Genomic DNA, 112,815 nt, shown 5'->3' with positions numbered 1-112,815 from the left:
CTCGTACGCGACGGTCACCGCGCCCGCCTGCCCGTCGAGCGCGCGGTCGAGCTGGGCGGTCACGTCCCGGGTGGCATCCGCACCGGAGGCACGGTGCCGCTCGCCGACGCAGACCAGCGGACGCAGGTGGTTCCGGAACGCCGCGGCGACCTTCCGCGCGATGGTCGCGTCGTCCTCGTGGAACAGGGAACGGCGTTCCGCGTGCCCGATCTCGACGAGGTCCACGCCGATCTCCGCGAGTTCGGCGCCGGAGACCTCGCCGGTGAACGCACCCGTGTCCTCCGTCGCCAGGTCCTGGGCGCCGAGCAGCACGGCCGTGCCCTCGAGCACCGCGTGCACCGGGACCAGCGACGGGAACGTCGGGATCACGAACAGCTCCACCGCGCCGCTCGTGACCGCCGGGTGCGACCTGGCCATGTCCGCGACCGCCTCGGCCCAGCGCAGCGTCTGCGCGTGCCCGAAGTACATCTTCAGCGAGATGCCGATCGTGATCACGGCGCGACCGCGTCGACGATGAGGGCGAACGACACCGCGCCGGGGTCAGGGGTGCCGACGGCGTGCTCGGCGTGAGTGCGTGCGCGGCCCATCCTCGGCAGGAGGTCGGCCGTTTCGTCTGCTGCCCGCTGCGCCGCGTCAGCTGCCGTACGCCAGGCGGTGGTCAGGTCGTCGCCGGCGGTGATGCGGGTGGCGAGGACGTCGTCGAAGGGGACGAGGGCGTCGACCATGGTCTTGTCGCCCACGACCGCGCCGAACGCGAGGACCGCGTCGGTCGCCGCGTGCACCGCGCGCTGGACGGTCCCCGCTGTCGGACGTTCCTCGTCCCCGATGACGCGACCCAGAGCCTCCAGTGCGGCACCCCAGATCGCACCGGACGTGCCACCGGCCTTGTCCGACCACGCGTCCCCCGCGATCGTGAGGACCGTGCCGGCACCCGCGCCGCGTTCGGCGGCGTCGCGTGCTGCCGCGTCGGCGGCGGTCGAGCCGCGCTGCATGCCGATGCCGTGGTCGCCGTCACCCGCGACCGCGTCGATCCGGCCGAGCTCGTCCGCGTGCGCGTCGAGCAGGTCGCGCACCGCGTCGAACCCGTCGGCGAGCCGGCGCGCGAGCGGACGCGATTCGTCGCTCGCGGGACCGACGGGTGCGACGGCGTCGGCGGTGAGGACGTCCTCGGGGAGACGCTCCTGCACGACCGCGGCACCCTTCCGGAACGCGGGCGCGTTCGCCGGTGCTGCCCAGAGCTGCTCGAGTTCCGCGTCCGGCCAGAACAGCGTCAGCGACACCCCGGCCATGTCGAAGCTGGTGACGAGTTCGCCGACCTCGGGCTCCACGATCGTGATGCCCGTATCGGTGAGGCGCTGTTGCACGGCGTTGAAGACCACGAACAGTTCCTCGTACTTCACGCTGCCGAGGCCGTTGAGGATCGGGACCACCCGGTCACCGGCACCCTCCGGACGCTCCTGGAGGAACCGGTCGGTGAGGAGTTCCGCGAGGCCGTCGGCGGTGGGGACGTCGGCTTCGTCGATGCCCCGCTCACCGTGGATCCCCATCCCGATCGCCATACGCCCCTCCGGGACCGTGAACAGGGGTCCGTCGGCACCCGGCAGCGAGCATCCACTGAACGCGACTCCGAAGCTGCGGGTGCGGTCGTTCGCACGAGTCGCGATCGCGGTCACCTCGTCGAGCGTGTCCCCGCGTTCGGCGGCGGCGCCGGCGACCTTGAACACGCACAGGTCGCCGGCGATCCCGCGGCGCTTCGCTGCTTCTCCCGCCGGCGCGGACGCGACGTCGTCCGTGACCCGCACCGTGCGGACGTCGATGCCCTGCTCCGTCAGCGCCCGTTCGGCTGCGTCGAAGTTCAGGACGTCACCGGCGTAGTTGCCGTAGCTCAGCAGTACCCCACCACCGTGCTCGGACGCCTTCGCGACCGCGGTGACCTGCTGGGCACTCGGACTGGCGAACAGGTTCCCCATCGCCGCACCAGCCGCCAACCCGTGCCCGACGAGGCCACCGAACGCCGGGTAGTGCCCCGATCCGCCCCCGACCACCAGGGCGACCGTGCCGTCCGGGCTGGCAGTGGCGCGGGCGACACCACCGTGCACCTTCCGCACCCACGCCCGGTTCGCCGCCACGAATCCGTCCACCATCTCGTCCGCGAAGTCCGCCGGGTCGTTGAACAACCGGGTCATCGCTTCGCCTTCGGCTCGGTCGTCGCCACGTGCGAGGTGTCGAGCAGGTCGTCCGCCCGGGACTGCCGGAAGAACTTCGTGCAGAAGATCATCACGGCCGCGACGAACGCCAGGACACCGAGCGACACGATGCCGAACGCCCCGCTGTCGGTGGGGACGACCTCGTTGATCGCCGTGCGCATGATCGGTGCCACGAACCCGCCGAGGTTGCCGAGCGAGTTGATCAGCCCGATGCCGGCCGCTGCGGCGGCACCCGTGAGGAACGCCGTCGGGTACGCCCAGGTGATGGGTCCGACCGACAGGAAGCTCGCCACGGCCAGCGTGATGAACACGATGCCGAGGATCGGCTGCCCGTTCGCGCCGGCCCACGCGGAGCCGAGGATCGAGAGGCCGGTGAAGACGTAGAACATCGTCCCCCAGCGTCGGCGGCGACCCACGGAGTCCGCCTTCGACCCGACGAGGTAACACGCGACGAGCCCGACGAGCCACGGGATCGCGGACACCAGCCCGACCTGCCAGCCGACGTCCTGCCCGAGGAGCGACGACACCTGCTGCGGGAGGTAGAACGTGGTGCCGTAGACGGCGACCTGCAGGCAGAAGTAGATGATCGTGAAGTACCAGACCCGGCCGCTCGCCATCGCCTTCCAGATCCCCTGCGGCCCGTCGGCGCTGCGGGCGGTGTCCTCGCGGGCCATCGCCGCCGTCAGCGAGTCCTTCTCTCCCGGCTCGAGCCACTTGGCCTGCTGCGGGCTGTTCGTCAGGAACACGAGCGCGGCGATGCCGGCGAGCACCGCGAGGATGCCCTCGCCCGCGAACATGACCTGCCAGCCGTGGAACGGGGTGGCCTGGTCGCCGAAGCTCAGGAGGCCGCCGGACAGCGGGGCGCCGATCATCTGCGAGAACGGCTGCGCCAGGTAGAAGATCGCGAACATCCGCACGCGGACCTTGTTCGGGAACCACTCGGACAGGTACATGATCACGCCGGGGAAGAGGCCCGCCTCGGTCACGCCGAGGATGAACCGCAGCACGATGAACATGGTGTCGTTCGTCGTGAAGGCGAACAGCGCGGCGACGATGCCCCACGTGATCGCGATGCGGGCGAGCCAGAACCGAGCGCCGAAGCGCTTCAGCAGCAGGTTCGACGGGATCTCGAAGATCGCGTAGCCGATGAAGAAGATGCCTGCACCGAGCGCGAAGGCCGCGTCGGAGATGCCGCGGTCGACGCTGAGGGCCTCCTCCGCGAACCCGACGTTGGTGCGGTCGAGGAACGCGACGAAGTACAGGATCACGAGCATCGGCATCAGGTGCTTGGTGGCCTTGCCGATGGCCGACTTCAGCCCGGGATCGTGGGTCGATCCGAGGGCGGGGACGTTGGGAAGTGACACGGGTTCGCTCCTTCGCGAGCACGGTACGGAACAGGGGGACGGCCTCGCCGTCAGTGCATGTAGAGGCCGCCGTCGACGTTGAGGGTCTGACCGGTGACGAACCCGGCGTCCTCGCTGATCAGGTACGCGATCGCCGCTGCGATGTCCCGCGGGGTCCCGATGCGCGGGAGCACACCGTCAGCTGCCATCGCGGTCTTGCGCTCCCCGGTGAGCGTGCCGCCCATGATGTCGGTGTCGATCGGACCAGGGGCGATGGCGTTCACCGTGACGCCCTTCGGCCCGAGCTCACGCGCCAGTCCACGGGTGAGCCCGATGACGCCGGCCTTCGCGACCGTGTACGGCGTCTTGCTGAACGTGCCGCCGCCGCGCTGGGCGGAGACCGACGACAGGTTGACGATGCGGCCGTAGCCGGTTTGCACCATCGACTCGGCGGCACGGAGGCTGGCGAAGTGCACGCCGTCGAGGTTGATCGACAGGACGCGGTGCCACTCGCCCTCCGGCAGGTCGAGGTACTCGTGGGCCGAGGACACCCCGGCCAGGTTCACGAGGGCGGTGATCGGGGCGATGTCGGCCTCGATGGCGTCGAACGCCGCCCGGACGGCGGACTCGTCGGCGACGTTCGCACCGACACCGACCGCACGGACCCCGTGCTGCTCGTGGATCTCGGCCGCGACGGCCTTCGAGGCGTCGTCGTCGAGGTCGATGATCCCGATGTCCCACCCGGCCGCTGCGAGGTGGTGGGCGGTGGCGCGGCCGATGCCGCGCGGGGACGCTGCTCCGGTGAGGACGACGGTCTTGCTCTGGTTGCTCATGTCTCGCTCCCGGTCGGTCAGTGGATCGGTGCCGGGCCGAGCTCGTCGAGGAGCTTCTGCATGGCGACGTAGGCGCGGTTGCGGTAGGCGACGAGTTCCGGCGTCCGGTCGGCCGGCACCTCGAGGTACCCCGCGCCGGACTTCGTGCCGAGCTCGCCGGCGTCGACGTGCTGCTGCAGCGACGACGGGGTGGCGAATCGCTCGGGCCAGCGGGTCTGCAGCGACTCGAAGCAGAACGCGTAGACGTCGAGTCCTGCCATGTCCGCGATCGCGAAGGGGCCGAAGAACGGCAGGCGGAACCCGAACGTCGTACGGACGATCGTGTCGATGTCGTCGGGCGTCGCGATGCCCTCGTCGACGATCTTGGTCGCCTCCTCGAACAGTGCGTACTGCAGCCGGTTCAGCACGAAGCCGGTGGCGTCCTTCACCCGCGCGGACTGCTTGCCCGTCGCGGCGACGACGGCCTCGGCGACCTCGACGGCGTGCTCACCGGTGGTCGGGTGCGGGATGAGCTCGACGCCGGGGATGAACGGCGCGGGGTTCGAGAAGTGCACCCCGAGGAACCGCTCCGGACCGGTGACGGCCTCGGCGAGCGACTGGATCAGGATGGTGGAGGTGTTCGAGCCGATGATCGCGTCGGGCTTCGCGGCGGCGCTGATCCGACGGAGGGTGTCGTGCTTGATCTCGAGCTTCTCGGGGACCGCCTCCTCGATGAAGTCGGCCGTGGCGACCGCTTCCTCGATCGAGGCGGCGGCGCTGAGGTGCGCGTCGACGCGGGACACGGCATCCGCGGGGAAGAGGCCGTCCGCGACGAACTGCTCCGTCTCGGTGATGAGCCGCGCGCGGTTGGCTTCCGCGATCTCGGCGGACACGTCCGCGATCCGGACGGTGTGGCCGGCAAGGGCGAGGACCTGCGCGATCCCACCGCCCATGTAGCCGGATCCGACGACGGCGATGTCGAGGGTGCTCATCGAGTTGCTCCTTGCTGCGTCGTCCCGACGACCGAGGTCGCGAGGACGGAACGGATGTACTGCTGGTTGGTGGCGCAGACGCCGAGGCTGTCCCCGCCGTACTGCTCGGTCATGAGGATGCCGCGGAAGCCGTTCGCGACGGCATCGCGGAGGACCTGGCGGTAGTTGATGAGGCCGGTCTCCATGGTGCTCGGCACGCTCGTCGACCAGCTCCCGTCGGCCGACTCGTCCCGCGTGTAGTTCTTCACGTGCAGGTAGTTCGTGTACGGCAGGGTCTTCGCGAACAGCTCCTTCCAGTCCTCCACCGGGCGGTGCAGACGGATGAGGTTCGCGACGTCGGCGTTCAGGCCGACGTTGTCGAGCCCGATCTCCTCGACGAGGCGGACCGCGCTGTCGGCGGTGCCGAGGTACGTGTCCTCGTAGAGCTCCAGTGCCATCGGGAGTCCGACGGACGCCGCGTGCTCGCCGAGTTCGCGGAGTCGGGACACCGCGGCGTTCCAGACCTCGGGGTCGTCCGGGTCCGTCGGGCCCTGCGCGGTCCAGAACCACAGCGCGCGCTGCTGGGCCTCGTTGAACGGCTGGTGCAGCCCGGTCGAGAAGACCTGCATGCCCCACTCGGCCGCCGCGTCGATGGTGCGGTGGGCGTAGGCGAGGTTGTCCTCCTCGTGGCCCGGCTGGATGACACTCTTGCGCTGCAGGTGCACCGACGGGATGCCGATGCCGTGCGAGCGCGCGATCGCGAAGAGCTCGTCACGCCGGGACGGCTCGAGGTCGGCGGGCCGGATGTGACTGTCGGCGAGCTCGGCGAGGGAGAACCCGGCGGCGCTGACCTGCCCGAAGATGTCGTCCCACACCTCTGCCGGGGCGTCGTGCACGGCGACACCGTCGCTGCCGACGGCCGGGAAGCCGTGCAGACATGCCGCGATGGGCCAGGTGTCCGCCGTCCAGGTGGTCGGGTCCCAGTCCTGCTGGACCCAGTCCTGTGCTGTGGTCACGGAATGCTCCTTTGCACGTCGATGGTTCACCTCTGAACCTCTTTCCTATAGGAAAGATACATGCTCGTCGGCGGAGCGCAACCGAATCCGACCAAACCCCCCGTACGGGGGCTCCGAAGGAGTCCGGGCCCGGAGGATCAGGGCGCCCGTGCCGCTGACCCGAACCTCGGCACGGGCGTCCGCCAGCTCAGCCCCGCGAGACCGTGCGGAAGCCGGCGTTGCCCATCGACGAGTCCGGCGTGTTCGATGATCGCGCGGCGTTCCGGTAGCGGTTGCAGTACGAGTCGTGGCACAGGTACGAGCCGCCGCGCATCAGCCGTGGCGCATCGGGGGTGTCGACGCTCGGCCCCGTCGGCGCGTGCACGGTGCCCGCTTCCGCGTCGGACGCGTACGTCGTGGCGGACCAGGCGTCGGCGCACCACTCCCACACGTTGCCGACGGTCTGCCACAGCCCGTAGGCGTTCGGCCCGAAGGAGCGCACCGGCGCCGTCGTCAGGAACCCGTCGTCGAGCGTGTTCTCGGTCGGGAAGACACCCTGCCAGATGTTCACGCGCCACGAGCCGTCGGTGGCCGAGGGGTCGCGCAGGTCGTCGCCCCACGGGTACCTGGCACCCTCGAGTCCACCACGGGACGCGGCTTCCCACTGCGCCTCGGTCGGCAGTGCTCGTCCGGCCCAGTCACAGTAGGCGACGGCGTCGTTCCAGGAGACGTGCACCACCGGGTGGTCGCCGAGCTCGTCGACCGACGATGCCGGGCCGCCGGGATGCCGCCAGTCGGCGCCACGGACGCCGAGCCACCAGGGCGTCTGGGGCGGCTGCCCGAGCACGTCGTCGTCCGCCCCGGCGAACGCCAGGTGGAACACGGCCGAGTACCCGAACGACTCGGCCTCGGTGCGGTACCCGGTCGCCTCGACGAACCGGGCGAAGTCGTCGTTCGTGACGCTCGTCGCGTCGATCGCGAACGCGTCGAGCGACACCGGGTGCACGGGCGTCTCGCCGTCGCCCCACTTCGCGTCGCCGAGCGCGTCCCCCATCAGGAACGTCTGCGCCGGCACGGTGGCCTGAGCGATGCGGTGCCCACTGCCCGCGGTGCCAGCGGTCGCCGCGGCACCGACGTGACCGACCGCACCGCCGATCAGGGCCGCGCGGCCGACCGGTGCGCAGCAGTCGTGCTCCTCGTGCATTCCGGCCCCTTCCGAAGGTCGTGTCCTCGACACGTCGACAGCGTCGACAGCGTCGACAGCGTCGACTCGTAGTCTGCGCCACCGAGCTCCGACGCGCGCGGCTGCCCGACATGCGCGCCGAGACGGTTGCGTCCACAACGACCCGCACCCGCGCCCGAGCGAGCACCCCGACGCGCCAGCAGCCTCAGCCCGTGTGCGACGCGTCCGCGCGGGACCGCAACCGCACGGCGTCGATGTGCAGGCGCATCGCCGCGACCGCGGGCGACGGATCGGACGCGAGCGCATCGACGATCGCCTGGTGCTCGTGTACGGCACGGTCGGTGTCGTCCCCGCCGCCCTCGACGATCTGCCGCATCCGGTGCACGCGCGTCGTGATGATGTCCGACATCTCGAGCAGGAACGGGTTCCGGGCCGCGTCGAAGATCAGCTGGTGGAACTGCCAGTCGCTCCGGAAGTAGCGCGCCATCAGTTCCTCCGAGGCCTGCGCCGACCCGACGACGGCGACCTCGCGGGCGACGGCCGCCTGGTCCGACAGGGCGAGGACCAGCCGCTCCCGGAGCTGCTCGACGTCACCCCGCGCGGCGAGCTCCACGGCACCGCTCTCGACGATCAACCGGGCGTCGAACAACGCCTCGAGCTGGTCTCCGGCGAGGGGCGGGGCGACGCGGTACCCCTTGTTCGCCTCGCGGGTGACGAGCCCTGTCCGTTCGAGCTGCACGAGCGCCTCGCGCACCGGCGTCGGCGAGACTCCGAGCGTCCGGGCGAGCCCGTCGATCGACAACCGCATGCCCGGCTCGACGTCCGGTCCCATGAGCACGTCGAGCACCCGGTCGTAGACACGATCGCGAAGACCCCGTTGCGTGATGCGCTCCGCGCCGAATCCGGGGATCGTGCTCGCCATACCTCGATCCTAGAGAATCCACGAACGAGCTCCGCGGCGTCCCGACCCATGACGCCCGGGATGGGAAGCGGAATCGCGCGTAGGGGGTCGGGAAGACAGGACACCTACGCGCGAAACGACCTCCCACGCGCGAATCGACCCCTCCCACGCGCGAACAACCCCCGACCTCCGCGCGGCGTCACACCAAGCGCGACGCCAGGAACTCCACCATCGTCCGCACCAGCAGCGCTCGGGAGGACGCGCGCCGGTACTCGTGGCCCTCGCCCTCGAGCTCCAGGTACGACACGTCGTGCGACCGCGCACGCAGGGCATCGACGACCTGGTGCGCCTCGCCGATCGGGACGTTCGTGTCGAGCTCCCCGTGCACGACGAGCAGCGGCGCCGTCACGTCGTCGATCGCCCGCATCGGCGACAGCGACTCGAGCAGCGCAGCGTCGTCCACGGGGTGCCCGTACTTCGTCGCGGCGGCCGAGGCGATCCACGGCTCGGTGTCCCGGTAGAACGTCGCGAAGTCGCTCATCCCGCACACCATCACCCCGGCGGCGAACACGTCTGGCGTGAACGCGAGCGAGGCGATCGTGGCGTACCCGCCGTACGACCGGCCCTCGACGGCGACCCGCCCACGCTCGGCGTACCCGTTCGTCACGAGGAACCGCGCGCAGTCCACGACGTCCGCGAGCGCGTTCCACCGCAACCCGAGGTCGTCGGCGTGCACGAACTCCCGCCCGTACCCGCTGGACCCGCGGATGTTCGGCGCGAACACCGTGATCCCCGCTGCGGCGAGCGCCTGGTGCTGCGGCGAGAACGTCGGCCGCTCCTGCGACTCCGGCCCGCCGTGCAGGTGCAGCATCGCTGCGCGGACGGGAGGCTCGTGCGCAGCCCCGGAAGGAGCGAAGGCAGTCGACGTGGCCGGCTCCACCGCCCGGTACAGCCACCCGGTCAGCTCCAGTCCGTCACGGGCGGTGAACCGCTCGAGCGTCGGCTCCACCAGCGACACGTCGGGCAGCGCCGGGACGTCGGTGACCCGGCTCCAGGTCAACGCGTTCGTGTCGAGACGCCACAGCTCCCGGGGGCGCGTCGGCCCTTCGACGGCGAGGATCACGCTCCGCCCGTCCCGGCTGAGCACCGGGTCGGTGACGACGTACCCGGGCAGGTCGGGGACGGCGGTGCGCGAGGCGTCGTGCGTGTTGATGAGGTCCAGCTCGCTGCGACCGTCGACGTTCCAGCCGAGCAACAGCGTGCGCCCGGCGTCGTCGGCGTCGAGGAACTCGAGCTCGGCGTCGTCGCGGTCGATGATCCCGCGGGGCTTCCCGCGCCACCCGTGCGGCCCGACCGGCTGCGCGACGAGCCCGCGGCGGGGCAGCCCGGCCTCGGTCGCGACGTAGGCGACGAGCGGACTGGTCTCGCTCGCCGGGGACGGACGCAGGAACGCGATCTCGGCGGAGCCGTCCGGCGGGTCGGTGAGGAGCGACTGGCTCTCGTCGGTGAGCCGGTCGACGACCACGACGAACTCGTGACCGCGGGCACCGTCGCGCAGCACCACGAGGCGTTCCTCCACCGACAGGTCGAGGATGTGGATGAGCTCCCCGACCGCCAGGTCGTCGCGGTCCCCGGACACGGGGTCGACGAGGTACGAGCGCGCCGGCTGCTCGGGTTCGGTCGACGGCAGCGTGATCACGACGCGGTGCCCACTGCGGCTCCACGGCCCGAGCTCGGCGTGCTGGTACCGCGACCCGGCGATCTGCGCGGCGTCGCTGCCGTCCGGTCGGACCACCCAGACCTGCTGCTTCACGCCGCCGTCGGTCGCGATGGCGACGGCGAGCCACTCCCCGTCGGACGACCAGGTCACCCGGATGACCGGGTCGTCGGACAGGCGGATGCGGACGGGGTCGGGCAGTGGGCCGTCGACGACGACGTCCTGCACGAAGACCTCGGGGGTGCCGTGCCGATCGCTGACGAAGGCCACCCGGCGCGCGTTCCGCGTCATCGTCGGGCCCCACGAGCCCCAGGCGGCGGTGAGCCGCTCGCCCAGGTCGACCGCGGCCCTGGTCTCGGCCGACTGCGCGACGGACGCCGATGCACCCACCTGCACCGAGCCTCCCGGGCGGCTCACCGCACCCCCTGGTGCTGCAGCCACATCTCGATCAGGCCGAGCTGCCAGAGCGCGTTCGCGCCGATCTCGGTCCTCGTGCTGTTCGGGTCCTGGAGCATCCGCTCGACCTCCCCCGGGTCGAAGAGGCCGCGTTCCCGGGCCTCAGGGGCGTGCAGCGCCTCGCGGACGCGCTCCAGGTACGGACCCTCCAGCTGCCGGATCGCCGGCACCGGGAAGTACCCCTTCGTCCGGTCGATGACGGCATCGGGGACGATGCCGCGCGCCGCACGCTTCATCACGCCCTTGCCGCCGTCGGCGAGCTTCAGTTCCGGCGGGATCCTGCCGGCGAACTCGACGAACTCGTGGTCGAGGAACGGCACGCGCGCCTCGAGCCCCCACGCCATCGTCATGTTGTCGACGCGCTTGACCGGGTCGTCCACCAGCATGATCGTCGTGTCGCTGCGGAGTGCGGCATCGACGCTCGTCGAGGCTCCCGGCCGCGCGAACTCCGCGTCCACGAACGCCGACGGGGTGTCGTCGTCGCTCCGCCAGCGCTCCCCGAGCAACCCCTGCAGGGCGGGCCAGCGGCGGTCCATGAACACCGACCGGTACGCCTCGGCGGCCTGGTCCCTGGGGACGTCCGCGAGCGGCGGGTACCAGCTGTAGCCGCCGAGGACCTCGTCGGCACCCTGCCCGGACTGCACGACCTTGACGTGCTGCGAGACCTCTTGCGAGAGCAGGTAGAACGCGACGCAGTCGTGGCTGACCATCGGCTCGCTCATCGCCTGGATCGCCCCGTCGATGCCGTCGAGCAGGCGTGACGAGGGGATGCGGATGCGGTGGTGGTCGGTGCCGAAGTGCCGGGCGACCTCGTCGGAGTACTCGAACTCGTCGCCGGACTCCCCACCGGCCGACTCGAAGCCGATGCTGAACGTGGCGAGGTCCTGCTGACCGGCCTCGGCGAGCAGGGCGACCACCAGCGAGGAGTCGATGCCGCCGGAGAGCAGCACCCCGACCGGGACGTCGGCGACCATGCGGCGCTCGACCGCAGTGCGGAGCGACGCGGTGAACGCCTGCTGCCAGTCCTCGTCCGACCAACCGGCACGGGCGGCGTCACGCTCGAACCGGGGCTGCCAGTACGTCGTGTCGCGGAACGCTCCCGACGGTTCGTAGACCCGCACGGTCGCCGGCGGGAGCTTGCCGACGCCGGACAGGATCGTGCGGGGTGCCGGGACGATCGAGTGGAAGCTCATGTACGACGCGAAGGCGACGGGATCGATGGACGTGTCCACCTGACCGCGGGCCAGGACCGCCGGCAGGGAGCTCGCGAACCGGACGCCACCGGGGACCTCCGCCACGTACAGCGGCTTGATCCCGAGCCGGTCGCGCGCGAGCACGAGTCGGCCGCTGGCGTGCTCCCAGATCGCGATGGCGAACATCCCGATCAGGTGGTCGACGAACGACTCGCCCCACTCGGCGTAGGCGGCGACGATGACCTCGGTGTCCGACGTCGAGTCGAACGTGTGGCCCTTGCCGTGCAGTTCCTCGCGGAGGTCCCGGTAGTTGTAGACCATCCCGTTGTAGGCGATCGTCAGGCCGAGGCGCGTCACGACCATCGGCTGCGCGCCGGCGGTCGACAGGTCCACGATCGACAGACGACGGTGCCCGAGCGCCACCGGCCCGCGTGCCCAGAGTCCGTCGCCGTCCGGCCCCCGGTGCACCAGGCAACCGGTCATCCGGGCGACCGCCCCGACGTCGGGGGACGTCCCGTCGAACCGGATCTCTCCAGCGAGTCCACACATCAGCCGTCCTCCCGGTCCGTGCCCACGATCCACGTGTCCTTGGCGCCGCCGCCCCGCGACGAGTTCACGACGAGGCTGCCCTCCGGCGCGACCCTGGTGAGCGCGACGTCCGCCAGGTGGGTGTCGTCCGGACCCGTGCCGGTCACGTACACGAACGCGCGGAGGTCCACGTGCCGCGGGTCGAGCCCGGCTGGTCCGATGGTGGGGTGCGACGAGAGCTGGACGACCTCTTGCCCGACCCACCCCGCAGGATCCGCCGCGATCGCGCGTCGGCGTTCGGCGACCTCCGGTGCGCTCGCGACCGGGCCGATGAGGACGTCGCGGCCGCCCTCGCCGTCGACGGGCTTCGTCACGAGCTCGCCGACGCGGTCGAGCACGGACATCCGTTCGCCCTCGATGCTGGTCCGGTAGGTCGGCACCGACTCGAGCAGCGGCTTCTCGTCGAGGTAGTACCAGATCAGGTCGGGCACGTTGACGTACATCGCCTTGTCGTCGACGAGCGCGTTGCCAGGCGCGTTCGCCAGGTAGACGTGCCCGGCCTCGGCCGCGTCGAGGATCCGCGCGCCGAGATCGGGGGTCAGGTCGTTCCGGAGCGCGCTGGCGTCGCGGTCCACCCGCAGGTAGAGCGCGTGCAGGACGTCACCGGTCGCCGCCTCGACGACGCGTCCGTCGCGGACGTCCAGATCCGACTCGGTCAGGAGGCGCATCCCGGCTCCCTCGGACAGCCTCCGGTGTTCGTACCAGGCGCCTGCGGCGGGGCCGTCGCTGATCAGCGCCAGCACCGGCTCGCGTTCACCGGTGACGGCCGTCGCGTTGGTGCGGAGCGTGTGGGCGATCCGCTCCATGACGCCGTGCGGATCGCGCAGGTGTTCTGGCCGGGGCGCGTCGGGGACGACCTCGTCCATGAGTTCGCGCAACGCGATGCCGTACGCCACGCCGGAGGGCGAGCGGACGTTGTCCTCGAGCACGCGCCACCCACCGAACTCGTTCCGCACGAGGTCGAAGCCAAGCACCGGAGCACGGACGGCGTCCCTCGGCAGGCGCATGGCGTCGGGATCCCACCCGTTGCGGCCGACGAAGTCGCGCTCGTCCATCGCGCCGTCCGCGACGATCCGTCGGTCGCCGTACGCGTCACGGAGGAAGAGCTCGATCGCGCGGGCACGCTGCCCGAGGCCCTTCGCGAGCTGGTCCCACTCGTAGGCGCTGACGGTCCGCGGGACGAGGTCGCAGCCGAAGTCCTGCACGGCGCCGGCGACCACGAAGCCGACCTCGTGCTCCCGGGTCCAGGCGTCGCGGGCGGTGCAGCGGTCGATCGTCGTCTCGGCGTCCCAGCCACGGAAAAACGCGGCCAGGTCGCGGAACGCGGGACGGGGGCGTGCACCAGGTCCGACCGCCTCGTCGCCGGCACGGACCCGGTACGACGGGATCGCGACGACGGGGTGGTCGTCCCGACCGGACGGGGTACCAGCGGTGTCCTCGACCACGAGCGCCACGACGTCGTCGAGCGAACCCCGCTCGGCGTACGCGGTCCGCTGCCGGTCGGTGGAGTTGCCACGCGCGAGGGTGTCCTCGAGCAGGGCGCTCACGGTCCCCCAGTCGCCGAGCTCCTCGAGTTCGGGGCGGAGCCGCGAGACGAGCTGGCGCACCGCGATCTCGGCCGGCAGCCGCTCGGGGTGCTGCCCGAGCCCGAGCAGGTCGCCGCTCAGTCCACTGCGTGCGGCCTGCCACATCGCCGCGCGGTGCAGCGGTTCGCTCCTGGGATGCCACTCGGCGCCGGACTCGACCGCGATCTCGGCTTTCCGGACCGCTGCGCGGAACAGCCCGGCGATGAGGACCGCGTCGTCGACCACGGGTGTCGCGTCGCAGACCCGCAGTTCGAGCGTCGGTGCGTGCGAGGACGGACGGACGTCGAAGTACGCCATCTTCTTGTCGGCGATCACGCCAGACGCGATGAGGTCCTCGAGCACCTTGTCGTACTCGGCAGCGCTCTCGACCCGGCCGAAGCTGCCGGCGGACGGCCAGCGCTGCCAGATGATGCTCCGGAACGACGCGTACCCGGTGTCCTGGCCGTTCCAGAACGGACTCGACGCACTCAGCGCCAGCAGGACCGGGAGCGTCGGTGCGACGCGCTGGGCGATCTGCACCGCCAGGTCGCGGTCGCTCACGCCGACGTGCACCTGCAGGCCGCAGATGAGCTGCTCGTCGACGAGCATCCGGTACTGCTCCTGCATGCGGCCGTAGCGGCCACCGGAGGTCAGTTCGAAGTCGGCGTACTCCGACCTGGGAGCCGTGCCGGCGGCGGCGATGGTGACACCCGCCGGCGCGATCGCTCCCGCCAGCTCCTGCCGGAGGTCGACGATCACCCGCCGGAGGTCGTCGAGCGACGTCACCACCGGGGTGTTCGTCTCGATCGTCGTGCGCTGGAGTTCTGCGCCGAAACGGTCTGCTGGGAGTTTGGGCAGAAGGCGCGGGGCCTTCGCGGAAAGTCGGCCGGACTCGAGGTCGATGAGGTGCAGCTCTTCCTCGGCGCCGAGCGTCAGCTCTGCACTCATTCACCGAACCTACCCGTGACGCCTGTCGAGCGCCCGGGGGTACACCCGTCTGGGAACAGGGTCATCGTGGGCCGTAGAAACGAAGGATGACGGCAACCGCGTTCTGCCTGCACGCCCTCGGGTCCAGTTCCGAGGAGTTCGCCACGCTCCGCACCCGCCTGGCGGGCACCCTCGACCTCGTCGGCATCGACCTGCCCGGCTTCGGCCGCTCCTCCGCGGCGACGGGTACGACCGTCGAGGAGATGGTCGAACAGGTCGAGCGGGTCATCGGGCAGAGCGGCGCCACCGACTGGGTCCTCATCGGGCACTCGATGGGCGGCAAGGTCGCCTCGGTCGTTGCCTCCCGCACGATCGACGGGTCCAACGGGCTCTTCGGGCTCCGCGCGGTCGTGCTGCTCGCTGCCTCGCCGCTGTCCCAGGAGCCCATGGACGAGGAGCGTCGCGCGACGATGCTCGGCTGGGCTTCCGACGGCCCGATCGGCCCGAGCGACGCCGAGACCTTCGTGTCGGCGAACGTCGACGCCCCCCTCCCCCCGGAACCGCACGCGATGGCCGTGCACGACGTGCAGCGGGCCGATCCACGCGCCTGGACGGACTGGCTGGTCCGCGGCAGCCGCGAGGACTGGTCGACCACCTTCCCGCCGAACCCGGTGCCCGCGCTGATCCTGGCCGGCGCTGCCGACGGTGACCTCGGCGAGGACGCGCAGCGCACGCTGAACCTGCCGCACTGGACCACCGGCGAACTCGACGTCGTCCCGGACGCCGCACACCTGCTGCCGTGGGAGCAGCCCGACGCGGTGGCCGAGCGCATCAGGGACTTCTGGGAGCGCCGGATCGCCGGCGGACCGGTCGTCCCGCCGGCGACCGTCCGGGTGATCGCCTCGCCGCGGGTCAGCGCGCGGACCCGGGGCATCCTGGCCGTGCGCGCCCTGCCAGACGACTCCGCAGCGACCCCCGCGTCGCTCAGCGTCGACCAGCTCGACACGCTCCGTGCGGTGGCCAGGATCGTCGTCCCGCAGCCCGGCGCCACGACGATCGACCTCGCGCTGCGGGTCGACGCGCAACTCTCCGCGGGGCTCGGCGACGGGTGGCGGCCCGACGGCCTGCCGGCCGACGTCGATGCCTACCGGGCCGGACTCGACTCGCTCGCTCCGGAGGCCGCACGAGGGGACGAGCACCTCGCCGCGGTGCTCGACGCGGTGACCGCCGGAGAACACACCCCCGCGGTCGGACCCCTCGACGCGGAGCAGCTCAAGGCATGGGCCGAGGACGCCGCGGTGGACCTCGTCAAGCAGTGGGCCGCACACCCGGCGACGATGGCCGAGATCGACTACGACGGCTTCGCCAACGGTGGCGACGGCGTCCGCAAACAGGGCTTCCAGCTGCTCGCCGCCGGGCAGCGCGAAGCGTGGGAACCGACGGGAGCAGCACGATGAGACTCGACCACCAGCGCCGTTACGACGAGGACGAGGTCGTCGACGCGGTCGTCGTCGGCACCGGGGCAGGCGGCGCACCGCTCCTCGCCACCCTCGCACGGAAGGGCCTCCGCGTCGTCGCGCTCGAAGCGGGCCCGAACACCGACCCGGAACGGTTCACACCGGACGAGGTCGAGGCCCCCGGTGACATCAACTGGATGGACGAGCGCATCAGCGGCGGGGACGCCCCGACCGCGTTCGGCCCGAACAACAGCGGGACGGGCGTCGGTGGATCGACGCTGCACTGGGGAGCGTTCACCCCGCGCCCGAACGAGCACGACATCCGGCTCCGCACCGACTCCGGCGAGGGCGAGGACTGGCCGATCGAGCACGCTGAGCTCGTGCGCTGGATCGAGCAGGCCGAGCACGACGTCGGCGTCGCGGGCCCGGCGCACTACCCGTGGGACCCAGCCCGTCGCTACCGGATGGGACCGCCGGCGCGCAACGCGTCCTCGGACATGATGATGCGCGGTGCCGCTGCCGTCGGGATCACCGCGACGGACGCGCCCGTCGGCCTGACGACCGAGGATCGGATGCAGGAGCACCACGGCCTCCGGCACGCGTGTGTCGCCTGCGGTTCCTGTCACCAGGGCTGCCGGAACGGCGCGAAGGTGTCGATGGACACCACGTACCTGCCCGCCGCGGTCGCCTTCGGTGCCGAGATCCGCGCCGATTCGTTCGTGCACGGCATCGAGCTCGACGCCCGCGGCGAGGTCGAGGCCGTCGTGTACCGACAGGGGGGCCGCGACCACCGGCAGCGGACCCGATCGCTCGTGCTGGCCGCCGGCGGCATCGAGACCCCGCGACTGCTGCTGCACACCGGGCTGGCGAACAGCAGCGGCCAGGTCGGCCGGAACTTCACCGCGCACGGGGCCACCCAGGTCTGGGCGACGTTCGACGAGTCGATGCGCTCCTACCGCGGGTACCCGTCGTCGATCATCACCGAGGACTTCATCCGCCCCGAGGACGCCGACTTCGCCGGCGGGTACCTCATCCAGAGCCTCGGCGTCCAGCCCCTCACCCTGGCCACGACGCTCGTCCGCGGCGGCGGGCTCCGAGGGACCGCGCTCGTCCAGGCGCTGCGGGACTACCCGAAGATGGCCGGCGTCGGCATCAACGCGGAGTGCCTGCCGTACGACGACAACCGCCTCGTGCTCTCCGACGAGGTCGACGCGAACGGGGTGCCGAAGGCCCGCGTGACGTTCTCCCCCGGTGCGAACGAGGAGGCGATCACCCGGCACGCAGTCCGGACGATGACGTCGATCGTCGAGGCTGCTGGCGGCCGCGACGTCCGGGTGCTCGACCGCACCGCACACACCGTCGGGACCGCCCGGATGGGCACCGACGCTGCCAGCTCGGTCGTGGACGCCGCCGGCCGGTCGTGGGACGTGCCGAACATGTGGATCGTCGACAACTCGGTCTTCCCGAGCTCCCTCATCGCGAACCCGGCGCTCACGATCATGGCGCTGTCGCTCCGCACCGCCGACCGCATGCTCCGCGACGACGCCTCGGCCGACCGGGCGGAGGCGCGCCTCACCGCGGCCTGAGTGCCTCCGACGATCGTCCTGCCCGACGGCGGTCGACTGCGGTCACGGCCGCCAGCGATCGGCTGACGGCAGCTCGATCGTCGACACCGCACGCCCGAGCATCCGTGCGGTCAGGTCGATCTCGTGTTCGTCCGACGGGGGGTCGTTCGCGTCCATGCCGACGAGCCACGTGAGGCCGCGGAGTGCACGGCTGTCCCCGCCGACCAGCGCGAGCGCCCAGACCGCGTCGGTGCGCGACGCGACCGCTCGTTGCGCCCAGTCGATCGCTTGCAGGACGTCTGCGTCGAACAGGTCGACCGTCTCCGTCGAGTACGAGTCGCCCGATCGCTCCTGCAGGTACACCCGGAAGTGCGGGTGGTGGTTCTCCCAGGTGCTGTCGCGCTCGTCGACCTCGATGGCGTCCATCGATCGATGGTACGAGATCGTGGAGACCCTGGTGTCCGGTGACATTCCACGGAGGCTTGTTGCGTGGACTCCGACACCGCCGGGTCGTGGTCCTGGGGCAAGCGTGAAGCCCACCACCGCGGCAACGGTGATGGGCTTCGAGTTGCTCTCCGAGTGGAAAGCCGAGGACGGGCACAATCCGTTCCCGAGTCTGAACGCTCCGGTCCAGTGTAATCGAGCCCCGGCCCGATTGCACGCCCGTCCCGGTCCCCGCTCCTCGTGTCCGCCGGCGCTGACACCGGAGGTGGCCTCGATGTCGAACGACACCGATCCCAAGCCCGGGCGTCGGGTGTTCTGGTTGGGGGTCGCGGGCTTGCTCGTGAACCTCGCCAGGCTCCTGGTCGACCTGGTCCGGAAGGACTGAGACAAGGACGTGCCGCACCGGTCTCGATCGGTGCGGCACGTTCCGGCGTGGAGTCAGCCGCGCGTGCGGGACAAGCGACGGTTGAGCGCCCCGTTGAGCAACGCGACGAGCAGCCCCACCGCGAACACCAGCGTCCCGAAGCAGAGCACCTGCGGCGGCATCCCGGCCTTCGCGGCGCCGTACACGAACAGCGGGAAGGTGACAGCGGGTCCGGCGACGAACGACGTGATGACGTAGTCGTCGATCGACATCGCCAGCGCCAGCAGCCCCGCGGCGAGCATCCCCGGCGCGAGCAACGGCAGCGTGACGAGCCGGAACGCCTGGAACGGCGTCGCGCCGAGGTCGCCTGCTGCCTCCTCGAGCGCACGTGACGTCCCGGCGATCCGCCCCCGGAGGACGACGACGACGTACGCGACGTCGAACGCCACGTGGGTGAGCAGCACCGTGAGGAACCCGGTGCCGAGCCCGATCGACAGGAAGAACGACAGCGACGCGGACCCGACGACGATCGACGGCGCCGCGATGTCCGCGAACACGACGGCGTTGACGGCTCCCCGCCCGGGGAACCGGTAGCGCTCGAGCGCCAGGGCGAGCGGGAGCCCGATCGCGACCGAGACGATCGCCGCGAGGAACGCGATGACGACCGACGTGACGAACGCGGACCCGAGCCCGGAGACGTTCACGAGGTTGGCGTACCAGTACGTGGTGAAGCCGTTCCACGCGAAGGTCAGCCGGTTGGTGGGGGCGTCGTTGAACGAGTACACGATCATGTAGACGATCGGCACGAGGGTGATCGCGATGACCACCCAGTAGACGATGGCGAGCCAGGGCCCACGACGGTTCACGCCGTGACGGCGCGGTGCGACGGCGGTCATACGAGGTCCTCGAGGTCGTCGGTGCCGGAGACCCGGGCGTAGATGAACAGGATGATGCCGAGCACGACCATGAGCACGGTCGACAGCGCAGCGGCGACGTTGTACTGCTGGTTGCCGGAGTAGGCGTCCTGGATGGCCTGCCCGATCGTGTACGTGTTCGTGCCGCCGAGGAGCGCCGAGTTCACCGGGTCCCCCACGCAGTCGATGAACACGAGCAGGACCCCGGCGAAGATGCCGGCACGGGACAGGGGCAGCGTGGTGTGCCAGAACGCCCGGAACCGCCCGGCGTACAGGTCGTGCGCGGCTTCACCGAGTCTCGGGTCGATGCGTTCGAGCGCCGCGTAGATCGGCAGCACCATGAAGGCGAGGTCGTTGTACGCGTCGCCGAAGATCACCGCCCCGCCGGTGCCGAGGATGTGGAAGTCCTTGCCGGCGACCCCGATCCCCTGCAGGAACGTGACGACGGGCCCCTGGGACGCGAGCACGAACGCCCACATGTCGGTTCGGATGATGAACGACACCAGGAAGCTCACGAAGACGAGCATCAGGAGCGGGTTCTTCCACCGCGGTGACACCCGGAACGCGATGAAGTACGCCACGGGGTACCCGACGATGATGGTCACGAGGGTCGCGGCGAAGCCGTACCAGAGGGATCGGAGCAGGAACGTCAGGTACGGCACCTGCGGGTCGACGAACAGGGACGAGTAGATCCCGAAGTTCCAGGTGAACGTGTACCCGTCGTCCGGGTTGCCCGACATGAGCGAGACGATGAGCCCGGACACGAGCGGGATGACGAAGAACACGCAGAGGTACGCGGTCCCGACCAGCGCGAGCAGGAACGGCGTGCTGCGACGACGACCGCGACGGACCGGCGCCGGGTCGAGATCGATCCCGGGCGCGACCCCGACCGCCGTCACGACTGCACCACCGCGTTGAAGATGCCGTTCCACTCCGAGTACTCGTCGTAGTTCTCGAACACCCGGAACTCGTGCGACGCGTCCAACACGGCAGCGGACGGGAACACCAGCGGGCTGTCCGCCACCGTCGCGTCGTCGAGCACGTTCCTGACGTAGTCCTCGGCCGCGGGCACCGGGCACACGTAGTTGACGTAGTCCTCGACGATCCCCGCGATCTTCGGCGTGTAGTAGAAGTCCATCCACGCGAGCGCCGACACCGGGTTCGCCGCCTGCTTGGGGATGAGCATGTTGTCGTGCCAGGTCATCTGCCCCTCCTCCGGCGTGACGAACTCCAGGTCGGGGAACCCGGACTGCTGCGCCTGGAACACGTCGCCCGACCACGCCTGGGTGATCCAGGTGTCACCGTTCTCGAGCCGGTTGATGTAGCTCTGGTCGTAGAACCCGGTCACGCTCGGCCGGAGCTCGCGGAGCCATGCCTGGGCCTTGCGCCAGTCGGCCGGGGTCGACGTCTCGGGGGCGATGCCCAGCGCGAGCAGTGCCAGGGAGCCGAGCTCGGTGTTGTCGCTCATCAGCCCGATGCGCCCCTTGAAGGCCGGGTCCTTCAGGTCCTGGAACGACGTGATCTTCCGCCCGGTGTACTTCGGGTTGTACGCGAGCCCCGTGAACCCGGTCTGCCAGACGACGGAGTGCTTGTTGTCCGGGTCGTAGTTCGGGTTCTTCACCGAGTCAGACGCGTACTTCGCGAAGTTCGGCAACCGCGTGTGGTCGAGCTCGCACACGAAGCCGTTCTTGATCATCTCGGTGAGCTCGTACCCGTTCGTCATGACGACGATGTCGTAGCCGGTGGCCCCTTGCGCCCGGAGGATCGGCGAGACCGTCGCGTAGAACGTCGCGTTGTCCTGGATCACCGCCTGGTAGTCGACCGCGATCCCCGTCTCCTCCTTGAAGAGCGCGAGGGACTCGGACTTGCCGTGGTCGGAGTCGATGTAGAGCGGCCAGTTCGCGAAGTTGAGTTCCTTGGTCGCCTTCGCGTCCTTCCAGAAGGCCGTCCAGTCCACCGCTGGTCCCGTCGACGCCGCAGAGCCCTTGATGCTGCAGCCCGCGAGCAGAGCGGCCACCGCCGCGGCACCGCCGCCTGCCAGGAAGCCGCGCCGGCTGACCCGCGCGGACGTCAGTCCGCGCACCAGGTCCGGTCCGGCGTTCACGCGACCGCACCTGCGGTGGCGGTCTCGGCCTGGAGGCCCGGTGCGGGCTGGGTGGTGACGCTCGCGTCGGACGCGATGGGAGCCTCCAGTCCGAAGCCGTGGTCGACGCCCCAGGTGAGCCAGACCTCGGTCCCCGTGGCGATGCGGGGTCCGCCCTTCGTGTTCTGCGCGAAGACGGAGACGCGGCCGGCGCCGGGGACGTCGACGAGGTACTGCGTGCTGACGCCGGAGAACGAGACGTCGACGATACGGCCGGGTCCGAGGATGTTGCGTCCCGCCTCGTGTGACGGCTCTGCGGTGCGGATCTTGAGCTTCTCGGGACGGACGCCGACGACCACGCGACCGCCGGTCGCGACCGCACGCGCCGTCGGGACCGCGATCGTGCCCGCCGCCGTGGCGACCACGAGCAGCTCACCCTCGGTGCCGCGGACATCGCCCTCGAGCAGGTTCGACTGGCCGAGGAAGTTCGCGACGAAGGCGGTCCTCGGCAACTCGTAGAGGTCCTGGGGGCTGCCCATCTGCTCGATCCGGCCACCGTTCATGACGGCGACGGTGTCGGCCATCGTCATCGCCTCTTCCTGGTCGTGCGTGACGTGCAGGAAGGTGAGCCCGACCTCGGCCTGGATCGTCTTCAGCTCGAGTTGCATCTGGTGCCGGAGCTTCAGGTCGAGGGCGCCGAGTGGTTCGTCGAGGAGCAGGAGCGCGGGCCGGTTCACGATCGCGCGGGCCAGGGCGACGCGCTGCTGCATGCCGCCGGAGAGCTGTGCTGGTCGCTTCGACGCGGACGAGTCGAGCTCGACGAGGTGCAGTGCCTCCCGCGCCTTCGTCATCGGGTCCGGGATGCGCCGGCGCTTCAGGCCGAACGCGACGTTGTCGAGCACGCTCATGTGCGGGAACAGCGCGTAGTTCTGGAAGACCGTGTTGACCGGCCGCTGGTACGGCTTCGTGTCGGTGACGTCCTTCCCGCCGAGCAGGATGCTGCCGCTCGTCGGTTCCTCGAGGCCGGCGACGAGCCGCAGCGTGGTCGTCTTCCCGCAGCCGGACGGCCCGAGCAGCGCGAAGAACGACCCGGCGGGCACGGTGAGGTCGAGGGCGTCGACCGCGGTGTGTCCCGGGAAGGACTTCGTGATCTGCTCGAGCCGGAGATCTGCTCCGGATTCGGCGAAGGTGCCGGTCGTTGCCATGGTGCCTCCTGGTGTTCGCGGGCCCGGGAGTCGGGTTCAGCCGATGTAGGACATGACGTGCTTGATGCGGGTGTAGTCGTCGAACCCGTACTGGGACAGGTCCTTGCCGTAGCCGGAGTGCTTGAAGCCGCCGTGCGGCATCTCGGCGACGATCGGGATGTGCGTGTTGATCCACACGCACCCGAAGTCGAGGTCGCGGGCGAAGCGCATCGCCCTGGCGTGGTCGGTCGTCCACACCGAGCTCGCCAGGCCGTACTCGACGTCGTTCGCGGCACGCAGCGCGTCCGCCTCGGTACGGAAGCGCTGGACGGTCTGCACGGGGCCGAACACCTCCTGCTGCACGATGCGGTCGTCCTGCCGCAGCCCGGAGACGATCGTCGCCTCGTGGAAGTACCCGACGTCGCCGACACGGTGGCCGCCGAGCTCGATCGTCGCGTGGTCGGGGAGCGTGTCGAGGAAGTCCTGCACGTGCGTGAGCTGGTTCACGTTGTTGACCGGCCCGAAGTACCCGTCCGTGCCGGTCCTCGCGTTCGTCCGGGCTTCCGCGGCGAGCGCCGCCACGAACTCGTCGTGGATGCCGTCCTGCACCAGGAGCCGGGTGGCGGCGGTGCAGTCCTGTCCGGCGTTGAAGAACCCGGCGGCGACGATGCCGGCGACCGCGGACGGGATGTCGGCGTCGTCGAACACGATCACGGGTGCCTTGCCGCCGAGTTCGAGGTGCGTGCGCTTGAGGTCACCGGCCGCGGCTCGGGCGACCGCCATGCCCGCGCGGACCGACCCGGTGATGGAGACGAGCTGCGGGGTCGGGTGGTCGATCATCGCGGCGCCGGTGGAGTGGTCGCCCAGCACGACGTTGAGGACCCCCGGCGGCAGGAACTCCGCGGCGACCTCGGCGAGCAGCAGCGTGGAGAGCGGTGTCGTGTCGCTCGGCTTCAGGACGGTGGTGTTGCCGGCGGCGAGCGCCGGGGCGATCTTCCACACCGCCATGTTGAGCGGGTAGTTCCACGGGGTGACCTGGGCCACGACGCCGATGGGCTCGCGCCGGACGAAGGACGTGTGGTCGGCCAGGTACTCGCCGGCGCTCCGGCCCTCGAGGTTCCTGGCGGCGCCGGCGAAGAAGCGGATCTGGTCGACGGAGAGCATGATCTCGTCCTCGACCAGGGTGGCGCGGGGCTTCCCGGTGTCCCGCGACTCGAGGTCCGCGAACTCCTCCGCGCGGGCCTCCACCGCGTCGGCGATCCGGAACAGTGCGAGCTGCCGCTCCCCCGGGGTCGTGCGGCGCCAGGTGTCGAGCGCGGTGCTCGCCGCGGCGAAGGCGGCGTCGACGTCAGCGGCGGTGGAGATCGGCGAGATGCCGTACTCGGCCTCGGTCGTCGGGTCCACCAGGCCGAACGACGTGTTCGTCCTGGACGGGGTCCACTCGCCCCCGACGAAGTTCCGGAGGTCACGGGTCGCCGTGTCCGACGCCGTCTTCGTGCTGTCCAGCATGGCGGCGATACTGGCACGGAAACCGCTCGTTCGGAAGACTTGTAACAACGGAAATCGTCGCGAAACACGGTGTTCACAACGGAATCCCTTGCTTTCCTCCGGAATCCACTGCCATGCTGTCCGGCATGGCGGCAGCACCACGACGTCCGGGACCGATCGACGACATCTCCAAGCGGATCATCGAGCAACTCCAGGCAGACGGGCGCCGTCCGTACGGCGAGATCGGCAAGGCGGTCGGTCTCAGCGAGGCGGCGGTCCGGCAGCGCGTGCAGAAGCTCACCGAGACCGGCGTCATGCAGATCGTCGCGGTCACCGACCCGATGCAGCTCGGGTTCCACCGGCAGGCGATGATCGGCATCCGTGTGAACGGCGACACCCGCAAGGTCGCCGACGCACTCGAGCAACTGGCGGCGGTCGACTACCTCGTGATGACCGCCGGCAGCTTCGACCTCATGGTGGAGGTCGTCTGCGAGGACGACGACGACCTCATCGAACTGCTCAACGGCACGATCCGGGCCATCCCCGGCGTGACCGGCACCGAGACCTTCGTCTACCTGCAACTCCGCAAACAGCTCTACGACTGGGGAACGCGATGACCATCTCCGACCAGAAGACCGAACAGTCCACGCGACTCGGCTCCTACGACCCGTTCGCACCGGTCGACAACGAGGACCTGCAGCGCAAGTCCCGCGACCACCTCTGGATGCACTTCGCCAGGCACGGCGCGAACCAGGCGGGTGCCGAGGTCCCGATCATGGTCCGCGGCGAGGGCCACCACGTCTACGACAGCCACGGCAAGGGCTACATCGACGGGCTCTCCGGCCTGTTCGTCGTCGCCGCCGGCCACGGGCGGAAGCGCCTGGCCGAGATGGCCGCCAAGCAGGCCGAGACGCTGAGCTTCTTCCCGATCTGGTCGTACGCGCACCCCGCGGCGATCGAGCTCGCCGACCGCCTGGCCGACCACGCCCCCGGCGACCTCAACAAGGTGTTCTTCTCCACCGGCGGCGGCGAAGCGGTCGAGACGGCGTTCAAGCTCGCGAAGTACTACTGGAAGCTCCGCGGCAAGCCGATGAAGCACAAGGTGATCTCCCGCGCGGTCGCCTACCACGGCACCCCGCAGGGCGCCCTCGCGATCACCGGCATCCCCGCGATGAAGCAGATGTTCGAGCCGCTCACCCCCGGCGGGCTCCGTGTCCCGAACACGAACTACTACCGCGCCGACGAGATGGGCTTCGCCGGGCAGAGCGAGGAGGAGTTCGGCTACTGGGCGGCCGAGCGCATCCGCGAGATGATCGAGTTCGAGGGGCCGGACACCGTCGCGGCCGTCTTCCTCGAACCGGTGCAGAACTCCGGCGGCTGCTTCACCCCGCCGCCCGGGTACTTCCAGCGGGTCCGTGAGATCTGCGACGAGTACGACGTGCTGCTCGTCTCGGACGAGGTCATCTGCGCGTTCGGCCGCATCGGCACGATGTTCGCCTGCGACACGTACGGCTTCGTCCCGGACATGATCACGTGCGCGAAGGCGATGACCTCCGGGTACTCCCCCATCGGCGCGACGATCATCAGCGACAAGATCTTCGAGCCGTTCGCCGAGGGTGACACGACCTTCTACCACGGGTACACGTTCGGCGGGCACCCGGTCTCCGCCGCCGTCGCCATGGAGAACCTCGACATCTTCGAGGAAGAGGGGCTGCTGCAGAACGTCCAGCAGAACGCCCCGCTCTTCCGCGCCGAACTCGACACCCTGCTCGACCTGCCGATCGTCGGCGACGTCCGCGGTGCCGGGTACTTCTACGGCATCGAGCTCGTCAAGGACAAGGCCACGAAGACCACGTTCGACGACGACGAGTCCGAGCGCCTGCTCCGCGGGTTCCTGTCGAAGGCGCTGTTCGACGCGGGGCTGTACTGCCGCGCCGACGACCGTGGCGACCCCGTCGTGCAGCTCGCTCCACCGCTGACCATCGGGCAGCCGGAGTTCCGCGAGATCACCTCGATCCTGCGGAGCGTCCTGTCCGAGGCCTCGTCGAAGATCTGACCGTGTCCGGCTACCGGCGGGTCTCGTTCTGGATGGACCAGCTCGTGGCCTCCGGCCGCGACGACCTGAGACCACGGCCGCCGCTCGACGGCGACCGCTCGGCGGACGTCTGCGTCATCGGCGGTGGACTGACCGGTCTCTGGACCGCGTGGTACCTGCACCAGGCCGACCCGAGCCTCCAGATCGTCGTCGTCGAGAAGGAGATCGCCGGATTCGGCGCCTCCGGACGGAACGGCGGGTGGTGCTCGGCGCTCTTCCCGCGCGAAGCGGCGGAGATCGCCGAGCACGCCGGCCGTGACGCGGCGCTCGCCATGCGGCGGGCGATGCGCGAGACGGTCGACGAGGTCGGCCGCGCAGCGGACGAGGCCGGGATCGACTGCGACTTCGTCAAGGGCGGCACCGTGCTCTACGCGCGGTCGGCGGTGCAGGACCGCGCGGCTCGAGCAGAGGTCGACGCGTCCGCCGCCTTCGGCGACGACATGGTCTACCGGTCCGCGCTCCCCGGCGACGCCGCAGGCAGCGTCGGGGTCGCGTTCACGCCGGACTGCGCCCGCCTGCAGCCGGCCGCGTTGGTCCGTGGCCTGGCGGCCGCACTGGAGGCCCGTGGCGTCGTGATCGCGGAGCGCACGCCCGCCGTGTCCTGGGCTCCAGGGCGTGTGGTCACCACCTCCGGGACCGTCTCGGCCGGCGCGGTCGTCGTCGCGCTCGAGGGCTACGGGGCGACGATGCCGCAGACCAGGCGCCGGATCATGCCGCTGTACTCGTTGATGATCGCGACCGAGCCGCTGTCCGAGGCGGCGTGGGGGCGGATCGGGTTGGAGCACGGGCAGACGTTCTCGGACTACCGGCACCTGTTGGTCTACGGACAGCGCACCGCGGACGACCGGTTCGCGTTCGGCGGCCGCGGAGCCCGCTACCACTGGGGCTCCACGATCCGGAACTCGTACGACCGCGTGCCGCGGGTGTTCCGGCACCTGCGCACGACGCTCGCCGAGCTCTTCCCCGACGTCGGTGACGTCGGGGTCACGCACACGTGGGGCGGCCCGATCGGGGTACCCCGTGACTGGTGCGCCTCGGTGACCTGGGACGGCTCCGTGGGGTCGGCCGGCGGGTACGTCGGCGACGGGCTCTCGACGACGAACCTGGCGGGGCGGACGCTGGCCGACCTCGTCCGCGGTGTGTCGTCGTCGCTGACGGAGTTGCCATGGGTCGGGCACCACTCGCCGGACTGGGAGCCGGAGCCGCTCCGGTTCCTCGGGGCGAACGCCGGACTCGTGGCGACGGACATCGCCGACCGCGAGGAACGACTGACCGGACGACCGAGCATGGCCGCCCGGGTGCGCGAGAAGGTGACGGGGCACTGATGGCCGTCGTTCCTCCGTCGGCGTACGACGTCGTGGTGGTCGGGGCCGGGGTGTCGGGGCTCGCCGCCGCCCGGGCGCTCGCGCTCGGTGGGCAGCGGGTCGTCGTGCTCGAGGCCCGCGACCGCGTCGGTGGGCGCACCTGGACGGACGCCGCGCTCGGGGTGCCGGTCGACCTCGGGGCGTCGTGGATCCACGGCATCGAGGGCAACCCGCTCTGGTCGTTGGCGTCGGCGTTCGGGATCGAGACCGTGGAGTTCACGGTCGGGAGCTTCCAGTTCGACGGGCGGCCGATCGCGTGGCACGACCCGTCCGGTGTCCGGGTGTCCGGTTCGTCGCTGGTCGCTGACCTGCATTCGGTCGACGAACTCCTGCCGTCCGTCGTCGACGCCGCACCTCCCGGGACCACGTACGCATCGGCCGTCTCCTCGGTACTGGACTCCCTCGGGTGGACCGGCTCGCGGGCCGATCGCGTGACCGAGTACATGGCGCACCGCTCCGAGGACCTCTGCGGCGCGCCCGTCACCGACCTCGACGCCCACGGCCTCGACGAGGAGCACGTCGCCGGGGACGAGGTCGTGTTCCCTCGCGGGTACGGGCCGTACGCCGCTCGGCTGGCCGCCGGGCTCGACGTCCGGTTGTCGTCCGTGGTCCGTGCGGTGACCACCGCGCCGTCGTCCGTCCGGGTCGACCTCGCCGACGGGTCGTCCGTGTCCGCGTCCCAGGTGGTCGTGACCGTGCCGCTCGGGGTGCTCAAGGCCGGGGACATCACGTTCTCGCCGCCGTTGTCCGAGCCCGTCGCCGGTGCGCTCGGACGGCTCGGGATGGGTGTCTACGACAAGGTGTTCTTCCGGTTCCCCTCGGCGTTCTGGGACTCCTGGGTGCTCCGGCAGCAGGGGGACGCCGGCGTCGACTGGCACTCCTGGTACGACATGTCCCGGGTGACCGGGACGCCGGTGCTGGCTGCACTGGTCGGCGGCTCCGGAGCGCGTCGACTCGAGACGCTGTCCGACGCCGAGATCGTCGCCGAGGGGCTGGCGGCCCTGCGGTTCCTGTTCGGCCCGGCGGTGCCCGAGCCGGATGCCGTGCGCATCACCCGGTGGGCGGCCGACCCGTTCGCGAAGGGGTCGTACTCGTACCTGCACGTCGGCTCGTCCCCTGATGACCACGACCTGCTCGGGACACCCGCCGATCGGGTGCAGCTCGCGGGCGAGGCGACGTGGGGCGACGACCCCGCGACCGTGCACGGGGCGCTGCTGTCCGGGTTGCGGGCGGCGTCGCGCATCCTCGGACGGGACGTCCGGGCGGACGAGCTGGCCTCTACACTCGGCGCGTGAGCCCGTCGAAGGTCAGACACCAGCACGAGCACCGCTTCCCGGTCGCCGTCGCGATCCTCGTCAACCTCGCGCTCGCGCTGCTCCTGCCGAGCCGGGTGCTGTTCTTCCCCTCGTGGGTCGTGCCGCTCCTCGGTGTCCTGCTGCTCGTGCCGCTGATCGTGTTCAACCCGCGGCGGCTGTCCCGCGAGACGACGTGGTCGCGGTGGTTGTCGTTCGCGCTCGCGATCCTGCTGACGGTGGCGAACCAGCTCACGGTGGTGCGGACCGTCGTGCTGCTGCTCGACGGGCACGTGGAGGGCGGAGTGGTGCTCCTCACCGCGCTGCAGGTGTGGGTGAGCAGCATCATCGCGTTCGGCCTCGTGTACTGGGAACTCGACCGCGGCGGGCCGGTCGCACGTCGGCGTCCCGACCTCTGGGAGTCCGACGAGGCGGACTTCCAGTTCCCACAGGAGACCGACTCGCGCACCGCCGCCTGGCGTCCGGTGTACCTCGACTACCTCTACGTGGCGCTCACGAACATGGTCGCGTTCAGCCCGACCGACACGATGCCGATGACCGTCCGCGCGAAGATGATCATGGCCTACCAGTCCGTCGGCGGGTTCATCCTGATGGCCCTGGTCATCTCGCGCGCGGTCAACATCATCGCCTGAGCGGTGGGCTGCCCGCTCGTCCCGCGTCAGGCGCCGTGTGCCTCCTCGGACACGGGCTGCCACTCCCGCCACGTCGCGAGACGCGACTCGTAGTCCTTCTCCGCGATGCCGAGCGGCGCCTTGCCGAAGAAGACCCGCAGCGGCGGCTCGTCGGCGTCGACCACCTTGAGGATCGCCGAGCGAGTCGCCTCGGGCTTGCCCGGGTCCGCGGCGGAAGGGCGCTTCGAGGCTGCCTCGCGCACGTCGGCGTACGCGTCGATCGGCTCGCTCTGCTTCGACGACGGTCCGGACCAGTCGGTCGAGAACCCGCCGGGTTCGATCAGGGTGACGTGGATGCCGAAGCCGGCGACCTCCTGCGCGAGGGACTGCGAGAGCCCCTCCAGCGCCCACTTCGACGCGTGGTACGCGCCGACGGTCGGGAACGCGCTGATCCCACCGATGCTCGACACCTGGATGATGTGCCCAGAACCCTGCTCGCGCATGATCGGCAGCGCCGCCTGGGTGACCCAGAGCGCACCGAACAGGTTCGTCTCGAGCTGGGCACGGACCTCGTCCTCGGTGAGCTCCTCGACCATGCCGAAGTGGCCGTAGCCGGCGTTGTTCACGACGACGTCGAGGGAACCGAAGTGGTCTGCTGCGCGCTGCACCGCGGCGAAGTCGGCCGAGCGGTCGGTGACGTCGAGCTGGATGCCGAGGAACGTGTCCGGGTACTGCTCGACGAGCGCCTGCACGTCGTCGGGGTTCCGTGCCGTACCGGCGACGGAGTCCCCACGCTCGAGGGCGGCTTCGGCCCACTCGCGGCCGAAGCCCTTCGATGCGCCGGTGATGAACCAAGTCGTGCTCATGTGTCCTCCTGTTGTCTGACGTCGATCACGCAACGCCGGGACCTTCGGAGTCAGCTGGAGGTGCGGGGCGCGGATGCGCCTTCCGGACGGGGCGCGGCGAACTCCAGGTTCACGTCGTCGGGGTCCTGGACGGACAGGATCACCAGACCGAACGGCGGGAGGTCCGTCACCGCACCGTGCTCGATGCCCGCCTCGTCGAGCCGCGCCACCGCATCGTGCAGGGCGCTGACCGATCCGACCCGGAAGGACACGTGGTCGAGGCCGACGCGGTCGGGATCGAACCGGTCACCCGACTCCGCCACCGGACGCAGCCCGAGGGTCTGGCCGCCGAACGTGAACGAGCACCCGCCGTAGGTCCGCCACGGGTCGTCGTGGATCGTCGGGTCGTCGATCTGGTCGCTGAAGTCGCTCCCGGGCGGCATGCCGAACAGCAGCTCGTAGAAGGCCTTGCTCCGGTGGATGTCGGTGACGGTGAGCCGCACGTGCGAGAAGCCGAGCGGCACGACGATGGGATCGTTCATCCCCCCATCCTCGGCCGGGGCTCCTGGTCGCGTCCGGTCGTCTCCGGGAACCGGACGCCGCTGAGCTCCTCGGAGACCGTCCACAGCCGTGCCGCTGCGGCTTCGTCCCGCATCGGCTTCCACGGCTCGCGCCTGGCAGCGGGTCCACCGAGCCCACCCGGCCACCCCGGACCGGTGAAGGCCCCGTCCAGGTCGGAGCCGGTCGCCGCGAGCAGTGCGGGCTCCCCCGCGGAGTCGGCGGTCCCGACGACGAGTCCGCGCGCCGAGAGCCATCGGATGACCCGGACCGCCGTCGTGTCCTGGGCTCGTCCGACTTCCGGACGAGCGGCCAGGAGACTCGTCGGCGCGACACCCGGGTGGCTCACCGCACTCGTGATCCCCCAACCGCCCGCTCGACTCCGTCTGCTGAGTTCGAAGCCGACGAGTGCACAGGCGAGCTTCGACGCCGCGTAGGCGCGGTTGCCGTCGTACGGCCGCTCGGACTGCAGGTCCTCCCAGTCGATCCGGGCACGTCGGGCCGCGATGCTCGTCTGCATCACCACGCGTGCGCTGCCGGCCCGCAGGAGCGGGAGGAGCTGACCGACGAGCGCGAAGTGTCCGAGGTGGTTCGTGCCGAACTGCAGTTCGAAGCCGTCCTCCGTCTCCTGCCGCTCCGGTGGCGTCATCACACCCGCGTTGCCGATCAGCAGGTGCAGGGGTTCGCCCTGCGAACGGAGGCGGTCGGCGAGCGACGCCACGGAGTGCAAGGACGACAGGTCCATCTCCTCGAGCCGCAGGATCGCGTCCGGGTACTGCTGCCGGATGCGGTCGACGGCGGCCTCGCCCTTCCGTCGGTTGCGGACCGGCATCACCACCTCGGCGCCGGCTGCGGCCAGCCGGGTGGCGATGCCGATTCCGATGCCGTCGCTGGCGCCGGTGACCAGGGCCCGTCGGCCGGTGAGGTCAGGGATCGTGACGTCGTCGTGGGTGCGTGGCATCGTGTCGTCTCCTCGTTCGCGGCACCTCGTGGCGCCTCGGTCGAGCATGCGCCGACCCCGTGCACGACATCCACGGCCTGACGATCCGTGGCTCGGACGGACGCGTCGCGAGAGGATGACGACGTGATCGATCGAAGCGCACTGGCGGACTTCCTCCGTGGTCGCCGGTATGCACTGCAACCGGAGGACGTCGGGCTGCCGCGTGGACAGCGTCGGCGGACCGCCGGGCTCCGTCGCGAGGAGGCGGCCCTGCTCGCGAACATGTCGACGGACTACTACGCGCGACTCGAACGCGAGCGCGGCCCACAGCCGTCGGAGCAGATGCTCGCCGCGATCGCGCAGGGACTCCGGCTGACGATCGACGAGCGCGACCACCTGTTCCGCCTGGCCGGACATCAACCGCCGACACGGAGCGCGGGCGGAACCCACGTGTCGCCGGGGATGATGCGGATCGTCGACAGCCTGGTGGACACCCCGGCCGAGGTGTCGAACGAGGTCGGCGAGACCCTGCGGCAGACACCACTCGGCGTGGCGCTCATCGGTGACCACTCGCGGTACACCGGTGACGCACGGAGCTCCGGGTTCCGGTGGTTCACCCAGACCGAGGTCCGGGAGCTCTACCCGGTCGAGGACCACGCCTTCATGTCCCGGATGTACGCGTCCGGACTCCGAGAGGTCGTCGCTCGGCGCGGTCCCGGCTCGCGGGCGGCACACCTCGCGGACACCCTGCTGGCGAGGAGCGCTGAGTTCCGGGAGGTCTGGGCGCTGCACGAGGTCGGGGTCCGTCCGCGCGAGGTCAAGCGGTACGTCCACCCCGAGGTCGGGGAGCTGACGTTGCACTGCCAGGTGCTGCACGATCCCGAGCAGTCGCACGTGCTCCTCGTGCACACCGCCGAGCCGGGCAGCGTGACCGCGGAGCGACTCCGGCTGCTCTCGGTCATCGGCACGACCACCGCCGCTCGCTGAACCGCGGAGCCACCGAAGCGCGGAACGGACACAGCACCCCGCGGGTGCGAGGTGCTGTGTCCGTCGTGTGGCGTGGTGCGCTTCTGGCGCGGGTGTTACTTGATCTTGGCGGTGATGGTTGCGGTGCCGACGAGGAGGCCGCTCTTGACGGCGTCGGTCTTGAAGGTGCTGTTGAGCAGCTTCGCGGCGTCGCCGGAGACGTGGACGGTGGTGCCGGTGAGGATCGCGTTGTCACCCTCGAGCTGCAGCGGCTTCAGCGTCCCACCGTGCAGGCTGAACAGGTACGCGTTCGCTGCGGCGACCTGACCGTTGACCAGGACGTCACCGTAGAGCTTGGACGAACCCGGGTTCACCACGAAGTTCTCCAACGTCACGGTCGTGTCCCCGGCCTTCAGGGTCAGACCCGAGTCGTCGTGGTTCAGCAGGCCCTGCACGTACGGACGGTACTTCCCGTCCGGGCTCCAGTAGGTGACCGAGCCGGAGGTGATCGGGAACGACACGGCACCGTCGGCGAGCTTGGCGTTGCCGGACACACCCGGGGTCAGCTTCAGCGCGGTGAGCGCGTCGGTGAAGCCGGAGTCCAGCGCGACGGAGGTGTCACCACCGAGGACCTCGGGAACCGACGCGACCGGTGCGGGGATCTTCGACGACGACGATGCGACCGTGTGGATCGCCGGGGTCGACGCGTTCGCGGCGGAGACACCGAACGCGGCACCGCCGAGGACGAGGGCACCCGTCGTGGCGAGGGTGATGGTGGTCTTGAGGGACTTGCGCATGATGGTCATTCCTTTGCTGTGTCGCGCTCGGCGCGGCGTACTGAAAGCGCGCCGAACACACTCCGAAAAGGAGTGGAGAACCAGCTATCTGCGGCTGGTGAGCGCTCCGGGTGTTTCCCGGTCTGTGCATGGGATTCGGCACCCCACCGGAAACGGTTTGGACCGGATTCTCGTCGTGACCGTTCCGTGACCATTGCGTTCGTTGATCATGTGGTCAACAATGGCGCCATGGACGTCGTCACCGCAGAGAAGCTCGAGTCGCCGCTGCGCGACGCGAACACGGATCCCCGTCGGACCACCCGCGTCGCCCTCGTGCAGATCCGGTGGCTCGAGGACCCGGCAGCGCACCGAGCCCAGCTCGCCGAGGGCATCGCCGCCGCGGCCGCGAACGGTGCGCAGGCCGTGTTCCTGCCCGAGCTGACACTGCTGCGGTACCCCGGCGACACCCCGGCGAGCGGCGTCCCGAAGGACCTCGCCGAGTCGATCGACGACGGCCCGACGATCACCTTCGCGCGGGAACAGGCCCGCGAGCACGGGATCCTCGTGCACGCGTCGCTGTACGAGCGGCCGGCCGAGGACGACGAGCCGGCCGACCCGCGCGGGTACAACACGGCGATCCTCGTTGCACCGGACGGTTCGCTCGTCGGACGCACCAGGAAGACGCACATCCCGATCAGCGCCGGGTACTACGAGGACACCTACTTCCGCCCGGGTCGCGATGACGACGCCTTCCCCGTCTACGAGCCGGACGGGCTCGGGGCACGGGTCGGACTCCCGACGTGCTGGGACGAGTGGTTCCCCGAGGTCGCCCGCTCCTACGACCTCGCAGGGTCCGAGGTCCTCGTGTACCCGACCGCCATCGGCTCCGAGCCGACCTTCCCCGCGTTCGACACGGCGCCGATCTGGCGGCACGTCATCGTGGCGAACGGCATCACCGCCGGGCAGTTCATGGTCGTCCCGAACCGGTGGGGCGACGAGGGCGACATCACCTTCTACGGATCGTCGTTCATCTCCGACCCGTTCGGTCGCGTGCTCGTCGAGGCACCTCGTGACGCGAGTGTCGTGCTCGTGGCGGACCTCGACCTCGATGCCCGCAGCGAGTGGCTCCGCCTGTTCCCCTTCGCGCTGACCAGGCGCCCCGACCTGTACGACTCCCTGGTGGCCCCGGTCGACCCCGTTCGGGACGACCACGGCGCGACGGAGGCGATCCGAGCCTCCATCCCGGACCGACCGTCACCGCGGCAGACGGCCGCACGACCGACGGCAGCACGCTCGTGACCTGGCGGATGCCGGCGGAGACGGCTCCGCAGGAGCGCACGTGGATGGCGTTCCCCCGACCGGGCAACACCCTCGGCGACGATCCGGCGAGCGCCGAGGCCGCGCGCACCGCGTGGGCGACGACCGCGAACACCATCAGCGAGTACCAGCCCGTCACGGTCGTGGTCGACCCGGTCGCACGGCCCGACGCCCACCGCCTGCTGTCCCGTTCGGTGGACGTGCTCGAGGCGCCGCTCGACGACTTCTGGATGCGCGACATCGGTCCGACCTTCGTCGTCGACGACGACACCGGCGAACAGGGCGCCGTCGACTGGGTGTTCAACGGGTGGGGCGCGAACTCGTGGTCGACGTGGACCCGCGACGCGGAGATCGCCGCGACCGTCGCACGGGCCGCCGGTGTCCGACGGATCCCGTCGCTGCTGGTCAACGAGGGTGGCGCGATCCACGTCGACGGCCGGGGCCGGGTGCTCGTGACCGAGACGGTGCAGCTCGACCCGCGGCGGAACCCGTACGCCGACCACGCCCGCGTCGAGGAGGAACTCGCCCGGACGATCGGGGCGACCGACGTGGTCTGGCTCCCGCGGGGACTGACCCGGGACTACGACGGCCTCGGGACCCGTGGACACGTCGACATGGTCGCCACGTTCGCGGGAGCAGCGACCGACGTCGTCCTGCTCCACGCGCAACCGGACCCCGACCACCCCGACCACCTCGTGATGCCGCAGATCCGCCGCGCGATCGAACAGGCCACCGATGCCACGATCGTCGAGATCCCGGCACCGGCGACCCTGACGGACGACGGCGGCCCGGTGGACTGGAACTACGTCAACCACGTCGTGGTGAACGGCGCCGTGATCGCGTGCGGGTTCGGCGAGGACGCAGCAGACGCCCGCGCACGGGGCATCCTCGCCGACGTCTACCCGGGCCGTGAGATCCGCACGGTCGACGCACGCGAGGTCTTCGCCCGCGGCGGCGGCCTGCACTGCATCACGCAGCAACAGCCCGCCTGAGTCGCCGGGCTCAGCTCGGTGCGACGCCGAGCCGTGGTGCCAGCCACGCGAGCCCGGCGGCGATCGCCGGCCCCGCGGTGCTCCAGCTGTGCCTGCCGCCGGGGAGGATCCACGTGGTGACGTGCATCCCGGCGGCCCGCGCCCGCTGCGCCTGGACGGGCGTCACCTGCCCGTAGGCGTGGTCGTCGCCGCCGGCGGCGAAGAACGCGTCCGTGTCCCGGTACTCCGCGTGCGCCGCGAGGATCGCCGCGGGCTGCGCTCGTCGGTAGGCCGCCGCGTTGCCGGAGAACCCCTCCGCGATGGTCTTCTGGACGGATCCGAGACTCGGTCCGTCCTCGCCCGACACGTCGATGATGTTCCCGAACCGTTCCGGATCTCCCGCACCGATCTGGATGGCGCACGTGCCACCCTGCGAGAACCCGCCGACGGTCCACGCGGCGGCCCCCGACTGGACCTTGAGGTGCGAGGTGATCCACGCGGGTACGTCGTCCTCGAGGTAGGTGGCGCTGTTGCCGAGCGGACCGTCCACGCACATCGGATTGGCCGACTCCGGGCCGAGCTGGTCCGGCACCACCACGATGGGCGCGAGGCCTCGGTGCAGGGTGGCGAGCGCGTCCATCGTCGCCTCGATGTGCCCGCCGGTCTGCAGGTCCTCGGGTCCTGCACCCCTCGACTGGCCGGACATCAGGACCACGACGGGCAGGTGCGGCGGGTCGGCCGTGAGCGCGGCCGGCGGCAGCCAGAGCAGCGCGTCGCGCGCCGTGAAGTGCGACCGGGTGGCCGGGATCGCGACGCGGAGGAGCCGCCCGGTCGTCGGCATGCCGGCCGGGGGCGTCCAGGTCGTCGCGAGGTCCTCGGTGGCCGGGGCGGCCGTCTGCCCCGGCGCCTCGGCTGCCGGGATCCCGTCGGCAGGAGGCTCGGCGGTCGGGATCGCGGTCGGGATCGCGGTCGTGGCCGAGGTCGGCGGAGCAGCGGCACTGGACGTCGTCGGGGAACCCGCGGCAGCCCTGGTCCACCACGTCGCAGACACGCCGAGGTTCACCGCGGTCAACACCGCCAGGACGACGACCACCACGGTGACGGTCTGAGAGCGAGATGTCCGTTGCATGGGAAGGCCGATCGTAAGGAGCACCGCCGGGAAGTCCGCCGTCCGGGCGATCACCACTCCTGAGGGTTCTCGACGCTCCCCGGCGGCTGGTTCCCGGCATCCACGCGGGTGCTGGTCTGCAATCGCCCCGGAGTACAGCCAGCGGGGTGCCGGTGTACGTCACGGCGGGTCCGGCGGACCCCATGGCGTCGGTACTGTGCACCGAACCGAACGCTCAGGAGGAACGCCCATGGCATCACCCATCGCGGTCACCGCCCCGGCAACACCGGCGCGCGGCGGTTCCCTGAAGCGGAGCCTCGGGCTCTGGGCGATCGTCGGCCTCGGCCTCGGCTACATGACCCCGACCGTCGTCTTCGACACCTTCGGGATCGTCTCCGGAGAGACCAACGGTGCCGTTCCCAGCGCCTACCTGATCGCCCTCGTGATCATGCTCCTGACCGCCGTGAGCTACGGGAAGATGGTCCGCGTCTACCCGGCAGCCGGATCCGCCTACACGTACGTGCGCGAGTCGATCCACCCCAACGCGGGCTTCATGGTCGGCTGGGCGTCCCTGCTCGACTACCTGCTGCTCCCGATGGTGAACGCGCTGATCATCCGGCTCTACCTCGAGCAGGTCTTCCCGGCGCTGCCCGCGTGGGTGACGGTCGTCGTCTACACGGTGTTCGTCACCACGGTCATCTGCCTTTCGATGCGCGGCACGTCGAACCTCAACATGGTCCTGCTCATCGGCGCGATCCTGGCGATGATCGCGTTCGTGGTCTTCACGGTGATCGAGCTCGTGCACGGTGCGGGGGCCGGCACCATCGCGAGCACCGAGCCGTTCGTGCACGACGGCGTGACGATGTCGGCGCTCCTCACCGGCGCCACCGTCGTCTGCTTCTCGTTCATCGGGTTCGACGCGGTCACGATGTACACCGAAGAGGCGAAGTCGATCAGGATCATGCCGAAGGCCATCCTGATGACGGTGCTCATCGGCGGCGTGATCTTCCTGGTGTCGGCGTACTTCGCGCAGCTGCGCTTCCCGACGAACGCCCCGTTCGGCGAGTTCACGGACGACCCGCTCCCCCAGATCGGGCTGATCGTCGGTGGCCCCGTGTTCCAGGCGGTCCTGGTCGCGGCGGGGTTCGTCGCGGCGCTCGCGTCCGGACTGGCGTCGCACGCCAGCGTCGCCCGCATGCTGCTCGTGATGGGTCGGAACAACGTCCTCCCGAAGCGCGTGTTCGGCTACGTCAGCCCCCGCACGCGGACGCCCATCCCGAACGTGGTCATCGTGGGCGCGGTGACCCTGCTGGCGATGACGTTCTCGCTCGACACGATCTCGTCGTACATCAACTTCGGCGCCCTCATCGCGTTCACGTTCGTCAACGCGACCGTCATCGTGCACTTCGCCGTCCGCCAGGGTCGCCGCCACACCGCCCGCGACCGGTTCGCGTACATCGTGCTCCCCGGGGTCGCGATGCTCCTCACCGGTGTTCTCTGGTCACAGCTGCACGCCGACGCGCTCATCGCCGGCTGCGTCTGGGCCGCCATCGGCTTCGTGTACCTCCTCGTCATCACGAAGGGATTCCGCATCCAGCCGAAGGGCTTCGACGAGAACCAGCCGGTGACCGGCGTCAACAAGCAGCTGACCGACGAACAGGCCTGAGAGGAAACGATGACCGACTACGCCGTCACCGACCCGACGAGCGGCGAGGTGCTCGCCACCTACCCGACGATCACCGACGAGGAGCTCCGCGCCGCGATCGACACCGCGGACCACGCCCACCGCGAGCGCACCAGCACCGTCGCCGAGCGCGCCGCGGCCATGCACCGGGTCGCCGACCTCTACCGCGAGCGCCGCGACGAACTGGCCGCCACGATCGTCCGCGAGATGGCGAAGCCCATCGACCAGGCGATCGGCGAGGTCGACTTCTGCGCCGACATCTACGACTACTACGCCGACAACGCGGAAGACTTCCTGGCGGACGAGCCGATCACCCTCGCACCGGGGTCCGAGGGCAGTGCCTTCATCCGCAAGGACTCCGTCGGGGTGCTCCTCGGCATCATGCCGTGGAACTTCCCCGCGTACCAGATCGCCCGGTTCGCCGGTCCGAACCTGCTCATCGGCAACACCGTCCTGCTGAAGCACGCCCCGCAGTGCCCCGAGTCGGCCCTCGCGGTGGAGCGGATCTTCCACGACGCCGGGTTCCCAGAGGGGGCGTACACGAACGTCTTCGCGACGAACGACCAGGCAGCCGACGTCATCGCCGACCCCCGCGTGCAGGGTGTCTCCCTCACCGGGTCGGCCCGCGCGGGAGCTGCCGTCGCCGAGATCGCCGGCCGGAACCTGACGAAGGTCGTCCTCGAGCTGGGCGGCTCCGACCCGTTCATCCTGCTGTCCACCGACGACCTCGACGCCGTCGTGGAGTCCGCCGTCGCCACCCGGCTCGAGGGCAACGGGCAGGTCTGCAACGCCGCGAAGCGATTCCTGGTCGCCGACCACCTGTACGACGACTTCCTGGCGAAGTTCACGGACGCGATGTCGGCCGTGGCACCGACCGACCCGACCACCCCCGGCGCTGAACTCGGGCCGCTGTCGTCCCCGGCGGCCGCCGATCGGCTCGAGCAGCAGCTCGACGCGGCGAAGGAGCAGGGCGCGACCGTCGTCACCGGCGGCGAGCGCTCCGGCAACGCGTTCACCCCGACCGTGCTCACGGGCATCACGCCGGACAACGACGCGTACCGCGAGGAGTTCTTCGGCCCCGTCGCGGCCGTCTACCGGGTCACCGACGAGGACGACGCGATCCGGCTCGCGAACGACACCCCGTACGGGCTCGGCTCGTACCTGTTCACGACCGATGCCGACCAGGCCCTCCGCGTCGCGGACCGCATCGAGGCGGGGATGGTTTACGTGAACATCGTCGGCGCGGACAGCCCGGAGCTGCCGTTCGGCGGCGTCAAGGCCAGCGGCTTCGGCCGCGAGCTCGGCCCCCTGGGGGCCGACGAGTTCGTGAACAAGAAGCTGATCCGCATCGGCTGACGTCACCTGCGGACCTGGCCCCACACCGGACGGGAGGCACGGTGCCAGCTGGCACCGTGCCTCCCGTCCGTCGCCCCCGGCGTTCACCGCCGGGTGCGGTTCCTCCTGATGAAGATGGTTCCGACAGCGCCGACCATCGCCGAGGCGATGGACAGAGCGCTGCCCGCGGACATGGTTCGGTTCCAGAGCGCGGTTCCCTCCGCGACCGACGTGGACCACACCATGAGTGCCAAGCCCGCTCCCAGCAGCATCGCGGCGACCGCGATGACCATGACGTCGATCATCCTCATGAAGTCCCGTTCCGTGGCTGCGCTCACTGCGACCTGCACCACGGTGGTCCGACAGGAAGCACGTGGAACCCGATTCCCCGTCCGTTTGCCGCGCAGTACGCGACGGCAGCCGACCCGATCGTCAACAGAGCTGCTGCGATCCCACCAGCTGCACCGCCGATACCGGTTGCTGCTGTGATGATACCGACGAGGGCCGCAACTCCCGCGCCTCCGGCGAGCGCCGCCACGATCTTGTCCGCGTTGCAGGAGCTCAGGTAGAGGTTCACCTGCAGACCCGTGATGTCTGCAGAGTTTCGGCCCGAGCATGCCAGTACCTCGCCGGCCGGTCCACGAAGCGCGTCGACGGCGGCCCGAGAAAGGTCGACGTTCTCTGCATGCCCACCAGCGGCAACGTACCCAGCGGCGAACTCCGCAGCGTCCTCCGAACTCGCTCCTGCTCTCAGCGCGACCGCACCGTCGAAGGTCTTGGTCGTGTCATCAACTCCCATCAGCAACTGATCTGCCCGCTGCTGAGCTGATCCCGTGTCGACCGTGTCCAGCGTGCCCGCACTCGCGGGCGTTGCAGTCAACGCGATGCTCACCGCGGCCGTGATCGCCGCTGCCGTCGTCATCCACTTCTTCATCTTCGAATCCCCTCGAGTGATCACAAACCCATCGTCGCGATCATTGAGGCGATCGTATTGAAATTCCACACTTCAATGCAAGAAGTCGGATCGAACCGTTTCTTGTCGGAGACGGCTGCTCCACCACTTGTGGGGGGCGCCCGAGGTGGAGTTGACCCCTCGGATCGCCCTGGTCCGCCACACGGGCGGCAGGGGAGTCATCGATGACCGACGCAGGTCCACACCGCCGTCCGACGATCGTCACCGTCGCCGTCGCGCTCATCGTCGTGCGGGCGGTCACCGCGGCGGTCGGGCCGGGTCCGGCCCGCGGGGGCGCACTGCTCCCGGCCGAGGTCGTGGCGGTGCTCCTGTACGCCGCGATCACCTGGGCGGTGTTCCGGACCGCAGCAGGGTCGCGTCGCGCCCGCGTCGCGCTCGTCGTCGTGGCGGCGGCCCGAGCCGTGCTCGGGTTCGCGCTCGCGCCGCTCCCCCTCGCGCTGATCGCGCTGACCATCGTCGCAACGGTGCTCCTGTTCCTCCCGGCGGCGCGCCCGTGGTTCCCGCGAGCCCCGCGTCCTGCGCGCGCCCAGCGCGCATCCGAGCCGGAGACCATCGGCTGGGATCCGGAGACCGGCGACCGCATCCTCCGACAGGACTGACGGACGGGAGGCACGGTGCCGTCTGGCACCGTGCCTCCCGTCTGTCCTACTGCGGGTCCGCCGGCTCGCCGCCCGAGTCGACGTCGCTGTCCTGCTCCGGGTCCTCCGTGGCGTCGCCAGTGCGCGAGCCGTCGGGGAGGTCCTCGGTGTACTGCCTGGTTTCGTCGGAGGGCTGGCCGGATCCGTGGGGAGTCGTGTCACTCGTGGACCGGACCGTACGCGCGGCCCGGACCGCAGCCGCACAGGAGTGCGTTCAGACCGCGATCCGACCGCCGTCGACCGGCAGCACCGCGCCGTGCACGAACGACGCCCCGTCGGTGGCGAGGAACACGATCGCCTCGGCGATCTCGTCCGCGGTTCCCGGACGGCCGGCGGGTCCGGCGGCAGCGAGTGCGTCGAGGCTCTCCCCCATCGCGGCGGTCCCCTCGGTGCGGGTCGGGCCGGGGCTCACGGCGTTGACGCGGACCCCGGCTGGGCCGAACTCGGCCGCCCACGACTTCGTCAGCAGGACGAGCGCCGCCTTGCTCGAGCCGTAGAGCCCCATCCCGGCAGCGCCGAACTCGGCGACCATCGTCGTGACGTTGACGATCGCACCGGATCCACGCTCGGCCATCCCCGGGGCGAGCGCCGCGACGAGGAAGTACGGCGCCTTGACGTTCACGTCGAAGACGTCGTCGAAGCCCTCGGTGGTCGTCGACGCGGTGGGGCCGAACGGGAAGATCCCGGCGCTGTTCACCAGGACGTCCACCGCCCCACCGCCGAGTTCGAGGGCGCGAGCAGCGAGCTCCCTCGCGCTCGCCTCGTCGCGGAGGTCGGCCGCCACGAAGTCGGCGGACCCACCGGCCGCGCGGATGGTCCGGACGACCTCGTCCCCGCGTTCGGCGTTGCGGCCGGAGACGACGACGTGCAGCCCACGGGCAGCGAGGAGTTCGGCGGTCGCGCGGCCGATGCCGCTGGTGGCGCCGGTGATGAGAGCGGTCTTGGTCATGGTCAATATCCTGTCTGAACAGATCGGTTCGGTTTGGCGCTGGTAACTGTACCGATCTGTACGGTAAAGTCAAACCATGCCCGAGACCGCTCCGCGAACCCGCCGCCGCCCCGCGTACGAACGTGCCGTTGCCACCGCCGATCGTCTGTTCTACGAGCAGGGCATCCACGCGGTCGGCGTCGACCAGGTGGCGGCAGAGGCCGACATCTCCAAGGCGAGCCTGTACACGCACTTCCGGACGAAGGACGACCTCGTCGTGGGCTACCTCCGTGGTCGGAGCAACGCGTGGCAGGCGCACGTGGCGGCCACCCTCCCGGGCCGTGGCGACACGCCCCGGGACCGCGTGCTCGCGGTGTTCGACTTGCTCGGCGAGTGGTTCGAGGAGCCCGGCTACCGAGGCTGCCCGTTCATCAACGTCGAGGCCGAGTACGGCGCGGGACACCCCACGCACCAGGTCACGCTCGAGCACCGGGACTGGGTCCGCGAGCTGTTCGAGTCGCTCCTGACCGAAGCCGGCGCCGACGACCCGAACGGCACGGCGCTGCAGTTGTGCGTGCTCTACGACGGCGCGATGGCGAGCGCGCAGGCCGATCCGACCCGACCGTGGGCAGCAGCGGCACGATCGGCCGCCGCCAGCGTGCTCTGAGCCGCTCTGCAAGACTGCGGTGATGCAGCGGTTCACCGTCCGTCCGATCCACGCCGATGAGTGGGAACGCGTCCGCGAACTCCGCCTGCGCGCCGTGCACGACCCCGTCGCCGCGATGGCGTTCGTCGACTCCGCCGAGCACACGGCATCGCTGCCCGACACGTTCTGGCAGGATCGCGCAGCCGGTGGGTCGGACGACGCCGGCGACGCAGCCACGGCGCGGCAGTTCATCGCCGAGGACGAGTCCGGAACGTGGATCGGGTCTGCGACCGGGCTCCTCGAGCGCGTCGGCGATCCGGACTACGAGGGCCGCGCGGTCCCGAGGGACGGCAGCTCGGTCGTCGGCGTCTTCGTGGCACCCGAAGCGCGGGGCGGGGCGGTGCTCGCCGCCCTCTTCGACGCGGTCGCCGGCTGGGCAGACGGACCGCTGCGGCTGTACGTGCACACCGGCAACGCCCGCGCGCGGCGCGGGTACGAGAAGGCCGGCTTCCGGGAAGTCGGCACCGAGTTCACCGGTGCGCTCGGTCCGACGGTGGAGATGCGGCGGTCCTGACCCGCTGACGGACGGGAGGCTCGGTGCCAGCCGGCACCGAGCCTCCCGTCCGCACCGTGGTGACTACCGGACCGTGGCCGGCTGGGGCAGGGCTGCTGCGATCTCCGCAGCGACCTCGCGGCCGATCCGGACCGCACCGTCGACGTGCTGGTAGCCGGCACCGGCCAGGTCGCTGGAGGCGAATCGGATCGGCCCGACCGCTGCGCGCTGGTCGGCGCCGTAGCGTGCGAGACCACCGAGGTCGAAGCTCGCCGCGTACGCACCGCGCGTCCACTCCTCGGTGCCCCAGTCGCTCTCGTAGTAGACGACCGGCTCGGCTGCCTGCGGTCCGTAGTAGTGGACCAGGGACTCCAGGACCCGTGCCTTGCGCTCCGCAGGCTCGAGCGCGAACACCGCGTCGGCGTGCTCGTCGGACACGAAGCCCACGAGCGTCCCCTGCTCCTTGCCGTACGAAGTGTTGTCGTACGCCTCGTGCACGAGCTCGTACGGGCTGAACGCCGTGCCGGAGAGCCCGGCCTCCCGCCAGAACGGCCGGTCGTAGACGGCGTGCACCTTGATGACGAAGCCCATCGACAGGTGCTGGTGGAGCTGGTGCTGCCGTCGGGGCAGCGGCGGGTCGTACGAGATCCGCGTGTAGAGGGGCGGCGGGACGGCGACGAGTGCCTGGCGCGCGTGTACCTCGATGCCACCGTCGGCGATCGCGACGACGCCGTCGTCGGTCCACCGCAGCGTGCGGACCGGGGCGTCCAGGTGCACGTCGTCGCCGAGCTGCTCGGCGAGCCGGAGGGAGACCTGCTGCATCCCACCGACGACGCGCTTGTCGAGGATGAAGTCGGCGTCGACCAGGTTCGTGAAGCTCCCGGCGGACGCGGCCATCAGGAGTGCCTGCAGCGCGGAAAAGGCGTGTGCGGGCTTGGTGAGCATCGCACCGGCGATGAACAGCTCGACGTTGTCGGTCGCGACGCGGTCGTCACTGAGGCCGTGCAGCCAGTCGCGGAAGGACGTCTCGTCGAGGCGCTTCGCGTCGGGCGACTCCCATGGTCGGGCCGGATCGACGTGCGCGACGTACTCGTCGACGACGGACACCAGGCGTTCGATCTCGTGCGCCGTGGCCGCCGGAAGCGGGAAGATGTCGCCGGTGTACTCGGTGCGGGTGCCGTCCGCGTCGATGTAGACGCTCTGCCCCTCCCGGTACCGGTCGTACGTCTCGAGGCCGAGCTCGTCGAGGGTCTCGAGCAGCGCGGTCTGGTCCGGCGACACCCACTGTCCGCCGATCTCGAGGGTGACGCCCTCGATGTCGTTGGTCCACGTGCGGCCGCCGACCCGGTCACGGGCCTCGAGGACGGCGACGGACCTGCCCTCGGCGCGGAGCCGGGTCGCCGCGGTCAGGCCGGTCACGCCGGCGCCGATGATGACGACGTCTCGCTCGATCATCGTGCGTCTCCTGTCGTGGTCGTGCTGCGCTGCCGGAACGGGTCGGGCGTCAGCGTGTACATCGTCTCGAGGTACTCGGAGATGCCCTCCGCCCCGCCCTCGCGGCCCATGCCGGACTGCTTCACGCCCCCGAACGGTGCCGAGGCGTTCGACACGACGCCGGTGTTGAGGCCGAGCATCCCGGTCTCGAGCCGCTCCATCAGACGCTGTCCGCGTGCCGGGTCCTCGGTGAAGGCGTACGCCACGAGACCGTACTCGGTGTCGTTCGCACGGGTGATCGCCTCGTCGTCGGTGGCGAACGTCGCGATCGCCAGGACCGGGCCGAAGATCTCGTCGGTCAGGATGGCGCTGCCCGGCTGCACGTCGGTGAGGACGGTGGGCGCGTAGAACGTCCCCGGGCCGTCGATCGGGTGACCGCCGGTGCGGACGACCGCACCGCGCTCGACCGCGTCGGTGACGAGCCGGTCGGCCTTCGCGACGGCACGGTCGTCGATGAGCGGCCCGATCGCGACGCCGTCCTCGGTGCCGGGGCCGACCCGCATCGCCTCGACGCGGGCGGTGAGCCGGTCGGCGAACTCCGCTGCGACGTCCTCGTGCACCAGGAACCGGTTCGCCGCGGTGCACGCCTGCCCGGTGTTCCGGAACTTCGCGGCGAGCGCGCCGGCCACGGCCTCGTCGAGGTCGGCGTCCGCGAAGACCAGGAAGGGGGCGTTGCCGCCGAGCTCCATCGAGGTGCGGAGGACGTTCTCGGACGCCTGCGCGAGCAGGCTCCGGCCGACGGGGGTCGATCCCGTGAAGGACAGCTTCCGGAGGCGGCGGTCCTCGAGGATCGGGGCGGACACCGCCTTCGCGTCGCTGGTCGGGACGACGTTCACGACGCCGTCCGGCACGCCGACCTCGCGGAGCAGGTCCACGAACAGCAGCGTCGTCAGCGGCGTGAGCTCCGCCGGCTTCACGACGACGGTGCAACCGGCGGCGAGCGCCGGGGCGATCTTCCTGGTCGCCATCGCGAGTGGGAAATTCCACGGGGTGATCAGGTACGCGGGACCGACGGGCTTGTGGGACACGATCGTCCGGCCGGAGCCCTCGGGGTTCGTGCCGTACGAGCCGCCGATGCGGACCGCTTCCTCGGCGAACCACCGGAGGAACTCGCCGCCGTAGGTGACCTCGCCGTTCGCCTCGGTGAGGGGCTTGCCCATCTCCAGGGTCATCAGCAGCGCGAAGTCGTCGCGGCGCTCCTGGAGCAGGTCGAACGCGGCTCGGAGGAGCTCTGCACGCTGCCGGGGCGGCGTCGCCGCCCAGTCGGCACGGACCCGGTCGGCGGCGTCGAGCGCGCGGAGTCCGTCGGCCGCGGTGGCACTCGACACCTCGACCAGGACGTCCCCCGTTGCCGGGTCGTGCACCGCGAAGGTGCTGCCGTCTGATGCGTCCTGCCACGTGCCGTCGATGAACAGTCCGGTGGGGATGCGGGAGAGGAGGTCGTGGGTCATGCCGTTGCCAGCCCTTCGAGGACGATGCCGATGCCTTCGACGAGCAGTGCGTCGTCGATGGCGAGCGGCGGGAGGAAGCGCACGACGTTCCCGTACGTGCCGGCCGTCAGCGCGATCACGCCGTGTTCGTACGCATACCGGACGATACGCCCGGTCAACCCGGGGTCCGGAGCACCCGTGTCCGGGTCGACGAGCTCCATCGCGATCATCGCACCGCGCCCGCGGACGTCGCCGATGCGGGGATCCCGCTCCTGCGCCGCGCGGAGTGCGCCGAGGAGGACCGTCTCGATCTGCTGGGCGCGTTCGATCAAGCCGTCGTGCTCGAAGGCGTCGATGGCGGCGAGCGCTGCCGCACAGGCGATCGGGTTGCCGCCGTAGGTGCCGCCGATGCCGCCGGCGTGCGGCGAGTCCATGATCTCCGCCCGGCCGGTCACGGCGGACAGCGGGAGGCCGCCGGCGATGCCCTTCGCCGTGGTCACGATGTCGGGGACGACGCCCTCGTGCTCGCTGGCGAACATCGCGCCGGTGCGGGCGAAGCCGGTCTGCACCTCGTCGGCGATGAACACGACGTCGTTCGTGCGCGCCCATTCGGCGATCGCCGGCAGGAAGCCCGACGCGGGGACGACGAACCCGCCCTCGCCCTGGATCGGCTCGATGAGCACGGCCGCGGTGTTCTCGACGCCGACCTGCTTCTCGATCTGGCTGATCGCACGTGCTGCGGCCTCGGCGCCCGAGAGCCCGTCGTGGAACGGGTAGGACATCGGCACCCGGTAGACCTCGGGGGCGAACGGACCGAAGCCGCTCTTGTAGGGCTGGTTCTTCGCGGTGAGCGCCATCGTGAGGTTCGTGCGCCCGTGGTACGCGTGGTCGAACACCACGATCGCCTGCTTGCCGGTGTGCTTGCGCGCGATCTTCACGGCGTTCTCGACGGCCTCGGCGCCGGAGTTGAACAGGGCCGTCCGCTTCTCGTGGTCACCGGGCGTCAGGCGGTTGAGCGCCTCGGCGACCTCCACGTACCCGTCGTAGGCCGCGATGGTGAAGCACGTGTGCGTGAAGGCGACCGCCTGCGCCGCGACCGCTGCGGCGACGCCGGGGTGCGCGTTCCCGACACTCGTCACGGCGATCCCGGACCCGAGGTCGACCAGGGAGTTCCCGTCGGCGTCGACCACCACGCCGCCACCGGCCGCGACGACCGCGATCGGCACCGCGACACCGACCCCGGACGGCACGGCGGCTGCCTTGCGTGCGAGGAGCTCCTGGGAGCGCGGGCCGGGGATCGCGGTGACCAGGCGGCGCTCCTGCGGGAGCCCGGGTCCGCCGGTGGTGGTCGCGGGGACAGCGGTGGAGGTCATGCGGCGATGGTAGGAGCCCATCGCGGCCGACTCACTGTCCACCACGTACAGGAGCGCACGGCGAGATCGCCACCGTGGATACTGATGACATGCCGGCCACCCTGCGATCCCTGCTCGACCGTCGCGACCTGCGGCTCCGCATGCTGACCGACGCCGACCCCGACGTCGCGATCACGTGGCTGCACAGCTCCGACCTCCCCGACCCGACCCCGTTCCTCGGCACCGGGCAGGCGCTGCTGACCACGGGCACCCAGTTCGACTCCGACGCCGAGGTGTCGACCGAGGCGGCGGACAGGTACGTCCGACGACTCACCGACCGCGGGGTCGTCGCGCTCGGCTTCGGGACGGAGGTCGTCAGGGCCGGCACGCCGGACGCCCTCGTCGAGGCGTGCCGCGCCCACCGGCTGCCGCTCTTCGAGGTCCCCTACGAGACCTCGTTCATCGCTGTGGTGCAGGCCAACGCGGAGACGATCGCCCGCGACGCGAACGCCAGGAGCGCATGGGCCCTCGCGGCACAGCGCGCCATCTCCCTCGCCGCCCTGCGCCCGGACGGACTCGGCGCCACCCTCGCCGAACTCTCCCGGCAACTCGACTGCTGGGTGGGGCTGCTCGACGTGTCCGGGCGGATCGACCGCGAATTCCCGGCGGACGGCATCCCGTCCGACGAGCGCGAACAGCTCGAGGCCGAGGGGGCTCGACTCCTCCGCGGCGGGCAGCGCGCGAGCCTGCCGATGAGTACCGCCACAGGGGGTTTCAACCTCCAGACGCTCGGGTCGGGAGGGCATCTCGACGGCGTGCTGGCCATCGCGACCGGGTCGCTCGACCAGGCCGGCCGCGAGGTCGTCACCGCCGTCATCGCCCTCGCCGGACTCGCGCTCCAGCAGAACCGCGAGCTGGCTCGTGCCCGCGGCCTGCTCCGCACCGGCCTCCTGACGATGCTGTCGTTCGGCGACCCCGAGGTCGTCGAGACCACGTCTCGCGAGCTCTGGGGACCACTGCCGACCGAGCCGATCCGCGTCGCCGCGATCGACGTGCCCGACCACCAGACGGACTCCGTCGTGGACCTCCTCGAGCTCTGGGTGCAGGAGTCCCCCGGACAGCTGTTCTTCGCCATCGACGACGCGCTGTTCCTCTGCGTGAGCGCCGAGGACCCCCGCCCCGTCGAACGCCTCACCACGCAGTACGGTCTGCACGCCGGGCTGTCCGACGGTGCCGGGTACGGGTACTTCGGGCGCGCCCGCGCCGAGGCCGTCCAGGCGCTCGACCGCAGCCGCGAGGGCCGCCCCGGCATCGTCGAGTTCGGCGACCTGGCCCGCGACGGCGTCCTCGCCCACCTCGCGCACACGGACGCCGCGGACATCGCGAGGGCGTTCCTCGCCCCGGTGACGGAGCACGACGCCACGGCCGGCACCGACCTCACCCGGACGCTCCGCACCTGGCTCGAGCAGAACTGCGAGTACGACCGCGCTGCGCAGGTCCTCGGTGTCCACCGGCACACCGCCCGCGCCCGGATCGAGCACGCCGCGCGGCTCCTCGATCGGGACCTCGGGCTCTTCGCGACCCGCGCCGACGTCTGGGCCGCGTTCGTCGCCCTGCCAGCCGCGTGAAGCACGTCCACTGCCTAGGCTGACGGTGTGACCGCCCAGCCCCGCCGTCGACTGAGCGCCGCGGACCGTCTGTCCCAGATCGACCACGCAGCCGTCACCGTCGCACGCGCGGACGGCCTCGCCGGGGTCACGCTGCGGTCGGTCGCCGCGTCGATCGGTGTCGCGCCCTCGCTCGTCGCGCACTACCGCCCGTCGATGGAGTCCCTCGTCGCCGACACGTTCCGTGCGATCGCATCGGCCGAGGTCACCGAGGTCGCCGCGATCGTCGAAGAGCGGCCAGACCCGGTCGCACGGCTCGCGGTCCTGCTCGCGTCCATCAACGACCCCGTGCGCGACGACGTCGCGGCACTGTGGGCGGACGCGTGGAGCATCGGCCGGACGAACCCCTCCCTCGCCGAGGCCACCCGCTCCGTGATGGACGACTGGCAGGCCCTCGCCCGGTCGGTCGTCGCCGACGGCGTCGCGGACGGATCGATGCACACCGACGACGCGGAGCGCGTCGCGCTCCTCCTCTTCGCACTCGTCGACGCGACGAACGGCTACGCGCTCGTCGACTACCGGTCCCGCGCGGAGCGCGAGGACCTGGTGGTCGCCACCATCGCCGGAGCCGTGGGCCTGTCACCGGAGCAGCTCACGTCCTGAAGGCATCCACGATCAGGACTGGAGGCTCGGTGCCGGCCCGGATCCGAGCCTCCATTCCGTCCTCGGTAAAGGTTGTGCGGTATCCTTCACCAAGGACGGTGGAAGGGAAAGGTTCGATGGGCACCACGGCGGTCAGGTGGGAGCAGCGCATCCTCCCCCGGTTCGAGAACCCGGACCTGCTCCCACGGCGTCAGCGCGAGGTGCGGGACAGCCCGTACCGAGCAGCCGTCGTGCCGCGCATCGCGGACCTCGACGTGCAGGTCGCCGCGCACGCTCGGGCCGATGCAGACGACGCGTCTGGCGCGATCACCCGGTTCGACGCAGAGTTCGCACACTTCCCGGCGCCGTTCTCCGGTGTCCTGCTCCGGAGCGAGTCGGCATCGAGCTCCGAGATCGAACAGCTGACCGCGGGTGCCCGGGCGATCTCCGAGGCAGAGATCGACGAGCGCGTCACCGGGAACGCACCGCAGATCGTGCGGAACGTCCGCGCGATGGAAGCAGCGGTCGCCCTCGCGGACGACATCGGCGAAGCGACGATCATCGCGATGCACCGGGCCCTGCTCGCCGAGTCGGCACCGTCGATGGTCGGGCACTACCGGGACGAGCAGGTGTGGATCGGCGGGCGACTCCCGCACACCGCGGAGTTCGTTCCGCCCCACCAGAGCGGTGTCCAAGCAGCCATGGACGACCTCGTGGCGTTCGTCCGCCGGGACGACGTCCCCGTGCTCGTCCAGGCGGCGGTCGCGCACGCCCAGTTCGAGACCATCCACCCGTTCCCGGACGGCAACGGCCGCACCGGACGCGCACTCGTCCAGTCGATCCTGCGCCGTCGCGGGGTGCTGCAGCACCTGACGATCCCCGTGAGCAGTGGACTCCTCACGGACCTGGATGCCTACTTCGGTGCACTCGGGGCCTACCGCGGCGGCGATGCGACGCCCATCGTCGAGGTCTTCGCCGACGCCTCGCTCGCCGGCGTCCGGAACGCGTCCGTCCTCGCGGACGACCTGCGGCAGCTCGAGTCCCGCTGGGACTTCGCCATGCGCGAGCTCCGTTCCGACGCAGCCGCACGGCGGATCGCCCGGTTCTCGATCGAGCACCCGGTGCTCAACTCCCGGCTCGCGGTCGAGCGGATCGGCGCGACCCGTCCGGCCGTGCTCAACGGACTCGCGCAGCTGGTCGATCTCGGGGTCCTGCGGTTGGCGAACTCGAAGCAGCGCAACCGGGTCTGGATCAACGACGACGTTGTCGACGCGCTCGACGCGTTCGCCGAACGGAGCGGGCGGCGCGAGCACCCGCGCTACTGATCTCCTCAGGCGGCCGAGAACGGCGCAGTGACCTCGAGCTCGCCGTGGTCGATCAGCCACCGGACGGCCTCCTCGACGGTCTCCCCCGCCGTGTGCTGCGGGTCGTACCCGAGCAGCCGACGCGCCTTCTCGATGCTGAACACCTGGCTCCGGGACAGGTGGTCCCAGCTCGCGCCGGCCGCGTCCTGGTCGGTGGTCTCGCGGAACCGGTCCCACGTGACGGACTCGAGCCGTGCCTCCTGGCCGAACCAGGACGCGGCGAGCGCCGCGTACCCACGGACGTTCAGGGCGTCCGGTGCGACGACGGAGAAGTCCTCGCCTGCGGCGGCGTCCCGGTGCTCGACCGCGAGCTCGAACGCCTGCGCGACGTCGTCGGCGTGCACGTGGTGCATCGTCTCGGCGCCGATCCCGGGCACCTCGAGGACCCCTCCCGCCGCCAGCGTGCGCCACACCGACGCATCGAGGTTCCCGAGCGGGCCGATCGGCGCCCACCGAGTACCGCTGATGTGCCCGGGGTGCAGGCTCGTCGTGACGACACCACCATCGGCGGTCTCCTGCTTGAGCATCCGGGCGATGCGATCCTTCTCGATGCCGTAGGTGCCGAACGGCGGGGTCATCGCATCCTCGGTGCGGAGCCGCAGTGGATCAGGTGCACGCCGGTGCCGCGGAGCCGCTCGACCAGGGCGGACGCGGACTCCAGCGTGAAGCACACGAGGTCGATCACCACGTCGGGCTGCAGCACGGCGACGCGGTCCGGGAAGGTGCCGTCGCGGTCCTCCTGCTCGCGGTCGGCCGTCACCTGCTGGACGAGTTGCCACTCGGGCGCGTCGGCGTACGCACGGCGCTGCCCACGGCTGATGTTCACGACCCGGTGTCCGGCACGGACGAGCCGCGGGACCAGGAACGTGCCGATGTGTCCACTGCCGCCGATGACCACGACGCGTTGGTTGCTGCTCATGCCGGTCACGGTAGGCCGATGCGGCTGCGGACCGGCGCCGGCAACCCGATCGCGTCAGAGACATCGCGTCAGAGACTGAGTGCGAGTCTCACTCCGGCTTCGACCTGGCCGAGCAGGTAGGCGGGCAGCATGCCGACCGGATGCGGGTCCAGGAACTCGCGGCTGACCGGACCGACCTGGGTGACGTTCGCGACCGAGTCCTTGTCGAGGCCAGATGCTCCCGATGGCACGAGGACGTTGCCGGGAAAGCGCTCCATCGCCGTGTTCGAAGTGAGCGGAACGGTCAGCACGGTCTGGATCTTCGATGCCATGAGCCAGTCGGCCTGCAGCACGACGCATGGTCGCACCTTCGCCGGCTCGGAGCCCCGCGGAGAACCGAAATCGGCCCAGACCACGTCGCCGCGTTCGATCACCACTCGTCGCCTTCGACACGGTTGCGCTCGCTCTCGCGGACGAAGAGGTCGTCGTCGCGCCCGGACACGGCAAGAGCAGCGTTCGCGAGGGCGGTGAGCTCGGACGTCCCCTCGAGTTCGTCGGCGAACCGCGCGGCGGCCGTCCGGTAGAACTGCGACCGGTTCATGCCGTGCTGTCTGGCGACCCGCTCGAACCGCAGGAAGTCAGCGTCGGGAACCGAGATCGCCGTCTTCATGGGCCGAGTATAACCGGTAGTACCAGAAGGAGTCGAGGTCCGAGCCCGCGACGATCAGCGAGGCGACCACGGCCGGACCTGGCCGGCGAGGCGGACGCACACCGAGCCTCCAGTCCGCGGAGCCTGCCTCCAACGACGAAGGCCCCCGATCTTCCGATCGGGGGCCTTCTCATCGTTGCCTGGTGCGCGAGGGGGGACTTGAACCCCCACGCCGTTTCCAGCACACGGACCTGAACCGTGCGCGTCTACCAATTCCGCCACTCGCGCCAGCCCGAAAACACTACCATGCACAGAGCCCCCCAGGTGCCACCTACTACCATGCAGGGGTCGACGACCGAGAACGTGGAGACCCATGGGACTGCTGGACAACTTCGAGCGAGGGCTGGAGCGCGCCGTCAACGGTGCGTTCGCGAAGACCTTCCGCTCCGGTGTGCAGCCCGTCGAGATCTCGAGCGCGCTCCGACGAGAACTCGACACCAAGGCCGCGGTGGTCTCACGCGATCGCATCCTCGTGCCGAACGAGTTCACCGTCCGTCTGGCGCCGCCAGACTGCACGCGCATGAACGACGTCGGTCGTCCCCTCATCGACGAACTCACGCAGATGGTGCAGCAGCACGCCGTCGCGCAGAACTATTCGTTCTCCGGTCCCGTGACGATCCGCCTGCAGCAGGACGGCACCCTGTCGACCGGGATCCTGCAGATCGACTCCACGACCGTGCAGCGGGACGTCGCGTGGGTCGCGGTGCTCGACATCGGCTCGCAGCGCCACAAGCTGCAGCGCGGACGCACCGTGATCGGCCGCGGGACGGACGCCGACATCACCGTCGCGGACACCGGCACGAGCCGGAAGCACGTCGAGATCGTGTGGGACGGCAAGCACGCACAGGCCAACGACCTGGGCTCGACGAACGGCTCGAAGCTGAATGGTGAGCGCTTCCAGCAGGCGATCGTGGAGCCGGACTCCACCATCGAGATCGGTCGTACCCGTATGGTGTTCCGGGTGATCCCGGAGAACGGAGGTGCGCGATGACCACAGGACTGACACTGCTCGTCCTGCGTTTCGCGTTCCTCGCGGTGCTGTGGCTGTTCGTCTTCGTGATCGTGTTCGCGCTGCGGAGCGATCTCTTCGGCCAGCGCGTCCGCACCATCCCGACCGACCCGAAGGGCGCCCCGTCCGGCCCGACGACACCGACGATCCCCGCTGCGAGCGCAGCGGCGGCACCAGGTGGCGGGGCCTTCACGGACATCATCAACCAGGCGCAGTCCGGCGGCTCGGCGCAGCCGGCGACGGACGTCGCCACCCGGCTCGTCATCACCGAGGGCGCACGAGAGGGCATGGAGATGCCGCTCGGTCGCGGCCCCATCACCATCGGACGCTCCAGCGAGAGCAACGTCGTGATCCGCGACGACTACACGTCCACCAACCACGCCCGGCTCGAACTGCAGCCGTCGGGATGGGTCGTCATCGACCTCGAGTCCACGAACGGCACCTTCGTCAACGGTCAGAAGGTGAGCGCTCCCGTGACCGTGGCGGAGCGCACGCCGATCACGATCGGGACGACGACGTTCGAGCTGCGGCGGTAACCCCCACATGACGGCTCGCACGCTGAGCGCCGCTGTGTCCCACGTCGGACGCATCCGCGCGAACAACCAGGACTCCGGCTACGCCGGGGCGCACCTGTTCGCCGTCGCGGACGGCATGGGCGGGCACGCGGGCGGTGACGTCGCGTCGGCCATCGCGATCCGTCGCATCCGCGAGGTCGACCGCGAGTTCCCCTCGGCGCACGACGCCGAGTTCGCGCTGCAGTCGGCGCTGATCGCCGCGAACCAGCTCATCACCGAGACCGTGTTCGAGCACCAGGAGCTCACCGGGATGGGCACCACGGTGAGCGCGATGATCCGCGTGGGCGACCAGGTCGCGATCGCGCACATCGGCGACTCCCGGATCTACCGGCACCGCGACGGCGAGCTGCAGCAGATCACGTCCGACCACACGTTCGTGCAGCGTCTCGTCGACAGCGGTCGCATCACGCCGGAAGAAGCCGCGGTCCACCCCCGCCGCTCCGTCCTGATGCGCGTGCTCGGTGACGTCGACGCCGCTCCGGAGGTCGACACGGCGATCATGGACATCCGACCGGGCGACCGTTGGCTGCTCTGCTCGGACGGCCTGTCGTCGTACCTGGCCGAGGAGCGCATCCGGCACGCGCTCGCGTCGAACATGGACGCGAACCAGGTCACGCAGCGCCTCGTCAAGGAGACGCTCGACCACGGCGCCCCCGACAACGTGACGGTCGTCGTGATGGACGTCACCGACGCCGTCCCGACGGAGGACGACGACGACGCGGCCACGACGGTCGGATCAGCCGCAGCGCCCCTGACGTTCGAGGCGTCGACCGGCCGCAAGCCGATCCGCCTCCCCACGATCCTGCTGCACCCGCTCAAGGTCACGTCGGCACCGGAGGACTCGCACTTCGAGCCGGAGAGCGACCAGTACTTCGCCGAGCTCATCGCCGAGGACCGTCGACGCCGGGTGCGCCGCCGGATCTCGTGGACGATCGCGCTCGTCCTCGCCGTCGCAGCGCTCGTCGGTGCGGTGTTCCTCGGTTGGCGCATCGTGCAGGACCACTACTACGTCGGCACCGATCGCGGCACGGTCGCGATCTACAAGGGCGTGCAGCAGCAGATCGGTCCGATCAAGCTCTCCGACGTGTACGAGGACTCCGACATCAGCGTGTCGGACCTGCCGGAGTACACCAGGGAGAACGTCCGGTCCACGATCAACGCGCAGTCCCTGTCCGACGCGCGCGACATCGTCGACCGCTTGCGGACCGCGGCCAGGACGGGCCAGGACCAGAGCGGAACCGGCGGCTCCGGCGGCGCGTCGTCCTCGCCGACCCCGACACCCGGTCGCACCGGAACGCCGTCGCCGACCCCCTCGGGTGATGCCCGATGACCGCGACCACTCCGCAGTCCTTCACCCAGGCGATCACGATCAAGCTCCGGGAGCCCGCGCGCGCCAGGAACCTCGAGCTCGTGCTGCTGGTCATCGCGTGCGGCATCTGCGCCGGCGCGATGGTCCTCGTGCAGCTCGGCACCAAGGGGAAGCTGTTCGACACGTCGGTGCTCTGGGTCGGTTCGACGATCCTCGGCCTCGCGCTGATCATGCACATCGTGCTGCGGATCGTCGCGAAGAACGCCGACCCGTTCATCCTGCCGGTCGCGCTCGTGCTGAACGGCATCGGGATCGCGGAGATCTACCGCATCGACATCCACAACGGCCTCTCCGGGTGGAACGCGATCGGCGTCAAGCAGATCGTCTGGACGCTGCTCGCGATGGTGCTCGCCCTCGTGACGCTCGTCGTGGTGCGCAACCACCGGTTCCTGCAGCGGTACCGGTACATCTTCATGTTCCTGACGATCGTGCTGCTGCTCCTGCCGATGCTGCCCGGCATCGGGTACGCCCCGGGCGGCGCCCGGGTCTGGATCCGCTTCGGACCGTTCTCGTTCCAGCCAGGTGAGCTCGCCAAGATCACGATGGCGCTGTTCTTCGCCGGGTACCTCGTGACCGCGCGCGACAGCCTGTCGATCGTCGGCAAGAAGTTCCTCGGCATGACGTTCCCGCGTGCCCGCGACCTCGGCCCGATCCTCATCGTCTGGGGCGCGGCGATGAGCGTCCTCGTGTTCCAGCGCGACCTCGGCACCGCGCTGCTGTACTTCGGCCTGTTCCTCGTCATGATCTACGTCGCCACGGCGCGGCTCAGCTGGGTGATCATCGGTCTGGTGCTGTTCGTCGGTGGTGCGCTCATCGCGGCGAGTGCGCTCGTGTACGTGCACGGCCGCTTCGAGCAGTGGCTGAACCCGTTCGACCCGACGATCTACAACGCGAGCTCCCAGGCGAGCTACCAGCTCGTGCAGGGCCTGTTCGGGTTCGCGAACGGCGGGATCACCGGCACCGGCCTCGGCCAGGGTCGTCCGTACATCACCCCGGTCGCCAACGCGGACTACATCATCGCGTCGCTCGGCGAGGAACTCGGGCTGATCGGCGTCTTCGCGATCCTCGCGCTCTTCATCGTCCTCGCCTCCCGCGGCATCCGCGTCGGCTTCATGGCGCAGGACGACTTCGGCAAGCTCCTCGGCATCGGGTTCGGCTTCACGATCGCCCTGCAGGTGTTCGTCGTCGTCGGCGGCATCACCCGGATCATCCCTGTGACCGGTCTGACGACACCGTTCATGGCCGCAGGTGGTTCCTCCCTGGTGGCGAACTGGATCATCGCGGCGATGCTGCTGCGGCTGACCGACTCCATCCCCGCGGAACAACGGGTCCTGTCCGAGCGTGGCGACGCCCTCGGCCGGACCAGGAAGGGGCGTCGATGAAACGGCAGCTCCGCGGCGTCTCCACGGTCGTCGTGCTCATGTTCGTGGCGCTCTTCGTGTCGACGACCTCGATCCAGTTCTTCTCGGCGGAGTCCCTCCGCGCCGACCCCCGGAACTCACGCACCATCCTCGACAGCTACTCGACGAAGCGCGGCGCGATCCTGGTCAACGGCACGCCGATCGCCGAGTCCACCGCGGTGGACGACCAGTACCAGTACCAGCGGAAGTACTCCAACGGCGCGCTCTACTCGGCGGTGACCGGCTACTTCACGATCGGCCAGGGCAACACGGGGATCGAGAGCGCGGAGAACACCGTGCTGTCCGGCAACTCGGACGACTCGTTCTTCCAGAACCTCAACTCGATCCTCACCGGCCAGGACGTCCAGGGCGACAACGTCAACCTGACGATCGACCCCGACGTCCAGCAGGCCGCGTACGACGCGCTCGGGTCCAACACCGGCGCCGTCGTCGCGATCCAGCCGAAGACCGGCAAGATCCTCGCGATGGTGTCGAAGCCGGACTACGACCCGAACTCACTGACCTCGCACGACACCGCGAACGTCAAGGCGCAGTACGACGCGCTGCTGAACCAGTCCCCGACGCCGCTGCAGAACCGCGCGATCGGCGGCGACCTGTACACGCCGGGATCGGTCTTCAAGCTCGTCGTCGCGTCCGCCGCGCTCGAGGGCGGCAAGTACGACCTCGACTCCGAGTTCCCGAACCCCTCGCGACTGCAGCTGCCGGGGACGAGCACGTACATCAACAACGCCGAGGGCGGCTCGTGCGGCGGTGGCGACACCGTCAAACTCCGCACCGCGATCCAGTACTCGTGCAACATCCCGTTCGCGGAGCTCGGGCAGAAGCTCGGGTACGACACGATCAAGGCGATGGCCGACAAGTACGGCTTCGGCGACGCGATCGAGGTCCCGATGAAGGCGACGGCGAGCCAGTACCCCGACGTCGACTCGACGGCACAGCTCATGCTGAGCTCGTTCGGGCAGGCGAGCGTCCGCGTGTCGCCGCTCCAGATGGCGATGGTCTCCGCCGGCATCGCGAACGGCGGTAAGGTCATGCAGCCGTCGCTCGTGGACTCGATCACGACGAGCGACCTCAAGCAGGTCGAGTCCTTCTCGGCGAAGCAGTACAGCGACCCGCTGTCCTCGTCAGAGGCATCGGACCTCACCGAGGCGATGCAGAGCGTCGTCAACGCGGGGACCGGCACGAATGCGAAGATCGACGGGGTCGACGTCGCCGGGAAGACCGGGACGGCCGAAGGCGGAACGGGCGACCCGTACACCCTGTGGTTCACCGGGTTCGCGCCCGCGAAGGACCCCGAGGTCGCGGTGGCCGTCGTCGTCGGGAACGGTGGCGGACTCGGACAGTCCGGCGTCGGCAACACGGTCGCGGCCCCGGTCGCGAAGAAAGTCATGGAGGCGGTGCTGAACAAATGAGACCCACCAGCGGACTCACCTTCGGTGGGCGGTACCAGCTCTCGTCCCGGGTCGCCATCGGCGGCATGGGAGAGGTGTGGCAGGCGACCGACCTCGTCATCGGCCGGACCGTCGCCCTGAAGATCCTCAAGGACGAGTACCTCGGCGACCCCGGGTTCCTCGAGCGCTTCCGCGCGGAGGCCCGGCACGCGGCGCTCGTCAACCACGAGGGCATCGCCAACGTGTTCGACTACGGCGAGGAGGACGGCAGCGCCTACCTCGTCATGGAGCTCGTCCCCGGCGAGGCGCTCTCGACGATGATCGAGCGCGAGCACACCCTGCCCGTCGACAAGGTCCTCGACATCGTCGCGCAGACGGCCAACGCGCTCCAGGCAGCGCACGCCGTGGGCCTCGTGCACCGCGACATCAAGCCGGGCAACCTGCTCATCACCCCGGATGGCCGCGTCAAGATCACCGACTTCGGGATCGCGCGCATCGCCGACCAGGTGCCGCTCACCGCGACCGGCCAGGTGATGGGGACCGTCCAGTACCTGTCGCCCGAGCAGGCGAGCGGTCACCCGGCGTCCCCGTCGACCGACATCTACTCGCTCGGCATCGTCGCGTACGAGTGCCTTGCCGGACGCCGTCCCTTCACGGGCGAGTCGCAGGTCGCGATCGCGATGGCGCACATCAACGAGCAGCCACCGGCGCTCCCCGGGGACATCCCGGAGCCGGTCGCCGCCCTCGTGATGTCCTGCATCGCGAAGAAGCCGGCCGACCGTCCCGCCACCGCCGCGAACCTGGCCCGTGCGGCACAGGCCCTCCGTCGCGGTGACGTCGCAGCGGCCACGGTCGCCGTGCCCGCCCTCGGTGGCGCCGGCACCGTCGCGTTCAACCCGCCGCAGGGCAACGACGCGGCCACCGCGCTGATCGGGACGCAGTCGGCGGGTGCCGTCGGTGGCGGCCCCCGGACACCGGGCTCGCCCGCGGGTACCGAGGACGAGGAACCGAAGAAGAAGCGTGCCTGGATCTGGTGGGTCGTCGCGGCAGCGGTCGTGCTGATCGCCGGCGGCGTCATCGCAGCGTTCGCGTTCGCGAACGGTGCGGCCGAACCCACGCCGTCCCCGTCGTCGTCGAGCGCCAAGCCGCGCCCGACACCGTCACGCACGCCGAGTGCGTCGCCGACCCAGACGCGCATCACGGTGAACCAGAGCGACTACATCGGCAAGAACGCCGACCAGGCGAAGGCCGAGCTCGACGCCCTCGGCTTCCAGACGAGCATCGAGGACGGCGACGCCGCACCGAGCTCCGACAAGCAGGGCACCGTCCAGTCGATCAGCCCGACCGGCAGCCTGACCGCCGGCACCGCGATCGTGCTGCGTGCGTACACCGCGCAGCCCACGCTCGAGGGTCCTGCAGCACCGACCGCCGGTACGGTGTCGACCGACGGCAAGGTGACGTTCTCGTGGAGTGCGTACGGGAGCTGCCCCGCCGGCTACGAGCTCACCGGGTACACGTACACGATCACGAACGGCACGGACTCGTCCGGCAACAGCTCAGGGGCAACCCGCGGCACGGCCGTCCAGGTGACCGCTGCGCAGCCGGGCGACGTCAGCCTGAGCTACGTCGTGAACTGCGGCGACCTGCAGTCGGCGTCGTCGGACACCGCGTCGGCGACGTACACGCCGACCCCGACGAGCAGCCCGTCCGCGACCGCCGAACCCGGCAAGTAGCGGGCCCGACGGGGCCGCCGACACCGTTCCGGTAACGGTTCGTGCGGCGGCCCCGCAGCCAGCGTCTCACCAGGATGGGCTGTCGTACACTTGCCCCGACGGACATTCGGAGGAGTACGTGCCAGAAGGTGTGACCGCGGGGATCACGCTCCTCGCAAATCGCTACGAGATCGGTGATGTCATCGGTCGTGGCGGCATGGCCACCGTGCACGTGGGCCAGGACACGCGGCTCGGCCGCCGTGTCGCCGTCAAGCTCCTGAAGCCGAGCCTCGCCAACGACCCGGCGTTCCGCACGCGCTTCCGGCAGGAAGCACAGGCCGCGGCGCGCATGGCGCACCCGACCATCGTCCGCGTCTACGACGCCGGCGAAGAGACCGTGACCGAGCAGTCCGGCGCCGAGGTGCAGGTGCCGTTCATCGTCATGGAGTACGTCGAGGGCCGCCCGCTCAGCGAGGTCATCGGCGACGGACCCGTCGAGCCGGACGAGGCCGTCCGCCTCACGAGCGGCATCCTCACCGCGCTCGAGTACTCCCACCGCGCCGGCGTCGTGCACCGCGACATCAAGCCCGCCAACGTCATGGTGACGGCCACCGGGCAGGTCAAGGTGATGGACTTCGGCATCGCCCGCGCCATCACCGACACGTCGGCCACGGTCGCGCAGACCACGTCGATCCTCGGCACCGCGTCGTACTTCTCCCCGGAGCAGGCCCGCGGCGAGACCGTCGACGCGCGCACCGACCTCTACTCGACCGGCATCGTCCTCTTCGAGCTCCTGACCGGCCGTCCGCCGTTCCTCGGGGACTCTCCCGTCGCCGTCGCCTACCAGCACGTCAGCGAGCAGCCCGTCGCCCCGTCGACGATCACCCCCGCGGTGTCGCCGGCGCTCGACGCGGTCACGCTGCACGCCCTGGTGAAGGACCGCACGCGCCGGTTCCAGAACGCCGCCGAGTTCCGCCGCGACCTCGAGCAGGCCGCCGCCGGGCAGGTCCCCGCGTCGACGAAGAAGCTGCAGCAGAGCGCGAACGACGCCTCGACCGTGCTGTTCGGCGTGAACCCGCGGACGACCTCCAACCCGGAGGTGGCGTTCCGCGAGCTCGACGACACGCAGGAGCACCGTCCACAGCGCACGCAGAACCGTCCGCCGGTGGCGTGGATCTGGGTCGGCATCGTCCTGACGATCGCCGTGATCGCCGGTGTGATCTTCTGGGTCGCGAACCTGCAGCCGGGTCAGGCCCCGGTGTCGTCGTCGGTGAGCGTGCCGAACGTCGTCGGCGCCACCTACGACTCCGCAGCCAAGGCCCTCGAGAAACGCGACCTGGTGCCGGTCAAGGTGGAGCAGAACTCCGACAAGGTCGACAAGGGGTCGGTCATCCGCACCGAGCCGGGATCCGGCACGAACGTCGCCAGACAGCAGAACGTGCGTGTGGTCGTCTCACTGGGGCCGGAGCAGATCGCGGTCCCAGACGTCGCCAACCAGTCCCAGGACGCCGCACAGCAGGCGCTCGAGGCCGCTGGCTTCGCAGTGGGGGCGGTCAACTCGACCTACTCGCCGACCGTGCCGGAGGGCACCGTCATGTCCACCGACCCCGCGGCGAGTTCCACGCACACCAAGGGCACGGTCGTGAACCTCACGGTGTCGAACGGCCTGGTGCAGCTCCCGGACGTCACGCAGCAGCCGTTCTCGACCGCGAACTCGACGCTCGCGAACCTCGGTCTCACCGTGAAGCAGCAGGCGTCCTACTCGTGCACCGGTGGCACGGTGACGCAGCAGGACCAGCCTGCCGGCGACATCGCGCAGGGCAGCACGGTCGTGCTCACCTACTGCGCCGCGTCGAACCAGCCGAGTGCCCCGGCGACCCCGAGCGGCGGCGACGGTGGGGACGGCAATGACAACGGGGGCGACGGCGGCGACGGCGGCAACTGACCGCCGGTCCGGACCGACCGTTGGTCTCGGCCCACCGCCGGAGGGGAGGCACGGTGCCAGCCCGCCACGAGCCTCCAGGCCGACCACCGGCCGCGTCCACGGCCCGGGTGGGCCGATCAGGTCGGGTGACCGATCGCGGGACCGTTCAGGCGCGGTGCGCCGCGATGAGCGGGCCGAGGCCCGCTGCGCGCTCCGCAGCGCCGGAGAGCCCGGTCGTCTCGAGCCAGTTGCCGACCATCCGGTAGCCGCCCTCGGTGAGGACCGACTCCGGGTGGAACTGCACGCCGTAGACCGGGGCGTCCTGGTGCTGGACGCCCATGATGACGCCGCCGCCGGTCCGCGCGGTCACGGTGAGCTCGTCGGGCACGGTGCCGTCGACGATCGCGAGCGAGTGGTAACGGGTCGCCGTGAACGGGTGCGGGACGCCGGCGAACAGGGTGCTGCCGTCGTGGTCGACCTGCGAGGTCTTCCCGTGCATGAGCTCTTCGGCGTGGGTCACCGTGGCGCCGAGGGCTTCGGCGATCGCCTGGTGGCCGAGGCAGACACCGAGCAGCGGCTTGTCGCCGGCGATGGACGCGTGGACGGTCGCGATCGAGATGCCGGCGGCTGCGGGTGTGCCCGGGCCGGGAGAGAGCAGGACGCCGTCGTACTCGGCGATCCGGCCCGCGATCTCGGACTCGGGGAACGCGTCGTTGCGCACGACGTCGGTTTCCGCGCCGAGCTGCTGGACGTAGCCGTTCAGCGTGTAGACGAAGCTGTCGTAGTTGTCGACGACGAGGATCCTGGTCATGGTCGGTTCACCGTACTCGTGAGGGTCGTGTGCAGCCTCCGTGGAGCCTGTGCACACACATGTTCACGGTAGGATACCGGCCATGGCCAAGGACAAGGACCGCACCAAGCCCGCCCGGAGGACCCGAGCCGACTCGGTCGACACGGCGGGCGACCAGCCCAACCCCGTGTGGTTCAAGCCGGTCATGTTCGGCTTCATGCTCGTCGGACTCGCCTGGGTGATCGTGTTCTACGTCTCGCAGGGCACCCTCCCGGTTCCCTCACTGAACTCGTGGAACATCCTCATCGGCTTCGGCATCATGTTCATCGGCTTCCTCATGACCACTCGTTGGCGCTGACTACCCGGCTTCCGCGTCGTCGAACGCCCGCTGCACCGATCGGTGCCGCGGGCGTTCTCGTTTTCCACAGGCCGCTGTGGGAGCAGCGCGGTTTTCCCCCGTTCTCCACAGTTCGACGAGTTCTCCACACTGTGTTCCACACCTTCGTCCCGGAGTTATCCACAGGTGAATCCACAGTGGGGATAATCACACCGGTGTAACTCACCGAGTTGTCCACAGGTATGAAAACGCCCCGCCACTCCGAAGAGTGACGGGGCGTTGGATGCTCGTGCGGTCGATGCGCTTCAGTTGAACGCGATCGCGTACCCGACGTACGCCAGGACGACGATCAGCACCGCCTCGGCGACGAGCAGGGTGATCTGCAGACCGCGCTTCCGGACGTTCCGGGTCTTCGCGAAGATGTACCCGGTCAGGAAGCCCGCAGCGATCCCGCCGATGTGCGCCTGCCACGAGATGTTCGTCCCGGGCAGGAACCCGATCAGCAGGTTCAGGCCGATGATCACGAGCAACGAGACGGCGTTGCCACCGAGGCTGCGCTGGATCATGAAGAATGCGGCGAACAGGCCGAAGATGGCTCCGGAGGCGCCGACGACCGACGTCTGGGGAGCGAGCAGCGTGACCGCCATGGATCCAGCCAGGCCCGAGATGAAGTACAACGCCAGGAACCGCCAGGTGCCGAGCATGTTCTCCAGCATCCGGCCGAAGATCCACACCGCCCACATGTTGAACGCGATGTGGAAGAAGCCCGAGTGGACGAACAACGACGTGACCATCCGCCACGGCTGCGTCGGCAGGTAGTAGGCGTTGTAGCCGAGCAGCTGGGTCAGCGCCCGGTTGGACACCTGGTCCAGCAGCCAGATGACCACGGAGACGGCGACGATGACGACGGTCGCCTTCTGGTCGAGCATGGCGAAGCGCCGCCGCGCGACCGTGACCCGGCTCGGGGCTCCGGACGCGCGGCGGTTCGCCGTGAACTGCGCACGCTGTTCACGCACGCACTCGGGGCAGTGCACCCCGACCGCCGCCGGTGTCTGGCACTCGGGGCAGATCGTCCGCCCGCACCGTTGGCACAGGACGAAGCTCTGCCGGTCCGGGTGCCGGTAGCAGTAGTTGGCCGGGTTGTACGCCTGGTCGGTCAAGGTCAGACGGACTCGACGTCGATGCTGTTGATGACGACGTCCTCGAGCGGCTTGTCGCGGCCGTCGGTGGGGACGCCCTCGATCGCGTCGACGACCGCGCGGGACTCATCGTCGGCGACCTCACCGAAGATGGTGTGCTTGCCCTGGAGCCACGGCGTGGCCACGGTCGTGATGAAGAACTGCGACCCGTTGGTGCCGCGGCCGCCCTGGATGCCGGCGTTCGCCATCGCGAAGATGTAGGGGTTCTGGAAGGTGAGCTCGGGCGAGATCTCGTCGTCGAAGCGGTAGCCGGGGCCGCCGATGCCCTGGCCGAGCGGGTCACCGCCCTGGATCATGAAGTCCTTGATGATGCGGTGGAAGACCACACCGTCGTAGAGCTTGTCCGTCGAGACCTTGCCGGTCCCCGGGTGGGTCCACTCCTGCTGGCCCGTCGCGAGGTCGACGAAGTTCTTGACGGTCTTCGGAGCGTGGTTGCCGAACAGGTTGACGCGGATGTCGCCCTTGTTCGTGTGGATCGTTGCGACAGCGGTGTGCAGAGACATGTTCCGATTCTCGCATGCGTCCGCTGCGTACAGACGGTACCCACAGGTGAGGCTCCGTGACCTGTCAGGTGCTCCGGTGGCAGGATGGGTGTCACGCCGTTCCGATGGAGGTACCAGATGACGACGATCGAACTGCCGCGCAAGCGCCGGAAGCAGATCAAGAAGCTCAAGGGCCAGACCGCCTCGCTCCTCGGTGAGCAGCGCAAGGTGCTCGAGCACGCGAACGCGATCCTCGCCGAGGCCCGCTCGAACGCAGCCGATGCTGCTCGCAAGGACATCGCCCCCCGCGTCCAGCACGCGATCGACAGCGGGATCCGCCCGGCTGTCGCGACGGGCGTGCACGCAGCGACGTCTGCAGCGCAGAACGCCTCGCACCGCTTCCAGTCCGAGGTCGTCCCCGGCCTCGTGTCCACTGCGGGATCCGTGCTCAGCGTGGTCGACCTCGCGAAGGACCCCCGGGTCAAGAAGATCGTGAAGGACGCCCAGAAGAAGGGCAAGAAGGCGAAGAAGGCTGCCGCCAAGTACGTGCCGTCGCAGCAGAAGAAGGGCATCGGCTTCGGCGGAGTCGCCCTGATCGTGGTGGGAGTGGTCGCCGTCGCCGGTGCCGCCTACGCCGCGTACCAGACGCTGCGCGCCGACGACGACCTCTGGGTCGCCGACGACGCCGACTCGGCGGACAAGTCCGCCGCCTGACCTCCCGGTTCGTACGAAGGGCCCCGGCACACGCCGGGGCCCTTCGTCGTCCGCGCCGGCCCGGTGTCCGGGGGTCCCCGGCGTCCGGACGTCCGGACCTTCCCGGGGGTCCGGGTGCCCCAGGGTCCTCCGCCCGCACAACGCCGTCCCCAGCGGTCACGACACCCCGCTCACGCCCACCGACTGGTCGCATCCAGTCGCTCACGCAGCGCCGAACCGACGGTTCCTGACCAGTCGAGGGGGTTCCGGCGGGGAGTCGCGACCACTCGCCGCGGTGCGGGGAGCGGGGACGACGAACGGGAGGATCGTGGCGGCCCGGCACAGAGCCTCCATCCCGCGACAACGCACCAGCCACCGGACGGCCGCGGCACGCGCAGAGCCGGCCGTCGCGGAGCGGCGCGCCGAAGGCGCAGACGAACACCGCGACCGAACAGTCAGCGACGTCGCGCCGCAGGAGCGGCGGCGCGGATGAGATTGTGGAGCCTGGGAGAATCGAACTCCCGACATCCTGCTTGCAAAGCAGGCGCTCTACCAACTGAGCTAAGGCCCCGGGAAGGGGATGGTGGGGCTACAAGGACTTGAACCTTGGACCTCTTCGTTATCAGCGAAGCGCTCTAACCGCCTGAGCTATAGCCCCTCAGACCGGATGAAAGCCTACCGTACGAATCCGTCGGAACGAAATCGAGCGGGCGGCCCATCCGGACCGGGTGTGTCAGTTGTTCGTGAAGCCCACGAGCAGACCGCCCGTGATGCGCACGCTGAGGTTGTACAGCACGCTCACGATCGCGCCGAGTACGGTGCCGACGACCACGTTGAGGATGCCAACCACGATGGAGAACCCGAGCACCTGGCCCAGCGAGAACTGGTCCATGATCGAGTAGTTGTTCTGCCCGGTGACGTCCTTGAGCAGGGCGTCGACCTGGGTGAACACCCCGGTCTGGTTGAGGATGACCCACACCAGCGCCGTCGCGACGACGATCACGATGCTGCCGGCCAGGGCGATCAGGAAGCTGAGCTTCACCATCGACCAGAAGTCGACGTACACGAGCCGCAGCCGCACCTGACGGGTGCCGACGGGCCGCTTCGCCTTCTTCTGGAGCTTCTCGGCGACACTACTCATTGCTTGACTGGTCCTCTCCGGCCTCGGGCTCGACGGGGTCGGCGGCCGCTTCGTCCGGGCTGACCGACTCCACCGGGCCCGCGGGCTCGATCTCGGCGTCGTCCTGGTCGTCCAGGTTCCGCTCACTGTTCCGGGCCACCGCGATGATCCGGTCGTTCTCCGCGAACCTCGCGAAGACGACGCCCATCGTGTCTCGACCCTTGGCAGGGACCTCGGCCACGGCAGACCTTACCACCTTGCCCGACTGGAGCACGACGAGCACCTCGTCGTCCTCACCGACGATGAGAGCACCCACAAGGTCGCCTCGATCGGCCGCCAGCTTGGCCACCTTGATGCCGAGTCCACCGCGGCCCTGGGTGCGGTACTGGTCGACGGAGGTGCGCTTGGCGTAGCCGCCCTCGGTCATGACCCAGACGAACCCGTCATCGGAGACGACCCGTGCCGCGAGCAGCGAGTCGCCGTCGCGGAAGGACATGCCCTTCACGCCGGAGGTCGAGCGACCCATCGGGCGGAGGGTGTCGTTCGTCGCGGTGAACCGGAGCGACATGCCGTACCGGGACACGAGGAGCAGGTCGTCGGACTCGTCGACGAGCAGCGCCGAGCGGAGCTTGTCGCCGTCGCGCAGGTTGATCGCGATGATGCCGCCGGTGCGGTTCGTGTCGTACTCGGTGAGCGCGGTCTTCTTCACGAGACCCTGCTCGGTGGCGAGCACGAGGTACTGCGCCGCCTCGTAGTCGCGGATGTCGAGCACCTGCTGGATCTGCTCGTCCGGCTGCATCGCGAGGAGGTTCGCCGAGTGCTGGCCCTTGGCGTCACGCCCGGCCTCCTGCAGCTCGTACGCCTTCGCACGGTAGACACGGCCCTGGTCGGTGAGGAACAGCAGCCAGTGGTGCGTCGTCGTGACGAAGAAGTGCTCCACCACGTCGTCCGCGCGGAGCTGGGCGCCACGGACGCCACGGCCGCCGCGGTGCTGCGAGCGGTACTGGTCACTGCGGGTGCGCTTGACGTAGCCGCCGCGGGTGATGGTGACGACGACCTCTTCCTCGGGGATGAGGTCCTCGATGGACATGTCGCCGTCGTAGCCGAGCATGATCTCGCTGCGACGGTCGTCACCGAAGCGCTCGACGATCTCGTCGAGCTCCTCGCCGATGATCGAGCGCTGCCGGGTCTCCGACGCCAGGATGTCGTTGAAGTCCGCGATCTTGAGCTCGAGTGCCTCGGCCTCTTCGTGGATCTTCTGACGCTCGAGAGCGGCCAGGCGACGGAGCTGGAGCTCGAGGATCGCGCGCGCCTGGATCTCGTCGACGGACAGCAGGTCCATCAGGCCGGTGCGGGCCTCTTCCACGTCGGGCGAACGACGGATGAGCGCGATGACCTCGTCGAGCGCGTCGAGCGCCGCCAGGTAGCCGCGGAGGATGTGCGCGCGCTTCTCGGCCTCGCGCAGCCGGTACTGGGTCCGGCGGACGATGACGTCGATCTGGTGGTCCACCCACGCCGAGATGAAGCCGTCGAGCGCGAGCGTGCGCGGGACGCCGTCGACGATCGCGAGCATGTTCGCGCCGAAGTTCTCCTGCAGCTGCGTGTGCTTGTACAGGTTGTTCAGCACGACCTTGGCGACCGCGTCGCGCTTCAGCACGATGACGAGGCGCTGGCCGGTCCGACCGGAGGTCTCGTCGCGGATGTCCGCGACGCCGGCGAGACGGCCGTCCTTGACGAGCTCGGCGATCTTGATCGCGAGGTTGTCGGGGTTGACCTGGTACGGCAGCTCGGTGACGACCAGGCAGGTGCGGCCCTGGATCTCCTCGACGCTGACGACGGCCCGCATCGTGATCGATCCGCGGCCGGTGCGGTAGGCGTCCTGGATGCCCTTGACCCCGAGGATCTGCGCCCCGGTCGGGAAGTCCGGTCCCTTGATGCGCTGCATGAGCGCACCGAGGAGTTCTTCACGCGTGGCGTCGGGGTGCTCGAGCGCCCACTTCGCGCCGGCAGCGACTTCGCGCAGGTTGTGCGGCGGGATGTTCGTCGCCATGCCGACCGCGATGCCGACCGAGCCGTTCACCAGCAGGTTCGGGAACCGAGCCGGAAGGATCGAGGGCTCCTGCGTGCGACCGTCGTAGTTGTCCTGGAAGTCGACGGTCTCCTCGTCGATGTCCCTGACCATCTCCATGGCGAGGGGCGCCATCTTGGTCTCGGTGTACCGCGGAGCAGCTGCGCCGTCGTTGCCCGGCGAACCGAAGTTGCCCTGGCCGAGCGCGAGCGGGTAGCGGAGCGACCACGGCTGCACGAGACGGACGAGTGCGTCGTAGATCGCGCTGTCACCGTGCGGGTGGAACTGTCCCATGACGTCGCCGACGACGCGGGAGCACTTCGAGAACGCACGGTCCGGTCGGTATCCCCCGTCGTACATCGCGTAGATCACGCGACGGTGCACCGGCTTCAGGCCGTCCCGGACCTCGGGAAGCGCACGACCGACGATGACGGACATCGCGTAGTCGAGGTACGAGCGCTGCATCTCGAGCTGCAGGTCGACCTGCGAGATGCGGTCACCGGAGACGACGATGTCCCCACTGTCGCCGTGCACGATCTCGGGCTGCTCGTCGTTCGTCTCGTTGTCGTCAGCCATGTGGCTTCAGTACCTTTCTCGGCCATCCGGCCGACCCGACCTGGAGGCCGTGGTTCCGTTCGTCGCGCCGCGCGCGACCACAGGTGGTCTGGACCAGGGCGCGCGGCTGGCACCGCGCCTCCTGGTCGGGGATCAGATGTCCAGGAACCGGACGTCCTTGGCGTTCTGCTGGATGAAGGAACGGCGTGCGTCGACGTCCTCACCCATCAGGGTCGCGAACACGCTGTCCACGGCTGCGGCGTCCTCGAGCGTGACCTGCAGGAGCGTGCGGGTGTCCGGGTTCATCGTGGTGTCCCAGAGCTCCTTGTAGTCCATCTCGCCGAGACCCTTGTAGCGCTGGATCCCGTTGTCCTTCGGGATGCGCTTGCCTGCCGCGATGCCGGACTGGAGCAGCGCGTCACGTTCGCGGTCGCTGAACACGTACTCGTGCGCCGAGTTCGACCACTTCAGGCGGTACAGCGGCGGCTGTGCGAGGTACACGTAGCCGCGCTCGATGAGCGGCCGCATGTAGCGGAACAGCAGCGTGAGCAGCAGCGTCGTGATGTGCTGGCCGTCGACGTCGGCATCGGCCATCAGCACGATCTTGTGGTACCTGGCCTTGTCCGGGTCGAAGTCCTCACCGATGCCAGCGCCGAACGCCGTGATCATCGACTGGATCTCCTGGTTCGCCAGGGCGCGGTCGAGCCGGGCCTTCTCGACGTTGAGGATCTTGCCGCGGAGGGGCAGGATCGCCTGCGTCATCGGGTTGCGTCCCTGGACGGCGGAGCCGCCCGCGGAGTCACCCTCGACCATGAAGATCTCCGACAGCGTCGGGTCCTTCGACTGGCAGTCCTTGAGCTTGCCCGGCATGCCGCCGGACTCGAGCAGGCCCTTGCGTCGCGTGGTCTCGCGGGCCTTGCGGGCGGCGAGGCGTGCCTGCGATGCCTGGATCGCCTTGCGGACGACGTCTCTGGCCTGGGTCGGGTTACTCTCGAACCAGTGCGTGAGCTCGGTGCCGACGACGCGCTGCACGAAGGACTTCGCCTCGGTGTTGCCGAGCTTGGTCTTCGTCTGGCCCTCGAACTGCGGCTCGCCGAGCTTCACGGAGATGACGGCGGTCAGGCCTTCACGGATGTCGTCACCCGTGAGGTTGTCGTCCTTCTCCTTGATGATCTTGGCTTCACGCGCGTAGCGGTTCACGAGCGTGGTCAGCGCAGCGCGGAAGCCCTCTTCGTGGGTCCCGCCCTCGTGCGTGTTGATCGTGTTCGCGAAGGTGTGGACGCTCTCCTGGTACGAGGTGTTCCACTGCATCGCGACCTCGAGCGCGATCTTGCGCTCCGGGTCCTCTGCCTCGAAGCCGATGACGTCGGGGTGGACCAGGTCGGCCTTCTTCTGCTTGCCCAGGTACTCGACGTAGTCGGCCAGACCGCGCTCGTAGCGGAACGAGTCGTGACGGGACTCCTCGCCCTCGTCCGGGGTGCGCTCGTCCTTGAGGTTGATCCGGAGCCCCTTGTTGAGGAACGCCATCTGCTGGAAGCGCGCGCGGAGCGTCTCGTAGTCGAAGACGACGGTCTCGAAGATCTCGGCGTTCGGCCAGAACGTGATCGTGGTGCCGGTCTCGTCGGTGGCTTCGTCCTCGGACACGGGGGCCACCGGGACGCCGTCGGTGTAGCTCTGCCGGTAGACGTGTCCCTGACGGCGGACCTCGACGTCGAGCTCGGAGCTGAGCGCGTTCACGACGGAGGAACCGACACCGTGCAGACCACCGGAGACCGCGTACCCGCCGCCACCGAACTTGCCGCCGGCGTGCAGGACGGTGAGCACGACCTGGAGCGTCGAGACGCCCTCTGCCGCGTGGACGTCGACCGGGATGCCTCGGCCGTTGTCGACCACGCGGACGCCGCCGTCTTCGCGGATGGTCACGTCGATGGTGTCGCAGTAGCCTGCGAGGGCTTCGTCGACGGAGTTGTCGACGATCTCCTGCACCAGGTGGTGGAGACCACGGGGGCCCGTCGAGCCGATGTACATGCCGGGGCGCTTGCGGACGGCCTCGAGCCCCTCGAGCACCTGAATCTGGTCTGCGCCGTACGACGGTTCGGGAGAGGTCTGGCGGTCGTCTTCAGATTCTGATGTCATGTCGAGAGTGCTCCTTGCCTGCGCGCGGAACACCCACGCACTGCACCGCCCAGTCTATCCCAGCAGCCCCTCTTTCGAGGGCGAAATCGGCCGTTTGACGGCCGATTTCGCGACTAGAGGATGATTTCGTCTGCTCAACCGTAGGTGTCGCGAGGACCGCGCCCCTGGACCGTCCTGGGGCCGCGTTTCCAGGTGGGGGCGTCCGGCCCGGAAACCCGGATCGATTCCACCCCCGCCTGCGGGTGCCGTTCCGCGATGGTCGTCGTGACGCTCGCGCGCATCAATCGGAGCTGCGTCGCCCATGCCGTCGAGTCGCATCGGATGACGAGGGCGCCGTCCTCGATCGTGACGGGTCGGGAGTGCTTGGCGAGCTCGTCGCCGACGACGCTCGGCCAGTCCGTGAAGAGCTCCGAGCGGGCGAGGGGCTCGGTCCAGCCGAGTTCGGCGGCGAGGGATCCGACGATGTCGCCGAGGCCCTTCGGTTCCCGGCCGCGGCCGTAGGGCACGGTGTCGGACTCGAACTCCTTCGCCCGCCGGCGGCGTGCGTCGATGCCACGCTTGGACGGATCGCCGAAGACCTGCTTGAAGTGCATGTAGACCCGGCTGGGTTCGGTCGGCTTCCAGGGGCGCGGCATCAGTTGCCGGCTTCCGCAACGTCCGGCTCGGCCGGACTGGAGGCTCGGGTCGGGTCCGCCTCGTCGGTCACGATGGTGCCGTGCTGGATCCGGACCGTGTGCGCCGCCAGCTGCTGGGGCACGTCGCCGAACACCGCAGCGGTGATGAGGACCTGCTCGTAGTCCGCCACCGCGTTGCCGAGGCGTTCGCGTCGCGACTCGTCGAGCTCCGCGAACACGTCGTCGAGGATGATGATCGGGTCGCCGAGGGTCGACTCGGCGCGGAGGATCGATGCACTCGCGAGCTGGATCGCGAGGGCGAACGACCACGATTCCCCGTGGCTCGCGTATCCACGGGCCGGTAACCCGTTGAGCTGGAAGAGCACGTCGTCGCGATGCGGGCCGGCGAGCGTCAGACCCCGGTCGAGCTCGTCGCGGCGACGGCGTTCGAGCGCACCCCGGAACGCCTCGGCGGCTGCGGGAACGGTAACCGGCTCGTCCGGTGTCCCGAGCACCGGATCGGTCGCCGCCGCGTCTTCCGGATCACCGCCGCGGACCGAGAGGACACCGGTGATCGATGCCTCGTGCCGCTCGCCGGCGACGGTCGCGTAGGCCTCCGCCACGAACGGTGCGAGCCGGCGGGTGAGATGGTCGCGCGCGGCGATGATCTCGGAGCCGAACGCCACGAGCCGCTCGTCCCAGACGTCGAGCGTCGCGAGCGATCCCGACTTCGCACCGGTCGCCCTTGCGGACTTCAGCAGGGTGTTGCGCTGCCGGAGCGTCCGGTCGTAGTCGGCGAGGACGCCCTGCATCCGCGGGGCGATCTGCACGAGGAGCTCGTCGAGCATGCGGCGTCGACCGGACGGCTCGCCGCGGACGAGTGCCAGGTCCTCCGGTGCGAAGAGGACGCTCGTGCAGTACCGCGGGAGCTCGCGGGGCTTGATCGGCGCCCGGTTGATCTGCGCCCGGTTCGACCCGGAGCGGTTGATCTGCACCTCGGCGAGGATGCTGCGTTCCTCGTGGGCGAGCCGTGCGCGGACGATCGCCGCGTCACAGCCCTGCCGGACGAGTGCCGCGTCGGTGGGGACGCGGTGCGAGCCGAGGGTGGAGAGGTAGGCGATGGACTCGACGAGGTTCGTCTTGCCCTGGCCGTTCCTCCCGACGAAGAGGTTCGGCCCGCGTGCGAGGTCGACGTCCGCCTCCCGGTAGTTCCGGAAGTCGGTCAGTTGGAGATGGTCGACGTGCACGCGGGCCGATGCCGGGTTTCCCCGGGAAGTCCTAGGACTTCTTGACGGCGTGGCCGCCGAACTGGTTGCGGAGCGCCGCGACGGCCTTCATCGTCGGGGACTCGCTGCCCTGACGCGAGACGAAGCGCGCGAACATGGCCGCGGAGAGCGCGGGCATCGGGACCGCGAGCTCGATCGCCTCTTCGAGGGTCCAACGACCCTCACCCGAGTCGTCGACGTAGCCCTCGAGCTCGGCGAGCTTCGGGTCCTCGTTGATCGCGAGGACGAGCAGGTCGAGCAGCCAGGAGCGCACGACGGTGCCGCGCTGCCATCCGGCGAAGACGGCGGGGACGTCGGTGATGATGTCCTTCGCCTCGAGGAGCTCGTAGCCCTCGCCGTAGGCCTGCATGATCGCGTACTCGATGCCGTTGTGGACCATCTTGGCGTAGTGCCCGGCGCCGACGGCACCGGCGTGCGAGAAGCCCTCTTCGCGCGGGCCCTCGGGGCGGAGCGCGTCGAAGACGGGCATCGCGAACTCGACGTCGGCGGCGTCGCCGCCGACCATCAGGCCGTAGCCGTTGTCCTTGCCCCAGACGCCACCGGAGACGCCGGCGTCCATGTAGCGGATGCCGTTCGCCGCGAGCTGCTCGGCGTGCTTGGTGTCGTCGAGCCACTTCGAGTTGCCGCCGTCGATGACGAGGTCGCCCTCGCCGAGGACCCCAGCGAGCTCGGTGATCACGTCGTCGGTGATCTTGCCGTGCGGGACCATGACCCAGACGAGCTTCTTGCCCTCGGGGAGCGCGATTGCGAGTTCGGCGAGGCTGGCGACATCGGAGACGGCGGGGTTCGCGTCGTACCCGGTGACCTCGATGCCTGCGTTGCGGAGACGGGCACGCATGTTGTTGCCCATGCGACCGAGGCCGACAAGACCGATGTGCATGATTTCCTCTTCTGTTCGTCGTCGCGCTGATGCAGGGGTGGCGCGTCAGCGCAGTGTTCGGCTGTTGCGCTTACCGCAGCAGGAGATTGGGCTGCAGCAGGTACCGGTATCCGTCCGTCGCCGGTTCCTCGCGGGAGGACTGGCCGGTGATGAGCACCGGGCCCGGCTTGTTGGGGTTCTCCGTCTTGGTGAAGGAGATGCGGACGAACTCGGAGTGCACCGCGTTCAACCCGTCCAGGAGGAAGGCGGGCTTCAACGAGACCACCGTTTCCTCACCGGTCAGCAACGCATCGATCGACTCTGACGCCTGCGCTTGTTCGGAACCGATCGCCTCGAGCGTGAGCCCGTCGACCGTGAAGGAGAACCGGAGCGCCGCTTCGCGCTCCAGGACGAGGGAGACCCGTCGGACCGCTTCGACCAGCTCCGCCGTGTTGATCACGGCGTGGTCCTGGACGGTCTCGGGGAAGAGCCGGCGGACCGGCGGGTAGTTGCCCTTGATGAGCAGGGAGGTCACGGTCTTGTCGTCGGCGTGGAACGCGATGAGCTCGCGGTCCGAGGTGCCGCTGATCGAGACCGACACCGTCGACGCGGAGCCGAACGTGCGCCCGACTTCCTGCAGGGTGCGCGCGGGGACGAGCGCGTGCATCGGCTCCGTCGTTCCGGGAGCAGCACCGGCGCGACCGGAGTCCCACTGGATGGTGCGGACGGCGACGCGGTAGCGGTCCGTGGCGATGAGGGAGAGGTCGTTGTCGCCGACCTCGAGCTGGACGCCGGTGATGACGGGGGTGACGTCGTCGCGGCTGGCGGCGACGGCGACCTGGGAGACGGCTTCCGAGAACGCGTCGCCCGGGATCACACCGGTCTGGGCGCCCACCTCGGGAAGCGTCGGGTACTCCTCGACCGGCATGCTCAGGAGCGTGAAGTGCGCGGATCCGCAGGTGACCGTGATCCGTGACTCGTCCGTGGAGAACGTGACGGGGGCGTTCGGCAGGCGGCTCGCGATGTCGTTGAGCAGGCGACCCGAGACGAGGACCGTGCCCGCGTCGTCGATCTGCGCGGAGATGGACGTCTGCGCCGAGACCTCGTAGTCGAACGACGAGAGCGTCAGTCGATCGCCCTCGGCGTGGATGAGGACACCCGACAGGATCGGGAGGGTCGTGCGCTGTGGGAGGAGCTTCACCGCGAATGAGACGGCTTCGGAGAAGACGTCCCGGTTGACCTCGAACTTCACAGCTGGGACCCCTGTCGATCGTTGGACTGTCCGGCCGCCCCATTGTGGCACAGCCCAGCGGGACCCGGATTTCTTGTCATCCCGCCGTCCACAAGGTTGGCCCAGGGATCCCGATCGTTAAGCAGGAATAAGAGTGTTAACGCCTGTGCACACTGTGGATAACTCTGTGCATGCCTGTCAGCGACAGGGAACTACAACCGTGTGACTTGTGGGTGGGGTGTGAGCGTTAACGGGATGAATGAATCTCATCTATCCACTTCCATCCCCAGTCTCCACAGATGCCCCATCCACTGTGAACAACCATCCGGCGTGTCATCCACAGTTATCCACAGGCTTTCCACACTGTGAGAACTCCGCCGCATGGAACCGTCTCAGATGGTGGATGGGCGCCGACGCGCGCCGATCTCGGGAACCCGAGGCGGGCCTCCCGTCGGTGTGAACAGATGTTCCGGCGGTCGCGAGCGATGCGCTCAGCGGTATCGGCGGTCCTGCTTGATGCGGCTGGTCAGCTCGGTCACCTGGTTGTAGATGGACCGGCGCTCCTTCATGAGCTCCGCGATCTTCTTGTTCGCGTACATCACCGTCGTGTGGTCGCGGTTGCCGAACAGTTGCCCGATCTTCGGCAGCGACAGGCTCGTCAGCTCCCGGCAGAGGTACATCGCGATCTGTCGTGCGGTGGCGATCGCCTGCGAGCGGGACGACCCGTAGAGGTCGTCGACCGAGAGCTTGAAGTACTCCGCGGTGTGGTTGATGATGTCCGTCGGCGCGATGACGTTGTCCTCGTCGAGCGTGATCAGGTCCTTCAGGACCGTCTGCACGAGCGCCATGTCGACGGCCGTCCGGTTCAGGCTCGCGAACGCGGTGACGCGGATGAGCGTCCCCTCGAGCTCACGGATGTTGCTCGACACCTTCGACGCCATGAACTCGAGGATGTCGTCCGGCACCTGCAGGTGGTCGGACTGCGCCTTCTTGCGGAGGATCGCGATGCGGGTCTCGAGGTCCGGCGCCTGCACGTCGGTGATCAGGCCCCACTCGAACCGGCTGCGCATCCGGTCCTCGAAGCCGGTGAGGTGCTTCGGTGCGACGTCGGACGTGATGACGACCTGCTTGTTGTGGTCGTGCAGCGTGTTGAACGTGTGGAAGAAGGCTTCCTGCGTCGAGTCCTTGCCCTGGAGGAACTGGATGTCGTCGATCAGGAGGATGTCGATGTCGCGGTACCGCTGCTGGAACTGGTTCGAGCGGTTGTTCGCGATCGAGTTGATGAAGTCGTTCGTGAACTCCTCGCTCGACACGTACCGCACCCGGATCCCCGGGTAGAGGCTCTCGGCGTAGTGGCCGATCGCGTGCAGCAGGTGTGTCTTGCCGAGCCCGGAGTCGCCGTAGATGAAGAGCGGGTTGTAGGCCTTCGCCGGCGCTTCCGCCACGGCGACCGCGGCGGCGTGGGCGAACCGGTTCGAGGCGCCGATGACGAAGTTGTCGAAGTTGTACTTCGGGTTCAGCCGCGACTCCGGGCGACCGCTCGTCCCCGGTGCGTCGATCTGGCTCGGGACGAACGGTGCCTCGATGTACTGGCGGGGTGCTGCGCTCTGCTCGACGACCTGGTCGGCGGCGACCGGTTCGGCGTAGGTCGGCACGGTCGGCTCGACACGGGGCTCCGAGGCCATGTCCGGGTTCACGGTGATCGCGAAGTTCGCCACGGTGTCGTCGCCGATCCGCGAGACCGCCTCGGTGATGGGGACGCGGATGCGCTGCTCGAGCATGCCGCGGGTGAGGTCGTTCGGGACCTCGAGGTAGAGGGTGCCGGCGAGGACGCCCTTCGGCTCGACGAGGTTGAGGAACCCGTGCAGCTGCGGGGTGATCCGGTCGTCCTCCGCGAGGAGTCCGAGGACCGACGACCAGAGGTCCTCGACGGGGTCGGCCGGCATCGTCATGTCGCGCTCGTCTCCAGGGGTCTCGTGTGGTCGGTGCTGCGGACGTGCCAGGGCGCACGGGCGGGCGCGGCGGCGGTCGGTTCCCGGCGAGTCGTCCGTGGCTTCGGGTGGCTTCGTCGACGCCGTCGTGCCGCGGGCTTCCCACAGGGTTGTCCACAGTGTTGTCCACGATCGCCCTGGGCCGCGAGGTCGGAGTGCTCCCCCGTCGTACCGGGCCTGCGGGCGGATCGTTCCGACCACTGTAAAGGACCGAGGCGGGTCACACCGAACGGAAGTTGTCCCCAATGTGGACAACGTGCTCCGTCCTGGCAGTCGTCGTGAACGGGGTGATCGGCGTTTGACCTCCTCGCCGCTGTCACGTACCGTTAACCAGTTGACTGCGGCCCCCTTGGTCGCGCCCACCTGCGTCAACCAACGTATTCGTGACGGCTCGCCTCGAGCAGCCGTGTGGAGAAGATCATGAGCAAGCGCACCTTCCAGCCGAACAACCGTCGCCGCGCCAAGAAGCACGGCTTCCGTCTCCGTATGCGCACCCGCGCCGGCCGCGCCATCCTGGCCGCACGCCGTGCCAAGGGCCGCACCGAGCTCAGCGCGTAAGACGAACCTGGTCGCAGCTGCACCCCGCGCCGCGTCGGTCGGACCCCGTGTCCGACCGGGCGGCGCTTCGGTGTGCTCAGCGATCGGTCGGTGACGTCGTGCTGGCCCGTGGGAACCGCATCGTCCGTGGGGACGACTACCGGAACACCGTGCGTCGTGGTCGCAGGAGCGCCACGGCGAACGTCGTCGTCTCGGTGGTCCGTCGTACGTCGGACACGTCGGCGCCCACACGGTTCGGCTTCATCGTCGCGAAGACGGTCGGGAACGCGGTGACCCGCAACCTCGTCCGCCGTCGGCTCAAGGCGATCGCGCACGAGCTGCTCGGGTCGGTGCCCGTCGGGCACGACGTGGTGGTGCGCGCACTGCCAGCCGCTGCGCAGGCCGGATGGCCTACCCTGCTCGAAGACGTCTCGCGATCGTTCGCGCGCGGTGTGGAGAAGGCAGCATGAACCGGACGCTCCTGATGCGGGCCCTGTGGGTGGCAGCGTTGCTCCCTCGCAACGCCTGCGTCGTCGTGCTCCGCGCCTACCGTGCCGTGATCTCCCCGCTGTACGGCAACGTCTGCCGGTACCACCCCTCGTGCTCCCGCTACGCGCTGGAGGCGATCCAGCAGTACGGCGTCGTCCGCGGGACCGCGATGGGTGCGTGGCGGATCGGCCGGTGCAACCCCTGGGCCGCCGGCGGCATCGACGACGTGCCCGAGCGGCGCAAGCCCTTCATCGTGAACCGGTTCGGCTTCGTGCTCGCGCCGGTCCAGCAGCAATCGCAGTCCTCGGTCGGCATGGTCCGCCCGGTGCTGCTCCCCCAGCGCACTCGAAAGGCGTGACCGTCCTCATGGACCTCATCGGTACGATCCTCTGGCCGCTCAAGTGGGTGGTCTCCGCCATCCTGGTCGGCTTCCACTGGGTCTTCGAGTCCCTCGGTATGGACCCGGGCGCCGGCATCACCTGGGTGCTGTCGATCATCTTCCTGACCTTCGTGGTCCGCGCCGCGCTCATCCCGATCTTCGTGCGGCAGATCAAGTCGCAGCGCCGCATGCTCGAGGTCGCGCCGCAGCTCAAGAAGATCCAGGACAAGTACAAGGGCAAGAAGGACCAGTTCTCGCGTGAGGCCATGAGCCGCGAGACCATGGCGCTCTACAAGGAGACCGGGACGAACCCGCTGAGCTCCTGCCTGCCGCTGCTGCTGCAGATGCCGATCTTCTTCTCGCTGTACTCGGTGCTGCACGAAGCGCAGATCAACAAGACGGGCATCGGCCTGCTGACGAACGACCTCGCTGCGTCGTTCGGCAACGCCTCGCTCTTCGGCGCTCCGCTGCACGAGACCTTCACGAACGCGTCCGGCTGGGAAGTCCGGGTCATCGCGGGCTTCATGATCGTCGTGATGACGGCATCGCAGTTCGTCACCCAGCTGCAGCTCGTCGCGAAGAACATGTCCCCGGAGACCAAGGAGTCTCCGATGTACCGCCAGCAGAAGATGATGCTGTACGTGCTCCCCCTGATCTTCGTGATCTCGGGTCTCTCGTTCCCCCTCGGCGTCATGTTCTACTGGCTCGCCTCCAACATCTGGACGATGGCGCAGCAGTACTTCGTCATCCGCAGCATGCCGACGCCCGGCTCCGAGGCGGCCCTCGCCCGTGAAGCCCGTCTGGCCAAGAAGGCCCAGCGTCGTGGGACTCCCGCAGGCGTCCTGGCCGAGGCCGGTGCCGGCGCGGGTGCGGCGGAGATCGAGGCCGTGCGCGTCACGACCCAGCGTCAGCAGCCGGTCGGCAAGCAGCGCTCGAAGAAGAACGGGAAGAAGTAAGTGACCGAGCAAGACATCGCCGCCACCGTCGAGCCCACCGAGGTCGACGACGACACCCGCGACGAGGCGGACATCGCGGCCGACTACATCGAGGAACTCCTCGACATCTGCGACCTCGACGGTGACATCGAGATCGAGGAGCGCGCTGGTCGCGTCTACCTCTCGGTGACCGACGAGGGCAACGCGCTGCGGGTCCTCGCCAAGCCGGACACGGTGTCGGCGCTCCAGGAGCTCACGCGCATCGCCGTGCAGGCGGAGACCGGCGAGTTCAGCCGTCTCATCCTCGACGTCGGCGGCTCGCGTGACGCCCGCGCGTCGGAGCTCCAGCGGCTCGTCGACACCGCGATCGAGCGCATCGAAGCCGGGTCGGCATCCGCTGCACTCCCCCCGATGTCGTCCTACGAGCGCAAGCTCGTCCACGACCTCGTCGCCGAGAAGGGCTTCCGTTCGGAGTCCGAGGGCGAGGGTCGCGACCGTCACACGGTCATCACCCGATGACGGACGCTCCGGTCCTCGAAGCAGAACCGGCGGTCGCCGCGACGCTGTTCGGTGACCGGCTCGAAGTGGCTCGGTCGTTCACGAACGAGCTCGCCCGGCGGGGCGAGGAGCTGGGCCTCATCGGCCCGCTGGAGCTCTCACGGTTGTGGACGCGACACATCCTCAACTCCGCCTTGTTGGCGCCGCTCCTAGAGGCTGATGGTCGCGTCGGCGACGTCGGCTCCGGTGCCGGGTTGCCGGGTCTCGTGCTCGCGATCGCCCGTCCTGACGTGTCCATGACGCTCATCGAGCCGATGGAGCGTCGGGTGGACTGGTTGCAGTCCGAGGCAGAGCGGCTCGGCCTCGACAACGTGACGGTGCTGCGCGCGCGGGCCGAAGACGTGTCGGACGATCTGGTGCTCGACCAGGTCACAGCGCGTGCCGTCAGCGCTCTCTCGAAGCTGATCCCGATCACGGTGCCGCTCGTCCGGTCCGGCGGGCACCTCATCCTGATGAAGGGCGCGCGGGTCGATGACGAGGTGACCGCGGCACGCAAGGTCATCCTGCGCAAACGTCTCTCGGATGTCGAGGTACTCGAACTCGGAGTCGGTGTGGTCGAGGAGACCACCCGGGTGTTCCGGGCTACAGTTGACTGACGCCGTGCGGCGCTGAGATCGTTCGTGGATCGGGCGCAGCGCCCCGCGTTCCACGTGAAACATCGAACCGGGGAAGAGGCACTCGTTGAGTTCATCGACCGACTACGACGCGTCGACGCCGCTCGCGCGTGAGATCGCTGATCTGAACCGGCGCCGGCGAGCCATCGCCACCGAGCAGTTCCCGCTGCCGGACAAGACCCGCATCATGACGGTCTCGAACCAGAAGGGCGGCGTCGGCAAGACAACGACGACCGTGAATCTGGCGGCTGCTCTTGCGCACGGTGGTGCACGAGTGCTCGTGATCGACCTTGATCCGCAGGGCAATGCGTCGACGGCGCTCGGTGTGAACCACCAGGCGGAGGTCGCGAGCATCTACGACGTGATCGTCGACGAGGCTCCCATCGCGGACACGGTGCAGCGCTCCCCAGAGTCCGAGACGCTCTGGTGTGTCCCCGCGACGATTCACCTGGCCGGTGCGGAGATCGAGCTCGTGTCGCTCGTCGCGCGCGAGCAGCGGCTCCGGACAGCCCTCGATCAGTACCTCTCGTCGCTCGACGAGCCGTACCACTACGTCTTCATCGACTGCCCGCCGTCCCTCGGGCTGCTGACGATCAACGCGTTCGTCGCGGCGCAAGAGGTCCTGATCCCCATCCAGTGCGAGTACTACGCGCTCGAAGGGCTGAGCCAGTTGCTCCGGAACATCGAGCTCATCGAGCGGCACCTGAACCCGAACCTGCGGGTGTCGACGATCCTGCTCACGATGTACGACAGCCGCACGAACCTCGCGAACCAGGTGGCCGCGGACGTTCGCGAGCACTTCGGGGACCAGGTGCTCAAGGCGATGATTCCCCGGTCAGTCAGGGTGAGCGAGGCGCCGAGCTACGGTCAGAGCGTCGTCGCGTACGACGTCAACTCCACTGGTTCGCTCTCCTACCTGGAGGCGGCCGCCGAGATCGCAGCACGAGGAGCGAAGCACTGATGGCACCCAAGCGGACCGGACTCGGCCGGGGAATCGGCGCACTCATCCCCACCGCGGCTGACCAGCAGGAACGCCCGGTCGACGTGTTCTTCCCGACCGGCGGATCGCCCTCATCGGCGCCGGCCGTCGACGGTGGCACGGCGGAAGATCTCGTCGCGGTCCCCGGTGCCCGTCTCGCGAACCTCAACCCGCTCGACATCGTTCCGAACGCGCAGCAGCCCCGTGTGGAGTTCCGCGAGGAGGAGCTCCAGGAACTCGTGCACTCCATCCGCGAGATCGGCGTGCTGCAGCCCATCGTGGTCCGACCACTCGCGGGCGCCACCGGGACGCAGCCGCAGTACGAGCTGATCATGGGTGAGCGCCGGCTGCGTGCGACGAAGGAGCTCGGTCTCGCAACGATCCCGGCGATCGTCAAGGACACCCCCGACGACGCGATGCTCCGGGACGCGCTGCTCGAGAACCTCCATCGCGCGAACCTCAACCCGCTGGAAGAGGCGTCCGCCTACCAGCAGCTCCTCGCGGACTTCGGGATCACGCAGGAGCAACTCGCGCAACGCATCGGTCGTTCGCGCCCGCAGATCACGAACACGATCCGGCTGCTCCGGCTCCCCTCCCCCGTGCAGCGACGAGTCGCGGCTGGTGTGCTGTCTGCCGGACACGCTCGCGCGATCTTGGCGGCGCCGGATGCCGAGGCAATGGAGTACCTCGCCGAGAAGATCGTCAACGAGGACCTCTCCGTCCGCCAGGCTGAGGCCGCGGCGCAGCAACTGGCGCAGGGCAGCCCGAAGAAGACGCCGACGCAGCCGAGCAAGCGGGACGCACATTTCGCGGACGTCGCGGAACGCCTGGGTGATCGGTTGAACACCCGCGTCCGGATCGCCGTCGGCGCCCGCAAGGGTCGCGTGACGATCGACTTCGCCAACGCCGCCGACCTGAACCGCATCCTCGGCGAACTCGGCGCCGAGGATGTCAACGGCTGACAGACACCCCGAGGGGCGCATGTTCCACGTGGAACGGTGCGCCATCCGTACCAGGAGCTGTGCTGAACGGCCTTGTGCGGCCTTGTGCGGCCGATTGCGGCCCGAACGGGTCGCCGTGCGTGCGACCGGTCGGAAAGGCGCCTTCAGGAGCGGAGCGCGCCTGGAGCCGGGCCGCGAGTGCTTGTTCGCTGTCGGCGTTTCACGTGGAACATCGAGAACGCCGTCGAGCGGCCAAGCTGGAGCTGCAGCCGACTTGAGGAGACGCTGATGTCCGATACTGATTCCACCGAGCCTCTGTGGCGACACCTGGTGGGCGCACGACTCCGCGACCTCCGGCGTGATCGGGCCGCCACCATCAACGACGTCGCTCGGCGTGCGGGAGTGTCGCCGCAGTACCTGTCGGAGATGGAACGCGGTCGCAAGGAGCCGTCCAGCGAGATGATCGCCGCCGTGGCTGGTGCGCTGGACACCTCCCTCCTCGACCTCACCAGTGCTGTCGCCGAAGGACTCAGAGAGCGCGGGCACAACGACACCAGCGCTGGCTCGCAGGTCCGGACGGAGTTCGCGCTGGCGGCCTGACCTCAGCGAGCCGCGAGGACGTGGTCGATCAGTCCGTACTCACGGGCCTGGATGGCCGAGAACACGCGGTCGTGATCCGTGTCGGCGCGGAGGCGTGCGGCCGTCTGCCCGGAGTGCTCCGCCACGATCGCTTCCATGTCGCTCCGGATGCGCACGAGCTCGTCCGCCTGCAGGATGAGGTCCGGGACCGTCCCCTGCCCCTGTGACGCCGGTTGATGGAGGACCACTCGGGCATGTGGCAAGGCCGCACGCTTGCCTGCAGCGCCGGCAGCGAGGAGAGCAGCTCCGACTCCCACGGCCTGTCCGACGCAGGTCGTCGCGACGTCCGGCTTGATGAAGCGCATGGTGTCGTAGATGCCGAGCATCGCGCTGGGGTCTCCCCCGTCGCAGTTGACGTACAGCTGGACGTCCGAGTCCGGGTTGTCGGACTCCAGGTACAGCAGCTGCGCGATGAGGGTGTTCGCGACTCCGGCGTCGATCGCGGTACCGAGGTAGACGATGCGCTCGGTGAGCAGGTGGGAGTAGACATCCATGATGCGTTCGCCGCGCGCATCACGCGCGACGACGTTGGGGATCGTGTAGCTGCTCATCGCGCCACCTCCACTCCGACACCGTCGAAGCCGGTACCGACGAAGCCCGTCAGCGATCGTCCGGCCCGTCGCGTGGGAACGATGTCCTCGGTGCTCGTGAGGATGACGTCGACGAACCCGTAGTCCAATGCTTCCTGGGCGGAGTACCAGTGGTCGTGGAGCGAGTCCTCGAAGACGCGCTCGAGTGGCTGCCCGGTGTCGCTCGCGATGAGTCCGAGCACGGTGTCGCGGGTGGAGCGCAGGGCGTCTGCTTGCAGCTCGATGTCCACGGCCGAGCCGCCGATACCCGCTGACCCTTGGTGCATCAGGACGCGGGAGTGTCGAAAGGCGCGGCGCTTCCCCGGCGTCCCGGCGGAGAGCAGGAACTGTCCGGCACTGCACGCCATGCCGAGGACGAGCGTGCTCACGCCGTTCGGGATTGCCCGCATGAGGTCGCGGATCGCGAGCATGGCGGGAACGGAGCCGCCGGGTGAGTGGATCCAGAGCTGGATGTCTGTGTTGGGGTCGTCAGCGCTCAGCGTGAGCAACTGCGTCATGAGGAGCGTGCCGTTGTCGTCGTCGAGCGCCCCGTCGAGCACGAGGACCCGTCGCTCGAGCAGTTCTCGACGTGCATGCGTGTCGAACATCGGGATGGAGGGTGAATCAGCCATGTGCTCAGCGTCTCCCCGTGTGGGACCGCGCGCACGGCATGCTGCTGAGAGCAGCGCTGCCGACGGCAGCGCGAGTGTTCCACGTGGAACACCCGACGGTCCGTCAGCGCAGTGCGCGCAGCTTCAGGAGGCCCACCACGGCGAACAACGGCTTCACGTGGGTCATCTCCCCGAAGCGTTGTTCCCGGCCGCGCACGAGGCGCGCAGCGAGGTCGGGGCGCTGACGCCGCAGGTACTCCCGCGCCTTCTCGGCGTGCAGCGCGTTCGACGCGAAGACGATCCAGTCCGCGGACTCGAGATCGGGGATCACGTTGCGGACGTTCTCCCAGGTGCTGGTACTCGCCGTCTCCTCGATCAACGGGCCGTCCCAGCCGAGCTCGGAGCGGATGTACCGGGAGAGGAGGGTCGCTTCGGCGACGGATCCACGGACCGATCCCCCACTGGTGATGATCGTCGAGGTTCCCGGCACGGCCGACCGAACGGCCATGCGCGCGCGCCATCGGTTGATGCTGTTCGCGGTGGGCCCCGGGTCTGCGAACCCGAGCACCACGACGACGCCGTGGCCGTTCCGCTCGATCTGGACGGTGCCGAGACGACGAGTGGACGCACGGGCGTGCACCCACTCGGACCAGACGACTGCCCCGAGCGTGGCGCCGATCACCGCGGCCGCGATGGACGTTCCACGTGGAACACGTACTCGGGTAACCCTCGCACGGGGCATTCGCGACTACGCGTTGTGGTCGCGCATCGCCTGCTCGGCGAGTTCGGCGTACGTCCACCCGAGGTCGAACCCCGACGCGGACAGTGCCTGCGGCACCAGGGAAGTCTCGGTGAGACCCGGGAGCACGTTCGCTTCCAGGAACCAGGGAGTCCCCGCGCCGTCGATGATCAGGTCGACGCGGGAGATGTGCCGGAGACCGAGCGCACTGTGGGCGGCGACGGCCGCCGACGCTGCTGCTGCCGCGTGCTCGTCCGAGAGACGGGCCGGGGTGTAGAACGTCGTCTCCCCCGCGTTGTAGCGCGCCTCGAAGCCGTAGAAGCCGTTCCTGGGCACGATCTCAACCGGAGCCAGGGCGACGGGACCGTCGCCCGTGTCGATGATCCCGACGGCCACCTCGGTGCCACGGATGAGCTGCTCCACGACGACGTCGTCGCAGTACGTGTACGCGGTCACCATCGCTCGCGGGAGGTCGTTCGTGTCCTCGACGAGCGTGACGCCCTGCGCGCTCCCGCCCCGTGCCGGCTTCACCGCGAGCGGGACCGGGTGCTCTGCCGCGATGCTCTCGAGGACCCCGACAGCACCGAGCTCGCGGAAGACGTCGTGGGACAGCGTCACCGAGCGCGGGGTGTGCACGCCGGTCCTGGCGACCAACGCGGACGCCGTGGGCTTGTCCCATGCCAGCCGGGCCGACGTGGAACGTGAGCCGACGAACGGGATGTCCAGGGCCTCCAGGATGCCGCGGAGCGCACCGTCCTCGCCGGACGCGCCGTGCAGGGCCGGCCACACGACGTCCGGGCGGGATTCGGTGAGGGCCGGCAGCAGGGACGCGTCAGCGTCCCGGAGGTCGACCTGCCAGCCGTACCCCGTCAGCGAGTCAGCGACCCGACGGCCCGACCGCAGGGAGACATCACGCTCGTGCGAGATGCCCCCAGCGACGACGACGACGTGGCGACGGGTGAGCTCGGCCATGCGAGGGGACCTCCGGGTACTGCGTGAAGCGCGTGAAAAGTGCTGATCAGGAGATGTTCGGCGGCGGAGCGCTCACCGAGGAGCCCTGACGCACCACGGTGTTCGGACGCGTCGCGGGCCCGAACGTCTCGATGAGTTCGAGCTCGTCGTTGACGACGTTCGCGAGCCGCTTCACGCCGACGCGGATCTGCTCGGCTGTCGGGTAGCAGAACGACAGACGGATGTGCTGCTGACCCCGACCGTCCGCGTAGAACGCGGTACCGGGCGTGTAGGCCACGAGCTCCTTGACAGCACGCGGCAGCATCGCCTTGGAGTCGAGCGATTCCGGCAGGGTCAGCCAGACGAAGAACCCACCGTTCGGCTTGGTCCACGTCAGGTCCGGGAGGAACTCCCCCAGCGCGGAGAACATCGCGTCGCGGCGCTCCGTGTAGATGCCGCGGAAGGTGTCGACCTGGCCCTTCCAGTCGGCTGCGTCGAGGTAGGCGTTCACGACGTACTGGCCGAAGGAGTTCGGCGCGAGGACCGCTGATTCGTTGGCGAGGACGAGCTTCTCGCGGATCGCGTGCGGCGCGAGGGCCCAGCCGACGCGGAAGCCGGGTGCGAGCGTCTTCGAGAACGACCCGAGGTACACCACGCCCTCGTCGTCGATCGACCGGATCGCCTGCGGCGCGGGCTCGTCGAACCAGAGGAGTCCGTACGGGTTGTCCTCGAGCACCAGGATGTTGTTCGAGCGGCAGATGTCGAGCACCTCGATGCGGCGCTCGCGGCTCATGGTGACGCCGGCGGGGTTGTGGAAGTTCGGGATCGTGTACAGGAACTTCATCCGCTTGCCTGCTGCACGGAGGTTCGCGATCGTCTCGCGGAGCGCCTCCGGTACGAGACCGTGCTCGTCCGTCGCCACGTGGACCGTCTCGGCCTGGTACGAGCGGAACACGCCGATCGCGCCGACGTACGACGGGGACTCGGCGAGGACGACGTCGCCCGGGTCGATGAACAGCCGCGTGACGAGGTCGAGCGCGTGCTGCGAGCCGGTCGTCACCACGACGTCCTCGGCGCTCGCACGGATGCCCTCGAGCGACATGATGTCCACGATGTGCTCGCGCAGGGAGCGCAGGCCCTGTCCACCGCCGTACTGCAGGGCCATGGCGGCGTCCTCGGCCATCACGCGGTCCAGGGAGCCCGTGACGAGCTCACGCGGGAGCGCGGAGACGAACGGCATGCCGCCGGCGAGCGAGACCACCTCGGGCCTCGACGCGACGGCGAACAGAGCTCGTACCTCGGATGCGCTCAGCCCGGCGGTGCGCTGGGCGTAGGAGTCGTACCAGGGGTCGAGACTGTTGCCGTTCGTCATCGAGTTCTCCGTTCACTCGGCATTCCAGCCACAGTACGACATGCAACCCGGAAACCCGGGGTCCCGGGCGCAGGCCGATCGGAGTCCCGTGGCTCTTCCGGGGCAAAGCGAACGCCCCGCCCTCCGATGGAATGGAGGACGGGGCGTTCGGGTCTGTGTGCAGGTGCCTACGCGAGGAACTCCGCGAGGTCGGCCTCGAGCGCCGGCTTCGGCTTGGCGCCGATGACGGTCTTCACGACCTCGCCGCCCTTGAACACCTTCATCGCCGGGATCGACGTGATCTGGTAGTTCATGGCCGACTGGGGGTTGTCGTCGACGTTGAGCTTGACGATCTCGATCTTGCCGGCGTGCTCCTCGGCGATCTGGTCGAGGATCGGCGAGACGGCGCGGCACGGGCCACACCACTCGGCCCAGAAGTCGACGAGGATCGTCTTGTCGGACTTGAGGACCTCGTCCGAGAAGGTGGCGTCGGTGACTGCCTTGGCGTTGGACATGTGTACTCCTTCGGAGTGGTCGGTCAGTGAGGTGAACGGCGGAGACCGCCGTGCAATTCCCTAGGCGGAGACGGTCACGGGCTCGACCGGGGTCTCACCCTCGGCCTGGTCCGTCAGCGTGTCCTCGAGGTCGGCGAGGTACTTCTCGGCGTCGAGCGCTGCGACGGCACCCGAGCCGGCGGCGGTGATGGCCTGCCGGTAGGTGTGGTCGAGCACGTCGCCGGCCACGAACACCCCGGGGACGCCCACGGCCTTCGAGGTGCGACCCTCGACGGCGATGGTGCCCTCCGGCGCCAGTTCGAGCTGCTTGTGGACGAGGTGCACGCGCGGGTCGTTGCCGATCGCGATGAACAGGCCGTCGAGCGCGAGCTCGCTCTCGGTGCCGTCGACGGTGTCCTTCAGCGTGACGCCCTCGACCGAGGAGGCACCGGTGATCCCGACGACCTCCTTGTTCCACGCGAACTCGATCTTCGGGTCGTTCATCGCGCGGTCCTGCATGATCTTCGACGCGCGCAGGGTGTCCTTGCGGTGGATGACCGTGACCTTGTCGGCGAAGCGCGTCAGGAACGTCGCTTCTTCCATCGCGGAGTCGCCACCGCCGACGACGGCGATGTTCTTCTGTCGGAAGAAGAAGCCGTCGCAGGTCGCGCACCACGAGACACCGTGGCCGGACAGGCGCTCCTCGTCGGCGAGGCCGAGCTGGCGGTACGCCGAGCCGGTCGCGTAGATGACCGCGAGTGCCTCGTACGTCTCGCCGGAGCCGACGGTGACCTTCTTGACGTCGCCCGTGAGCTCGACGGAGACGGCGTCGTCGTACAGGACCTCTGCGCCGAACTTCTCGGCCTGTTCCTGCATCTTGATCATGAGGTCGGGACCCTGGATGCCCTCGGGGAAGCCCGGGAAGTTCTCGACCTCGGTCGTCTTCGTGAGCTCGCCGCCCGTCTCGACGCTCGAGGCGACGATGAGTGGCTTGAGCTGGGCGCGCGCGGCGTAGATGCCGGCGGTGAACCCGGCCGGGCCGGAACCGATGATGATGAGCTGGCGCATGCCTGAATGCCCTTCCGTTGCGTCTGACCGGGTCAACACATGGTACCGGCGCGGCATTCCGCAGCACCCGGGAACGGTCAGCGGCCCAGGCGGGCCTTCAGGATGTCCACGGCGCCGCGGATCTCGCCGTTCTTCGCGACGACGAGTGCGACGAAGTACACCGCTGTCATCACGGCGCCCGTCAACGCGATCGTGATCAGTGCGCCCGTGCGGTCCGACATCGCGAAGCCATCGGCGGAGAACGCTCCGAAGAAGTTCGCCGTCACCAGACCGGCAGCACCGGCGATCAGTGCGGCGATGACGAACTGGACGTGCGAACGGGTGATCACCCGACCCTCGATGTTCCCGAGCCGGCGACGGACGACCACGAGCGCGACGATCGTCTGTGCGGATCCCGCGATGGTGGTCGCGGCCGCGACACCGATGCCGATGACCGACGTCGACAGGGTCGACGCCGCGAGGGCTCCGATGACGAAGAGCACCGACTGCACGAGCTGCATGAGGAACGGGGTCCGGTGGTCGTGCATCGCCCAGAACACGCGCTGGATCACGAACAGCATGCTGAACAGCACGAGCCCCGGCATGTACGCGATGAGGACGGCACCGACCTGGAGCGCACTGTCGAACGTGCCCTCGTAGAGCCGGCCGAACGGCACGGCGACGACGATGAGCGCCACGGTCGCGAACACCGTGAAGAGCCCGATGATCCGCAACGAGAGCGACAGGTTCCGACGGACTGCTGCGAGGTCCCCCCGCTCGGCGTCGTGGGTCATCCTGGTGAAGTAGGCCGTGGCGACGGAGACGGTGATGATCGAGTGCGGGAGCATGAAGATGAGCCACGCGTTGCCGAGGACCGCGTTGCCCGGCCCGGCGTCCTGACCCGCCCACGCCACCTGCGACTGCACGAGACCGGCCGCCTGCGTGACCAGGATCATCGCGAAGAGCCAGCCGGCCGCGGTGCCGGTCGCCTTGAGGCCGACGCCGCGCCAGCGGAAGTCCGGGCGGAAGGTCATCCCGGCACGTCGCCAGAAGAGGGGGAGGAACGCGGCCTGCGCGAAGACGCCGAGCGAAGCACTGCCGGCGAGCACGGCGATCTTCACCGGTGTCCACTCGCCGGGGTTCGTGTTGCCGTGCCCGAACAGGGCGATGAAGACGACCAGGCCGGCGATCGCGATGACGTTGTTCAGCAGCGGCGCCCAGGTGAACGGCCCGAAGAACTGTTTCGCGTTGAGCACCTCGCCGAGCAGGGAGTACATCGCGTAGAACAGGATCTGCGGCAGGCACCAGAACGCGAACGCGACAGCGAGGTCGACGGCGGCGGGGTCCGAGTTGACGGAGCCGCTCGTGTAGAAGCGCACCAGGAGCGGTGCGAGTGCGGTTGCGACGATCGTGATGACGACGAACACCGACCCGCCGAGCGTCACGATCTTGTTGACGTACCCCTGGCCGCCGTCGGCGGTGTTCTTCATCGAACGGACGATCTGCGGGATGAGCACCGCGGACAGCAGGCCGCCGGCGATGAGCGCGTAGATGTTGTTCGGGAGCTGGTTCGCCACCGCGAAGGCATTTGCGGACGTGCTGGCGTTCTGCCCGATCGCGTAGGCGAGCACGAACGTCTTCGCGAACCCCAGGATGCGCGACGCCATCGTCCCCGCCGCGAGCATGGCGCTCGCCCGCCCGAGGCTCCGCTCCGCGACGGGCTCGGCGTCGACGGCGGGCTGGGGTTGGGTGGCGCTGATGGTCGGCTCCTCAGGGTCGCGGTCGGTGAGCGTGGCGGTGGAACCGGCCATGGGCACGGCCGCAGCGGACCTGGTGGCGGAGGACGGGCCTCCTGGCTGGGTCTCCCCCGGTGCCGGCGGCTGCACCTTGAGCGGACGGTTCGGGTCCTCCTCGACCTCTTCCGGCTCCCCGTTCCGGCGTCGGCGCAGCCGGCGACGGACGTTGCGGTAGATCCCCAGGCCGAAGATCGCGATGACGGCGATGGCCGCTGCCGCCGTGATGAACGTCTCCCACTGCGCCTGCACGTTGATCTCGACGGTGGCGGGATCGGCGATGCGGACGCCGGTGGCGCTGGTGAGCGACATCGTGAGCTCGACCTTGCCGTTGGCGACGGACTGGACGGGGAACGTCACGCGGCTGGAGGAGTCCGGCTGCACGGTGACCTTGACCGCGTTCTTCTCGATGCGCAGGAACGAGTTCGAGGGCTGGACGGTGAGGAACACCGTGACCGGGAACTCGGAACGGTTCCGGATGGAGATGGGCAGGGACGACCGGTCGCCGAGCAGGGTGATGCTGCTGCCGTCGAGGATCCCGACGCTGGAGACCGTCTTGGCGGACTGCGTCACGCGGGTGTCGACGGCCTTCGTGAACGCCTCGTCGTCCGCGCGGAAGGCGTTGGACGCCGCTGCGAGGGTCTCGAGTCGCGCCGGAGCGGTCAGGTCGGCGGGGTTCTCGATCGCGGACGCGAAGTCCGTCAGGTTCCGTTCGGACTGCACGAGCCGGCGGAGCTGGTCGAGACGGGCGTCGCTGTTCGGGGAACTCGTGAGCGTCAGGGACCCGGGAGTCGTCGCGGCGGCCGTGGACAGGTCGGCGGGCGAGACCCACGCGGTGCGCTCGAGGGCGTCGAGCGCCTGGCTCAGGCGGCTGGAGTCCGTCGGCCAGTCGCGGCCGAGCGTGAGCAGGACCGGTCCGTTCGTGCCGCCCTGGCGTGACACGGTGGCGAGTGTCGCGGTGAGCTTGCTCATGGCACTCGACCACTCGCGCTGCGTGGTCGCGGTGGCGGCGTCGCGGAGCAGCTTCGACATGCCGCCGTCGGACACGAGGACCTGGTCGTCGCCGATCTTCTCGGAGGCGCTCAGTGACGTGTTCGCGCCGGCGGAGGTGTTCCCGCTCGAGACGATCGTCGCCTTGGTGCCGGCGTCCGCGAGCGCGTCGATGTCGTCGGTGGCGACGGTGCCCTCCGCCGGCCACGAGATCGCCGACATCGAGTACGGGAAGTCGAGGAGGGATGCGGTGGTCGGCAGGGTCGTCCCGGCGTCCGCTTCGCCGGCGGCGGGGTCGTTCGTGGGGTTCGAGTCGGGGGTGGCGCTCGGGGTCGGGGTCCCGGTGCTGCCCGGCGTCGCGCTCGGCGTCGGGGTCGGGGTGCTGGCACCGGGGAAGTCGTCGGGGTCGATCGACTGGTCGAGCGAGATCGGGGCGAGGATGCCGGAGGAGTCCGCCTGACGGAGGCCCGTGACGTCGGCGTCCGCGTAGGAGAGCGCGAAGGTCTCGTTGCGCATCCGCTCGAGTCGCTGCAGCCACGCCGTCGCGGACGACGGGGCGTTCTCGCCGAGGATCCGGATCGACGCGATGATCCTCGGGTCGATGCCGAGCGCGACGTTGTGGTCCTGCGCGGCGTTCAGCTGCTGGGTGAGCGTGCCGTCGACGCTGGTGGCGCTCGCGAGGTCCTTGCCGGAGATCAGGCCGTCGGGGTTCGCGGGCATCGTGATCGGCATCGCGACCGAGACACCGACCGGGGTCTGTTCGTAGTCCGGGTACCAGGTGATCGCGGAGCGGGCGACGGCGCTCGTGGAACCCGCCGTGTAGTCGGCCGCGATGCGCCTGGCGCCGAAGGAGGAGTACCCGCCGAGCGCGACGTTGCCGGAGACGATCGTGACGTCGTCCAGGGTGACCGAGCGGTGCGCGGGGACCTCCGGGACGTCGACGGAGTCCATCGGGGCCCCGAGGTAACCGGTCGTGCTGGTGTCAGCGAGCCAGTCGCTGAGCACGTCCCGCGTGCCCGCGTACTGCCGGAAGATGTCGAGTTCCGCACTGCCGGCCGGCAGTGCGGAGTCGGTGTCGTTGGTCACCGTCAGCGAGAGCCTGAGGTCCTGGTCGGGCTGCAGCACGCCCCGGTCGGCGGGGACGATCTCGATCGTCGCCTTGCCCGCGTCGGTGGCGGCCGGGTGCGCCAGGTGGGTCTTCGCCGTGGGGGCGGTCGTCGCCTGTGCGGCGGTCACGGCGGTGGGCGTGACGACGAGGCCGAGGGCGACCAGGGCGGACGCGGCGGCGGCGAGCGAGGTGCGGAGAATGTGCATGCGAGATGGCCCGGGATCGGTTCGGACCTCGGACGAGTGTATGAGGCGCGACCATGAGAGCCTCGCGTGCGCGCCAGGGTGGTGGACAACCGGCAGCGACGATCTGGGATGATCGAGGACGTCATGCAGTCCGTAGCCCAGGCCGTCGAACGACTCGACGCACTCGCCGCCACCGCGCCCGTCGCCGTCCTCGCCCGCGCGTTTGCGGACGCCGGGCACGAACTCGCGCTCGTCGGCGGGCCGGTCCGCGACGCCTTCCTCGGTCGCCCGGTGACCGACCTGGACTTCACGACGGACGCCCTCCCCGACCAGGTCCTGGCGATCGTCGAACCCATCGCGGGTGCGACGTGGGACGTCGGGCGCCAGTTCGGCACGATCGCGGCCAGGGTCGAGGGCGAGCAGGTCGAGATCACGACCTACCGCAGCGACGTCTACGACGGCGAGACCCGCAAGCCGGAGGTGGCGTTCGGCGACACCATCGAGGACGACCTGCTCCGTCGCGACTTCACGGTGAACGCGATGGCGCTCCGACTGCCGGCGCGGGAGCTCGTCGACGTGCACGGTGGTGTCGAGGACCTGCTCGCCGAGCGGCTCCGAACGCCCCAGACGGCCGAGACGTCGTTCCGGGACGACCCGCTGCGGATGATGCGCGCCGCACGCTTCACCTCGCAGCTCGGGTTCACGGTGTCGGACGACGTCCGGGACGCGATGGAGTCCCTCGCCGACTCGATCGCGATCGTCTCCGCCGAACGCGTCCGGGACGAGCTCGTCAAGCTGCTGAACACGGACGACCCCGTCCCGGGCGTCCGGCTCCTCGTCGACACCGGGCTCGCTGAGCGGTTCCTGCCGGAGCTGCCGGCGATGCGGCTGGAGATCGACGAGCACCACCACCACAAGGACGTCTACGAGCACTCGCTCACCGTGCTGACCCAGGCGATCGGGTACGAGGCCGAGCGGCACGCGGGGGAAGCACCGGACACGGTCCTGCGGCTGGCGGCGCTCCTGCACGACATCGGCAAGCCCGCGACGCGGAAACTCGAACCCGGCGGTGCCGTGAGCTTCCACCACCACGACCTCGTCGGGTCGAAGCTCGCCAAGAAGCGACTCCGTGCGCTCCGGTTCGACAACGACACCATCGCCGCCGTCGCCCGCCTGATCGAACTGCACCTGCGCTTCTTCGGGTACACCGACGGCGCGTGGACGGACTCCGCGGTGCGCCGGTACGTCCGCGACGCCGGACCCCAGCTCGAGCGGCTGCACGAACTCACCCGCTCCGACGTCACCACGAGGAACCGGCGGAAGGCCGATCGCCTGGCGTTCGCGTACGACGACCTCGAGGACCGCATCGAGGTCCTCTCCAAGCAGGAGGAACTCGACTCGATCCGTCCCGACCTGACCGGCGACGACATCATGCGCATCCTCGACATCCCGCCGGGGCGTGCCGTCGGTGAGGCGTACCGCTTCCTGCTCGAGGCGCGGATGGACGAGGGTCCTCTCGGCGCCGAGGCGGCCGAAGCGCGCCTGCGCGACTGGTGGGCCGCCCGGGACGCCACCGCCTGATCGGCTCGCAGCGATCCGGCGGAACGGTGGCGCGCCTCCAGGCCGTCCGCTAAGCTTGCGGGGTTGTGCCGACCGCACCTGCGGATCCGGCGCACATGCATCAACCCTCCTGTTCCGGGAACCGCCCGGAGCCGTTCGAGACCAAAGGAGGTGGGTTCCGCATGCACCAGTACGAACTGATGGCGATCCTCGACCCCGAGATCGATGAGCGCACCGTCGCTCCCAGCCTGGACAAGTTCCTCGCCGTGATCCGCAACGACGGTGGAACCGTCGACAACGTGGACGTCTGGGGCCGTCGTCGCCTGGCCTACGAGATCGCCAAGAAGACCGAGGGCATCTACGCCGTCGTCAACTTCACGTCCTCGCCCGAGGCCGCCAAGGAGCTGGACCGCCAGCTCGGTCTCTCCGAGGCCGTGCTCCGCACCAAGGTCCTCCGCGCCGAAGAGGGCATCGCACAGGTCGCCGCGCAGAAGCAGCGCGACGAGGCCCGTGCCGCCCGCAAGGCAGCGAACGCTGCCGCCGCCCCGGCCGCCGCGACCGCGAGCGCCGAGTAACCGATGGCCGGCGAAACCGTCATCACGGTGGTGGGGAACCTCACTGCTGACCCCGAGCTGCGCTACACGCAGAACGGGCTCGCTGTGGCGAACTTCACCATCGCATCCACACCTCGCACGTTCGACCGTCAGGCGAACGAGTGGAAGGACGGCGAAGCGCTGTTCCTCCGTGCGAGCGTGTGGCGCGAATTCGCCGAGCACGTCGCGGGGTCGCTGACGAAGGGCTCGCGCGTCATCGCGCAGGGTCGTCTCCGTCAGCGCTCGTACCAGGACCGAGAGGGCCAGCAGCGTACGAGCATCGAACTCGAGGTCGACGAGATCGGCCCGTCGCTCCGCTACGCGACCGCGCAGGTCACCCGTGCAACGGGTGGCGGCGGCGGCCGTGGACAGGTCGGCGGCGGTGCCCCGGCCGGTGGCAACGGTGGGAACTGGAACAACAACGGCGGCGGCAACGCTTCCGGTGGTGGCCAGTCCGACGCACCGTGGTCCCCGCAGGGCGGCCAGCAGGGTGGTCAGCAGGGGAACGACGTCTGGTCGACCCCCGGTGGCACCTACGACGACGAGACCCCGTTCTGATCCTCGCGATCACACGGTAGACAAACTTCTCCCTAAGGAAAAACACAATGGCTGGAAAGAGCAGCGGCGACCGCCGCAAGCCTCGCGGCAAGGGCGGCAAGAACGCCGCTCCCGCGAAGTCCATCAAGGTCGGTGTCATCGACTACAAGGACGTTGCGACCCTTCGCAAGTTCATCTCGGAGCGTGGGAAGATCCGCGCCCGTCGCATCACCGGCGTCTCCGTCCAGGAGCAGCGCCTCATTGCCCGTGCCGTGAAGAACGCCCGTGAGATGGCGCTCCTCCCCTACGCCGGCTCCGGCCGCTGATCGGAGGTCGACACATGTCGAAGCTCATCCTCACCCACGAGGTCTCCGGCCTCGGTTCCGCCGGTGACGTCGTCGACGTCAAGAACGGCTACGCCCGCAACTACCTCATCCCCCAGGGCTTCGCCGTCGCGTGGTCCAAGGGCGGCGAGAAGCAGGTCGAGTCGATCCGCGCCGGCCGTGCCGCTCGCGAGCTCGCCACCATCGAAGAGGCCCAGGACCTCAAGATGAAGCTCGAGAACGCCACCATCCAGCTGACCGTCAAGGCCGGCCAGGACGGCCGTCTCTTCGGCTCCGTGCGTCCGGCGGACGTCGCCGCGGCCGTCGAGGCCCAGGGCGTCGGCTCGCTCGACAAGCGCAAGGTCGAGGTCCCCGCGACCATCAAGACCACCGGTGACCACGAGGCCACCGTGCGTCTGCGCGAGGACATCGTCGCGACGATCTCGCTGAAGGTCGTCGCCGCCAAGTAAGGCAGCGTCTGTTCCGTCGAAAGGCGGGTCTCCTCCGGGAGGCCCGCCTTTCGTCGTTCCCGCTGGTCACCCTGTCGAAATTGCGGTGAACAACTCACCAACACCCCCGTTCGGGGGTGCGCGGCCGGTTAGCGTCATTGCGGCCTCCGATCCGGGGGCGACCGGAAACCGCGAACAAGGAGCACGCAATGCCCAACTTGAACGTCACGTACGGCGAGATGCAGGACGCCGCGACCCGACTCGTGAACGGTGAGCAGGACATCACCTCGAAGCTGCGTGAGCTGAAGTCGTTGGTGGACTCGTTGATCTCGGGTGGCTACGTCACGGACCAGTCGTCGGTTGCCTTCGGGAGCTCGTACCAGGAGTTCAACGACGGTGCGACGAAGACGATCGAGGGCCTCGAGGGCATGTCGATGTACCTGAACAAGGCGGCCGAGGCGCTGCAGCAGACCGACCAGGAACTCGCGAACGCCATCAAGTAGTCGGATCGCCCGGGGCCCTGCCGAACCGGTCGGGCCCCGAGCGCCGTTCGCGTCCACCTCACCGATCGGGAGCACCCCATGGCTGACCTCATCATCTCCAGCGCCGTCCTCGAGCAGGACCTGCACGACGAGCGCACCACCGAGTCGACCGACGCGAGCGACGCCTGATGCCCGCCCGCGCCGGCAACTGGGAACTGCTGCACGAGTCGTCGGACCCGGTCGTGGCCGATGTGCCCGTGGTCCACGAGCTCGTCGCGTACTACACGACGATGGCCCAGGAGATCACCTCGGAGGCCGCGGTGCTGCAGCGCATCGGCGACGGCGACACGACCCGGTTCAAGGGCGAGTCCGCTGACGCGGTGCGCTCGAAGAGCAAGGAGGTCGCCGCGTCCCTGCACAAGATGGCCGGACGCTACGAGGCGATCCGCGACGCCCTGACCGGGTACGTGCCGTCGCTGGAGGACGCACTCACGGAATCGGCGGCCGCGCTCCGCGATGCCGAGGACGCCTCCGCGGCCGGGACCCGCGCCGGAGCGATGCCGGACCCCTCGCAGGGGCGGGCGGACGACGCTCCCCCGCTGACGGCCGACGAGCAGGGGGCGATCGACGCGAAGCACGCCGCATCGAGCCGTGCACAGGAGGGCGCTGATGCCGCTGTCGCCCGGCTGCGTCGGGCTGTTGACGGGATCAACGCCGCGGGCAAGGCGGCAGCGTCGACGATCCGGGCTGCGTGGGACGACGGCCTGCACGACACCCTCGGCGACAAGATCAAGGCGTTCTTCTCGGCGCTGCTGAAGATCATCGTCAAGATCTTCACGTACATCGGCATCGCGCTCGCGGCGCTCGCGATCCTCATCCCGGGCGTCGGCATGCTCACCTTCATGGCCGCCGTCGCAGCATCGGTGACCCTGGTGGCGAACATCGCCCTCGCCGGCATGGGCGAGGGCTCATGGCTCGACGTGATCACTTCGGCCGTGGGACTCGTGCTCGTCGGGGTCGGTGGCATCGTCACGAAGGCGGCCTCGGTGGCGAAGACCGCCGGGCTCGCGAAGGGCATGAAGGGGTTCGAGAAGATGAACCTCGACAAGATCAAGAAGCTCCAGGACGTCCGGTCGTACAACGTCAAGAACGCGCTGAACGACCCCAACGCCGCGCGCACGGTGGGCACCATCGACCGGCAGATCAACCGCCTGACCGACCTGCGCGTCGACACGACGATGAAGAACGTCCTCGGCGGCTTCAAGGAGAAGCCGAACTGGTGGCACCCGAACAAGACCCTGTGGGCCGAGGACAAGGGCAAGATCGCCGACGTCCTGTCGAAGGGCAACTGGCGTGCGGACCGCCTCTTCAGCGTCGACCGGCAGATCGAGATGGACGCGATGAAGGTCGCTCTGCAGCGCGACTACGGCGTGGACATCGCCGCGCTCCCCGCGTGGCACAAGTACGTCGCCGGCGGCCGTGTCGTCGCCAGCTGGACGAACACGTTCATCTACGGCCAGGGCATCAAACCGACCGGGTGGGGCTCGGACCAGCAGCGGGTCCCCGGCTACAAGGAGGCGTCCGGCGCGTTGGTGCACGGCTTCTGAGTCCTCCTTTCGGGGGACTGGACGTCCGCTCGGCGCGTCCCGACACGCCGAACAGCCCGGAATTTCATAACGGGTGACATACGAATACCGCTCGGCATCGACCGTGCGCCGCCGCCGATGTACTGGAATCTGCACAATCGTGTGAAGAAGTGCATTCCGCAACACGTCGGGAAACGTACCCCGACAACCGGTTTCATCGTGAAATAACCTCTCATCTGTCCCTCGATCGGGGGTGCAGACGAACGACAGGAGCAGGCAATGCCCAACTTGAACGTGACCTACGGCGAGATGCAGGACGCCGCGACCCGACTCGTGAACGGTGAGCAGGACATCACCTCGAAGCTGCGTGAGCTGAAGTCGCTCGTGGACTCGTTGATCTCGGGTGGCTACGTCACGGACCAGTCGTCGGTTGCCTTCGGGAGCTCGTACCAGGAGTTCAACGACGGTGCGACGAAGACGATCGAGGGCCTCGAGGGCATGTCGATGTACCTGAACAAGGCGGCCGAGGCGCTGCAGCAGACCGACCAGGAACTCGCGAACGCCATCAAGTAGCGACCGCGAATCGGTCCCGGTCCTCGTCACGACGACGAGCACCGGGGCCGATCCGGTTCCGATCCCGTTCACCGACCAGGAGCAGTCATGGCAGACCTCATCATCACGAAGGAAGTCCTCGAGGACTCGACCACCAAGCTGCAGCACATCTCGGACGAGCTGGAGCACCAGAAGTCCGACGACCGCGCGCTCGACCAGGTCTACGGCCAGCACGACGTGTACAAGGCCATGAACGACTTCTCCGGCGACTGGAAGATCCACCGCAACAAGATGAAGGGCGCCATCGCCGACCTGCGGGACAAGATGCAGAAGGTCACCCAGAACTGGACCGACCTCGAGCACGACCTCAGCGAGAAGCTCACCACCGAGACGACGGACGCAGGGAACGCCTGATGCCGGTGCGCGAGGGCAACTGGGGCCTGCTCGGCGAGTCCACCGACCCGGTGATCGCGGACACCGGTGTGATGCAGGAGCTCATCACGTACTACAAGGACATGGCGTCGGAGATCACCTCCGAGGCGGCGGTCCTCAAGAGCATCGGCGACGGCGACGACAGCAAGTTCAAGGGCGAGACCGCTGACGCCGTCCGGAAGAAGAGCAAGGAGGTCGCCGAGTCCCTGCAGAAGATGTCCGGCCGGTACGACGCGATCCGGGATGCCCTGACGGGGTACCTGCCGTCGCTCGAGCAGGGGCTCAGCGAGTCGGCAGCCGCACTGCAGGAAGCGGAGACCGCGCAGCAGTCGGGTGCGAGTGCGTCGGCGATGCCGGACCCCTCCGAGAACCGCGCCGACGATGCTCCCCCGCTCACCGACGACGAGCAGGGGCAGATCGACGCGAAGCACGCGGCGACGACCAGGGCGAACGACGCGATGGACGCGGCGAAGACCAAGCTGCGGAACGCGTTGTCGGCACTCGACGGTGCGGGCAAGGCGGCGGCGTCGACGATCCGCGCGGCATGGGACGACGGCCTGCACGACACCTTGGGCGACAAGATCAAGGCGTTCTTCTCGAAGCTGCTGAAGCTGATCGTCAAGATCTTCACGTACATCGGCATCGCCCTGGCCGCTCTGGCGATCCTGATCCCCGGCGTCGGTGTGCTGGCCATCATGGGCGCGGTCGCGGCCGGGGTCAGCCTCGTCGCGCAGATCGGGTTGACCGCGCTCGGCGAGGGGAACGTCTTCGACCTCGTCATGGCGGTCGTGGGCGTGGTCACGCTCGGGGTCGGTGCCGGCATCACGAAGGCCACCTCCATCGCGGTCGGCAAGGGCGTCACCGCCGGCAAGACCGCGATCCAGAACGCCACGAAGGTCGACCTCGGGAAGATCTCGAAGATCAGGGACGCCGCCATCAAGGACTGGACGAGCGCCGGGTCGGCGACCAAGGTGCGGTACGCCAACCAGCTGGGCAACGAGGTCCGGACGAACGGGCTGAACAGGCTGGACGACTTCGCCGGCAAGTTCAAGGACAACCCGAACTGGTGGAACATCCCGAAGGTCGGCACGACGATCAAGAACGACTGGGCCACGATCTCGAAACAGTTCGGTGCCGATCGGTTCACCCGGCAGGGGTTCACGAGCTGGGCGGAACGGATCGGCGGCGTCGACTTCCAGCTGCTGCGGAACGACCTCGGCAAATTCGGCGGCGCCAACGGACTCGGCACGCTGGTCGGGAACGCCCCGAAGTGGCACAGCTACGTCAACGGCGGGATGGCCGTGTGGGGCAAGAACTACTCCATCGCCGGGCTCGTCATCAACCCGATCGGCGACGGCGCGGACAAGAAGCGCCCGTGGACCGACGACTGGAACGCGATCAAGCACCCGATCGCCGTCTGAGAGCAGCGCCATGACCACAGCAGCACCGGCCGTCACGTCGAGCATCGACGTCGAGTCCCCGCAGTGGCTCGTCATCCCGGACGTCGCCGATGTGACCCCCGAGTGGCGCGCCGAGGTGCTCCGGCTGTTCGCGGCGATCGTGCACGTGGACCGCGAGGCCGAGGGCGAGCAGCGGATCTTCGACGACGGCCGGGAGGTCGACCCGCAGACGGCGCTCGACACCCTGCTCGAGTTCCGCGCCTCGCTCGACGGCGGGGACCGGCTCGTCGCGGGCCTCGGCGTCCCGAACCGGTGGCCGCTCCCCGTCGTGGTCTCGATCGGGATCGCCGACACCGAGGACCTGCAGGACACCCGTGGCCTCCTCCAACTCGCCGGTGCGGAGGGCGGCCTGCCCGTGGAGCAGCCCGCGGTCGACGAACTCCCCGAGCACGTCGGGGGCGAGGGGCCGGTCGTCACCCGGTACGACCTCGACGACGACGGCGCGATCTGGGCGACGGTGTGTGCGGTCCGGCGGGAAGGGGGCGGGGACGGCCCCGCCGTCGACACCCGCGTCCTCTGGCGCACCAGGGACCTCGACGTCGTGCCGGTGTTCGGACCAGAGGTCGTCGACCTGCTCGCCGCGATCCGCAACGAGGTGGCCGCATGACCGAACCGACCGCCTCCTTCTTCATGGTCGTCCCGCCTGGGTGGGCGCGACTCCCCGCGGACGTGACCCACCGCGAGGAACTCGGGACGATCGTCCGGCAGGTGATCGCCAACGCGCTCCCGGACGACCTGCCCCGCGACCGTGCCGAACCGCTGCGACAGGAGATGCGGAAGCGCCTGACCGCGACCGTGGTCGAGGCCGGCGACAACGGCGCGACGGCGGTGTACCTGCCCGTGCAGCCCGTCGACGGCTTCACGCCCCCGGTGTCCGTCATCGAGACCGAGGTGGACGACGAGTCCGACGAGGCCCCTGAGCAGGTGATCGCGCAGATCCTCGCCGACGCCCTGCCCGACCGTCGGGACCAGGACGACCCCGGCATCCGCGAGGTGGACGGTGGCATCGCGGCCCGGACCGACACCACCGTCCGGCGCGCGGACCCCGGTACGGAACTCCCGGGTCTCGGCCAGGACCTCCCCGTCGTCGACGACCGCCAGGTCGTGTACACGATCCCGGTCCCGCACCGGCCCGGCCGGTGGGTCGTGATGTCCTTCTCCGCGATCAGCCTGCCCGACGCCGACGGTCAGCTCACCGACGCGCTCGTCTCGCTCTTCGACGCGATCATGACCACGTTCCGCTGGACCGACGTCCCCGGAGCCGAACCGACCACCCTCGAACGCCGTCTGGCCGAGCTCGGAGGAGCCGCGTGACCTGGTCCTTCGCCCACCCCGAGTCGCACCTGCTCCTGACGATGTCGGTCGTGCTGTTCCTCGGGACGCTGGCCTTCGTGATCCCGACGATCGTCGCCGTCCGTCGGCGCACCGCGACCGACGCGCTCGCGTGGGCCGACCAGGTCCGCCGTGACCCGGCGGCGCCGTGGGGCATCGACCGGGTCCTCCGCGCGGTGGATGCCTCGTGCGCGGCCGCCGGGGTCGTCTTCCCCGGCGCGGTCCGCATCCTGGTCGGCACGACCGTGCGGCTCGATCTCGCCTCCCCGACCATCGCGCCACCGCAGCCGTGGACCGCGACCCCCGATGGTCGTTCCTGGTCGGCCCCGATGTGGGCGCTGCAGGCCGTGCCGCTGACCGCACCGGCGCCGAACGAGTTCGCCACGGTGGTCTCCCTCGGCACCGATGGTGACGAGAACGTCCTCGTCGACCTGCGTCGCGTGCGCGGGATCGTCGCGCTCCGGGGTGAGCAGGCCGCACGCGAGGCGGTGCTCCGCCGCGTGGTCGACCAGGTCCGCACCGATCCGTGGGCGACGGGGACCGCGGTGCTCAGCGTGGGCACCGGGTCGACGCTCGGTGTGGCCGTGTCGGTGCGCGACGCGATCGCGGCCGTCGCGGCGGACGCGACCCCGGGCCTCCTGGTCGTGGCGAAGGTACCGTCCGGGGAAGACGGACGCGAACTCGCCCGGCTCCTCGAGCGGCCCGGCGGCCGGTGGGCCTGTGTCGCGGCCGCGCCGCACCCGCTCGCCCGGTGGACGATCGAGGCCCGCCGCGACGGAACACACGTCTCGGACGTCCTCGGGACGGTCCGGTGGATGGACGTCGGTCTGTCCATGCCCCTTGCGGCATCAACGCAGTCGGCTACCACGCAGACCGATCCCGCAGCGCTCCCGGACGCCGTGGAGGCGGACGCCTGATGCGCGTCGTCGTCACCGTCGTCGACGACGTCACCGGCGAGTCCTCCGACGTCCTCGTCGACGCGCCCGGCCAGACCCCGATGCGCAGTGTGGTCGACGCGCTCGCTCGCCGCACCGGTGGCGCGGCGATGCCGCAGGACGCACCGGACGGCGACGTCCCCTTCGCCAGGAGCGGCTTGGTCGACGGCGCGGTGCTGCACGTCGGCGGCGCGCACCGCCCCGAAGTCGAACGAGGCATCGTCAACCTGCTGGTCGTCGGAGGTGTCGACGCCGGCCGGACGCGCCGGCTCTCACCGGGCACGTTCCGGATCGCCGTCGCTGACGACGGGTCGCCGACGGTCGGCGCGGACGCTGCGGACCACCCCGGACTGGAGGCTCGGATCGCCTTCGACGGGACCGTGACGGTCCGCCAGGCACCGGCGGACGAGCCGGTAACCGGTTCAGCAGGTTCGGTCACGATCGAGCAGGACGAGATCGGCGCCGAGTGGGTGGACTGGGTCCCCGATGCGCTCGTGCGCCTCGGATCGACCGTGCTCACGGTGCGCCCGGTCGAGGTCGTGGACCGCATGCTGCTCCGTCCGCCGGACTCGGGACAGCTGGACTTCAACCGGCCTCCCCGGTTACTGCCCCCGTTCCTGACGACGCAGTTCCGAATCCCGAAGCCCCCCGTGCCGCCGCAGCGGTCCGCGATCCCGTGGATCATGGTGTTCGTCCCGGCGATGTTCGGCATCGTCATGGCGACGGTGTTCCACTCGCCGTTCTACCTGCTGTTCGCCGCGATGACGCCGATCATGGTCGTCGGGCAGACCGTCACCGCCAGACGGACGGGCAAGAAGAGCCACCGCAAGCAGACCGCCGAGCACCGGGAGCGGGTCGCGGCGCTCGAGCGGGCGATCGACGCCGCGGTGCTCGCCGAGCGGGACGAGCGCAGGTCGTCGTCGTCCGACGCCGGATCGCTGCGGGTCGTCGCGACGACCCCTGGGCGTCGACTCTGGGAGCGGCGACCCTCTGATGCCGACCACCTGCACGTCCGGATCGGCATCGGCGACCTGCCCTCGACGGTCACCGTGCAGGACGACCGCGACCTCGACGGCCTCACGCACGAGGACCGGATCACCAGGGGCGTCCCGGTCACCGTGCCGCTCGCCGAGGTCGGCGTGCTCGGGATCGCCGGGGCCGGGTCGTCGCCGCGCGAGCTCGGCCGGTGGGTGCTCGGACAGCTCGCCGTGACGCAGAGCCCGCGCGAGGTGCAGTTCGTCGTGCTCACCGCCCAGCAGCACATGCCGGACTGGGCATGGACGATGTGGCTCCCCCATCTGCGGCCGACCGGTGGCCAGGACGCGCTCGCCCTGATCGGTGCCGACGGCGAGACGATCGGTCGTCGGCTGGCCGAGCTGACCCAGGTGCTCGCCGAGCGCCGAGCCGAGCGGACCAAGAACGGCTCGATGCGCGCGCGGTTCTCCCCGGAGATCGTCGTCGTGCTCGACGGCGCCCGTCGGCTGCGTGCGATGCCCGGTGTCGTGGGACTCCTCCGCGACGGACCGGCGTGCGGCATCCGGCTGGTGTGCATCGACGAGGAGGAGTGGCAGCTCCCCGAGGAGTGCGTCGCCACGGTGACCCACCGCACCGAGACGGAGCTGGTCCTGCGGCGGCAGCTCTCCGCGCCCGTGGAGCTCGTGCTCGCCGACCGCGTCGAGGACGACTGGTACGAGGACGTCGCCCGTGCCGTGTCCCCGCTGCGGGACACGAGCGGTTCCGACGGCGACGGCCTGGTGCCCGACGCGGCGCGACTGCTCGACGTGGTCGACCTGCCGCAGCCGTCCGGGGCGATCGTCGCGGAGCGGTGGCAGCGCGGCGCAGCGACGACCTCGGCGGTCGTGGGCGTCGGGATCGACGGCGCGTTCGCGCTCGACCTCGTGAAGGACGGCCCGCACGGTCTCGTCGCGGGCACGACCGGTTCGGGCAAGTCCGAGTTCCTGCAGACCCTCGTCGCGTCGCTCGCACTCGCCAACCGTCCGGACCAGATGACCTTCGTGCTCGTGGACTACAAGGGTGGCGCTGCCTTCAGCGTGGCGTCCGACCTGCCCCACACCGTCGGGCTCGTCACCGACCTCGACCAGCACCTCGTCGAGCGTGCGCTCCGGTCGCTCCGTGCCGAGCTCACCCGTCGCGAGCACATCCTCGCGGCGTCAGGGGCGAAGGACATCGAGGACCACGAGGCGCATCTGGAACGCGGTGGTACGGGCGAGGCGATGCCGCGGCTCGTGCTCGTCATCGACGAGTTCGCCGCGATGGTCACCGAGCTGCCCGACTTCGTGTCCGGCCTGATCGGGATCGCCCAGCGCGGCCGGTCCCTCGGCGTGCACCTCATCCTTGCCACGCAGCGCCCGGGCGGCGTCGTCGGCCCGGACATCCGCGCGAACACGAACCTCCGTGTCGCACTCCGGATGACGGACTCGGGTGAGAGCACCGACGTCATCGATGTCGCAGATGCGGCACGCATCCCGAAGAGCGTGCCGGGGCGCGCGTTCGCGCGCCTCGGTCACTCGTCGGTCGTGCCGTTCCAATCGGCTCGCGTCGGCGGGAAGTGGGCCGGTGACGAGGACCCGGCCACGAGCCTCCCGTTCGTCCGTGTGCTCGACTGGCGCGACTTCGCGACCGCACCGCCCGCCCGACCCGCGCGGAGCGACCGAGCGTCGGCCGCGACCGACCTGTCGGTGCTCGTCGGTGCGATGGGCGAGGCGCGTGAGCGACTCGGGATCGGCCCACTCCACAGCCCGTGGTTGCCGCCGCTGCCCGAGCTGCTGCCGCTCGACGCCGTCGGCACGGCGGCCGTCGGAGCCGGGCGGGCACTGACCGCCGACGAGGATGCTCTCCGCTTCGCGTTCGGCACCGAGGACCTGCCGGACACCCAGGAGCAGCGCGCGGCGGAGATCGACCTCGACCGCTTCAACCACCTGTTCATCGTCGGAGCCCCCGGATCCGGGCGGTCCCTGGCGCTCCGGACGATCGCCGCGTCCGCCGCGTCCTCCATCCCCTCCACCGACCTGCACCTCTACGCGATCGACTGCGGCAACGGCGCGCTCGCGTCCCTGCAGGCGCTGCCGCACTGCGGCGCGGTCGTGCAGCGCACGCAGGTCGAGCGTGCGACGCGGCTCATCGACCGGCTCAGTCGCGAGACCGCCCGTCGGCACGACGTCATCGCCGCCGCGAGTGCCTCGGACATCACCGAGCAGCGGCTCCTCGCCGCGCCAGGCGAGCAGCTGCCGCACGTGCTCGTCCTCATCGACCGGTGGGAGAACTTCACGACGTCGCTGGGCGAGGTCGACGGCGGTGCCCTGACCGACTCGGTGCAGTCCCTCCTCCGCGACGGAGCGGCCGCGGGCATCCACATCGTGATCTCGGGCGACCGCACACTGCTGTCCTCGCGGATGTCGACGCTCACCGACGACAAGATCGTCCTGCGCCTGACCGACCGGCTCGACTACTCCCTCGGCGGCATCAACCACCGGAAGCTCCCGGCGTCGATCCCGGCCGGTCGTGGGTTCCGCGCGGAGTCGGGCATCGAACTGCAGTTCGCCTCGCTCGGCCCGGACGTGTCCGGGCAGGGGCAGGCGGCTGCGATCCGGGCGTTGGCTGTCTCTCTGGCTTCTTCGTTCGAGGGTCCGTCCGCGCCGGCCCCGCGGCCGTTCCGCGTCGACGCACTACCGAAGGACCTGGACCTCGACGGGGCGCTCGCGCTGTCATCGGCGCCTGCGCTGACACCGATGGTCGCCGTGACCGGGATCGGTGGCGACGACATGGAGCTGCAGACCGTCGACCTGTCCACCGGAGGCGGCACGTTCATCGTCGCCGGGCCGTCCCGATCCGGGCGTTCGACGATGCTCGCGTCGATGGCGCGGTCGCTGCTCGCGAGTGGGACGCAGCTCGTCGTGCTCGCGCCGCGACAGGGTACCGTCCGGGACCTGGCCGGGCTGCCCGGCGTCCGCGCGGTGTTCACCGGGGACGACGTCACTGTGGAGGAGCTGTCCCCCGTGTTGACGCCCTCCGGGGAGCCGACCGTGCTGGTCGTCGACGACGGGGAGCTCCTCATCGACTGCTCGGCGGCGAAGTGGTTGCGGGACTGGGGCCGTGCCGCTGCGGACAACCGGCAGGGGTTGCTGCTCGGTGGCAACACGACCGGGCTCGCCGCGGGCTTCGGTGGCTGGCAGGTCGACGCCAAGAAGAACCGTCGTGGTGCGCTGCTCTCGCCGCAGGACACGCTCGCCGGTGACCTGATCGGCGTCCGGATCTCCCGATCGTCGATCTCCACGCGGATCGAGCCCGGGACGGCGTTCGTGCACCTGGGGACCGGGCTGGCGTCGACGTTGCAGGTGCCGTTGGTGACGGCGTCGACGCGGACGGGCAGCGAGGCCGGGGAGTTGGCGGAGCGCTGAGGCGCGGCGTGGGTCGGGTCGCTCGGTGCTTGGAGCTCGGCTTGCGGTTCGGCGTGCGTGCGTGGCCGGCAGGGCGGGTCGGGCGAGTCGGGCCGGTCGGGCCGGTCGGGCCGGTCGGGTCGGTCGGGCGAGTCGGGCCGGTCGGGTCGGTCGGGCGAGCGGCTTGAGTGGTCACGACATGCCGCTCACTTCCCTCGAGATGTCGCGTTCTGGCGGCTGGCGGTGTCGAAAGCGACAATCTGTGACCGATTGACGTCGCACGGGCGGCGTGTCATGACCGGTCGGCAGATGATGCCGACGACGTGTCGCGACTGGCGGGCGGGTCGCGCTGGGCGGTTACCGATCCGCTGCGCGGCGGACTGGAGGCTCGGGTGCGCTGGCCTGACCGGTTACGTCCGGTGCGGCGCCGGGAGCGCCTGGGAGCCAGCAGGGAAAGTTGTCCTCAGGCTCGCGTTTGTCAAGTCGTTTTACACAGTGGAAACGTCAAGTCGGCAACCTTCAACTGCACGTTGAACCCCACTTCTCCACACACAGTGTGGAATCGAAAACCCCAGGTCAAGTCATCGAAAGTGTGTTCGGTGGGCCGGTTCTGCACAGCATTGTCCACAGTTGTCCACACGAACTTCCGGCGTGTTCCGCGATTCGTCCACAGAGTTATCCACAGGCATGTTTTGTGGGGATAACTTCGTACCCGTAGCTTGGCCCAGCGACTCGGGGATGTCGGTCGCTCGGGGTAGTACTGCCTGGACCGGTTCCGTCCGGGACAGGTCACAGAACAAGAGGAGACCGTGTGTCGATCGCGCATCTTGATCCCGCACCGCAGGACTACGCGGAACGCGGTGGCATGGAGCGCACGCCGCCGCACGACCTCCTCGCCGAGCAGTCGACCATCGGCGGCATGCTCCTGTCGAAAGACGCCGTCGCCGACGTCATCGAGACCGCGCGTGGTGTGGACTTCTACATCCCCAAGCACGAGGTCATCTTCGACGCGATCCTGTCGCTCTACTCCCACGGTGAGCCGACCGACGTCATCGCCGTCACCGACGAGCTGACCAAGACCGGTCTGCTGTCCCGTGCCGGTGGCGCCGAGTACCTGCACAGCGTGACGAGCATGGTGCCCACGGCCGCGAACGCCGGGTACTACGCCGGCATCGTCGCCGAGAAGGCCGTGCTCCGTCGCCTCGTCGACGCCGGGACCCGGATCGTCCAGATGGGCTACGCGTCCGAGGGCGAGGTCACCGACCTGGTCAACAGCGCCCAGGCCGAGGTCTACAACGTCGCCGGCGGCGTCCAGACCGAGGACTACGTGCCACTCACCGACGCCATCGGTGCCGCCATCGACGAGATCGAAGCCGCCAAGGGTCGCGACGGGCAGATGACCGGCGTCCCGACCGGGTTCGCCCAGCTCGACGGCCTCACGAACGGCTTCCACCCGGGGCAGCTGATCATCATCGCCGCCCGACCTGCGCTCGGGAAGTCCACGCTCGCGCTCGACCTCTGCCGCGCAGCAGCCGTCAAGCACGACCAGACCGCCGCGTTCTTCTCGCTCGAGATGGGTCGCGCCGAGATCGCGATGCGTCTGCTCTCCGCCGAGACCAGCGTGCCGCTGCAGCACATGCGCAAGGGCACCGTCGACTCCCGCGACTGGACCACCATCGCGCAGACCCGAGGGCGCATCAACGACGCCCCGTTCTACATCGACGACTCCCCCAACATGACCCTCGTCGAGATCCGCGCGAAGTGCCGCCGGCTCAAGCAGCAGCACAACCTCAAGCTCGTGGTCATCGACTACCTGCAGCTGATGACCTCCGGCAAGAAGGTCGAGTCACGTCAGCAGGAGGTCTCCGAGTTCTCGCGTGCGCTGAAGCTCATGGCGAAGGAGCTCCAGGTCCCCGTCATCGCGCTGTCGCAGCTGAACCGTGGACCCGAGCAGCGAGCAGACAAGAAGCCGATGATCTCCGACCTGCGTGAATCGGGCTCGATCGAGCAGGACGCCGACATGGTGATCCTGCTCCACCGTGAGTCCGCCTACGAGAAGGACAACCCGCGGCAGGGCGAGGCGGACCTCATCGTGGCGAAGCACCGTAACGGGCCGACGGACACGATCACGGTGGCGTTCCACGGGATGTTCTCGCGGTTCGTGGACATGCCGCAGTAGCGCGGTTGTGTGACTGTTCACGAAAACGGTCGCCTGCTCACGAAAGCGGTCGCCAACGCCTCTTGGCGACAAGTTCTGCGCGCAGCGTCGCCGCATCTGCCCGATGCGCTGCCTGCACTACCCCTCGGAGGCAGAAAGGTCCGGCGGTCCTGCGGCGACCGAGTGGGGCAGAACTGAGTACGACGTTCACCCCCACCCGGGCTGCCGAGCTTGCGGTTGCAACGAGAGTGGTGGCGGAGCGAACACTTCGAGGGCTCGACCCGGTCGCTTGAGTACCCACCGGACTGGGGCGTTATTGGCGGTTTCCTCACCTCTAAGCTGGGACTGCCAATGATCATGAGGGGGATCGTGCTTCCAGCTATGGACGGACGCGGCTTGCTGCCGCCCGCGGCCCACCCTTATACGGCGACGCTCGAGGAGCTGCATGAGCGCTTCGTCGTCGAAGCACCGTTTCGTGAGCAACGTCAGCGTGTGTTCGACGCTCTCTCGCTGTACGCAGCACTCGTCTGGGACGCTCTTCCATCAGCACGCCTCCGCATCGACGGTGGCTTCATCACCCACAGGACATGGGCCGCTCCCGAAGACGCCGACGTCGTCGTCGTGTACGACAAGCCAACACCTCCGGGGGGCCTGGATCGGGTCGTTCGGGCATCGCTGTTCACGATGAGCGACGTCACCGCTGTCGTCGCAAACAAGCCTGCCGCCCTCGACAAGGTCGCCGTCATGGGAGGGCTGATCGACGCTTACCCTGCACCAGCGGACAAGCCGGCTCTCCTCGAGTACTGGGACCGCATGTGGTCAAACGTCACCGGTCCAGGGAAGACTCTCCTCGAAGGAGAACGGAAGGGGTACGTGGAGGTGACGAATCCCAATGCCGAGCAGTGACGAGAAGTCGCTCGAAGACCTCTTCCGGGCGGCCTTACGCGAAGCGCTTGACGACCCCGATCGCGATCTGCTGCTCGGCGCGCTTCTGGCATCCGCGGACGCGTCCCCGACACTGCAACTCGTGGCAGAAGAGGAACTTGCGCCCGACGCCGCTGAACTCGAACTGCATCTCAACGAGGGAGACGTTCAGGAGCACGCCACGAACGCCAAGTCCTTCGGTGTCTTCGTCAGCGCTATGGCAGATGCGTCGAAGGAGTACGTCAAGAGCGTCCTGCGCCTGGGCGCGATGAGCGCGCCACTGCGCGTCGCACCAGGGCCCGGGTCAGTGCGCGCGACCTTCATCGCTCCGACCCCGCATGAACGCTCTGACGCTCGCCACACCCCGCTCTCCGGTGACTCGAACCAAGACCGCGTCTGGACCGAGAGTGACGTGTACTCGGACTCGCTATGGGCGATCGCGACCGTCTTCAGTAACGCTGAACCCGATCCGGACAACGTCGCGCTCGACGGCATCATCCAGTCCATCCCGTTCCGAGCACGGACGCAACTGCGGAAGGTCGCGGAACAGGTAGCGGCAAGGGACTGGCAGGTCACAGGAGAGTTTCGGAAGCAGGGCCTTCGAACGCATGGTGTATCGCTGTCCAGCCGCGGCGCGAAGCACCTCGCCGAGCAGCTCGCAGTCCAAGACGTCCACCGAACGCAGTGGAACACCTCCGGCGCAATCACCGGGCACCGCTGGGACAAAGGCTTGATGTTCTTCGCGGCTGACGATCGCACTCGCACCTTCGCCGCCAGCTTCGAATCATCCGACCTGGAACAGCGCGTTGCGCAGTTGGCGACGGTCGAGGACCGACGAGTAGAGGCTCGCTTCACTATCTACACCGCGGTTGGCAGAGGCGCGGACGAGGGCCGTCGAAGCTATGTGCTCGAAGCGATCTACCCCGTCGCAGCGGACACCGAGCTCGACC

The 112,815-nt window shown here is 69.5% G+C and carries 104 protein-coding genes and 3 tRNA genes (2 of these 107 cut by a window edge); 53 read left to right on the top strand and 54 right to left on the bottom strand.

What is annotated here, in order from left to right; translation table 11 throughout:
- From AAEP80_RS03385 to AAEP80_RS03335, 11 genes are all read right to left on the bottom strand, one after another.
- On the bottom strand, positions 1-495 hold the 5' portion of the coding sequence (locus AAEP80_RS03385) for a triose-phosphate isomerase family protein (protein ID WP_420365949.1). The gene continues 261 nt to the left of window position 1, outside the view; 495 of the gene's 756 nt are visible here — the first part of the coding sequence; its start codon is at positions 493-495; its stop codon lies off the left edge, out of view.
- Entirely contained in the window at positions 492-2,186 is a 1,695-nt protein-coding gene (locus AAEP80_RS03380; RefSeq protein ID WP_420365948.1) for a dihydroxyacetone kinase family protein, read from the bottom strand. Before AAEP80_RS03380 ends, AAEP80_RS03385 begins: the two co-directional genes overlap by 4 nt.
- The gene (locus tag AAEP80_RS03375) at positions 2,183-3,571 is read right to left on the bottom strand and encodes an MFS transporter (RefSeq protein WP_413600417.1); all 1,389 of its coding nucleotides are present in this window, start codon (positions 3,569-3,571) and stop codon (positions 2,183-2,185) included. Before AAEP80_RS03375 ends, AAEP80_RS03380 begins: the two co-directional genes overlap by 4 nt.
- A 50-nt stretch (positions 3,572-3,621) precedes the next feature.
- Positions 3,622-4,383 carry an SDR family NAD(P)-dependent oxidoreductase gene (locus AAEP80_RS03370; protein ID WP_420365947.1) on the bottom strand — a complete coding sequence of 254 codons (762 nt, stop codon included), beginning with the start codon at positions 4,381-4,383 and terminating at the stop codon, positions 3,622-3,624.
- 17 nt (positions 4,384-4,400) lie between these two features.
- The gene (locus AAEP80_RS03365; protein WP_281266359.1) at positions 4,401-5,354 is read right to left on the bottom strand and encodes a 3-hydroxyacyl-CoA dehydrogenase family protein; all 954 of its coding nucleotides are present in this window, start codon (positions 5,352-5,354) and stop codon (positions 4,401-4,403) included.
- On the bottom strand, positions 5,351-6,349 hold the full coding sequence (locus AAEP80_RS03360; protein WP_413600419.1) for a sugar phosphate isomerase/epimerase family protein: 999 nt from the start codon (positions 6,347-6,349) through the stop codon (positions 5,351-5,353). The genes AAEP80_RS03365 and AAEP80_RS03360 overlap by 4 nt, the downstream gene beginning before the upstream one ends.
- Before the next feature lie 187 nt (positions 6,350-6,536).
- Complete coding sequence (locus AAEP80_RS03355) at positions 6,537-7,532, bottom strand: formylglycine-generating enzyme family protein (RefSeq protein ID WP_420365946.1); 996 nt, start codon at positions 7,530-7,532, stop codon at positions 6,537-6,539.
- Positions 7,533-7,716: 184 nt separating this feature from the next.
- A complete protein-coding gene (locus tag AAEP80_RS03350; protein WP_420365945.1) occupies positions 7,717-8,433 on the bottom strand; it encodes a GntR family transcriptional regulator in 717 nt (238 codons plus the stop codon).
- Positions 8,434-8,611: 178 nt separating this feature from the next.
- On the bottom strand, positions 8,612-10,546 hold the full coding sequence (locus tag AAEP80_RS03345) for a S9 family peptidase (protein WP_420365944.1): 1,935 nt from the start codon (positions 10,544-10,546) through the stop codon (positions 8,612-8,614).
- Positions 10,543-12,327, bottom strand: a complete 1,785-nt coding sequence (locus tag AAEP80_RS03340) for an N-acetylglutaminylglutamine amidotransferase (protein WP_420365943.1) — start codon at positions 12,325-12,327, stop codon at positions 10,543-10,545. The genes AAEP80_RS03345 and AAEP80_RS03340 overlap by 4 nt, the downstream gene beginning before the upstream one ends.
- Complete coding sequence (locus tag AAEP80_RS03335; protein ID WP_420365942.1) at positions 12,327-14,879, bottom strand: glutamate--cysteine ligase; 2,553 nt, start codon at positions 14,877-14,879, stop codon at positions 12,327-12,329. The genes AAEP80_RS03340 and AAEP80_RS03335 overlap by 1 nt, the downstream gene beginning before the upstream one ends.
- An 86-nt stretch (positions 14,880-14,965) precedes the next feature.
- On the opposite strand from AAEP80_RS03335, the gene AAEP80_RS03330 reads away from it, so the two are divergent.
- Together AAEP80_RS03330 and AAEP80_RS03325 are read left to right on the top strand one after the other, a co-directional pair.
- Positions 14,966-16,315, top strand: coding sequence for an alpha/beta fold hydrolase (locus tag AAEP80_RS03330; RefSeq protein WP_420365941.1), 1,350 nt, complete (start codon positions 14,966-14,968; stop codon positions 16,313-16,315).
- Entirely contained in the window at positions 16,312-17,901 is a 1,590-nt protein-coding gene (locus AAEP80_RS03325) for a GMC family oxidoreductase (protein ID WP_420365940.1), read from the top strand. The genes AAEP80_RS03330 and AAEP80_RS03325 overlap by 4 nt, the downstream gene beginning before the upstream one ends.
- Before the next feature lie 42 nt (positions 17,902-17,943).
- On the opposite strand, the gene AAEP80_RS03320 is transcribed toward AAEP80_RS03325, so the two are convergent.
- The 6 genes from AAEP80_RS03320 to AAEP80_RS03295 form a co-directional block, all read right to left on the bottom strand.
- Positions 17,944-18,306: a hypothetical protein gene (locus AAEP80_RS03320; RefSeq protein WP_420365939.1), complete on the bottom strand. Its 363-nt coding sequence runs from the start codon at positions 18,304-18,306 to the stop codon at positions 17,944-17,946.
- 456 nt (positions 18,307-18,762) lie between these two features.
- Positions 18,763-19,584, bottom strand: a complete 822-nt coding sequence (locus AAEP80_RS03315; protein ID WP_413600428.1) for an ABC transporter permease — start codon at positions 19,582-19,584, stop codon at positions 18,763-18,765.
- Positions 19,581-20,501 (bottom strand): ABC transporter permease, encoded by a 921-nt coding sequence (locus AAEP80_RS03310; RefSeq protein WP_420365938.1) that lies wholly within the window; start codon positions 20,499-20,501, stop codon positions 19,581-19,583. The genes AAEP80_RS03315 and AAEP80_RS03310 overlap by 4 nt, the downstream gene beginning before the upstream one ends.
- Positions 20,498-21,706: a polyamine ABC transporter substrate-binding protein gene (locus AAEP80_RS03305; RefSeq protein ID WP_420365937.1), complete on the bottom strand. Its 1,209-nt coding sequence runs from the start codon at positions 21,704-21,706 to the stop codon at positions 20,498-20,500. Before AAEP80_RS03305 ends, AAEP80_RS03310 begins: the two co-directional genes overlap by 4 nt.
- On the bottom strand, positions 21,703-22,890 hold the full coding sequence (locus tag AAEP80_RS03300) for an ABC transporter ATP-binding protein (protein ID WP_420365936.1): 1,188 nt from the start codon (positions 22,888-22,890) through the stop codon (positions 21,703-21,705). Before AAEP80_RS03300 ends, AAEP80_RS03305 begins: the two co-directional genes overlap by 4 nt.
- Positions 22,891-22,926: 36 nt before the next feature.
- Positions 22,927-24,378 carry a gamma-aminobutyraldehyde dehydrogenase gene (locus tag AAEP80_RS03295; RefSeq protein ID WP_420365935.1) on the bottom strand — a complete coding sequence of 484 codons (1,452 nt, stop codon included), beginning with the start codon at positions 24,376-24,378 and terminating at the stop codon, positions 22,927-22,929.
- Positions 24,379-24,503: 125 nt separating this feature from the next.
- Between AAEP80_RS03295 and AAEP80_RS03290 the strand changes: the two genes are divergently transcribed.
- Genes AAEP80_RS03290 through AAEP80_RS03270 form a run of 5 tightly spaced genes read left to right on the top strand, consistent with a single transcriptional unit; the run spans position 24,504 to position 29,761 of the window.
- Complete coding sequence (locus AAEP80_RS03290) at positions 24,504-24,974, top strand: Lrp/AsnC family transcriptional regulator (RefSeq protein WP_111106184.1); 471 nt, start codon at positions 24,504-24,506, stop codon at positions 24,972-24,974.
- Positions 24,971-26,413 carry an aspartate aminotransferase family protein gene (locus AAEP80_RS03285; RefSeq protein ID WP_420365934.1) on the top strand — a complete coding sequence of 481 codons (1,443 nt, stop codon included), beginning with the start codon at positions 24,971-24,973 and terminating at the stop codon, positions 26,411-26,413. The genes AAEP80_RS03290 and AAEP80_RS03285 overlap by 4 nt, the downstream gene beginning before the upstream one ends.
- A gap of 2 nt (positions 26,414-26,415) precedes the next feature.
- Complete coding sequence (locus tag AAEP80_RS03280; protein ID WP_420365933.1) at positions 26,416-27,777, top strand: NAD(P)/FAD-dependent oxidoreductase; 1,362 nt, start codon at positions 26,416-26,418, stop codon at positions 27,775-27,777.
- Positions 27,777-29,111, top strand: coding sequence for a flavin monoamine oxidase family protein (locus AAEP80_RS03275; protein WP_420365932.1), 1,335 nt, complete (start codon positions 27,777-27,779; stop codon positions 29,109-29,111). Before AAEP80_RS03280 ends, AAEP80_RS03275 begins: the two co-directional genes overlap by 1 nt.
- Complete coding sequence (locus tag AAEP80_RS03270) at positions 29,108-29,761, top strand: hypothetical protein (RefSeq protein WP_413600435.1); 654 nt, start codon at positions 29,108-29,110, stop codon at positions 29,759-29,761. Before AAEP80_RS03275 ends, AAEP80_RS03270 begins: the two co-directional genes overlap by 4 nt.
- Positions 29,762-29,787: 26 nt before the next feature.
- Here AAEP80_RS03270 and AAEP80_RS03265 read toward each other — a convergent pair whose 3' ends face one another.
- The 3 genes from AAEP80_RS03265 to AAEP80_RS03255 are packed head-to-tail and all read right to left on the bottom strand — an operon-like array spanning position 29,788 to position 32,104.
- Positions 29,788-30,606, bottom strand: a complete 819-nt coding sequence (locus AAEP80_RS03265; RefSeq protein WP_402727594.1) for an SDR family oxidoreductase — start codon at positions 30,604-30,606, stop codon at positions 29,788-29,790.
- Between the two features lie 50 nt (positions 30,607-30,656).
- Positions 30,657-31,127, bottom strand: a complete 471-nt coding sequence (locus AAEP80_RS03260; protein WP_420365931.1) for a VOC family protein — start codon at positions 31,125-31,127, stop codon at positions 30,657-30,659.
- On the bottom strand, positions 31,124-32,104 hold the full coding sequence (locus tag AAEP80_RS03255; RefSeq protein ID WP_420365930.1) for an SDR family oxidoreductase: 981 nt from the start codon (positions 32,102-32,104) through the stop codon (positions 31,124-31,126). Before AAEP80_RS03255 ends, AAEP80_RS03260 begins: the two co-directional genes overlap by 4 nt.
- Positions 32,105-32,227: 123 nt before the next feature.
- On the opposite strand from AAEP80_RS03255, the gene AAEP80_RS03250 reads away from it, so the two are divergent.
- Positions 32,228-33,070: a helix-turn-helix transcriptional regulator gene (locus AAEP80_RS03250; RefSeq protein ID WP_420365929.1), complete on the top strand. Its 843-nt coding sequence runs from the start codon at positions 32,228-32,230 to the stop codon at positions 33,068-33,070.
- Positions 33,071-33,165: 95 nt separating this feature from the next.
- On the opposite strand, the gene AAEP80_RS03245 is transcribed toward AAEP80_RS03250, so the two are convergent.
- Entirely contained in the window at positions 33,166-33,846 is a 681-nt protein-coding gene (locus AAEP80_RS03245; protein WP_420365928.1) for a hypothetical protein, read from the bottom strand.
- 228 nt (positions 33,847-34,074) lie between these two features.
- Between AAEP80_RS03245 and AAEP80_RS03240 the strand changes: the two genes are divergently transcribed.
- Both AAEP80_RS03240 and AAEP80_RS03235 read left to right on the top strand, forming a co-directional pair.
- Positions 34,075-35,124 carry a nitrilase-related carbon-nitrogen hydrolase gene (locus AAEP80_RS03240; RefSeq protein ID WP_420365927.1) on the top strand — a complete coding sequence of 350 codons (1,050 nt, stop codon included), beginning with the start codon at positions 34,075-34,077 and terminating at the stop codon, positions 35,122-35,124.
- Entirely contained in the window at positions 35,121-36,134 is a 1,014-nt protein-coding gene (locus AAEP80_RS03235) for an agmatine deiminase family protein (RefSeq protein WP_420365926.1), read from the top strand. The genes AAEP80_RS03240 and AAEP80_RS03235 overlap by 4 nt, the downstream gene beginning before the upstream one ends.
- 10 nt (positions 36,135-36,144) lie before the next feature.
- Here AAEP80_RS03235 and AAEP80_RS03230 read toward each other — a convergent pair whose 3' ends face one another.
- The gene (locus tag AAEP80_RS03230; RefSeq protein ID WP_420365925.1) at positions 36,145-37,242 is read right to left on the bottom strand and encodes an alpha/beta hydrolase; all 1,098 of its coding nucleotides are present in this window, start codon (positions 37,240-37,242) and stop codon (positions 36,145-36,147) included.
- A gap of 229 nt (positions 37,243-37,471) precedes the next feature.
- Between AAEP80_RS03230 and AAEP80_RS03225 the strand changes: the two genes are divergently transcribed.
- Together AAEP80_RS03225 and AAEP80_RS03220 are read left to right on the top strand one after the other, a co-directional pair.
- The gene (locus tag AAEP80_RS03225) at positions 37,472-38,887 is read left to right on the top strand and encodes an APC family permease (protein WP_413600444.1); all 1,416 of its coding nucleotides are present in this window, start codon (positions 37,472-37,474) and stop codon (positions 38,885-38,887) included.
- Positions 38,888-38,896: 9 nt separating this feature from the next.
- Positions 38,897-40,261, top strand: coding sequence for an NAD-dependent succinate-semialdehyde dehydrogenase (locus AAEP80_RS03220; RefSeq protein ID WP_420365924.1), 1,365 nt, complete (start codon positions 38,897-38,899; stop codon positions 40,259-40,261).
- A gap of 83 nt (positions 40,262-40,344) precedes the next feature.
- Here AAEP80_RS03220 and AAEP80_RS03215 read toward each other — a convergent pair whose 3' ends face one another.
- Both AAEP80_RS03215 and AAEP80_RS03210 read right to left on the bottom strand, forming a co-directional pair.
- On the bottom strand, positions 40,345-40,551 hold the full coding sequence (locus AAEP80_RS03215; protein ID WP_281266331.1) for a hypothetical protein: 207 nt from the start codon (positions 40,549-40,551) through the stop codon (positions 40,345-40,347).
- Positions 40,552-40,574: 23 nt separating this feature from the next.
- Complete coding sequence (locus tag AAEP80_RS03210) at positions 40,575-41,174, bottom strand: hypothetical protein (protein WP_420365923.1); 600 nt, start codon at positions 41,172-41,174, stop codon at positions 40,575-40,577.
- 203 nt (positions 41,175-41,377) lie between these two features.
- On the opposite strand from AAEP80_RS03210, the gene AAEP80_RS03205 reads away from it, so the two are divergent.
- Entirely contained in the window at positions 41,378-41,812 is a 435-nt protein-coding gene (locus tag AAEP80_RS03205; protein ID WP_420365922.1) for a hypothetical protein, read from the top strand.
- Between the two features lie 253 nt (positions 41,813-42,065).
- Here the strand turns inward: AAEP80_RS03205 and AAEP80_RS03200 are convergent, their stop codons facing one another.
- Positions 42,066-42,800: an SDR family NAD(P)-dependent oxidoreductase gene (locus AAEP80_RS03200; RefSeq protein WP_420365921.1), complete on the bottom strand. Its 735-nt coding sequence runs from the start codon at positions 42,798-42,800 to the stop codon at positions 42,066-42,068.
- Positions 42,801-42,876: 76 nt separating this feature from the next.
- Between AAEP80_RS03200 and AAEP80_RS03195 the strand changes: the two genes are divergently transcribed.
- Positions 42,877-43,446 (top strand): TetR/AcrR family transcriptional regulator, encoded by a 570-nt coding sequence (locus tag AAEP80_RS03195; RefSeq protein WP_420365920.1) that lies wholly within the window; start codon positions 42,877-42,879, stop codon positions 43,444-43,446.
- A gap of 22 nt (positions 43,447-43,468) precedes the next feature.
- Positions 43,469-43,999: a GNAT family N-acetyltransferase gene (locus tag AAEP80_RS03190; protein ID WP_420365919.1), complete on the top strand. Its 531-nt coding sequence runs from the start codon at positions 43,469-43,471 to the stop codon at positions 43,997-43,999.
- Between the two features lie 63 nt (positions 44,000-44,062).
- Here AAEP80_RS03190 and AAEP80_RS03185 read toward each other — a convergent pair whose 3' ends face one another.
- From AAEP80_RS03185 to gabT, 3 genes are read right to left on the bottom strand one after another with little or no spacing between them, the layout of a single operon-like run.
- Positions 44,063-45,433 carry a flavin monoamine oxidase family protein gene (locus AAEP80_RS03185; RefSeq protein ID WP_420365918.1) on the bottom strand — a complete coding sequence of 457 codons (1,371 nt, stop codon included), beginning with the start codon at positions 45,431-45,433 and terminating at the stop codon, positions 44,063-44,065.
- Entirely contained in the window at positions 45,430-46,923 is a 1,494-nt protein-coding gene (locus AAEP80_RS03180; RefSeq protein ID WP_420365917.1) for an NAD-dependent succinate-semialdehyde dehydrogenase, read from the bottom strand. Before AAEP80_RS03180 ends, AAEP80_RS03185 begins: the two co-directional genes overlap by 4 nt.
- The gene (gene gabT / locus AAEP80_RS03175) at positions 46,920-48,275 is read right to left on the bottom strand and encodes a 4-aminobutyrate--2-oxoglutarate transaminase (RefSeq protein WP_281266325.1); all 1,356 of its coding nucleotides are present in this window, start codon (positions 48,273-48,275) and stop codon (positions 46,920-46,922) included. The genes AAEP80_RS03180 and gabT overlap by 4 nt, the downstream gene beginning before the upstream one ends.
- Before the next feature lie 89 nt (positions 48,276-48,364).
- Between gabT and AAEP80_RS03170 the strand changes: the two genes are divergently transcribed.
- The 3 genes from AAEP80_RS03170 to AAEP80_RS03160 all read left to right on the top strand — a co-directional run bounded on the left by AAEP80_RS03170 (position 48,365) and on the right by AAEP80_RS03160 (position 51,828).
- Positions 48,365-49,882, top strand: coding sequence for a PucR family transcriptional regulator (locus tag AAEP80_RS03170; protein WP_420365916.1), 1,518 nt, complete (start codon positions 48,365-48,367; stop codon positions 49,880-49,882).
- 27 nt (positions 49,883-49,909) lie between these two features.
- Positions 49,910-50,524, top strand: coding sequence for a TetR/AcrR family transcriptional regulator (locus AAEP80_RS03165; protein ID WP_420365915.1), 615 nt, complete (start codon positions 49,910-49,912; stop codon positions 50,522-50,524).
- A gap of 116 nt (positions 50,525-50,640) precedes the next feature.
- Positions 50,641-51,828, top strand: a complete 1,188-nt coding sequence (locus AAEP80_RS03160; RefSeq protein WP_420365914.1) for a Fic family protein — start codon at positions 50,641-50,643, stop codon at positions 51,826-51,828.
- A 5-nt stretch (positions 51,829-51,833) separates the two neighbouring features.
- On the opposite strand, the gene AAEP80_RS03155 is transcribed toward AAEP80_RS03160, so the two are convergent.
- The 5 genes from AAEP80_RS03155 to AAEP80_RS03135 form a co-directional block, all read right to left on the bottom strand.
- Positions 51,834-52,445, bottom strand: coding sequence for an NAD-dependent epimerase/dehydratase family protein (locus AAEP80_RS03155; RefSeq protein ID WP_420365913.1), 612 nt, complete (start codon positions 52,443-52,445; stop codon positions 51,834-51,836).
- Entirely contained in the window at positions 52,442-52,786 is a 345-nt protein-coding gene (locus AAEP80_RS03150) for an NAD-dependent epimerase/dehydratase family protein (RefSeq protein WP_420365912.1), read from the bottom strand. Before AAEP80_RS03150 ends, AAEP80_RS03155 begins: the two co-directional genes overlap by 4 nt.
- A gap of 68 nt (positions 52,787-52,854) precedes the next feature.
- Positions 52,855-53,199, bottom strand: a complete 345-nt coding sequence (locus AAEP80_RS03145; RefSeq protein WP_420365911.1) for a type II toxin-antitoxin system PemK/MazF family toxin — start codon at positions 53,197-53,199, stop codon at positions 52,855-52,857.
- On the bottom strand, positions 53,196-53,435 hold the full coding sequence (locus AAEP80_RS03140; protein ID WP_420365910.1) for a CopG family transcriptional regulator: 240 nt from the start codon (positions 53,433-53,435) through the stop codon (positions 53,196-53,198). Before AAEP80_RS03140 ends, AAEP80_RS03145 begins: the two co-directional genes overlap by 4 nt.
- 180 nt (positions 53,436-53,615) lie before the next feature.
- A tRNA-Leu gene (locus AAEP80_RS03135) sits at positions 53,616-53,702 on the bottom strand.
- Positions 53,703-53,787: 85 nt separating this feature from the next.
- Between AAEP80_RS03135 and AAEP80_RS03130 the strand changes: the two genes are divergently transcribed.
- The 7 genes from AAEP80_RS03130 (at position 53,788) to pknB (ending at position 62,896) form a co-directional block, all read left to right on the top strand.
- Positions 53,788-54,465, top strand: coding sequence for an FhaA domain-containing protein (locus AAEP80_RS03130; protein ID WP_281266318.1), 678 nt, complete (start codon positions 53,788-53,790; stop codon positions 54,463-54,465).
- On the top strand, positions 54,462-55,019 hold the full coding sequence (locus tag AAEP80_RS03125; RefSeq protein ID WP_420365909.1) for an FHA domain-containing protein FhaB/FipA: 558 nt from the start codon (positions 54,462-54,464) through the stop codon (positions 55,017-55,019). The genes AAEP80_RS03130 and AAEP80_RS03125 overlap by 4 nt, the downstream gene beginning before the upstream one ends.
- Before the next feature lie 7 nt (positions 55,020-55,026).
- Positions 55,027-56,388 (top strand): Stp1/IreP family PP2C-type Ser/Thr phosphatase, encoded by a 1,362-nt coding sequence (locus tag AAEP80_RS03120; RefSeq protein WP_413600459.1) that lies wholly within the window; start codon positions 55,027-55,029, stop codon positions 56,386-56,388.
- Positions 56,385-57,809, top strand: coding sequence for an FtsW/RodA/SpoVE family cell cycle protein (locus AAEP80_RS03115; RefSeq protein WP_413600460.1), 1,425 nt, complete (start codon positions 56,385-56,387; stop codon positions 57,807-57,809). The genes AAEP80_RS03120 and AAEP80_RS03115 overlap by 4 nt, the downstream gene beginning before the upstream one ends.
- A complete protein-coding gene (locus AAEP80_RS03110) occupies positions 57,806-59,260 on the top strand; it encodes a peptidoglycan D,D-transpeptidase FtsI family protein (protein ID WP_413600461.1) in 1,455 nt (484 codons plus the stop codon). Before AAEP80_RS03115 ends, AAEP80_RS03110 begins: the two co-directional genes overlap by 4 nt.
- The gene (locus AAEP80_RS03105; RefSeq protein WP_420365908.1) at positions 59,257-60,972 is read left to right on the top strand and encodes a serine/threonine-protein kinase; all 1,716 of its coding nucleotides are present in this window, start codon (positions 59,257-59,259) and stop codon (positions 60,970-60,972) included. The genes AAEP80_RS03110 and AAEP80_RS03105 overlap by 4 nt, the downstream gene beginning before the upstream one ends.
- A 118-nt stretch (positions 60,973-61,090) precedes the next feature.
- Complete coding sequence (gene pknB / locus AAEP80_RS03100; RefSeq protein WP_420365907.1) at positions 61,091-62,896, top strand: Stk1 family PASTA domain-containing Ser/Thr kinase; 1,806 nt, start codon at positions 61,091-61,093, stop codon at positions 62,894-62,896.
- 145 nt (positions 62,897-63,041) lie between these two features.
- Here pknB and AAEP80_RS03095 read toward each other — a convergent pair whose 3' ends face one another.
- Positions 63,042-63,686 (bottom strand): anthranilate synthase component II, encoded by a 645-nt coding sequence (locus AAEP80_RS03095; RefSeq protein WP_420365906.1) that lies wholly within the window; start codon positions 63,684-63,686, stop codon positions 63,042-63,044.
- Positions 63,687-63,768: 82 nt separating this feature from the next.
- Here AAEP80_RS03095 and AAEP80_RS03090 point away from each other — a divergent pair, with 82 nt between their 5' ends.
- The gene (locus tag AAEP80_RS03090) at positions 63,769-64,023 is read left to right on the top strand and encodes a cell division protein CrgA (protein WP_281266310.1); all 255 of its coding nucleotides are present in this window, start codon (positions 63,769-63,771) and stop codon (positions 64,021-64,023) included.
- A gap of 284 nt (positions 64,024-64,307) precedes the next feature.
- On the opposite strand, the gene AAEP80_RS03085 is transcribed toward AAEP80_RS03090, so the two are convergent.
- On the bottom strand, positions 64,308-65,162 hold the full coding sequence (locus AAEP80_RS03085; protein WP_420365905.1) for a rhomboid family intramembrane serine protease: 855 nt from the start codon (positions 65,160-65,162) through the stop codon (positions 64,308-64,310).
- Positions 65,163-65,164: 2 nt separating this feature from the next.
- Positions 65,165-65,704: a peptidylprolyl isomerase gene (locus AAEP80_RS03080; protein WP_281266308.1), complete on the bottom strand. Its 540-nt coding sequence runs from the start codon at positions 65,702-65,704 to the stop codon at positions 65,165-65,167.
- A 117-nt stretch (positions 65,705-65,821) separates the two neighbouring features.
- On the opposite strand from AAEP80_RS03080, the gene AAEP80_RS03075 reads away from it, so the two are divergent.
- Positions 65,822-66,397: a hypothetical protein gene (locus AAEP80_RS03075; protein ID WP_281266307.1), complete on the top strand. Its 576-nt coding sequence runs from the start codon at positions 65,822-65,824 to the stop codon at positions 66,395-66,397.
- A gap of 477 nt (positions 66,398-66,874) precedes the next feature.
- Here AAEP80_RS03075 and AAEP80_RS03070 read toward each other — a convergent pair.
- The 10 genes from AAEP80_RS03070 to dnaA all read right to left on the bottom strand — a co-directional run bounded on the left by AAEP80_RS03070 (position 66,875) and on the right by dnaA (position 78,197).
- A tRNA-Ala gene (locus AAEP80_RS03070) sits at positions 66,875-66,947 on the bottom strand.
- A 10-nt stretch (positions 66,948-66,957) separates the two neighbouring features.
- Positions 66,958-67,034: transfer RNA gene (locus AAEP80_RS03065), tRNA-Ile, on the bottom strand.
- A 75-nt stretch (positions 67,035-67,109) separates the two neighbouring features.
- The gene (locus tag AAEP80_RS03060) at positions 67,110-67,517 is read right to left on the bottom strand and encodes a DUF3566 domain-containing protein (RefSeq protein ID WP_022904049.1); all 408 of its coding nucleotides are present in this window, start codon (positions 67,515-67,517) and stop codon (positions 67,110-67,112) included.
- Entirely contained in the window at positions 67,510-70,140 is a 2,631-nt protein-coding gene (gene gyrA, locus AAEP80_RS03055) for a DNA gyrase subunit A (protein ID WP_420365904.1), read from the bottom strand. The genes AAEP80_RS03060 and gyrA overlap by 8 nt, the downstream gene beginning before the upstream one ends.
- A gap of 132 nt (positions 70,141-70,272) precedes the next feature.
- Positions 70,273-72,255 (bottom strand): DNA topoisomerase (ATP-hydrolyzing) subunit B, encoded by a 1,983-nt coding sequence (gyrB, locus tag AAEP80_RS03050; RefSeq protein ID WP_402727553.1) that lies wholly within the window; start codon positions 72,253-72,255, stop codon positions 70,273-70,275.
- A 134-nt stretch (positions 72,256-72,389) separates the two neighbouring features.
- Complete coding sequence (locus tag AAEP80_RS03045; RefSeq protein ID WP_281266304.1) at positions 72,390-72,890, bottom strand: DUF721 domain-containing protein; 501 nt, start codon at positions 72,888-72,890, stop codon at positions 72,390-72,392.
- Entirely contained in the window at positions 72,890-74,116 is a 1,227-nt protein-coding gene (gene recF / locus AAEP80_RS03040) for a DNA replication/repair protein RecF (protein ID WP_420365903.1), read from the bottom strand. The genes AAEP80_RS03045 and recF overlap by 1 nt, the downstream gene beginning before the upstream one ends.
- 31 nt (positions 74,117-74,147) lie before the next feature.
- Positions 74,148-75,035 (bottom strand): phosphogluconate dehydrogenase (NAD(+)-dependent, decarboxylating), encoded by an 888-nt coding sequence (gnd, locus tag AAEP80_RS03035; RefSeq protein ID WP_420365902.1) that lies wholly within the window; start codon positions 75,033-75,035, stop codon positions 74,148-74,150.
- Positions 75,036-75,105: 70 nt separating this feature from the next.
- Entirely contained in the window at positions 75,106-76,266 is a 1,161-nt protein-coding gene (gene dnaN / locus AAEP80_RS03030) for a DNA polymerase III subunit beta (RefSeq protein ID WP_402727550.1), read from the bottom strand.
- A gap of 470 nt (positions 76,267-76,736) precedes the next feature.
- The gene (gene dnaA / locus AAEP80_RS03025; RefSeq protein ID WP_402727549.1) at positions 76,737-78,197 is read right to left on the bottom strand and encodes a chromosomal replication initiator protein DnaA; all 1,461 of its coding nucleotides are present in this window, start codon (positions 78,195-78,197) and stop codon (positions 76,737-76,739) included.
- A gap of 459 nt (positions 78,198-78,656) precedes the next feature.
- Between dnaA and rpmH the strand changes: the two genes are divergently transcribed.
- The 9 genes from rpmH (at position 78,657) to AAEP80_RS02980 (ending at position 84,268) form a co-directional block, all read left to right on the top strand.
- Entirely contained in the window at positions 78,657-78,794 is a 138-nt protein-coding gene (rpmH, locus tag AAEP80_RS03020; RefSeq protein ID WP_071299798.1) for a 50S ribosomal protein L34, read from the top strand.
- Positions 78,795-78,892: 98 nt separating this feature from the next.
- Positions 78,893-79,243 carry a ribonuclease P protein component gene (rnpA, locus tag AAEP80_RS03015; RefSeq protein WP_281266300.1) on the top strand — a complete coding sequence of 117 codons (351 nt, stop codon included), beginning with the start codon at positions 78,893-78,895 and terminating at the stop codon, positions 79,241-79,243.
- Positions 79,240-79,620 carry a membrane protein insertion efficiency factor YidD gene (gene yidD / locus AAEP80_RS03010; RefSeq protein WP_348639034.1) on the top strand — a complete coding sequence of 127 codons (381 nt, stop codon included), beginning with the start codon at positions 79,240-79,242 and terminating at the stop codon, positions 79,618-79,620. Before rnpA ends, yidD begins: the two co-directional genes overlap by 4 nt.
- An 8-nt stretch (positions 79,621-79,628) precedes the next feature.
- Entirely contained in the window at positions 79,629-80,597 is a 969-nt protein-coding gene (yidC, locus tag AAEP80_RS03005; RefSeq protein ID WP_402728309.1) for a membrane protein insertase YidC, read from the top strand.
- Positions 80,598-81,095, top strand: a complete 498-nt coding sequence (locus AAEP80_RS03000; protein WP_420365901.1) for a protein jag — start codon at positions 80,598-80,600, stop codon at positions 81,093-81,095.
- Positions 81,092-81,730: a 16S rRNA (guanine(527)-N(7))-methyltransferase RsmG gene (rsmG, locus tag AAEP80_RS02995; protein WP_420365900.1), complete on the top strand. Its 639-nt coding sequence runs from the start codon at positions 81,092-81,094 to the stop codon at positions 81,728-81,730. Before AAEP80_RS03000 ends, rsmG begins: the two co-directional genes overlap by 4 nt.
- 85 nt (positions 81,731-81,815) lie before the next feature.
- A complete protein-coding gene (locus AAEP80_RS02990) occupies positions 81,816-82,709 on the top strand; it encodes a ParA family protein (RefSeq protein WP_281266297.1) in 894 nt (297 codons plus the stop codon).
- Positions 82,709-83,689, top strand: coding sequence for a ParB/RepB/Spo0J family partition protein (locus AAEP80_RS02985; RefSeq protein WP_420365899.1), 981 nt, complete (start codon positions 82,709-82,711; stop codon positions 83,687-83,689). The genes AAEP80_RS02990 and AAEP80_RS02985 overlap by 1 nt, the downstream gene beginning before the upstream one ends.
- A 267-nt stretch (positions 83,690-83,956) precedes the next feature.
- On the top strand, positions 83,957-84,268 hold the full coding sequence (locus AAEP80_RS02980) for a helix-turn-helix domain-containing protein (RefSeq protein ID WP_420365898.1): 312 nt from the start codon (positions 83,957-83,959) through the stop codon (positions 84,266-84,268).
- Positions 84,269-84,270: 2 nt separating this feature from the next.
- On the opposite strand, the gene AAEP80_RS02975 is transcribed toward AAEP80_RS02980, so the two are convergent.
- The 8 genes from AAEP80_RS02975 to AAEP80_RS02940 all read right to left on the bottom strand — a co-directional run bounded on the left by AAEP80_RS02975 (position 84,271) and on the right by AAEP80_RS02940 (position 94,166).
- Positions 84,271-84,858, bottom strand: coding sequence for a ClpP family protease (locus tag AAEP80_RS02975; protein WP_420365897.1), 588 nt, complete (start codon positions 84,856-84,858; stop codon positions 84,271-84,273).
- Positions 84,855-85,508: a ClpP family protease gene (locus AAEP80_RS02970; RefSeq protein WP_420365896.1), complete on the bottom strand. Its 654-nt coding sequence runs from the start codon at positions 85,506-85,508 to the stop codon at positions 84,855-84,857. The genes AAEP80_RS02975 and AAEP80_RS02970 overlap by 4 nt, the downstream gene beginning before the upstream one ends.
- Positions 85,509-85,611: 103 nt before the next feature.
- A complete protein-coding gene (locus tag AAEP80_RS02965) occupies positions 85,612-86,169 on the bottom strand; it encodes a YdcF family protein (protein ID WP_420365895.1) in 558 nt (185 codons plus the stop codon).
- A gap of 66 nt (positions 86,170-86,235) precedes the next feature.
- Positions 86,236-87,198, bottom strand: a complete 963-nt coding sequence (locus AAEP80_RS02960) for a D-alanine--D-alanine ligase family protein (protein ID WP_281266292.1) — start codon at positions 87,196-87,198, stop codon at positions 86,236-86,238.
- A gap of 46 nt (positions 87,199-87,244) precedes the next feature.
- Positions 87,245-88,549, bottom strand: coding sequence for a PLP-dependent aminotransferase family protein (locus AAEP80_RS02955; protein ID WP_281266291.1), 1,305 nt, complete (start codon positions 88,547-88,549; stop codon positions 87,245-87,247).
- 167 nt (positions 88,550-88,716) lie between these two features.
- Positions 88,717-89,043 carry a thioredoxin gene (gene trxA, locus AAEP80_RS02950; protein WP_017887828.1) on the bottom strand — a complete coding sequence of 109 codons (327 nt, stop codon included), beginning with the start codon at positions 89,041-89,043 and terminating at the stop codon, positions 88,717-88,719.
- A 60-nt stretch (positions 89,044-89,103) separates the two neighbouring features.
- Positions 89,104-90,090: a thioredoxin-disulfide reductase gene (gene trxB, locus AAEP80_RS02945; RefSeq protein WP_413600474.1), complete on the bottom strand. Its 987-nt coding sequence runs from the start codon at positions 90,088-90,090 to the stop codon at positions 89,104-89,106.
- 77 nt (positions 90,091-90,167) lie between these two features.
- Positions 90,168-94,166: a DUF6049 family protein gene (locus AAEP80_RS02940; protein ID WP_420365894.1), complete on the bottom strand. Its 3,999-nt coding sequence runs from the start codon at positions 94,164-94,166 to the stop codon at positions 90,168-90,170.
- Positions 94,167-94,289: 123 nt separating this feature from the next.
- Between AAEP80_RS02940 and AAEP80_RS02935 the strand changes: the two genes are divergently transcribed.
- The 17 genes from AAEP80_RS02935 to AAEP80_RS02855 form a co-directional block, all read left to right on the top strand.
- Complete coding sequence (locus AAEP80_RS02935; RefSeq protein ID WP_420366839.1) at positions 94,290-95,726, top strand: CCA tRNA nucleotidyltransferase; 1,437 nt, start codon at positions 94,290-94,292, stop codon at positions 95,724-95,726.
- Positions 95,727-95,887: 161 nt separating this feature from the next.
- Positions 95,888-96,280: a 30S ribosomal protein S6 gene (gene rpsF / locus AAEP80_RS02930; protein WP_281266286.1), complete on the top strand. Its 393-nt coding sequence runs from the start codon at positions 95,888-95,890 to the stop codon at positions 96,278-96,280.
- Between the two features lie 3 nt (positions 96,281-96,283).
- The gene (locus AAEP80_RS02925; RefSeq protein ID WP_402727536.1) at positions 96,284-96,856 is read left to right on the top strand and encodes a single-stranded DNA-binding protein; all 573 of its coding nucleotides are present in this window, start codon (positions 96,284-96,286) and stop codon (positions 96,854-96,856) included.
- 47 nt (positions 96,857-96,903) lie between these two features.
- Entirely contained in the window at positions 96,904-97,161 is a 258-nt protein-coding gene (rpsR, locus tag AAEP80_RS02920) for a 30S ribosomal protein S18 (protein ID WP_071278496.1), read from the top strand.
- A 14-nt stretch (positions 97,162-97,175) separates the two neighbouring features.
- On the top strand, positions 97,176-97,628 hold the full coding sequence (gene rplI / locus AAEP80_RS02915) for a 50S ribosomal protein L9 (protein WP_281266284.1): 453 nt from the start codon (positions 97,176-97,178) through the stop codon (positions 97,626-97,628).
- Between the two features lie 188 nt (positions 97,629-97,816).
- On the top strand, positions 97,817-98,110 hold the full coding sequence (locus tag AAEP80_RS02910) for a WXG100 family type VII secretion target (RefSeq protein ID WP_126889958.1): 294 nt from the start codon (positions 97,817-97,819) through the stop codon (positions 98,108-98,110).
- A 167-nt stretch (positions 98,111-98,277) separates the two neighbouring features.
- Positions 98,278-99,696 carry a hypothetical protein gene (locus AAEP80_RS02905; RefSeq protein ID WP_420365893.1) on the top strand — a complete coding sequence of 473 codons (1,419 nt, stop codon included), beginning with the start codon at positions 98,278-98,280 and terminating at the stop codon, positions 99,694-99,696.
- Positions 99,697-99,954: 258 nt separating this feature from the next.
- Positions 99,955-100,248 carry a WXG100 family type VII secretion target gene (locus AAEP80_RS02900; protein WP_126889958.1) on the top strand — a complete coding sequence of 98 codons (294 nt, stop codon included), beginning with the start codon at positions 99,955-99,957 and terminating at the stop codon, positions 100,246-100,248.
- Between the two features lie 87 nt (positions 100,249-100,335).
- Positions 100,336-100,641 carry a hypothetical protein gene (locus AAEP80_RS02895; protein ID WP_402727534.1) on the top strand — a complete coding sequence of 102 codons (306 nt, stop codon included), beginning with the start codon at positions 100,336-100,338 and terminating at the stop codon, positions 100,639-100,641.
- A complete protein-coding gene (locus AAEP80_RS02890) occupies positions 100,641-102,080 on the top strand; it encodes a hypothetical protein (protein ID WP_420365892.1) in 1,440 nt (479 codons plus the stop codon). Before AAEP80_RS02895 ends, AAEP80_RS02890 begins: the two co-directional genes overlap by 1 nt.
- A gap of 10 nt (positions 102,081-102,090) precedes the next feature.
- Positions 102,091-102,726: a hypothetical protein gene (locus AAEP80_RS02885; RefSeq protein WP_420365891.1), complete on the top strand. Its 636-nt coding sequence runs from the start codon at positions 102,091-102,093 to the stop codon at positions 102,724-102,726.
- Entirely contained in the window at positions 102,723-103,433 is a 711-nt protein-coding gene (locus tag AAEP80_RS02880; protein WP_420365890.1) for a hypothetical protein, read from the top strand. The genes AAEP80_RS02885 and AAEP80_RS02880 overlap by 4 nt, the downstream gene beginning before the upstream one ends.
- The gene (locus AAEP80_RS02875; protein ID WP_402727530.1) at positions 103,430-104,368 is read left to right on the top strand and encodes a hypothetical protein; all 939 of its coding nucleotides are present in this window, start codon (positions 103,430-103,432) and stop codon (positions 104,366-104,368) included. The genes AAEP80_RS02880 and AAEP80_RS02875 overlap by 4 nt, the downstream gene beginning before the upstream one ends.
- Positions 104,368-108,804 (top strand): FtsK/SpoIIIE domain-containing protein, encoded by a 4,437-nt coding sequence (locus AAEP80_RS02870; RefSeq protein WP_420365889.1) that lies wholly within the window; start codon positions 104,368-104,370, stop codon positions 108,802-108,804. The genes AAEP80_RS02875 and AAEP80_RS02870 overlap by 1 nt, the downstream gene beginning before the upstream one ends.
- Before the next feature lie 790 nt (positions 108,805-109,594).
- Positions 109,595-110,962: a replicative DNA helicase gene (gene dnaB, locus AAEP80_RS02865; RefSeq protein ID WP_281266276.1), complete on the top strand. Its 1,368-nt coding sequence runs from the start codon at positions 109,595-109,597 to the stop codon at positions 110,960-110,962.
- A gap of 330 nt (positions 110,963-111,292) precedes the next feature.
- Positions 111,293-111,847, top strand: coding sequence for a DUF6932 family protein (locus AAEP80_RS02860; protein ID WP_420365888.1), 555 nt, complete (start codon positions 111,293-111,295; stop codon positions 111,845-111,847).
- A protein-coding gene (locus tag AAEP80_RS02855) for a hypothetical protein (protein WP_420365887.1) crosses the window boundary here: on the top strand, positions 111,834-112,815 show its 5' portion. Its footprint extends 17 nt past the window's final position; 982 of the gene's 999 nt are visible here — the first part of the coding sequence; it begins with the start codon at positions 111,834-111,836; its stop codon lies beyond the right edge, outside the window. The genes AAEP80_RS02860 and AAEP80_RS02855 overlap by 14 nt, the downstream gene beginning before the upstream one ends.

Origin of the sequence: Curtobacterium sp. L3-7 (assembly GCF_048756585.1) — a bacterium.
Lineage (GTDB): Bacteria > Actinomycetota > Actinomycetes > Actinomycetales > Microbacteriaceae > Curtobacterium.
Note: the sequence above shows the minus strand (reverse complement) of the source record. Positions and strands in the feature narration are given on the sequence as shown.

Excerpts from the sequence above, each read along its gene's own strand:
- AAEP80_RS03380 (WP_420365948.1), bottom strand. The coding sequence starts at position 2,186 with ATGACCCGGTTGTTCAACGACCCGGCGGACTTCGCGGACGAGATGGTG.
- AAEP80_RS03370 (WP_420365947.1), bottom strand. The coding sequence starts at position 4,383 with ATGAGCAACCAGAGCAAGACCGTCGTCCTCACCGGAGCAGCGTCCCCG.
- AAEP80_RS03365 (WP_281266359.1), bottom strand. The coding sequence starts at position 5,354 with ATGAGCACCCTCGACATCGCCGTCGTCGGATCCGGCTACATGGGCGGT.
- AAEP80_RS03355 (WP_420365946.1), bottom strand. The coding sequence starts at position 7,532 with ATGCACGAGGAGCACGACTGCTGCGCACCGGTCGGCCGCGCGGCCCTG.
- AAEP80_RS03350 (WP_420365945.1), bottom strand. The coding sequence starts at position 8,433 with ATGGCGAGCACGATCCCCGGATTCGGCGCGGAGCGCATCACGCAACGG.
- AAEP80_RS03340 (WP_420365943.1), bottom strand. The coding sequence starts at position 12,327 with ATGTGTGGACTCGCTGGAGAGATCCGGTTCGACGGGACGTCCCCCGAC.
- AAEP80_RS03335 (WP_420365942.1), bottom strand. The coding sequence starts at position 14,879 with ATGAGTGCAGAGCTGACGCTCGGCGCCGAGGAAGAGCTGCACCTCATC.
- AAEP80_RS03330 (WP_420365941.1), top strand. The coding sequence starts at position 14,966 with ATGACGGCAACCGCGTTCTGCCTGCACGCCCTCGGGTCCAGTTCCGAG.
- AAEP80_RS03325 (WP_420365940.1), top strand. The coding sequence starts at position 16,312 with ATGAGACTCGACCACCAGCGCCGTTACGACGAGGACGAGGTCGTCGAC.
- AAEP80_RS03320 (WP_420365939.1), bottom strand. The coding sequence starts at position 18,306 with ATGGACGCCATCGAGGTCGACGAGCGCGACAGCACCTGGGAGAACCAC.
- AAEP80_RS03315 (WP_413600428.1), bottom strand. The coding sequence starts at position 19,584 with ATGACCGCCGTCGCACCGCGCCGTCACGGCGTGAACCGTCGTGGGCCC.
- AAEP80_RS03300 (WP_420365936.1), bottom strand. The coding sequence starts at position 22,890 with ATGGCAACGACCGGCACCTTCGCCGAATCCGGAGCAGATCTCCGGCTC.
- AAEP80_RS03295 (WP_420365935.1), bottom strand. The coding sequence starts at position 24,378 with ATGCTGGACAGCACGAAGACGGCGTCGGACACGGCGACCCGTGACCTC.
- AAEP80_RS03290 (WP_111106184.1), top strand. The coding sequence starts at position 24,504 with ATGGCGGCAGCACCACGACGTCCGGGACCGATCGACGACATCTCCAAG.
- AAEP80_RS03285 (WP_420365934.1), top strand. The coding sequence starts at position 24,971 with ATGACCATCTCCGACCAGAAGACCGAACAGTCCACGCGACTCGGCTCC.
- AAEP80_RS03275 (WP_420365932.1), top strand. The coding sequence starts at position 27,777 with ATGGCCGTCGTTCCTCCGTCGGCGTACGACGTCGTGGTGGTCGGGGCC.
- AAEP80_RS03265 (WP_402727594.1), bottom strand. The coding sequence starts at position 30,606 with ATGAGCACGACTTGGTTCATCACCGGCGCATCGAAGGGCTTCGGCCGC.
- AAEP80_RS03260 (WP_420365931.1), bottom strand. The coding sequence starts at position 31,127 with ATGAACGATCCCATCGTCGTGCCGCTCGGCTTCTCGCACGTGCGGCTC.
- AAEP80_RS03255 (WP_420365930.1), bottom strand. The coding sequence starts at position 32,104 with ATGCCACGCACCCACGACGACGTCACGATCCCTGACCTCACCGGCCGA.
- AAEP80_RS03245 (WP_420365928.1), bottom strand. The coding sequence starts at position 33,846 with ATGCGCAAGTCCCTCAAGACCACCATCACCCTCGCCACGACGGGTGCC.
- AAEP80_RS03240 (WP_420365927.1), top strand. The coding sequence starts at position 34,075 with ATGGACGTCGTCACCGCAGAGAAGCTCGAGTCGCCGCTGCGCGACGCG.
- AAEP80_RS03230 (WP_420365925.1), bottom strand. The coding sequence starts at position 37,242 with ATGCAACGGACATCTCGCTCTCAGACCGTCACCGTGGTGGTCGTCGTC.
- AAEP80_RS03225 (WP_413600444.1), top strand. The coding sequence starts at position 37,472 with ATGGCATCACCCATCGCGGTCACCGCCCCGGCAACACCGGCGCGCGGC.
- AAEP80_RS03220 (WP_420365924.1), top strand. The coding sequence starts at position 38,897 with ATGACCGACTACGCCGTCACCGACCCGACGAGCGGCGAGGTGCTCGCC.
- AAEP80_RS03215 (WP_281266331.1), bottom strand. The coding sequence starts at position 40,551 with ATGAGGATGATCGACGTCATGGTCATCGCGGTCGCCGCGATGCTGCTG.
- AAEP80_RS03210 (WP_420365923.1), bottom strand. The coding sequence starts at position 41,174 with ATGAAGAAGTGGATGACGACGGCAGCGGCGATCACGGCCGCGGTGAGC.
- AAEP80_RS03205 (WP_420365922.1), top strand. The coding sequence starts at position 41,378 with ATGACCGACGCAGGTCCACACCGCCGTCCGACGATCGTCACCGTCGCC.
- AAEP80_RS03200 (WP_420365921.1), bottom strand. The coding sequence starts at position 42,800 with ATGACCAAGACCGCTCTCATCACCGGCGCCACCAGCGGCATCGGCCGC.
- AAEP80_RS03195 (WP_420365920.1), top strand. The coding sequence starts at position 42,877 with ATGCCCGAGACCGCTCCGCGAACCCGCCGCCGCCCCGCGTACGAACGT.
- AAEP80_RS03190 (WP_420365919.1), top strand. The coding sequence starts at position 43,469 with ATGCAGCGGTTCACCGTCCGTCCGATCCACGCCGATGAGTGGGAACGC.
- AAEP80_RS03185 (WP_420365918.1), bottom strand. The coding sequence starts at position 45,433 with ATGATCGAGCGAGACGTCGTCATCATCGGCGCCGGCGTGACCGGCCTG.
- AAEP80_RS03180 (WP_420365917.1), bottom strand. The coding sequence starts at position 46,923 with ATGACCCACGACCTCCTCTCCCGCATCCCCACCGGACTGTTCATCGAC.
- gabT (WP_281266325.1), bottom strand. The coding sequence starts at position 48,275 with ATGACCTCCACCGCTGTCCCCGCGACCACCACCGGCGGACCCGGGCTC.
- AAEP80_RS03170 (WP_420365916.1), top strand. The coding sequence starts at position 48,365 with ATGCCGGCCACCCTGCGATCCCTGCTCGACCGTCGCGACCTGCGGCTC.
- AAEP80_RS03160 (WP_420365914.1), top strand. The coding sequence starts at position 50,641 with ATGGGCACCACGGCGGTCAGGTGGGAGCAGCGCATCCTCCCCCGGTTC.
- AAEP80_RS03155 (WP_420365913.1), bottom strand. The coding sequence starts at position 52,445 with ATGACCCCGCCGTTCGGCACCTACGGCATCGAGAAGGATCGCATCGCC.
- AAEP80_RS03150 (WP_420365912.1), bottom strand. The coding sequence starts at position 52,786 with ATGAGCAGCAACCAACGCGTCGTGGTCATCGGCGGCAGTGGACACATC.
- AAEP80_RS03140 (WP_420365910.1), bottom strand. The coding sequence starts at position 53,435 with ATGAAGACGGCGATCTCGGTTCCCGACGCTGACTTCCTGCGGTTCGAG.
- AAEP80_RS03130 (WP_281266318.1), top strand. The coding sequence starts at position 53,788 with ATGGGACTGCTGGACAACTTCGAGCGAGGGCTGGAGCGCGCCGTCAAC.
- AAEP80_RS03125 (WP_420365909.1), top strand. The coding sequence starts at position 54,462 with ATGACCACAGGACTGACACTGCTCGTCCTGCGTTTCGCGTTCCTCGCG.
- AAEP80_RS03120 (WP_413600459.1), top strand. The coding sequence starts at position 55,027 with ATGACGGCTCGCACGCTGAGCGCCGCTGTGTCCCACGTCGGACGCATC.
- AAEP80_RS03115 (WP_413600460.1), top strand. The coding sequence starts at position 56,385 with ATGACCGCGACCACTCCGCAGTCCTTCACCCAGGCGATCACGATCAAG.
- AAEP80_RS03110 (WP_413600461.1), top strand. The coding sequence starts at position 57,806 with ATGAAACGGCAGCTCCGCGGCGTCTCCACGGTCGTCGTGCTCATGTTC.
- AAEP80_RS03105 (WP_420365908.1), top strand. The coding sequence starts at position 59,257 with ATGAGACCCACCAGCGGACTCACCTTCGGTGGGCGGTACCAGCTCTCG.
- AAEP80_RS03095 (WP_420365906.1), bottom strand. The coding sequence starts at position 63,686 with ATGACCAGGATCCTCGTCGTCGACAACTACGACAGCTTCGTCTACACG.
- AAEP80_RS03090 (WP_281266310.1), top strand. The coding sequence starts at position 63,769 with ATGGCCAAGGACAAGGACCGCACCAAGCCCGCCCGGAGGACCCGAGCC.
- AAEP80_RS03080 (WP_281266308.1), bottom strand. The coding sequence starts at position 65,704 with ATGTCTCTGCACACCGCTGTCGCAACGATCCACACGAACAAGGGCGAC.
- AAEP80_RS03075 (WP_281266307.1), top strand. The coding sequence starts at position 65,822 with ATGACGACGATCGAACTGCCGCGCAAGCGCCGGAAGCAGATCAAGAAG.
- AAEP80_RS03060 (WP_022904049.1), bottom strand. The coding sequence starts at position 67,517 with ATGAGTAGTGTCGCCGAGAAGCTCCAGAAGAAGGCGAAGCGGCCCGTC.
- gyrA (WP_420365904.1), bottom strand. The coding sequence starts at position 70,140 with ATGGCTGACGACAACGAGACGAACGACGAGCAGCCCGAGATCGTGCAC.
- gyrB (WP_402727553.1), bottom strand. The coding sequence starts at position 72,255 with ATGACATCAGAATCTGAAGACGACCGCCAGACCTCTCCCGAACCGTCG.
- AAEP80_RS03045 (WP_281266304.1), bottom strand. The coding sequence starts at position 72,890 with ATGCCGCGCCCCTGGAAGCCGACCGAACCCAGCCGGGTCTACATGCAC.
- gnd (WP_420365902.1), bottom strand. The coding sequence starts at position 75,035 with ATGCACATCGGTCTTGTCGGCCTCGGTCGCATGGGCAACAACATGCGT.
- dnaA (WP_402727549.1), bottom strand. The coding sequence starts at position 78,197 with ATGACGATGCCGGCCGACCCCGTCGAGGACCTCTGGTCGTCGGTCCTC.
- rpmH (WP_071299798.1), top strand. The coding sequence starts at position 78,657 with ATGAGCAAGCGCACCTTCCAGCCGAACAACCGTCGCCGCGCCAAGAAG.
- yidD (WP_348639034.1), top strand. The coding sequence starts at position 79,240 with ATGAACCGGACGCTCCTGATGCGGGCCCTGTGGGTGGCAGCGTTGCTC.
- yidC (WP_402728309.1), top strand. The coding sequence starts at position 79,629 with ATGGACCTCATCGGTACGATCCTCTGGCCGCTCAAGTGGGTGGTCTCC.
- rsmG (WP_420365900.1), top strand. The coding sequence starts at position 81,092 with ATGACGGACGCTCCGGTCCTCGAAGCAGAACCGGCGGTCGCCGCGACG.
- AAEP80_RS02985 (WP_420365899.1), top strand. The coding sequence starts at position 82,709 with ATGGCACCCAAGCGGACCGGACTCGGCCGGGGAATCGGCGCACTCATC.
- AAEP80_RS02980 (WP_420365898.1), top strand. The coding sequence starts at position 83,957 with ATGTCCGATACTGATTCCACCGAGCCTCTGTGGCGACACCTGGTGGGC.
- AAEP80_RS02975 (WP_420365897.1), bottom strand. The coding sequence starts at position 84,858 with ATGAGCAGCTACACGATCCCCAACGTCGTCGCGCGTGATGCGCGCGGC.
- AAEP80_RS02970 (WP_420365896.1), bottom strand. The coding sequence starts at position 85,508 with ATGGCTGATTCACCCTCCATCCCGATGTTCGACACGCATGCACGTCGA.
- AAEP80_RS02960 (WP_281266292.1), bottom strand. The coding sequence starts at position 87,198 with ATGGCCGAGCTCACCCGTCGCCACGTCGTCGTCGTCGCTGGGGGCATC.
- AAEP80_RS02955 (WP_281266291.1), bottom strand. The coding sequence starts at position 88,549 with ATGACGAACGGCAACAGTCTCGACCCCTGGTACGACTCCTACGCCCAG.
- trxA (WP_017887828.1), bottom strand. The coding sequence starts at position 89,043 with ATGTCCAACGCCAAGGCAGTCACCGACGCCACCTTCTCGGACGAGGTC.
- trxB (WP_413600474.1), bottom strand. The coding sequence starts at position 90,090 with ATGCGCCAGCTCATCATCATCGGTTCCGGCCCGGCCGGGTTCACCGCC.
- AAEP80_RS02940 (WP_420365894.1), bottom strand. The coding sequence starts at position 94,166 with ATGCACATTCTCCGCACCTCGCTCGCCGCCGCCGCGTCCGCCCTGGTC.
- AAEP80_RS02935 (WP_420366839.1), top strand. The coding sequence starts at position 94,290 with ATGCAGTCCGTAGCCCAGGCCGTCGAACGACTCGACGCACTCGCCGCC.
- rpsF (WP_281266286.1), top strand. The coding sequence starts at position 95,888 with ATGCACCAGTACGAACTGATGGCGATCCTCGACCCCGAGATCGATGAG.
- AAEP80_RS02925 (WP_402727536.1), top strand. The coding sequence starts at position 96,284 with ATGGCCGGCGAAACCGTCATCACGGTGGTGGGGAACCTCACTGCTGAC.
- rpsR (WP_071278496.1), top strand. The coding sequence starts at position 96,904 with ATGGCTGGAAAGAGCAGCGGCGACCGCCGCAAGCCTCGCGGCAAGGGC.
- rplI (WP_281266284.1), top strand. The coding sequence starts at position 97,176 with ATGTCGAAGCTCATCCTCACCCACGAGGTCTCCGGCCTCGGTTCCGCC.
- AAEP80_RS02910 (WP_126889958.1), top strand. The coding sequence starts at position 97,817 with ATGCCCAACTTGAACGTCACGTACGGCGAGATGCAGGACGCCGCGACC.
- AAEP80_RS02905 (WP_420365893.1), top strand. The coding sequence starts at position 98,278 with ATGCCCGCCCGCGCCGGCAACTGGGAACTGCTGCACGAGTCGTCGGAC.
- AAEP80_RS02900 (WP_126889958.1), top strand. The coding sequence starts at position 99,955 with ATGCCCAACTTGAACGTGACCTACGGCGAGATGCAGGACGCCGCGACC.
- AAEP80_RS02895 (WP_402727534.1), top strand. The coding sequence starts at position 100,336 with ATGGCAGACCTCATCATCACGAAGGAAGTCCTCGAGGACTCGACCACC.
- AAEP80_RS02890 (WP_420365892.1), top strand. The coding sequence starts at position 100,641 with ATGCCGGTGCGCGAGGGCAACTGGGGCCTGCTCGGCGAGTCCACCGAC.
- AAEP80_RS02885 (WP_420365891.1), top strand. The coding sequence starts at position 102,091 with ATGACCACAGCAGCACCGGCCGTCACGTCGAGCATCGACGTCGAGTCC.
- AAEP80_RS02880 (WP_420365890.1), top strand. The coding sequence starts at position 102,723 with ATGACCGAACCGACCGCCTCCTTCTTCATGGTCGTCCCGCCTGGGTGG.
- AAEP80_RS02870 (WP_420365889.1), top strand. The coding sequence starts at position 104,368 with ATGCGCGTCGTCGTCACCGTCGTCGACGACGTCACCGGCGAGTCCTCC.
- AAEP80_RS02860 (WP_420365888.1), top strand. The coding sequence starts at position 111,293 with ATGATCATGAGGGGGATCGTGCTTCCAGCTATGGACGGACGCGGCTTG.